Origin of the sequence: Micromonospora sp. NPDC049274, from assembly GCF_040678875.1 — a bacterium.
Lineage (GTDB): Bacteria > Actinomycetota > Actinomycetes > Mycobacteriales > Micromonosporaceae > Micromonospora.
In genome coordinates this window covers 1-101,375 of record NZ_JBFAQS010000025.1, presented here as the reverse complement: position 1 = coordinate 101,375, position 101,375 = coordinate 1, and the positions used below count along the sequence as shown (strand labels likewise).

96 protein-coding genes and 4 pseudogenes are annotated in these 101,375 nt (G+C 71.3%); 56 read left to right on the top strand and 44 right to left on the bottom strand.

Features of this window, described 5'->3' with window-relative positions; translation table 11 throughout:
- Window positions 1-640: 640 nt before the first annotated feature.
- From AB0K10_RS31355 to mshC, 4 genes are all read left to right on the top strand, one after another.
- Window positions 641-1,354, top strand: a complete 714-nt coding sequence (locus AB0K10_RS31355; RefSeq protein ID WP_363689532.1) for an MSMEG_4193 family putative phosphomutase — start codon at window positions 641-643, stop codon at window positions 1,352-1,354.
- A 160-nt stretch (window positions 1,355-1,514) separates the two neighbouring features.
- The gene (locus tag AB0K10_RS31350; RefSeq protein ID WP_363689530.1) at window positions 1,515-2,099 is read left to right on the top strand and encodes a DUF3090 domain-containing protein; all 585 of its coding nucleotides are present in this window, start codon (window positions 1,515-1,517) and stop codon (window positions 2,097-2,099) included.
- Window positions 2,096-2,914 carry an SCO1664 family protein gene (locus AB0K10_RS31345; protein WP_363689528.1) on the top strand — a complete coding sequence of 273 codons (819 nt, stop codon included), beginning with the start codon at window positions 2,096-2,098 and terminating at the stop codon, window positions 2,912-2,914. The genes AB0K10_RS31350 and AB0K10_RS31345 overlap by 4 nt, the downstream gene beginning before the upstream one ends.
- Window positions 2,915-2,979: 65 nt before the next feature.
- Window positions 2,980-4,218 (top strand): cysteine--1-D-myo-inosityl 2-amino-2-deoxy-alpha-D-glucopyranoside ligase, encoded by a 1,239-nt coding sequence (gene mshC, locus AB0K10_RS31340; protein ID WP_363689526.1) that lies wholly within the window; start codon window positions 2,980-2,982, stop codon window positions 4,216-4,218.
- 123 nt (window positions 4,219-4,341) lie between these two features.
- On the opposite strand, the gene AB0K10_RS31335 is transcribed toward mshC, so the two are convergent.
- The 5 genes from AB0K10_RS31335 to AB0K10_RS31315 all read right to left on the bottom strand — a co-directional run bounded on the left by AB0K10_RS31335 (window position 4,342) and on the right by AB0K10_RS31315 (window position 8,841).
- Window positions 4,342-5,520, bottom strand: coding sequence for an acetylhydrolase (locus tag AB0K10_RS31335; RefSeq protein WP_363689524.1), 1,179 nt, complete (start codon window positions 5,518-5,520; stop codon window positions 4,342-4,344).
- A gap of 252 nt (window positions 5,521-5,772) precedes the next feature.
- The gene (locus AB0K10_RS31330) at window positions 5,773-6,105 is read right to left on the bottom strand and encodes a transcriptional regulator (protein ID WP_363689522.1); all 333 of its coding nucleotides are present in this window, start codon (window positions 6,103-6,105) and stop codon (window positions 5,773-5,775) included.
- Entirely contained in the window at window positions 6,102-6,836 is a 735-nt protein-coding gene (locus tag AB0K10_RS31325) for a hypothetical protein (protein ID WP_363689520.1), read from the bottom strand. The genes AB0K10_RS31330 and AB0K10_RS31325 overlap by 4 nt, the downstream gene beginning before the upstream one ends.
- 220 nt (window positions 6,837-7,056) lie before the next feature.
- Window positions 7,057-7,848 (bottom strand): GntR family transcriptional regulator, encoded by a 792-nt coding sequence (locus tag AB0K10_RS31320; protein WP_363689518.1) that lies wholly within the window; start codon window positions 7,846-7,848, stop codon window positions 7,057-7,059.
- A gap of 123 nt (window positions 7,849-7,971) precedes the next feature.
- Entirely contained in the window at window positions 7,972-8,841 is an 870-nt protein-coding gene (locus AB0K10_RS31315; protein ID WP_007459801.1) for a PAC2 family protein, read from the bottom strand.
- 262 nt (window positions 8,842-9,103) lie between these two features.
- Here AB0K10_RS31315 and metH point away from each other — a divergent pair, with 262 nt between their 5' ends.
- Window positions 9,104-12,619, top strand: a complete 3,516-nt coding sequence (metH, locus tag AB0K10_RS31310; RefSeq protein WP_363689516.1) for a methionine synthase — start codon at window positions 9,104-9,106, stop codon at window positions 12,617-12,619.
- Between the two features lie 160 nt (window positions 12,620-12,779).
- Here metH and AB0K10_RS31305 read toward each other — a convergent pair whose 3' ends face one another.
- Window positions 12,780-13,094 (bottom strand): hypothetical protein, encoded by a 315-nt coding sequence (locus AB0K10_RS31305; RefSeq protein ID WP_363689515.1) that lies wholly within the window; start codon window positions 13,092-13,094, stop codon window positions 12,780-12,782.
- A 101-nt stretch (window positions 13,095-13,195) separates the two neighbouring features.
- Here AB0K10_RS31305 and AB0K10_RS31300 point away from each other — a divergent pair, with 101 nt between their 5' ends.
- On the top strand, window positions 13,196-13,675 hold the full coding sequence (locus AB0K10_RS31300) for a hypothetical protein (RefSeq protein WP_363689514.1): 480 nt from the start codon (window positions 13,196-13,198) through the stop codon (window positions 13,673-13,675).
- Window positions 13,676-13,766: 91 nt separating this feature from the next.
- Here AB0K10_RS31300 and AB0K10_RS31295 read toward each other — a convergent pair.
- The 5 genes and pseudogenes from AB0K10_RS31295 to AB0K10_RS31275 all read right to left on the bottom strand — a co-directional run.
- A pseudogene (locus AB0K10_RS31295) lies at window positions 13,767-14,141 on the bottom strand (hypothetical protein); the annotation flags it as partial.
- A gap of 45 nt (window positions 14,142-14,186) precedes the next feature.
- Complete coding sequence (locus AB0K10_RS31290; RefSeq protein ID WP_363689513.1) at window positions 14,187-14,846, bottom strand: MSMEG_1061 family FMN-dependent PPOX-type flavoprotein; 660 nt, start codon at window positions 14,844-14,846, stop codon at window positions 14,187-14,189.
- 56 nt (window positions 14,847-14,902) lie between these two features.
- A complete protein-coding gene (locus AB0K10_RS31285; RefSeq protein ID WP_363689512.1) occupies window positions 14,903-15,553 on the bottom strand; it encodes a VOC family protein in 651 nt (216 codons plus the stop codon).
- A 109-nt stretch (window positions 15,554-15,662) separates the two neighbouring features.
- Window positions 15,663-16,952, bottom strand: a complete 1,290-nt coding sequence (locus AB0K10_RS31280; protein WP_363689510.1) for an MFS transporter — start codon at window positions 16,950-16,952, stop codon at window positions 15,663-15,665.
- Window positions 16,953-17,034: 82 nt separating this feature from the next.
- Window positions 17,035-17,259: a hypothetical protein gene (locus AB0K10_RS31275; protein WP_363689508.1), complete on the bottom strand. Its 225-nt coding sequence runs from the start codon at window positions 17,257-17,259 to the stop codon at window positions 17,035-17,037.
- A gap of 159 nt (window positions 17,260-17,418) precedes the next feature.
- Here AB0K10_RS31275 and AB0K10_RS31270 point away from each other — a divergent pair, with 159 nt between their 5' ends.
- Entirely contained in the window at window positions 17,419-17,904 is a 486-nt protein-coding gene (locus AB0K10_RS31270; protein WP_363689506.1) for a hypothetical protein, read from the top strand.
- A gap of 88 nt (window positions 17,905-17,992) precedes the next feature.
- On the top strand, window positions 17,993-18,433 hold the full coding sequence (locus AB0K10_RS31265) for a VOC family protein (protein WP_363689504.1): 441 nt from the start codon (window positions 17,993-17,995) through the stop codon (window positions 18,431-18,433).
- Between the two features lie 3 nt (window positions 18,434-18,436).
- Here AB0K10_RS31265 and AB0K10_RS31260 read toward each other — a convergent pair whose 3' ends face one another.
- Window positions 18,437-18,931 (bottom strand): GNAT family N-acetyltransferase, encoded by a 495-nt coding sequence (locus AB0K10_RS31260; RefSeq protein ID WP_363689502.1) that lies wholly within the window; start codon window positions 18,929-18,931, stop codon window positions 18,437-18,439.
- 76 nt (window positions 18,932-19,007) lie between these two features.
- Between AB0K10_RS31260 and AB0K10_RS31255 the strand changes: the two genes are divergently transcribed.
- Together AB0K10_RS31255 and AB0K10_RS31250 are read left to right on the top strand one after the other, a co-directional pair.
- A complete protein-coding gene (locus AB0K10_RS31255; protein ID WP_363689500.1) occupies window positions 19,008-19,436 on the top strand; it encodes a VOC family protein in 429 nt (142 codons plus the stop codon).
- A 296-nt stretch (window positions 19,437-19,732) separates the two neighbouring features.
- Window positions 19,733-20,317, top strand: a complete 585-nt coding sequence (locus AB0K10_RS31250; protein WP_363689498.1) for a hypothetical protein — start codon at window positions 19,733-19,735, stop codon at window positions 20,315-20,317.
- 94 nt (window positions 20,318-20,411) lie between these two features.
- Here AB0K10_RS31250 and AB0K10_RS31245 read toward each other — a convergent pair whose 3' ends face one another.
- Window positions 20,412-23,642: a S8 family serine peptidase gene (locus AB0K10_RS31245; protein WP_363689496.1), complete on the bottom strand. Its 3,231-nt coding sequence runs from the start codon at window positions 23,640-23,642 to the stop codon at window positions 20,412-20,414.
- Window positions 23,643-23,822: 180 nt separating this feature from the next.
- On the opposite strand from AB0K10_RS31245, the gene AB0K10_RS31240 reads away from it, so the two are divergent.
- From AB0K10_RS31240 to AB0K10_RS31230, 3 genes are read left to right on the top strand one after another with little or no spacing between them, the layout of a single operon-like run.
- Complete coding sequence (locus AB0K10_RS31240; RefSeq protein WP_363689494.1) at window positions 23,823-24,323, top strand: SigE family RNA polymerase sigma factor; 501 nt, start codon at window positions 23,823-23,825, stop codon at window positions 24,321-24,323.
- Window positions 24,316-25,032: a hypothetical protein gene (locus AB0K10_RS31235; RefSeq protein ID WP_363689492.1), complete on the top strand. Its 717-nt coding sequence runs from the start codon at window positions 24,316-24,318 to the stop codon at window positions 25,030-25,032. Before AB0K10_RS31240 ends, AB0K10_RS31235 begins: the two co-directional genes overlap by 8 nt.
- Before the next feature lie 51 nt (window positions 25,033-25,083).
- Complete coding sequence (locus tag AB0K10_RS31230) at window positions 25,084-25,527, top strand: GNAT family N-acetyltransferase (protein WP_363689490.1); 444 nt, start codon at window positions 25,084-25,086, stop codon at window positions 25,525-25,527.
- Here the strand turns inward: AB0K10_RS31230 and AB0K10_RS31225 are convergent.
- The 3 genes and pseudogenes from AB0K10_RS31225 to AB0K10_RS31215 all read right to left on the bottom strand — a co-directional run.
- A complete protein-coding gene (locus AB0K10_RS31225; RefSeq protein WP_363689488.1) occupies window positions 25,524-26,432 on the bottom strand; it encodes an NAD(P)-dependent oxidoreductase in 909 nt (302 codons plus the stop codon). The two genes, AB0K10_RS31230 and AB0K10_RS31225, sit on opposite strands and share 4 nt — an antisense overlap.
- 147 nt (window positions 26,433-26,579) lie before the next feature.
- Window positions 26,580-29,414, bottom strand: a complete 2,835-nt coding sequence (locus AB0K10_RS31220; RefSeq protein ID WP_363689486.1) for a PQQ-dependent sugar dehydrogenase — start codon at window positions 29,412-29,414, stop codon at window positions 26,580-26,582.
- 590 nt (window positions 29,415-30,004) lie between these two features.
- A pseudogene (locus AB0K10_RS31215) lies at window positions 30,005-30,724 on the bottom strand (ThuA domain-containing protein); the annotation flags it as partial.
- Window positions 30,725-31,098: 374 nt separating this feature from the next.
- Between AB0K10_RS31215 and AB0K10_RS31210 the strand changes: the two are divergent.
- Complete coding sequence (locus tag AB0K10_RS31210) at window positions 31,099-31,446, top strand: hypothetical protein (protein WP_363689484.1); 348 nt, start codon at window positions 31,099-31,101, stop codon at window positions 31,444-31,446.
- A 24-nt stretch (window positions 31,447-31,470) separates the two neighbouring features.
- Here the strand turns inward: AB0K10_RS31210 and AB0K10_RS31205 are convergent, their stop codons facing one another.
- Together AB0K10_RS31205 and AB0K10_RS31200 are read right to left on the bottom strand one after the other, a co-directional pair.
- Window positions 31,471-32,199, bottom strand: a complete 729-nt coding sequence (locus tag AB0K10_RS31205; protein ID WP_363689482.1) for an alpha/beta hydrolase — start codon at window positions 32,197-32,199, stop codon at window positions 31,471-31,473.
- Window positions 32,200-32,320: 121 nt separating this feature from the next.
- The gene (locus tag AB0K10_RS31200) at window positions 32,321-33,064 is read right to left on the bottom strand and encodes a methyltransferase domain-containing protein (RefSeq protein WP_363689480.1); all 744 of its coding nucleotides are present in this window, start codon (window positions 33,062-33,064) and stop codon (window positions 32,321-32,323) included.
- A gap of 105 nt (window positions 33,065-33,169) precedes the next feature.
- On the opposite strand from AB0K10_RS31200, the gene mug reads away from it, so the two are divergent.
- Window positions 33,170-33,763, top strand: coding sequence for a G/U mismatch-specific DNA glycosylase (gene mug / locus AB0K10_RS31195; RefSeq protein ID WP_363689478.1), 594 nt, complete (start codon window positions 33,170-33,172; stop codon window positions 33,761-33,763).
- Here the strand turns inward: mug and AB0K10_RS31190 are convergent.
- Complete coding sequence (locus tag AB0K10_RS31190; RefSeq protein WP_363689476.1) at window positions 33,760-34,272, bottom strand: SRPBCC family protein; 513 nt, start codon at window positions 34,270-34,272, stop codon at window positions 33,760-33,762. The two genes, mug and AB0K10_RS31190, sit on opposite strands and share 4 nt — an antisense overlap.
- On the bottom strand, window positions 34,269-34,631 hold the full coding sequence (locus AB0K10_RS31185) for a metalloregulator ArsR/SmtB family transcription factor (protein ID WP_363689474.1): 363 nt from the start codon (window positions 34,629-34,631) through the stop codon (window positions 34,269-34,271). The genes AB0K10_RS31190 and AB0K10_RS31185 overlap by 4 nt, the downstream gene beginning before the upstream one ends.
- A gap of 90 nt (window positions 34,632-34,721) precedes the next feature.
- Between AB0K10_RS31185 and AB0K10_RS31180 the strand changes: the two genes are divergently transcribed.
- The gene (locus AB0K10_RS31180; protein WP_363689472.1) at window positions 34,722-35,822 is read left to right on the top strand and encodes an ionic transporter y4hA; all 1,101 of its coding nucleotides are present in this window, start codon (window positions 34,722-34,724) and stop codon (window positions 35,820-35,822) included.
- A gap of 121 nt (window positions 35,823-35,943) precedes the next feature.
- Window positions 35,944-36,147: a hypothetical protein gene (locus tag AB0K10_RS31175; RefSeq protein WP_363689470.1), complete on the top strand. Its 204-nt coding sequence runs from the start codon at window positions 35,944-35,946 to the stop codon at window positions 36,145-36,147.
- 4 nt (window positions 36,148-36,151) lie between these two features.
- Here AB0K10_RS31175 and AB0K10_RS31170 read toward each other — a convergent pair whose 3' ends face one another.
- Window positions 36,152-36,514 (bottom strand): hypothetical protein, encoded by a 363-nt coding sequence (locus AB0K10_RS31170; protein ID WP_363689468.1) that lies wholly within the window; start codon window positions 36,512-36,514, stop codon window positions 36,152-36,154.
- A gap of 166 nt (window positions 36,515-36,680) precedes the next feature.
- Here AB0K10_RS31170 and AB0K10_RS31165 point away from each other — a divergent pair, with 166 nt between their 5' ends.
- Window positions 36,681-37,424 (top strand): neutral zinc metallopeptidase, encoded by a 744-nt coding sequence (locus tag AB0K10_RS31165; protein ID WP_363689466.1) that lies wholly within the window; start codon window positions 36,681-36,683, stop codon window positions 37,422-37,424.
- 122 nt (window positions 37,425-37,546) lie between these two features.
- On the top strand, window positions 37,547-38,203 hold the full coding sequence (locus tag AB0K10_RS31160; RefSeq protein ID WP_363689544.1) for an HAD family phosphatase: 657 nt from the start codon (window positions 37,547-37,549) through the stop codon (window positions 38,201-38,203).
- Window positions 38,204-38,219: 16 nt separating this feature from the next.
- Here the strand turns inward: AB0K10_RS31160 and AB0K10_RS31155 are convergent, their stop codons facing one another.
- From AB0K10_RS31155 to AB0K10_RS31135, 5 genes are all read right to left on the bottom strand, one after another.
- On the bottom strand, window positions 38,220-38,597 hold the full coding sequence (locus AB0K10_RS31155; protein WP_358101045.1) for a carboxymuconolactone decarboxylase family protein: 378 nt from the start codon (window positions 38,595-38,597) through the stop codon (window positions 38,220-38,222).
- A 162-nt stretch (window positions 38,598-38,759) separates the two neighbouring features.
- Window positions 38,760-41,315, bottom strand: coding sequence for an FtsX-like permease family protein (locus AB0K10_RS31150; RefSeq protein WP_363689464.1), 2,556 nt, complete (start codon window positions 41,313-41,315; stop codon window positions 38,760-38,762).
- Complete coding sequence (locus AB0K10_RS31145) at window positions 41,315-42,082, bottom strand: ABC transporter ATP-binding protein (RefSeq protein WP_266242033.1); 768 nt, start codon at window positions 42,080-42,082, stop codon at window positions 41,315-41,317. The genes AB0K10_RS31150 and AB0K10_RS31145 overlap by 1 nt, the downstream gene beginning before the upstream one ends.
- Window positions 42,083-42,436: 354 nt before the next feature.
- Window positions 42,437-43,123, bottom strand: a complete 687-nt coding sequence (locus AB0K10_RS31140) for a response regulator transcription factor (RefSeq protein WP_363689461.1) — start codon at window positions 43,121-43,123, stop codon at window positions 42,437-42,439.
- 149 nt (window positions 43,124-43,272) lie between these two features.
- Window positions 43,273-44,187 carry a RecB family exonuclease gene (locus tag AB0K10_RS31135; protein WP_363689459.1) on the bottom strand — a complete coding sequence of 305 codons (915 nt, stop codon included), beginning with the start codon at window positions 44,185-44,187 and terminating at the stop codon, window positions 43,273-43,275.
- Between the two features lie 77 nt (window positions 44,188-44,264).
- On the opposite strand from AB0K10_RS31135, the gene AB0K10_RS31130 reads away from it, so the two are divergent.
- The 3 genes from AB0K10_RS31130 to AB0K10_RS31120 are packed head-to-tail and all read left to right on the top strand — an operon-like array spanning window position 44,265 to window position 47,018.
- On the top strand, window positions 44,265-45,419 hold the full coding sequence (locus AB0K10_RS31130) for a site-2 protease family protein (RefSeq protein WP_363689457.1): 1,155 nt from the start codon (window positions 44,265-44,267) through the stop codon (window positions 45,417-45,419).
- A gap of 44 nt (window positions 45,420-45,463) precedes the next feature.
- Window positions 45,464-46,417, top strand: coding sequence for a tRNA (adenine-N1)-methyltransferase (locus tag AB0K10_RS31125; protein ID WP_363689542.1), 954 nt, complete (start codon window positions 45,464-45,466; stop codon window positions 46,415-46,417).
- 28 nt (window positions 46,418-46,445) lie between these two features.
- Window positions 46,446-47,018: a hypothetical protein gene (locus AB0K10_RS31120; protein WP_007459901.1), complete on the top strand. Its 573-nt coding sequence runs from the start codon at window positions 46,446-46,448 to the stop codon at window positions 47,016-47,018.
- A 64-nt stretch (window positions 47,019-47,082) separates the two neighbouring features.
- Here AB0K10_RS31120 and AB0K10_RS31115 read toward each other — a convergent pair whose 3' ends face one another.
- Entirely contained in the window at window positions 47,083-47,376 is a 294-nt protein-coding gene (locus AB0K10_RS31115; protein WP_039908212.1) for a ferredoxin, read from the bottom strand.
- Window positions 47,377-47,554: 178 nt separating this feature from the next.
- Between AB0K10_RS31115 and arc the strand changes: the two genes are divergently transcribed.
- The 6 genes and pseudogenes from arc to prcA form a co-directional block, all read left to right on the top strand.
- On the top strand, window positions 47,555-49,339 hold the full coding sequence (gene arc, locus AB0K10_RS31110) for a proteasome ATPase (protein WP_363689455.1): 1,785 nt from the start codon (window positions 47,555-47,557) through the stop codon (window positions 49,337-49,339).
- 203 nt (window positions 49,340-49,542) lie between these two features.
- Complete coding sequence (gene dop, locus AB0K10_RS31105) at window positions 49,543-51,060, top strand: depupylase/deamidase Dop (RefSeq protein ID WP_363689453.1); 1,518 nt, start codon at window positions 49,543-49,545, stop codon at window positions 51,058-51,060.
- A gap of 104 nt (window positions 51,061-51,164) precedes the next feature.
- Complete coding sequence (locus tag AB0K10_RS31100; RefSeq protein WP_088948111.1) at window positions 51,165-51,380, top strand: ubiquitin-like protein Pup; 216 nt, start codon at window positions 51,165-51,167, stop codon at window positions 51,378-51,380.
- Between the two features lie 21 nt (window positions 51,381-51,401).
- A complete protein-coding gene (locus AB0K10_RS31095) occupies window positions 51,402-52,088 on the top strand; it encodes an endonuclease VII domain-containing protein (RefSeq protein WP_363689451.1) in 687 nt (228 codons plus the stop codon).
- Entirely contained in the window at window positions 52,007-52,846 is an 840-nt protein-coding gene (gene prcB, locus AB0K10_RS31090; RefSeq protein WP_363689449.1) for a proteasome subunit beta, read from the top strand. The genes AB0K10_RS31095 and prcB overlap by 82 nt, the downstream gene beginning before the upstream one ends.
- A 61-nt stretch (window positions 52,847-52,907) precedes the next feature.
- Window positions 52,908-53,600 (top strand): annotated as a pseudogene (gene prcA / locus AB0K10_RS31085) (proteasome subunit alpha); the annotation flags it as partial.
- A gap of 341 nt (window positions 53,601-53,941) precedes the next feature.
- Here prcA and rfbB read toward each other — a convergent pair.
- A complete protein-coding gene (rfbB, locus tag AB0K10_RS31080; protein ID WP_363689447.1) occupies window positions 53,942-54,943 on the bottom strand; it encodes a dTDP-glucose 4,6-dehydratase in 1,002 nt (333 codons plus the stop codon).
- An 86-nt stretch (window positions 54,944-55,029) separates the two neighbouring features.
- Between rfbB and rfbA the strand changes: the two genes are divergently transcribed.
- The 5 genes from rfbA (at window position 55,030) to AB0K10_RS31055 (ending at window position 59,554) form a co-directional block, all read left to right on the top strand.
- Entirely contained in the window at window positions 55,030-55,917 is an 888-nt protein-coding gene (gene rfbA / locus AB0K10_RS31075) for a glucose-1-phosphate thymidylyltransferase RfbA (protein ID WP_363689445.1), read from the top strand.
- Window positions 55,914-56,537 (top strand): dTDP-4-dehydrorhamnose 3,5-epimerase family protein, encoded by a 624-nt coding sequence (locus AB0K10_RS31070; RefSeq protein ID WP_363689443.1) that lies wholly within the window; start codon window positions 55,914-55,916, stop codon window positions 56,535-56,537. The genes rfbA and AB0K10_RS31070 overlap by 4 nt, the downstream gene beginning before the upstream one ends.
- A 68-nt stretch (window positions 56,538-56,605) precedes the next feature.
- On the top strand, window positions 56,606-57,964 hold the full coding sequence (gene pafA, locus AB0K10_RS31065) for a Pup--protein ligase (protein ID WP_363689441.1): 1,359 nt from the start codon (window positions 56,606-56,608) through the stop codon (window positions 57,962-57,964).
- 67 nt (window positions 57,965-58,031) lie between these two features.
- The gene (locus tag AB0K10_RS31060; protein ID WP_363689439.1) at window positions 58,032-58,235 is read left to right on the top strand and encodes a hypothetical protein; all 204 of its coding nucleotides are present in this window, start codon (window positions 58,032-58,034) and stop codon (window positions 58,233-58,235) included.
- Between the two features lie 176 nt (window positions 58,236-58,411).
- Window positions 58,412-59,554 (top strand): oxalate decarboxylase family bicupin, encoded by a 1,143-nt coding sequence (locus AB0K10_RS31055; RefSeq protein WP_363689437.1) that lies wholly within the window; start codon window positions 58,412-58,414, stop codon window positions 59,552-59,554.
- Window positions 59,555-59,723: 169 nt separating this feature from the next.
- Here the strand turns inward: AB0K10_RS31055 and AB0K10_RS31050 are convergent, their stop codons facing one another.
- Both AB0K10_RS31050 and AB0K10_RS31045 read right to left on the bottom strand, forming a co-directional pair.
- Complete coding sequence (locus AB0K10_RS31050; protein WP_363689435.1) at window positions 59,724-60,809, bottom strand: DUF3866 family protein; 1,086 nt, start codon at window positions 60,807-60,809, stop codon at window positions 59,724-59,726.
- A 128-nt stretch (window positions 60,810-60,937) separates the two neighbouring features.
- Window positions 60,938-61,987, bottom strand: a complete 1,050-nt coding sequence (locus tag AB0K10_RS31045) for a cation diffusion facilitator family transporter (RefSeq protein WP_363689433.1) — start codon at window positions 61,985-61,987, stop codon at window positions 60,938-60,940.
- A 127-nt stretch (window positions 61,988-62,114) separates the two neighbouring features.
- On the opposite strand from AB0K10_RS31045, the gene AB0K10_RS31040 reads away from it, so the two are divergent.
- The 6 genes from AB0K10_RS31040 (at window position 62,115) to AB0K10_RS31015 (ending at window position 67,070) form a co-directional block, all read left to right on the top strand.
- On the top strand, window positions 62,115-63,113 hold the full coding sequence (locus tag AB0K10_RS31040) for a WYL domain-containing protein (RefSeq protein WP_363689431.1): 999 nt from the start codon (window positions 62,115-62,117) through the stop codon (window positions 63,111-63,113).
- Window positions 63,110-64,162 (top strand): YafY family protein, encoded by a 1,053-nt coding sequence (locus tag AB0K10_RS31035; RefSeq protein WP_363689429.1) that lies wholly within the window; start codon window positions 63,110-63,112, stop codon window positions 64,160-64,162. The genes AB0K10_RS31040 and AB0K10_RS31035 overlap by 4 nt, the downstream gene beginning before the upstream one ends.
- Before the next feature lie 10 nt (window positions 64,163-64,172).
- On the top strand, window positions 64,173-64,418 hold the full coding sequence (locus AB0K10_RS31030; RefSeq protein WP_266242080.1) for a hypothetical protein: 246 nt from the start codon (window positions 64,173-64,175) through the stop codon (window positions 64,416-64,418).
- 180 nt (window positions 64,419-64,598) lie between these two features.
- On the top strand, window positions 64,599-64,940 hold the full coding sequence (gene tatA, locus AB0K10_RS31025; protein WP_266242082.1) for a Sec-independent protein translocase subunit TatA: 342 nt from the start codon (window positions 64,599-64,601) through the stop codon (window positions 64,938-64,940).
- Window positions 64,941-64,958: 18 nt separating this feature from the next.
- A complete protein-coding gene (gene tatC, locus AB0K10_RS31020; RefSeq protein ID WP_363689426.1) occupies window positions 64,959-65,909 on the top strand; it encodes a twin-arginine translocase subunit TatC in 951 nt (316 codons plus the stop codon).
- A 276-nt stretch (window positions 65,910-66,185) separates the two neighbouring features.
- Window positions 66,186-67,070 carry a diacylglycerol kinase family protein gene (locus tag AB0K10_RS31015; protein WP_363689540.1) on the top strand — a complete coding sequence of 295 codons (885 nt, stop codon included), beginning with the start codon at window positions 66,186-66,188 and terminating at the stop codon, window positions 67,068-67,070.
- Here the strand turns inward: AB0K10_RS31015 and AB0K10_RS31010 are convergent.
- The gene (locus AB0K10_RS31010) at window positions 67,033-67,944 is read right to left on the bottom strand and encodes an EamA family transporter (RefSeq protein WP_363689424.1); all 912 of its coding nucleotides are present in this window, start codon (window positions 67,942-67,944) and stop codon (window positions 67,033-67,035) included. The two genes, AB0K10_RS31015 and AB0K10_RS31010, sit on opposite strands and share 38 nt — an antisense overlap.
- Before the next feature lie 188 nt (window positions 67,945-68,132).
- Here AB0K10_RS31010 and AB0K10_RS31005 point away from each other — a divergent pair, with 188 nt between their 5' ends.
- Window positions 68,133-68,441, top strand: a complete 309-nt coding sequence (locus tag AB0K10_RS31005) for a hypothetical protein (RefSeq protein ID WP_363689422.1) — start codon at window positions 68,133-68,135, stop codon at window positions 68,439-68,441.
- Window positions 68,438-68,836: a PIN domain-containing protein gene (locus AB0K10_RS31000; RefSeq protein WP_363689420.1), complete on the top strand. Its 399-nt coding sequence runs from the start codon at window positions 68,438-68,440 to the stop codon at window positions 68,834-68,836. The genes AB0K10_RS31005 and AB0K10_RS31000 overlap by 4 nt, the downstream gene beginning before the upstream one ends.
- Before the next feature lie 19 nt (window positions 68,837-68,855).
- Here AB0K10_RS31000 and AB0K10_RS30995 read toward each other — a convergent pair whose 3' ends face one another.
- On the bottom strand, window positions 68,856-69,626 hold the full coding sequence (locus AB0K10_RS30995) for an HAD-IA family hydrolase (RefSeq protein WP_363689418.1): 771 nt from the start codon (window positions 69,624-69,626) through the stop codon (window positions 68,856-68,858).
- Window positions 69,627-69,712: 86 nt separating this feature from the next.
- On the opposite strand from AB0K10_RS30995, the gene AB0K10_RS30990 reads away from it, so the two are divergent.
- Together AB0K10_RS30990 and AB0K10_RS30985 are read left to right on the top strand one after the other, a co-directional pair.
- A complete protein-coding gene (locus AB0K10_RS30990) occupies window positions 69,713-72,514 on the top strand; it encodes a DEAD/DEAH box helicase (protein WP_363689416.1) in 2,802 nt (933 codons plus the stop codon).
- Window positions 72,515-72,679: 165 nt separating this feature from the next.
- Entirely contained in the window at window positions 72,680-73,582 is a 903-nt protein-coding gene (locus AB0K10_RS30985; RefSeq protein ID WP_363689414.1) for an MHYT domain-containing protein, read from the top strand.
- 21 nt (window positions 73,583-73,603) lie between these two features.
- Here AB0K10_RS30985 and AB0K10_RS30980 read toward each other — a convergent pair whose 3' ends face one another.
- On the bottom strand, window positions 73,604-73,975 hold the full coding sequence (locus AB0K10_RS30980; RefSeq protein ID WP_363689412.1) for a nuclear transport factor 2 family protein: 372 nt from the start codon (window positions 73,973-73,975) through the stop codon (window positions 73,604-73,606).
- 133 nt (window positions 73,976-74,108) lie between these two features.
- Here AB0K10_RS30980 and AB0K10_RS30975 point away from each other — a divergent pair, with 133 nt between their 5' ends.
- The 7 genes and pseudogenes from AB0K10_RS30975 to AB0K10_RS30945 all read left to right on the top strand — a co-directional run.
- Window positions 74,109-74,927, top strand: coding sequence for a helix-turn-helix transcriptional regulator (locus tag AB0K10_RS30975; protein WP_363689410.1), 819 nt, complete (start codon window positions 74,109-74,111; stop codon window positions 74,925-74,927).
- A 97-nt stretch (window positions 74,928-75,024) separates the two neighbouring features.
- Window positions 75,025-75,876 carry a fumarylacetoacetate hydrolase family protein gene (locus tag AB0K10_RS30970; RefSeq protein WP_363689408.1) on the top strand — a complete coding sequence of 284 codons (852 nt, stop codon included), beginning with the start codon at window positions 75,025-75,027 and terminating at the stop codon, window positions 75,874-75,876.
- A complete protein-coding gene (locus AB0K10_RS30965) occupies window positions 75,873-76,622 on the top strand; it encodes an SDR family oxidoreductase (RefSeq protein ID WP_363689406.1) in 750 nt (249 codons plus the stop codon). Before AB0K10_RS30970 ends, AB0K10_RS30965 begins: the two co-directional genes overlap by 4 nt.
- A 40-nt stretch (window positions 76,623-76,662) precedes the next feature.
- Entirely contained in the window at window positions 76,663-77,430 is a 768-nt protein-coding gene (locus AB0K10_RS30960; RefSeq protein ID WP_363689404.1) for a (Fe-S)-binding protein, read from the top strand.
- A 20-nt stretch (window positions 77,431-77,450) separates the two neighbouring features.
- A complete protein-coding gene (locus AB0K10_RS30955; RefSeq protein WP_363689538.1) occupies window positions 77,451-78,887 on the top strand; it encodes a LutB/LldF family L-lactate oxidation iron-sulfur protein in 1,437 nt (478 codons plus the stop codon).
- On the top strand, window positions 78,869-79,483 hold the full coding sequence (locus AB0K10_RS30950; RefSeq protein ID WP_363689402.1) for an LUD domain-containing protein: 615 nt from the start codon (window positions 78,869-78,871) through the stop codon (window positions 79,481-79,483). Before AB0K10_RS30955 ends, AB0K10_RS30950 begins: the two co-directional genes overlap by 19 nt.
- A gap of 124 nt (window positions 79,484-79,607) precedes the next feature.
- Window positions 79,608-79,852, top strand: a pseudogene (locus tag AB0K10_RS30945) (transposase); the annotation flags it as partial.
- Here the strand turns inward: AB0K10_RS30945 and AB0K10_RS30940 are convergent.
- Together AB0K10_RS30940 and AB0K10_RS30935 are read right to left on the bottom strand one after the other, a co-directional pair.
- Entirely contained in the window at window positions 79,790-80,257 is a 468-nt protein-coding gene (locus tag AB0K10_RS30940; RefSeq protein WP_363689536.1) for a site-specific integrase, read from the bottom strand. The pseudogene AB0K10_RS30945 and the gene AB0K10_RS30940 sit on opposite strands and share 63 nt — an antisense overlap.
- Window positions 80,258-80,850: 593 nt before the next feature.
- Window positions 80,851-81,297, bottom strand: coding sequence for an Rrf2 family transcriptional regulator (locus AB0K10_RS30935; RefSeq protein ID WP_363689400.1), 447 nt, complete (start codon window positions 81,295-81,297; stop codon window positions 80,851-80,853).
- Between the two features lie 196 nt (window positions 81,298-81,493).
- Here AB0K10_RS30935 and AB0K10_RS30930 point away from each other — a divergent pair, with 196 nt between their 5' ends.
- The 4 genes from AB0K10_RS30930 (at window position 81,494) to AB0K10_RS30915 (ending at window position 84,007) form a co-directional block, all read left to right on the top strand.
- On the top strand, window positions 81,494-82,243 hold the full coding sequence (locus AB0K10_RS30930; RefSeq protein ID WP_363689398.1) for a glucose 1-dehydrogenase: 750 nt from the start codon (window positions 81,494-81,496) through the stop codon (window positions 82,241-82,243).
- A 153-nt stretch (window positions 82,244-82,396) separates the two neighbouring features.
- Window positions 82,397-82,840, top strand: a complete 444-nt coding sequence (locus tag AB0K10_RS30925; RefSeq protein WP_363689396.1) for a VOC family protein — start codon at window positions 82,397-82,399, stop codon at window positions 82,838-82,840.
- 127 nt (window positions 82,841-82,967) lie between these two features.
- Window positions 82,968-83,378 (top strand): nuclear transport factor 2 family protein, encoded by a 411-nt coding sequence (locus tag AB0K10_RS30920; RefSeq protein WP_363689394.1) that lies wholly within the window; start codon window positions 82,968-82,970, stop codon window positions 83,376-83,378.
- A 227-nt stretch (window positions 83,379-83,605) separates the two neighbouring features.
- The gene (locus AB0K10_RS30915; protein WP_363689392.1) at window positions 83,606-84,007 is read left to right on the top strand and encodes a nuclear transport factor 2 family protein; all 402 of its coding nucleotides are present in this window, start codon (window positions 83,606-83,608) and stop codon (window positions 84,005-84,007) included.
- 360 nt (window positions 84,008-84,367) lie between these two features.
- Here AB0K10_RS30915 and AB0K10_RS30910 read toward each other — a convergent pair whose 3' ends face one another.
- From AB0K10_RS30910 to AB0K10_RS30870, 9 genes are all read right to left on the bottom strand, one after another.
- Window positions 84,368-85,192 (bottom strand): alpha/beta hydrolase, encoded by an 825-nt coding sequence (locus tag AB0K10_RS30910; protein WP_363689534.1) that lies wholly within the window; start codon window positions 85,190-85,192, stop codon window positions 84,368-84,370.
- 496 nt (window positions 85,193-85,688) lie between these two features.
- Window positions 85,689-85,901, bottom strand: a complete 213-nt coding sequence (locus tag AB0K10_RS30905; RefSeq protein WP_363689390.1) for a transposase — start codon at window positions 85,899-85,901, stop codon at window positions 85,689-85,691.
- 62 nt (window positions 85,902-85,963) lie between these two features.
- On the bottom strand, window positions 85,964-86,173 hold the full coding sequence (locus AB0K10_RS30900) for a winged helix-turn-helix domain-containing protein (protein ID WP_363689388.1): 210 nt from the start codon (window positions 86,171-86,173) through the stop codon (window positions 85,964-85,966).
- A 216-nt stretch (window positions 86,174-86,389) separates the two neighbouring features.
- Window positions 86,390-88,837: a DUF4132 domain-containing protein gene (locus AB0K10_RS30895; RefSeq protein ID WP_363689386.1), complete on the bottom strand. Its 2,448-nt coding sequence runs from the start codon at window positions 88,835-88,837 to the stop codon at window positions 86,390-86,392.
- Between the two features lies 1 nt (window position 88,838).
- Window positions 88,839-89,231: a hypothetical protein gene (locus AB0K10_RS30890; RefSeq protein ID WP_363689384.1), complete on the bottom strand. Its 393-nt coding sequence runs from the start codon at window positions 89,229-89,231 to the stop codon at window positions 88,839-88,841.
- 141 nt (window positions 89,232-89,372) lie between these two features.
- A complete protein-coding gene (locus AB0K10_RS30885) occupies window positions 89,373-90,131 on the bottom strand; it encodes an endonuclease/exonuclease/phosphatase family protein (protein WP_363689382.1) in 759 nt (252 codons plus the stop codon).
- 146 nt (window positions 90,132-90,277) lie between these two features.
- Complete coding sequence (locus tag AB0K10_RS30880) at window positions 90,278-91,051, bottom strand: maleylpyruvate isomerase family mycothiol-dependent enzyme (protein WP_363689380.1); 774 nt, start codon at window positions 91,049-91,051, stop codon at window positions 90,278-90,280.
- Between the two features lie 135 nt (window positions 91,052-91,186).
- Entirely contained in the window at window positions 91,187-92,380 is a 1,194-nt protein-coding gene (locus AB0K10_RS30875) for an endo-1,4-beta-xylanase (RefSeq protein WP_363689378.1), read from the bottom strand.
- 256 nt (window positions 92,381-92,636) lie between these two features.
- Window positions 92,637-98,096 carry a carboxyl transferase domain-containing protein gene (locus AB0K10_RS30870; RefSeq protein WP_363689376.1) on the bottom strand — a complete coding sequence of 1,820 codons (5,460 nt, stop codon included), beginning with the start codon at window positions 98,094-98,096 and terminating at the stop codon, window positions 92,637-92,639.
- Window positions 98,097-98,499: 403 nt separating this feature from the next.
- Between AB0K10_RS30870 and AB0K10_RS30865 the strand changes: the two genes are divergently transcribed.
- Together AB0K10_RS30865 and AB0K10_RS30860 are read left to right on the top strand one after the other, a co-directional pair.
- Window positions 98,500-99,834, top strand: a complete 1,335-nt coding sequence (locus AB0K10_RS30865; RefSeq protein ID WP_363689374.1) for a carbohydrate-binding domain-containing protein — start codon at window positions 98,500-98,502, stop codon at window positions 99,832-99,834.
- Between the two features lie 180 nt (window positions 99,835-100,014).
- Complete coding sequence (locus tag AB0K10_RS30860) at window positions 100,015-101,280, top strand: phosphodiester glycosidase family protein (RefSeq protein WP_363689372.1); 1,266 nt, start codon at window positions 100,015-100,017, stop codon at window positions 101,278-101,280.
- Window positions 101,281-101,375 lie beyond the last annotated feature (95 nt).

The following is a 101,375-nucleotide window of genomic DNA, read 5'->3' as shown; positions in this document are numbered from 1 at the left end:
GAGGGGTAGCTCCTTCGGGGGTAGGAACACCCGCATCACCAGGGGGCGGTGACGGGGGTGTGAGCACCTCGTCCGGCGCTGCACAGTTCACGGGGAAAAGTCTCGGGCGGCGCCTGCGAGCGGGGCTTGCGGCACCGGGGGCGGCGGCCTGCGAGCGGGGGCTCGTGGCGCCGGGACCGTGTGTAACGACCGTCGGGCCGGGGTGATTCCCGGGGCCGGCCCGCCGGGGGATACCGGATCTAGCCGGAGCGCTCGGCGGGCCTGCGGTCGTTCGGGGATCTGCAACGACCCGACCGGGCCGGCCATTCCCACCCCCACGACGGGCGGCGGGCTGGCCGTGGTCCTGCGATCGTCAGGGTGTGTAACGACCCCCGGCCCGCCACGATTCCGCGCCACGGGTGCACCCGGTCACAGCTCAGACGCCCCATAGTCGGACAAAAGCCCCGCGCGGTGCATGTTCGGCGGCCTTCGTCGGGCGCTCACCGGGTGATCCACTCGGCTTCGGCGAAACCGGGCTGTCCGGGACGTACGGACACCCCGGTTTCAGTGAACGTGAGTCGATCACCCCGCCCCCCGCCGGACGCCGCACGATGGGCGGGCCGGAGCCCACGGCGGTCGGGGGTGCGGCGCAGGCCCTAGGGTGATCGGTGTGGCGACCCTTCTGCTTCTGCGACACGGCCGTACCACGGCGAACGCCGACGGCGGCCTGGCCGGTCGGCAGCCGGTCGAGCTGGACGACACCGGGCGTGCCCAGGCCACCGCGGTGGGCGAACGGCTGCGGGCGGTGCCGCTGGCCGCGGTCGTCACCAGCCCGCTGATCCGCTGCCGGCAGACCCTGGAGCTGGCGTTGCCGCAGGCCACGCCGGTCGTCGAGGACGGGCTGATCGAGTGCGACTACGGCAGCTGGGAGGGGCAGCCGCTGAAGAAGCTCGCCAAGGAGCCCCTCTGGCCGGTGGTTCAGCAGCACCCGAGCGCGGCGGTCTTCCCGCAGGGGGAGGCGATGGCGGCGATGGCGGCCCGTGCGGTGGCGGCGGTTCGCGCGTGGGACGCCCGGGTGAGCGCGGAGCACGGGTCCGAGGCGGTCTGGTTGGCGTGCAGCCACGGTGATGTGATCAAGGCCATCGTGGCGGACGCGCTCGGCGTACACCTGGATGCTTTTCAGCGGATCGTGGCCGACCCGGCGTCGGTGACGGCGATCCGGTTCACGCCGCTGCGACCGTTCCTGGTCCGGCTCAACGACACCGGCGGTGACCTCGCCGCGCTGGTCCCGGCGCCGCGCAAACGGCGGCGGCGGACGGCCCGGGCGGCCGACTCGGACGCCGCCGTCGGCGGCGGTGCGGGTGCGTCGCGGTGAGGCGTACCGGGACAACGCGCCGGGCCGCGGCGGCGTCGGCGAACGCCGGAAAGGCCGCCACGCCCGGGTGTGGCGCCCACTACACCGGGCGCGCCGCCCCTGCGGCGAATCGGGTCGGTGGGGTGCGCGACGCCCTGGCGGGCCGGATAGGGTCGTGGGTATGACCCACCAGGTGCACGCCTTCGAACCGCCGGAGCGGTTCGTCGCCGGGACTGTCGGGCCGCCGGGGGAGCGCACGTTCTTCCTGCAGGCCCGCGGCGGCGGCAGGCTGGTCAGCGTCGCGCTGGAGAAGGTCCAGGTCTCTCTGCTCGCCGAGAAGCTGGAGGAACTGCTCACCGAGGCGCAGCGTCGCTTCGGGGTCGACCTGCCCGAGCTGGCGCCGGTCATCGGCGACAACGAGCCGCTGGACACTCCTGTCGACGAGGAGTTCCGGGTCGGGACCCTCGGGCTGGCCTTCGACGTGGACACCGCGACCGTGGTGATCGAGGCGATCGCCGCCGGCGAGGTGGAGCCCGAGGTCGAGCTGGGCGACGAGGACGACGACGAGGCCGACGAGGACGAGGACGAGGAGCCCGACGAGGACCTGGACCGCCTGCGGGTCCGGCTCACCCCGCAGGCCACCCGCCAGTTCATCGAGCGGGCCCGGCGCGTCGTCAACGCGGGTCGGCCGCCGTGCCCCCTGTGCGGCCAGCCGCTGGATCCCGCCGGGCACCTGTGCCCGCGCCACAACGGTTACCACAGGTGACCTTGTCCGGCCTCGAACCTCTGCGCGACGGTGACGCCGCGCTGCGGCTGCTGCGCGACGGCACGCTCGACCTGGAGGGTCGGCTGGTCGACGCGTCGAACACCACCCTGCGGGGCATCCTGACCCTCGACGGCGTCACGGCCCGCTGTGTCTACAAGCCGGTGCGCGGGGAGCGCCCGCTGTGGGACTTCCCGGACGGCACCCTCGCCGGGCGGGAGGTGTCGGCGTTCCTGGTCTCCGCTGCCACCGGCTGGGGTCTGGTGCCGCCCACGGTGCTGCGCGACGGGCCGTTCGGTCCCGGCTCCTGCCAGCTCTGGATCGACGAGCCGGACGACGCCGAGCCGCTCGTCGGGTTCGTGCCGGCCGACGAGCTGCCGCCACGCTGGTTCCCCATCGCGGCGGCGCGGGACGACGACGGCGTCGCGTACGCCCTCGCGCACGCCGACGACCCCCGGCTGGCCCGCCTCGCGGTGCTCGACGCGGTGATCAACAACGCGGACCGCAAGGGCGGCCACGTGCTTGTCGGCGCGGACGACCGGATCTACGGCGTGGACCACGGGGTGAGCTTCCACGTCGAGAGCAAGCTGCGCACGGTGCTGTGGGGTTGGGCCGGTAAGCAGTTGCCGCCGGACGCCGTGGAGATGCTCGACGGGCTCGCCGGGGAGGTCGCCGGGGCGCTCGGGGACGAGCTGGCGGATCACCTGACGATCAGTGAGGTCGCCGAGTTGGCTGCCCGCATCGACGTCCTGCGGGAGACCGGTCGCTTCCCGCAGCCGCCGGAGGACTGGCCGGCGGTGCCCTGGCCGCCCATGTGAGCGCTGTCATCTTGATCACCCGTGGGGCGGCCCGGTGCCGCCTGAGGGCTGGTTAGGCTGAGGTCATGGAGTCTTGGGCGGGACACGAGGTGCCACGGCTGCCGGGCAGGGGCGAGCCGTTGGCGTTGTACGACTCGGCGCGGCAGGGTGTCCACCCGAGCGAGCCGGACGACGCGGGAAGCATGTACGTCTGCGGCATCACCCCGTACGACGCGACCCACCTCGGCCACGCCGCCACCATGATCACATTCGACCTGGTGCAGCGGATGTGGCGGGACGCCGGCCGTCCGGTGCGCTACGTGCAGAACGTCACCGACATCGACGACCCGCTGCTGGAGCGGGCCGCCCGCGACGGCGAGGACTGGGTGGTCCTGGCGATGCGGGAGACGGCGCTGTTCCGCGAGGACATGGAGGCGCTGCGGATCATCCCGCCGGAGCACTACGTGGGCGCCGTCGAGTCGATCCCGGACATCGCCGACAAGGTCGAGGTGCTGCTGAAGGACGGCGCCGCGTACCGGCTCGACGACGGCACCGGCGACGTCTACTTCGACATCTCCGCCACCGGCCGGTTCGGCTACGAGTCCAACCTGACCCGCGAGCAGATGCTGGAGATCTTCCCGGAGCGCGGCGGCGATCCGGACCGCGCCGGCAAGCGCGACCCGCTCGATCCGCTGCTGTGGCGGGGGGCCCGCGAGGGTGAGCCGTCCTGGCCGGGCGGGGAGCTGGGGCCGGGCCGACCGGGCTGGCACATCGAGTGCGCGGTCATCGCGTTGAACCTGCTCGGCGACCGGATCGACGTGCAGGGCGGCGGCAACGACCTGCTGTTTCCGCACCACGAGGCGTCCGCCGCGCACGCCGAGCGGTTGACCGGTCAGGCGCCGTTCGCCGAGCACTACGTACACGCCGGGATGATCGGCCTGGACGGCGAGAAGATGTCCAAGTCCCGCGGCAACCTGGTCTTCGTGTCCCGGCTGCGCGCCGACAAGGTCGACCCGATGGCGATCCGGCTGGCGTTGATCTCCGGGCACTACCGCGGTGACCGCACCTGGACCGGCGAGCTGCTCGTGGCCGCGCAGGAGCGCCTGGACCGCTGGCGGCGGGCCGCCGCCGCGCCCGCCGGGCCGTCCGGGGCCGAGCTGCTGGCCGGGGTACGCGAACGATTGGCCGACGACCTGGACACTCCGGGCGCCCTGGCCGTGGCGGACCGGTGGGCCGATGCGGCACTGTCAGGCGCTGCCGATGACGCTGGTGCCCCGGCGCTCTTCGCCCAGACGGTGGACGCCCTCCTGGGCGTCCGTCTCTAGCCCACCCGCTCCGCGGACGGCCGCACGCCGACCCGGGAGGTTGATCGACTCGGTTCCCGGGAAGTCGCGGCGTCCAACCGCGCGCGACGCACCGATTGCCCGGAAGCCGAGTCGATCAACGCGTCACGGAATGAACGCCACCTCGGGGAAGGCCCGGCTCGGGCCGCTCAGGAGGTGGCCGCCCCGGTGCCGCAGGTGCAGGTCGAAGAACGCCAGCGGGTACGCCTGCCCGATGCGGACCGCGCGGGCGGGGTCGAGATTGCCGATCAGGCCGACGAGTTCCTCGTCGCTCATCCCGATGACCCGTGCCAGTTGCGGAATCAGCCACTGGTTGTCGCCGTACGACGCGTGGATCGCTTCGGCGGCCTGGATGTTGAGCCGCCATCCGCGTAGGTGCGTGAAGAACTCGGCGACGGCGGGCTCCGCGGCCCGGGTGGACTCCGCCGTCATCAGCATGAACGGCCGGTACAGGTCGGCGGTGGGCATCGGCTGTGACACCATCGGGCCGTCCAGGCTCAGCCCCGCCCGGACACGTCGGTCGGTGCCCATGGTCAGGGCCGTCGCGGTGCCGCCCTTCGACCAGCCGAACATGCCGATCCGGCTCAGATCGAGGGCTGCGCCCAGCCCGGCCGGCAACGGCGTGCCGTCGACGTCGGGGTTGGCCCCGGCGGCCAGGTCGGCGATCTGGTCGAGGACGAATCGAACATCGCGGGTGTAGGTCCACGGCGTGGAGTCGAAGTCCTCCTCCTGGACGGTGACTCGGCCGTCGGGGAATTCGCTGAACCCGTCGTACGTGTGGTCCACCGTGACCACCACGTACCCGTGGCTGGCGAGTTCCTGCACCACGATTGTGGTGTCCGACCGGTGGCTGCCGGCGCCGTGCGAGTACAGCACCACCGGCAGCCGTCGGCCCGGGTGCCGCCGCAACACCGGCGCGCCCTCGTGCCCGGCGGTCAGTGGTGCCAGCACGGCGTCGGGGTCGAAGCCGGCGGAGCCCAGGAGCATGCGCATCGAGGCGGGGGTCATCCACGGGGCGCGTGGGTAGCGCCGCTCGTTGCGGGCGGGATACCAGACGCTGACCATCAGCTCCCGGAACCGCCCCGCTCCGGCCAGCGGTTCCGGCTGTGACCGGTCGACCAGGTGCAGCGGCACCGTGCCCACGGGGTACGGCCCGGTCGGCCGAGGCAGAGTGAGCCGGACCGGACCCGAATCGGCGGTGGCCGCCGTGGCGCGGCCGGCGATGCCGAGCGGTACGCCGACCCCCACCGCCAGCGCGGCTCCGACAAGGCCACGGCGCGTCATCCCCTGTGCACCACCAGGTTTCACGATTGGCATTGATCCTCCCCTGGGTTGCTCGACGGCGGAACCGAGCGTTCCGGCCATCGATATACTCGCAGTATATATACCGGGTGTATAGACGCAACGGTGGCGGCGCTCGTCGATGATGAAGACGTCAGGGCTCCGATGGTGGAGTCAGCGGGCCTGTCCGTGCCTGGGCGCGACGGACCCCCGTGCGGCACCGGATCCGGTCCGCGCACGTCGGCTGGCCGGCGGTCACTGGCCGTCGGCCGGCGCTGTCTCCGCTTGTTCGACCTGATGGATGAGTTGCTTGAGGTGGGCGACCTCATCGCGCAGCGCTGCCCTACCGGCAGCGGTGAGAGTCACCCAGGTGCGTGGGCGCTTGCCCTCGTAGCCCTTCTCGATCTGGACCAGTTCGGCCTTTTCCAGGACGGTCAGGTGCTGCCCGAGGTTGCCTGCGGTCAGCTGCAGGGTGGTGCGCAGGAAGCCGAACTCGACCTGGCGGGCTTGGTGAGCGATGGCCAGGATGCCCAGTCGGACGCGCTGGTGGACCACGTCGTCGAGACCGTTGGTGGGATGGTCGGTCATCGCCCCTGAACCTCGGTGGTCGGCTGGAGCAGGGCGAAGGCGGCACTGCCGAGCAGCAGCAGCGCCGCCGGGACGAGCAGGTGCGGCAGGAAGAACCACGGCGAGGTCGAGTGGATGACCTGGCCGCCCTGCACCATTACGATCGCCAGGTAAACGAGGCTGTACGCCAGCAGCGCCCAGTTGCGTTCGACCCGCGCGAGCACCAGCAGCGCCAGCGCGATGACCGCTGTGGGACTGGCCAGCCCGTTGATGAGCCACGCCGCCGGCCCAACCTCGATCTCGGCGGGGTCGGTGGAGAAGGGGTCGGCGGGGACGGGGATGAGCGGGTGGAACGTCAGCCAGACTGACACCGCCGCCATCAGAAGGGCCAACGCGACGCCGGCGACGACGTAGGGGCGGATCGGGGTGCCCACGCCACGCAGTCGGGACCGTCTCAGGTAGAAGCCTGCAATCGCCGCGTAGGCGAGCACCAGCGCGACCGTCCAGTACCCGAGCTGCGTCGGGTTGGGCCCGATGCAGGCCGTGTGCTGCGGGCTGGATCGGCAGGTGCCGAATACGTCGAGGTAGGGGGCGTACCGGTAGACGGGTATCGCGACCAGGGTGATCACTGCGAGGACGAGCAGCGGAAACCACGTGCCGCGCTGGGCGACACGGACCTGGCGGGTCAGGTCGCGCACGGCCGCCAACAGCTCGTGAGGCCCGTCCGCCTGGGGGACGGATTCGTGTGTCATGAAGTTAGCTTTGCATTACAGACCTATCCGCGCAAGAGAGCCTGACCGCAATTCACGGGCCGTGCCAACTGTGACCGCGCCGCCTACCGCGAACGCGAACCAGGTGAGACGCCTGTTCAACAGGCGGCCTGGCCACCGACTACGGTCGCCCGCAACCGCGTCGAGGCGCCGGATTGGCCACGCGCCACGCGCCCGACGGACATGATCGCCGAGCCGGAACCTAGCCCAGGACCAGGCCGGGGTCGGGATCGGCTTCCGGGGTGGGGGCAGGAATCTTGTACTCCTCGGTCAGGGTGGTCATCGGGCCGGGCCAGGTCGCCTGGGCCACCTCGATGGGTTTGCGGTTCGCGTCGTACGCGACGTGCAGCAGGTGCAGCACCGGGGTGTCCGGCCGGATCTGGAGGGTCTCCGCCTCCTCCCGGCTGGGCTGGCGGGCGCTGATCGTGTCGGTCGCCGAGGCGTACCGCCTGCCGGTGGCCTCCTCGGCCTCCTGGTAGAGCGGTCGGCCGAACGCCTCGGCGCGCTCCAGCGAGGTGCCTGCGGTGTCGGCGGGCAGGAACCAGGAGGCGCCGACCTCGACGGGGGAGTCGTCGGTGCGGACGAGGTGGCGGCGGCAGAGCAGGTCGGTGCCGTCGGCGACGCCGAACGCGTCGGCGACCTCGGCCGGGGCGGGGGAGCGGCCGACCGAGACGAGCTGCTGGCGGTACCGGGCGGCCAGGTCGGTGTGGTAGCCGCGGAAACCGCCGTACCGGCCCCGGGAGAGCCGGTTGAGTCGGCGCCGGGTGCCCCGGACGTACGTACCGGAGCCGGGTTTGGTGATCAGGATGCCCTCGACCCGCAGCTGGTCGACGGCGCGCTGCACGGTCTGCTTGGCGACGCCGAACATCTCGGCGATGGCCGGGATGGACGGCAGTCGTTCGCCCGGTCCCCAGTCCCCGCGACGGACCTGGGCCTTGAGCTGAGCGGCGATCTGCCGGTGGGGGAACTCGGCCGCGCCGGGGTTGATCTGCACACCCGCCTCCTTGATCACATCTAGGTTCCTAGGATGCCCTAGAGGGTGTGACGCCGCCACCCCGGACACGCGAAAACGGGCCCTCGGACCACAAAAGGTCCGAGGGCCCGCGGCGAAACAGGGCTACCAGGAGCCGGCGGTGGGGCCGGCCGAGCCGCCCCGACGCCGGAGGTACTTCTCGAACTCCTGGGCGATCTCGTCACCGGTCAACGGGGTGATGCCCTCGTCGCCGACGCGTTCCTCCAGCTCACGGACGTACTCACCCAGCTCGGCGTCCTGCTCGGCGGCGCTGCGCACCCGCTGCTCCCACTCGGCGGACTCCTCGGCCAGGTCGGCCATCGGCACCGGGAGGTCGACGACCTCCTCGACCCGGTGCAGCAGCGCGAGGGTCGCCTTGGGGCAGGGCGGATTGTTGGCGTAGTGCGGCACGTGCACCCAGAACGACACGGCGTCGACCTCGGCGCGGGCGCAGGCGTCGTGCAGCACGCCGACGATGCCTGTCGGCCCGTCGTAGCGGGTCGGGGTGAGTTGGTAGCGCTCCGCGGCCTGCGCGTCGGAGGCGCTGCCGCTGATCGGCAACGGCCGGGTGTACGGCACGTCGGCCAGCAACGCGCCGAGCAGCACCACCCGTTCCACCTCCAGGCTGTGGCAGATCTCCAGCACCTGCTCGCAGAACGTCCGCCACCGCATGCTCGGCTCGATGCCCCGGATCAGCACCACGTCGCGCTCGGTGCCCTCGGGGCTCGCCACCATGAACCGGGTCGTCGGCCACTCCACCCGGCGGGTCTCCCCGTCGGCCATGGTGATGGTGGGCCGGCTGACCTGGAAGTCGTAGAAGTCCTCCGGATCCAGCTCGGCGATCTGCCGCGCGTTCCAGACCTGCTCCAGGTGCTCGACGGCCGCGGTGGACGCGTCGGCGGCGTCGTTCCAGCCCTCGAATGCGGCAATGGCCACGGGGGACCGCAGTACCGGCAGTCCGTCGAACTCGGTCACGCCGTCACCTCACCCTGCTCGTCGCGGCCGACACCGGGACCGCGCCCGGTCGTCGGGCCGTGGTGCACGGTGGCGTCCCTGTTGTCCTTCACGTCCGCCAGCCTACGTGCCGGGCAGGGATGCGGCCCGTCGGCCGCGCCGGTCCGCTCGGTCCACCACTGGGCATACGGCAGCGAACCGGACAGCGTGATCCGCCCGACACAATATGGGATCGGGCCCGGACGGCGCTCGGGTTCCGGCAGGACGGCACTAACCTGAACGGGTGCGGACTTCGTTGCTGGATGTGCTGGCCGATCGGATCCTCATCGCCGACGGGGCGATGGGCACGATGTTGCAGGCCGCTGACCTCACGCTCGACGACTTCGACGGCCTCGAAGGGTGCAACGAGATCCTCAACGTCACCCGTCCGGACGTGGTGCGGGGGGTGCACGACGCCTACCTGACCGCCGGCGCGGACTGCGTGGAGACCAACACCTTCGGCGCCAACCTCGCCAACCTCGCCGAGTACGACATCCCGCAGCGCATCCGGGAGTTGTCCGAGGCCGGCGCCCGGATCGCCAGGCAGGCCGCCGACGCGGCCAGCACCCCGCAGCGGCCCCGCTTCGTGCTCGGCTCGATCGGCCCGGGCACCAAGTTGCCCACCCTCGGGCACGCCCCCTACGCGACCCTGCGCGACGCGTACCAGGAGAACGCCGCCGGTCTGATCGTCGGTGGCGCGGACGCGTTGATCATCGAGACCTGCCAGGACCTGCTCCAGGTCAAGGCGGCGGTGGTCGGGTCGAAGCGGGCGATGACCGAGCTGGGCCAGTCCGTGCCGATCATCTGCCACGTGGCGGTGGAGACCACCGGCACGATGCTGGTCGGCAGCGAGATCGGAGCGGCCCTCGCCGCCATCGAGCCGCTCGGCGTGGACCTGATCGGGCTCAACTGCTCCACCGGCCCGGCCGAGATGAGCGAGCACCTCCGCTACCTGTCGCAGCACTCCCGCATCCCGCTGTCGGTGATGCCGAACGCCGGCCTGCCGGTGCTGACCGCCGACGGGGCGTACTTCCCGCTGACTCCCGTGGAGCTGGCCGAGGCCCTGGAACGCTTCATCACCGAGTACGGCGTGGGGCTGGTCGGGGGCTGCTGCGGCACGACCCCGGAGCACATCCGGGTGCTGTCCGAGCGGCTGCACGGCGTCACCGCCCCGGCGCGCGAGCCGCGGCACGAGGCGGGTGTCTCGTCGGTCTACCACCCGGTGCCGTTCGCCCAGGACGCGTCGGTGCTGATGGTGGGCGAGCGGACCAACGCCAACGGCTCCAAGGCGTTCCGGGAGGCGATGCTCGCCGGTGACTTCCGCGCCTGCGTGGAAATCGCCCGCAGCCAGGCCCGCGACGGCTCGCACCTGCTCGACCTGTGCGTGGACTACGTCGGCCGCGACGGCACGCAGGACATGCGCGAGTTGGCCGGCCGGTTCGCCACCGCGTCGACGCTGCCGATCATGCTGGACTCCACCGAGCCGAACGTGGTGGAGGCCGGGCTGGAGATGCTCGGCGGCCGGTGCGTGGTCAACTCGGTGAACTTCGAGGACGGCGACGGCCCCGACTCCCGGTACGCGCGGGTCATGCCTGTCGTGCGCGAGCACGGCGCGGCCGTGGTGGCGCTGCTAATCGACGAGGAGGGGCAGGCCCGTACCCAGGAGTGGAAGGTTCGGGTCGCGGCGCGGCTGATCGACGACCTGACCGGCCGGTGGGGCATGGACCGCTCCGACATCCTGATCGACGCGCTGACCTTCCCGATCGCCACCGGTCAGGAGGAGACCCGCCGCGACGGCATCGAGACGATCGAGGCGATCCGCGAGATCGCCCGCCGCTACCCGGGCGTCAACTTCACCCTGGGCATCTCGAACATCTCGTTCGGGCTCAACCCGGCGGCCCGGCAGGTGCTCAACTCGGTGTTCCTGCACGAGTGCGTCCAGGCCGGCCTGACCTCGGCCATCGTGCACGCCAGCAAGATCCTGCCGATGTCGAAGATCCCCGACGAGCAGCGCGAGGTCGCCCTCGACCTGGTCTACGACAGGCGCCGCGAGGGCTACGACCCGGTGCAGCGCTTCCTGGAGCTCTTCGAGGGTGTCGACGTGACGAGCGCGCGCGCCACCCGTGCGCAGGAGTTGGCGGCGCTGCCGCTGGACGAGCGACTCAAGCGGCGCATCGTCGACGGTGAGCGCAACGGCCTGGAGGCCGACCTGGACGAGGCGATGGCCGGTGGCCGCTCCCCGCTGTCGATCATCAACGACATCCTGCTGGACGGCATGAAGGTCGTCGGCGAGCTGTTCGGCTCCGGGCAGATGCAGCTGCCGTTCGTGCTCCAGTCCGCCGAGGTGATGAAGACCGCGGTGGCGTACCTGGAGCCGCACATGGAGGCCACCGAGGACGGCGGCAAGGGTCGCATCGTGCTGGCCACCGTGCGCGGCGACGTGCACGACATCGGCAAGAACCTCGTCGACATCATCCTGTCCAACAACGGCTACGAGGTCGTCAACATCGGCATCAAGCAGCCGATCAGCGCCATCCTGGACGCCGCCGAGCAGCACCGCGCCGACGCGATCGGCATGTCCGGGCTGCTGGTCAAGAGCACCGTCATCATGAAGGAGAACCTGGCCGAGATGGCCACGCGCGGCGTCGCGGAGCGCTGGCCTGTGCTGCTGGGTGGGGCGGCGCTCACCCGGGCGTACGTCGAGGACGACCTGCGGTCGATGTTCCCGGGCCAGGTGCACTACGCGCGGGACGCGTTCGAGGGGCTGTCCCTCATGGACAAGGTGATGACCGCCAAGCGTGGCGGCGCGCCGGTCATCGACCCGGAGCGGGAGGCGGCCCTCGCGGCCCGGCGAGCGCGCCGCGAGCGCCAGCGTTCGGTGGTCACCGAGTCGCTGCCGGAGCTGCACGACTCGTCGGTACGCTCCGACGTGGCCGCCGACGTGGCCGTGCCCACCCCGCCGTTCTTCGGCACCCGCGTGGTCAAGGGCGTGCCGATGGCCGACTACGCGGCGCTGCTCGACGAGCGGGCGACCTTCCGAGGGCAGTGGGGCTTGAACGGCGCCCGGGGAGGCAACGGCCCGTCCTACGACGAGCTGGTCGAGACCGAGGGCCGCCCGCGCCTGCGTTACTGGCTCGACCGGCTGATCGCCGACCAGGTCCTTGAGGCAGCCGTGGTGTACGGCTACTTCCCCGCGTACTCCGAAGGTAATGACCTGGTGGTGCTCGACGAGAACGGGCACGCGGAGCGCGCCCGGTTCTCGTTCCCCCGCCAGCGCCAGGAGCGTCGGCTCTGCCTGGCCGACTTCTTCAAGCCCAAGGGCGACCAGCTCGATGTGGTCGCGCTGCAACTGGTCACCGTCGGTCAACCCGTCAGCGAGTACGCGGCGAAGCTGTTCGCCCGCAACGAGTACCGCGACTACCTGGAGGTGCACGGGCTGTCCGTGCAGCTCACCGAGGCCCTCGCGGAGTACTGGCACCGGCGCATCCGTGCCGAGCTGACCCTGCCCGACGGGCGTCCGCTGGGCCACGACGACCCGACGGACCTGGCGGGCATCCTGCGCAACGACTACCGGGGCTGCCGGTACGCGTTCGGCTACCCGGCCTGCCCCGACCTGGAGGACCGGGCGAAGATCGTGGACCTGCTGGGGTCCGAGCGGATCGGCGTGGAGCTGTCCGAGGAGTTCCAGCTGATGCCGGAGCAGGCCACCGACGCCATCGTGGTCCACCACCCGGAGGCGAGCTACTTCAACGCCAAGTGACGGGCGCACGGTCGCTGAGCCGCAATTACGGTCGTCCCGCGGCCACGGGTAACACGATCAGTCGTCAATGGGTTCCGGGCCGTCATTGGTGACCTAGCCCTCGCCGAACGCCGTGTCGATGGCTCGGCGCGTCCGGATCTTGTCTCTTCGCCCTTGTCGTTCAGTCTGGCTCCTGTAGATGCTGTTCGAGGTCGCGGAGGGTGTCGTAGAACTCGGCCTTCGGCCAAGGCGGTGTTTCGGCTGCGCCTTTCCAGGTGAGGTGGATGAGTGCGCAGCGTCCGGCTGGAAGTTCGACGACGATGTCGTCCGAGACCTCGGACCTGGCGATGACCTTGGTGGGTTGGTCATGGAGAAGATGTCCCGCAGCCAGCTCGGTGAGGAGTTCGGCTTGCAGGGTCTGCTGTAGTTGGCGTTCGGCGGGGCCGCCTTGGCGTAGGTCCCACCATGGGTCGCTGAAGACGGGTCGCTCATCCACTGCCTCATCCTCGCTCAGGTCGTGGGGATAAGGGTTTGACGGTCGACAGTGACGCGGGGCCGCCCCGTCGGGCAGGATTCCGGCGGGTGTAGAACGGGAGCGTGGAGATCGCGCAGCTCAGCCAGGCGTTGGATGACATCTTCGACGGCGCTGTCGTACAGCACGGGTACACCGACTACATCCGCGACTACGAAGTCATTGTCTACGTCACCGCAGACCCGCGTTCCGGCATCCCACCGGTCCATCTTCGTTACCTCTTCAAGTACTGCGTCTCCGCCGAGGTGCGGACGGTAGTGGGTCCCGACATCTGGCGTCGTTCGCTCGACGACCGGCTGACGGACCGGGAGATTGGTCCGGACCTGGACGGCTTCGTTTGGGCGGTGCGCTGGCAGTCGCTCTACCCAGGCGCCGAGGTGGTGGCCGACTCCGAGCGTGGGAGGTCCTGGGCTGACAGGATCGGCATCCCCTTTCACGAGGTCCGCTTCGAGATGAACGCTCACGTCCTCACTCTCGTCTTCAGCGACCTTGAGGTGACGGAGGTGGGGGAGGGCTACACGCCCTTCATCGTCACCGAGGACTGATACAAAGGTCCCCTCGACTCGGGATGCGATGAGGCGTTCTGGCGCGCGAAGTGGTCAAGATGGACTTGACGCGGTAGGTGTGGCGGTTCGCTCACCGGGGCGGATCGGTGTCAACGAACTCGACGTCCAGCAGATCGGCTGCTTCCTCGACGGTGGCCACGAGCTCGTCCGGTGAGACTCTGGCGACGAAGACCTTGCCCAGGTCATCCGGGAAGGGATGGTCTGGCCGCCAGAACGCGAAGACGATCACCAAATCGTCGTCCAGGTAGGCGTACGTGGAGACGTTGTCGACGGTCTCACCCCACTGCATGAACCAGAACTGCTCCCGGAACTCCGTGTCGTCCGCGTGGAGCAGCCGGAAGATCTCCTCCGGTGTGCGGTCCGGGAAGGGACAGGGCCTGACGGCCCGTCGGCGCACCTGCGCCGCGCTCGACCGCATGGCGTTGATGAAGAACGGGAGGAAGGCGAGGCGGCGATCCCTGGAGTGCCCGTGCCGCAAACGCCAGCCCCGTCACTCGTACCGGTACTTCAGCGAGTCCGCCTCCGCCTGTTCGATGTCGGCGATCGTCAGCTCCGGCATCCGTAGCTGTGCCAGCGTCACCTCGGCCGAGGTCGGCTGGGCGTCCGCCGACAGCCACCGCTCCGGGTCCCAGACTCCGGTGCGCAGGAGCGACTTGGGGCAGTGCGGGTAGACCTCCTCGATTCCCACCACCAGCGCACTGGCCGGCGGCTTGCCCACGGCGGTCAACTGCGACAGCAGGTCGGGGCGGGTGGAGACGCAGGCCCGGCCGTTCACCCTCAGTGTCGTGGTGCGCCCCGGAATGAGGAACAGCAGCCCGGCCCGTCCGGTGGCGATGACGTTCTGCAGGGTGTCCAGGCGCTTGTTGCCCGTCGCATCCGGGATCGCCACCGTCCGCGCGTCCAGGACGGCGACGAACCCGGCGGGGCCGCCGCGCGGGGAGACGTCGCAGTTGCCCTCGGCGTCCACGCTGGCGACCAGGACCAACGACGAGCAGCCGATCAACCGTCGGGTCTGGTCCGTGAGTTCGGTCATCTGTTTCCGCACGGCCGCCTCGCCGGGGAGCTCATAGGCCCGGCGTAGCGTTTCCTGGTCGGGCACCGCGTCGAGGCGCAGCGAGTCGAAGGCGGTGGTGGTAGGGGCTGGCGTCATGCCGCCGACCCTAATGGGGCGCACAGCAGCCGTGGGGGGACCACGATGGCCGCGGTTCAGAGCGTCCCGGACGCTCCGGCATCGCGGCCGACCCAGGTGGCGACGCACACCTCGTTGCCCTCGGCGTCGGCCAGCACCCACCACATCGGCGCGTACGCGTCGGACACCAACCGGCCGCCGGCGGCCAGGGCGGCGGCGATGCGCGCCTCGGCCTGGTCGTGCGGGACGGCGACATCGAGATGCATGCGGTTGCGGTGCGAGCGCCGTACGTCCATCTGCTGCAACCCGAAGCCGGGGCCGCGACGCGACGGGTCGTAGAGGTAGTCGTCGCCGATTGGGGAGTAGCCGAGCACCGCACGCCAGAAGGGCAGCACATCCGCGCCGACGAGCGCGTCAAGCGTGACGTTGATGACCTGCACGGCGGTCGGGTCGGCGGAGAGCCCCCGTTCCCGCGCGGCCGCCGAGATCCGCCGGGCCAGCCCGGCATCGCGCCGGGACAGGGACACCGTGACGCCGGCGTCACGTAGGTCGATGGTCAGAATCCGCTGCTCGGCCTGGTCGGCGAGCCGGCCGATCGCATCGGCGAAAGCGATGCCGTCGGTCAACGAGCGAGTGGGGAAGTGGGCGGAAACCAGGTGATACAGAGAGCGCCAGTCCTCCACACCCTCGGCCGCGTGAAACTCCCTCGCTGTGATCTGCCGACTCATGCCGGCGAACCTAACATCGGACGTCCCGGCCGGGGTCCCGGACGCCCACCGCCGGCGACCTGCAGCCTGTCCTGGTTGTTCCTGGGACGGCGTTGGCCGGCTCGCGGCCCTAGGTTCCGCTGCCGACGAGCGCGGCCTCCGCTGACTCTGGGCGCGTTCGCTCGCCCCACCGGACGACCGCTGGGACGGCGAGCCCTACGGCGACGAAGATGCCGCCCATCAACAGCCAGCCGGGAGCCCCCCAGACGATGCAGAGCACGCCCAATATGGAAGGGGCGGCGACGTTGGCCAGGCCCGTGCCGAGCCCGGATACTCCCGTGTACTGGCCCTGCGCGTGCGCGGGGGCGAGTCGGAACTGCAGCTCGAGTGACCCCGCTGCGTGCCACAACTCGCCGACGGTGTGCGCGGCGACCCCCAGCGTTATCACCGTGACGGCGAGCCATCCGGGCATCGTCGACGTGGCGGCGATCAGGGCCATCCCGACCAGGAACGCCACGCCGGAGCGGCGCATCGCCCGCCCCGCCGCTGGACTGGTGTCGATCCCCCGGCTCGCTCTGACCTGAAGCGCCGCCACGAGGGCGGTGTTGACCAGCACGGCCACCCCGACGAACCAGCGCGGAGCATGCGTCTGCGAGATGATCCACACCGGCAGCGCGAAGACCAGTACCTGGCCCTGAATTCCCAGGATGGCGTCGAGCACGGTGACCGCCAGGAAGGGCTTGTCCCTCAGTGCAATCCAGCGCCCGGTCATCCGGGGGACTGGAACAGGCGGCAGCGAGGGCAGCCGGGTGATGATGGCGGCGCATGCCACGAAGCTGATGGCGTTGCCGACGACCAGGGCGAGGTAGGCCGCTCGGGTGTCCAGTTGCACCGCAGCGCCGGCGGCGAGGGCGCCGCAACATCCGGCGAGGTTGGCGACCGAACGCAGATAGGCCCGGTACCGGGCCAGGTGCGTGCCCGCGTAGCCACGCACCAGCGGACCGCGAGACGCTCCGCCGGCTGAGTGGGCGAGCTGGGTCAGACAAACCAGGACGACGAAGAGCCAGAACGTGTGCACGAATGCCAGAGCGGCCATGGTGGTGGCTCGAACGATCAGCGTCAGCAGGTAGATCTCGCGTGGCCCCCGCCGATCGGCGAGATGTCCCACCGGGACTCCGGCGAGCATTCCGGCCAGCGCTGCGATGCCCATGCCCAGAGCGACCTCGGCAAGGGGAAGCCCGACGGACCGGGTGAAGAAGAGCACGGCACTGGCCATGAAGATGCCACTTCCGAGCATGTTGACGAAGGTCGCGAAGGCCAGCACGCGCCGAGGGCCGCTCGCGGGAATGAGTCCTCGGGCAACCAGCCATGAGCTGTTGGACGGCGGCGGGGTGGCAATGGGCGATTTCGCTGCCTGCACGTGACGAACCTTCCGTCGGGGATCGTGGGCTCGTGGCAGGGCTGCAACCTGCCGAGAGCTGCTACACGAGGCTGGCCAACCGCTAGCTCACCCAGTGCGTGATCGACCGGAGCGGCGAGAAGTGGAAGGCCGCCGCGCCGATGTGGTCCACATCGAGTGCGACCGTCCGGCGCAGCACTCCGACGACCGGCACGGGGTCGCTCGCCGCGTTGTCGTCACCCGCCGGGCGCATCGCGCCGAATCCGATCCGGTTGACGCTCGGGCCGCCGGGTGTCCAGGCACCCGCAGCAATCACGTTCGTGGGCATTGGGCGAACGTAGTCACCACCGCTGACCTGCGCAGTCGGTTGTCCGCCCGATACCGATCGCGCTAAATCGCTGTTAGGTTATCTATCGTGGGAAGCGCTCCGCCGGCAGCGCGATGACAGCTCTCGCGCGCTAATCAGGTGGGCTCGTAGGATCTGCTGATGATCGAACCTGCGCCGGTGACCCGGTCGTCGCTGCGCCACGTCTCGCCGATAGCGGCGCCGATGCCGTTGGCGGTGCTTCCAGCCCGAACCTGGTCCGACGAGCAGTGGAAACGGATCACGCTCGGTTACCGGGCTCGCGACATGGACGAGAAGTGGAACGTGTTCGTTGAGGACGAGGTCGTGTTCCTGCATCGCAGCTGGACCGGCAACGGAATCTACGAAGCGTCCTTCTCACCCGTACCTGGCGAGGGCTGGCGCATCTCCACCGTGGTGGTGGAGTCCGATCCGTCGCGTTACCGCCGCCGCTCGGACCAGTACGACAGCCTGCTGGTCGATTTGGTGCTCAGCGGAATCGTGCTCGGTGAGCCCGTCGTTGATCTACGCGCCGAGCTGGTGGCGCTGACAACGCAGGGGTCTGGACGCACCGATCTGCCCGCAGGCGTCATCGAACACAGCGCGCTCGGGCTGAGGTCAGCCCAATAGCCAACGCTTTGTGTCGAGAACGCGTCGGTGGCTCCGTCTCAGGGGAGGATGCGACCACGGCGGCCGCAGCAGAGCGAGGAGATCTCCCATGGCGATCCAGCGGATGGACAACGTCCTCATTGTTGTCAACGACCTTGACGCGGTCATCGCGTTCTTCGTGGAACTCGGCATGGAACTGGAGGGCAGGGGGCCGGTGGAGGGGCGGTGGGTGGAGCGTGTCATCGGCCTCGACGACGTCCGCCAGGAGGTCGCGATGCTGCGGACGCCGGACGGTCACGGCAAGGTCGAGCTGGCGATGTTCCACACGCCGAAGGCGATCAGCCACGAACCGGAGAACGCCCCGACGAACACCCTGGGGATTCGGCGGATCATGTTCGCCGTCGACGACATCGAGGACGTCGTCGCCCGGCTGCGTGCCCACGGGGCCGAACTCGTCGGGGAGGTGGAGCGCTACGAGGACATCTTCCTGCTCTGCTACCTGCGCGGCCCGGAGGGCATCATCGTCGGACTGGCCCAGCAGCTCACCTGAGCGTCAGGCCCCGATGTCGGCGACCATCGTGTCCGCGTCCGTGAACGACTCGACAGCGCGAAACCCTTCGGCGGCATAGAGGCGGGCGGCGGCGTTCGCCCGCTCGACGCTCAGCGACACGCTACGGATGCCGCGTTCCCGTGCGCTGTCCAGGACGGCGCGCAGCAGCGCCCGGCCCACACCCCGACCCCGCCAGGCGTCCACCACGCCGATGGTCAACTCTGGCACGTCGTCACCGACGTACCCGTAGCCGGGATCGTCGGCGGTGAGGTAGCGGAACCAGGCCGCGCCGACCGGCCGACCGTCCGGGCCCACCGCGACCACGCCGAGGTCGGTGGGCCGCATCCACTCCGCCACGTAGTGGGCCAGCGCGGGATCGGCCAGGATCCGCTCGCGAGGCCAGTTGCGCTCGGGCAGCCAGTTCACGGCCTCGACGAGCATGTCCACCAGGAAGTCGGCGTCGGCCGAGGTGGCCGCGCGGATGGCGAAGTCGGTCACCGCGCAAGCCTCGCACAGCCGAGCGGATGCGAGAGCCGGCCGGCGCCACCACAATGGGCGCCGGAGGTGATCGAGGATGGTCGACCAGGAGAGCGTGCCCAAGCTGTGCCAGGTGGTGCTCGACTGCACCGACGCCCGGTCGCTGGCGGAGTTCTACCGGCAGCTGCTGGGTCTGGTCTACCGGCCCGGCGACGAGCCGCCAGCGCCGGGGCAGGATGATCAGCGCGGGCGCGACTGGTTGGTGCTCAGGACCCCCGAGGGCGCGTCCCAGATGGCGTTTCAGCAGGTGGATCACCTACCTGAGACGACCTGGCCGGACAACACGGTGCCCCAACAACTGCACCTGGACCTGACCGTGGAATCCGTCGAGGAGTTGCTCGTCCAGCACGAGCGGGTCCTGCGCCTCGGTGGTCGGTTGCGCTACGACCGTATCGACGACCCCGACGAGCCACTGCGGGTGTACGCCGACCTGGCCGGGCACCCCTTCTGCGTCTTCGTCGGCTGAGCGACGGTGCCTGCGCGGCGCCGAGGGCGGCGGGCCCGGCACACGCTGCCGTGCGCCGGCAGCGCACGGGGCTCGATCGGTCTGGAGAGGCGTATACCTGTGAGTCATAAGTATGACTCACAGGTATACCGCTCAACGGCGACACCGCCCCCGGCTCGCAGCGGTGGGTGACGGCCGTCTTCCACGACCTGCTCGCCAGCAGGCGGGAACGTGCCGCTGAGAGCGAACATGCGGTACGCCGGAGCGCGCGGTCCCTACGATGTCCGAAGAGGCGGCCGCTGTGAACGGGGATGACCATGCCGGAACCGCGCGCTTTCTGGGTCGACGAGCACTTCGACCGGGAGCACGACGTCGACGGCCGCGGCCGGTACGAGGCCGAGGTGCTGAGACGGATCGACGAGTTCGCCAGCAGTTGGGACGACATCGCCCCGGTGAGCTTCGCGGCGACCGCGTGGCGCATCGCCTGTGAGCTGGAACCCGGCTACGTCCGCTGGCACCGGCGGATCCTGTCGGCGTCCTGCACGCGCAGCCCATGGGACGGGGGCATGGTCTGCGCGGTGACGGTGATCTCCCGCTGGCCGGCGGAGCTGACCTGGACGAAGCAGTGGCAACGCGACAGGGGTTGGCAGGACTGGCCGCAGATGTTCGGGCAGTACACGACCCCGTCGGAGCAGGACGTGACGCGCCGCCCGCACCTGCGGGCGCTGCTTCAGGTGGAGGCGCCGGTTCCGCTCGGTGAGCTGCCGCCGGCGCCCGCCGGGCCGCAGGATCAGGTGGCGTCCGCAGCGCGCAGGGCTGTCACGGTGCTGACCCGGGAACTCAACGACCTGCTCGCCCCGATGATCGGCCAGCTCGAGGCCGGGGTCCCGGCCGACTCCTGAAAGCCGCCGGGCCGCCGGCAGCGACGCCGCCGACTCCTGAAACCCGCCGGCAGGGGAGTCCGGGGCGACGGCAGGCCGCCCCGGACTCCACAGGTCACGCGGTCCGGTAGGCCCGCAGCACCGTCTGCGTCACCGTGTTGCCGGCGGTGTCGGTGGCCGTCATGCGCAGCGACACGAAACCGGCCCGTCGTGGGTGAGCGATGAGCGCTACGCCGCGCACCACCGGCAGCGCGATCCACGTCCTGCCGTCGTCGAACGACGCGGAGACGCCGAGCTTCCGGTTGGGCGCGGCCGGCGAGCCGGCCTGCCGGTCCAGGCCGACCGGGATCACCATGATCCGGCCCGCCCGCGCGGTGTTGGTGTCATCGAGAATCGGCGTCGGCCGAGCCGTGGTCAGGGGCAGCCGCTGCGGCGACGACGTGTGCGCCGAGGTGAACGTCCAGGCCACCGACACCGACGTCGACAGGGTGTCCGGGGCGCCGCGCTTCGCGGTGGCCTCCAGCCGGTAGTCGGCCTTGCCGGCGGGCACCGTGAACTCCGCCCACGGGCTGTCCGACGTGCCGATTCGCGTGCCGTTGCGGAACAGCCGGACCTCTACCGGCAGGTCGTCGCGGCCGGCGGGGCGGCCGGTCGCGTCACCGAACAGCGGCAGCCCAGCGATCGAGATGGTGTCGCCGTCGCGGCCCGCGTACCCCAGGGGGTTCAGGGTTGGCGCCTGGGCCACCGACGGGCCGAACGGGGCCGCGTTCCAGGTCTGGGTGTACGCCCGTCCCGGTTGGAAGGTCGACTCCTGGGTGGTGGAGTTGTCGCCCTCGACGAACGTGGAGGTCCAGGTGAGGCCGCCGTCGGTGTTGTAGTACTCGGTGCCGTGAAACGGCAGGTCGATGGGCGTGTTCGACCCGATCGGGCCGGATCCGCCGGCCGCCGCCGCGCGGTGGAACCGGACGGCCGTCGCCGTGGTGGACTGGCGGCGGTAGGTCGCGGTGACGGTGGCGAGGTTCTTCGGCGTCAGCTTCGTGGACAGTCCGGTGAACATGTCGCCCTTGCGGACGTAGGCGAGGTCGTACGTGTAAGGGCTGTTGCGGAAGGTCCCGTCCCGGCCGGGACGGGCGAGTCCGACGCCGAGGGTCGCGGCGAACTCGGGGGCGGCGACGGCGGGCCCGATCCGGCCGAAGAACACGTCCGCGAACGACACCCCGCTGAGCTGCACGCCCGGGTAGCGGAAGCCGTCGTCCCAGTTGGCGCTCACGTTGATCGCGGTGGGCGCGGCGTCGCGCTGCGGCACGGTCAGGGCGACGGGCTTGGCGGTACGGGCGTCGACGGCCTCGGTGACCGGGCCGTGGACGTCCAGGACGGGCTGCACGAGCAGTGTCGAGGCGTCGCCCTCGTGGATGGTGCTGTAGAGCGCGTAGCGGCCCACGGGCAGCCGCAGGGTGCCGCCGCCCGGCTCGGAGGTGAGGGTGCTGAACTCCCCGGTGGCGAGGTTCGCCGCGACTGTCGTGTACTCGGTGGCCGGCTTCCCGTCCCGGCCGGTGTGGGGGAGCGCGACGTCGTAGCTCTCGATCTCGCGGTTGAGGGCGAACGGTGTGCGTACCCGAAGGTCACCGGCGCCGGTGGCGACGACCGCGCCCTGGTAGACGCCGTCGGTGGCGTCCACGCGGGTGTCCACGGTGATCGTGGCCTCGGCCCGGCCGCCGGCCGGTACGACAAGCGTGGTCGGGCTGACGGTGAGCATGCCGGCCGGCGCGGGGGCGACGGTCAGCGACAGGGTGACCGGCGCGGCGCCGGTGTTGCGGTAGCCGACGACCCGGGTGACGGGGGTGTCGTCGGCGTGCGGCCAGCGCTGGACCGGGAAGTCGATGGCGGCCACGTCGGCGGCGACCGGCTGGGTGACCGCGCGGGCGATGTCGACCCGGCCGGCGCCCTGCTCGTAGAGGGTGTCCGCGCCGGTCGGCTTGGCCGAGTCCATCAGCGCGGCCTTGAGCTGCGCTCCGGTCCAGTCCGGGTGCTGGCCGGCGAGGATCGCGGCGCTGCCCGCCACGTGCGGGGTGGCCATCGACGTGCCCGCCATGGTGGCGTAGTCGCCGCCGGGGGCGGCCGCGACGATGTCGACGCCCGGCGCGCTGATCTCGGGCTTGATGTGGTTGTCGCCGACGCGCGGGCCTCGGCTGGAGAAGTACGCCCGCTGGTCGTCGGCGTCGACGGCCGCGACGGCGAGCGCGTCGTCGGCGGACGCCGGCGAGGACACGGACTTCGGTTTGCCCTCGTTGCCGGCGGCGACCACGAACAGCGTGCCGTACCGGTGGCTGAGGTCCTGCACCGCCGTCTCCAGGGGGTCGAGTCCTGGCGCGTCGTCGCCGCCCACGCTCAGGTTGACCACCCGCGTCTGCGGGGCGAGCCACTGCATGCCGGTGATGATGTCCGAGTCCTGGCACTCGGTGGTGGCGCAGACCTTGCCGACGAGCAGCTTCGCGCCCGGTGCGACACCCCGGTACCGCCCGCCGGAGGCGGCCCCACTGCCCATGATCGTCGACGCCACGTGGGTGCCGTGGCCGACCGCGTCGGCGGGGTCGTCGCCGCCGGTGAAGTCGCGGACCTCGGTGAGGTGCCCGGCGAAGTCGGGATGGGCGGCGTCGATGCCGGTGTCCAGCACGCCGACGGTGACGCCGGTGCCGTCGAAGCCGGCCTGCCAGGCCGTCGGGGCGCCGATCTGCGGGACGCTGCGGTCCAGCGTCACCCGCCGCTTGCCGTCGAGCCAGATGGCGCTGACCCCGTCGGTGAGCGTGCGCGCCATGGACGTGCCCCGGGTGAGCGACGACCACAGCGTCACCCGGTCGTCGCGGCCCGCCCGCACCGCGAGGGCGTGGGCGGCGGGCAGGTCGGCCCGCACGCGCCCGTCGCCCCCGACGGTCGCGGTCCGCGCCCCCGCCGGGTTCTTTCCGGGGTACGCGACCAGCAGCGGCAGGTCGGCCGCCCGGTCGTCGTAGCCGAACCCGGCCAGCGTGGTGAGGTCGAACAGTCGCCGGTCGAGCCGCCCGTCGCGCAGCAGCGGCAGGGCGTCCACCGGGACGACGAACTGGTGGCCGCCCTCCCGGCTGGTCACGAAGCGCATCGCGGTCCGCCCCGGCCCTCGCTCGATCGCCGGGCGGCCGGCCCCGTCGACGGACACCCGGTCGCCGGTGATCAGCGTGAAGGTGCCGGGCGTGCCGGAGACGGTGGCCGCCGGCCGCACCTGCGCGCTCGCCGGGTGGGCCGCCAGGCCGGCCGCGACAAGTGCTGTCGCCAGCACCCCGGCCGTCAGGGCGCGTCGTTGACGTCGTCGCACATCGTCCTCTCCGCCACGGGTGTCTCCCGGGACGGCACGATGACGTCTGGGCTCGTCACCCGGTTGATCTTTGGCGGTGTGACCGTGATCACAAACAGACCGGGCGGGCGCCGGCCGGGTCGGCGCGGCGAGTTCCATGCGCGGTGACCCGGGGACGAGGCTTCGAAAGGCGCAGGTCGGATGCGTGACGCTGAGGAGTTCGACGCCCTCTACGCCGCCTGCGCGGGGCGGATCGTGGGTCACGTCTACGCGCTGACCGGCAACCGCAGCGAGGCCGAGGACGCCGTCGCGGAGGCGTTCATGCGGGCCTGGCAGCGCTGGCACACCGTCCGGGACGCGGACAGCCCGGAGGCATGGGTCCGCGCTGTCGCCTCCCGGGCGGCGGTGAGCAGTTGGCGCAAGACGTTCAACCGGATCCGCGCCCACCACCGGGCCGCCGTCGACCAGAGCGTGCCCGGCCTCAGCGAGGACCACGTCGCGCTGATCCAGGCGTTGCAACGGCTCAGCGCCAACGAGCGCCGCGCCGTCGTGCTGCACCACCTGAACGACCTCAGCGTCGCCGAGGTGGCGGCCGAGATGCGGGCCCCCGTCGGGACCGTCAAGACCTATCTCGCCCGTGGTCGCCGGGCGATGGCCGGGCTGCTGACCGAGGTGAACCAGGAGGGGACCTCCCATGCCTGATCCGCACGACGACCTGCGGGCGATCGTCGACGAGGTCCGACGCGTCACGACCCTGCCCTCCGCCGGCGCGCTGCGCGGACGCAGCGACCGGCGGCGTCGACGCCGCGCGGCGGTCACCGGCGTGGGCCTGGCCGTGCTGGTCGCGGCCGTCGGCGCCGCCGTGCTGCGGGTACGCGCCGACGTCCCGACACCGACCGTGGGCCCGGCGGGCGTGACGCAGCCGTCGGTGGTCCCGTCGTCGCTTCCCCCGAGCCAGACCTCCCCGGCGGGGCCGCAGGACATCCTCGGCGGTCGCCGGCAGGTCCGGATCACGGTTCCCGGCCTGGGTGGGGCGGCGTTGGCGACCGGCCCCGACGACGACCGGGTGCGGGCCACCGCCGGGGCGGGCGTCGACGACCGGACGCTGTGGGTCCTGCGGCCCGCGGGGAAGGCGTTCCGGATCGTGGCGGCCACCCCGGCCGGGGCCGGCCAGGTCTGCATGACGGTCGTGCACGACGCCGCGCCGGGCAGCGTCCGTGCCCACCCCTGTGACCCGACCGCGGCGACGCAGCTCTTCACCATCGACCGGGTCGCCGACGGCAGCTACTCGATCCTGCAGGGCAGGCGCTACGTGCAGGTCGTCGACGGCACGTTCGCCCTCGTCCCCGACCTGCCGGAGGCGCTGACCACCACGTACGAGTTCGAGGACCGGGGCCCGTCGGGCTCCTGAGCGCCATCGTCGTGCACCACCGCCACACCGTGCCACGGCTACGCTCGACGCATGTTCCGTGCGGCTCGGCCCGATGACTTCGCGCAGATCATCCGCCTCTACCGGCAACTGAACCCGGACGATCCGGTGCTGGACAACGGCGCCGACGAGGCGGCCTTCCACCGGATCCTGGGGGCACCAGGGTTGCATCTCTTCGTCCTCGACGTCGACGGGGTCGTCGTCGCCACGACGTACCTCAACGTGATACCCAACCTGAGCCGGTCGGCGTCGCCCTACGCCGTCGTCGAGAACGTCGTCGTCGAGGAAGCACGGCGCGGCACCGGTCTGGGCCGGCAGATCATGGCCGGGACGCTCCAGGCCGCATGGGATGCCGGCTGCTACAAGGCGATGCTGATGACCGGTTCGCGCGACGCGGCGACCCACGCCTTCTACCGCGCCTGCGGGTTCTCGGCCGACGTCAAGACCGCGTACCTCGCGCGCCCGCCGGCAGCCTAGGCGGGAAAGGTCTCGCGCAGCGCGGAGTCCAGCGACCGGCCGGTCGTCGGCTCGACGAACAGTTCGGCGAGCAGCAGGTCCGGGAGGTGGGTGGGGTTGATGCCCGACTCCTTGCCCCCGAGGCCCTGCAACCCGCCGCCGAGTCGGAGGGCGGCCTTCGCCGCGCCGGCCGGCAGTCGGGCGACCCGGCGGCGTCGGCCGACCGCCTCGGCGATGCGGCCGAGCATGTCGTGCCACGTGAGGTTCTCGTCGGCGACCGGGATGTCCGCGCCACTGGCCTGCTCCAGAGCGTCCGCCGTGACCTGGGCGACGCTACGCGCCGAGGCCGCGGCGCTCCCGCCGGTCGGGGCCACCAGAGGGGTACGGGAGCGCGCCCACCGGTCCAGCGGCCCGGCCCAGTTCGGCAGCCGGTCGCCGGACCGACCGAAGACGAAGGGCAGTTCGAGGACGGCGATCGGCAGATCCGGGCCGGCCGCCGCGCGTCCCTCCCGGGCCTGCTCGACCCGGCACCTGATGTACGTGTGCCGTTCGGCGAGCCGCCACTGCGGATGCCGCCGGTCGAAGTAGGTGTAGTACGAGCCCATGACGGCACCGCGGGTGAGGCCCTCCAGGCGGGCGGCGGTGAACAGGCGTACCACCGGCTCCACGTTGTCGCGGCGGAACTGGGGATAGATCGGCTTGGGCAGTGGCCGCTGCTCGTCGGTGCGTGTGGCGTACACGACGCCGTCGTGGCCGGCGAGCAACGGCCGCAGCTCCTCGATCGGGGCGGAGCCCACATCGAGCAGGTGGTCGACCCCCGGCTGGGCGGTGCGCGCCACAGTGGTGGTGGCATGGCCGCGCTCGCGCAGCACGTCCACGACATGAGCGCCGATCAGGCCACTGCCACCCACCACGAGAATCCGCACGGTGCATCGTCCACTCTGGACCCCGGTGCTTGTCAAGCCACGGTGCGGGCCACAGCGGGAAAGGAGCCGGGGCGGACGGTGTGCACCGTCCGCCCCGAACTCCCGCCGTTTCACGGCCCGGCCGCCGACCAGGCCGGGTAGCGCCGTCTAGCTGCTGGTCAGGACGAACCTTTCCCAGGATCCGACCGACGTGCGGTTGGCGATCAACGCGCCCGCCCCGGCGTTCTCGGCGGCCACGATCTGGTTGTTGGCAAGCGCCCGCAGGCCGACCGTCCCGTCCGAGTTGTTGATGATCTGGAAGGTCTCCCACGGGCCGATCGTCGTACGGTTCGCGATCAACGGGTTGGCGCCCGCGTTGTCAGCGCAGACGTACAGCCCGTTGGCACGCGAGCGCAGGGCGATGTTGCCGTTGCCGGCGTCCACCCGGTCGTACTGCTCGGTCGTCGAGACGCTGGCCTTGTTGGCGATCAGCGGGTTGGTGCCGACGGCCGACACGTACTGGTTGTTGACCTGCGCCCGCAGCGTGATTCCCCCGGTGGGTGGGGTGGTCGTGCCGGTGGTGAAGGTGAACGCGTCGACGTCGAACAGGTTGCCCGAGCCGCCCTTGAACACCAGGTACAGCGTGGTCGACGCGGTCGGCGGGTTGCTGATGGCGGTGGAGACGTCGACGAAGGTCTCCCAGTTACCGGTCACCGGCACCGTGGCGGTGCCGAGCAGGGTGCCGGTGGCGGAACCGGTACGCACCTCGATGGTGCCGCCGGCGCCAGCCGAGGAGACCCGCGCCGTGAACCGGGTCGCGTTGGCCAGGTTGTACGGCTGGTACGAGATCCAGTCGTTGTTCTCGATGAACCCGGCCGTCCGGCCACCCTCGGCGCTGGTGTGGTCGGTCGCCTGGACACCGGACTGGGCGGTGAAGTGCTCACCCTGGCGGTGCTTCGGCTGGAGGGTCTTGATGCTGTGCGTGGTGAGCCCACCGTTGTCGGTGTAGGCGGCGTCGAAGACTCCGTAGATGTTGGCCGCGGAGTCGTGCTCCCCGTCGGTCGGGACGGCGATGGAGCCGCTGCACCCGGTCTTCGAGGTGATCTGGTGGGCGTGGCTGTCGTGGCCCAGCGCGTAGGTCAGGCTCACCTTGGAGCAGTCGATCGTGCCGTCCTGCGGGTCGCTCACGCTGATCTGGTACGACACCGTGTCACCGAAGCTGAACAGCTGCCCGTCGACGGGCGAGGTCAGCGTCACCGTCGGCGCGGTGTTGCCCACGGTGATGACCAGGCTCGCCGTGCCGGACAGGCCGGTCGGGTCGGTGACCTTCAGGGTGGGGGAGTACGTGCCGTTGGTGGTGTACGTCTTCGTCGGGTTGGCCGCCGTCGACGTGGTGCCGTCGCCGAACGTCCACAGGTAGCTCAGCGCCCCACCCTCCGGGTCGGAGGAGCCGGCCGACGAGAAGGTGACGGTCAGCGGGTTGGACCCCGAGGTCGGGTTCGCCGAGGCGACCGCGATCGGGTTGCGGTTGCCGCCACCGATGTACTCGATGCGGAAGAGCGCCTGGTTGTTCGAGCCGGTGCCGTAGTCCAGCACGTAGAGCGCGCCGTCCGGGCCGAAGGCCATGTCCATGACCTGCGTGCCGCTCCACGGGAAGCTGGAGATCTCCCCGCGCGAGCCGTCGGAGTTGATCTTGATCGGCTTGATCCACCGGCGGCCGTACTCGCCGGCGAAGAACTGGCCGTCCAGCGACTGCGGGAACTTGATGCTGGAGTTCAGCGAGGCGTCGTAGCGGTAGACCGGCCCGGCCATGGGCGACTCGGAGCCGCTGCCGAACTCCGACGGCGAACCGGAGTCGCCGGCGTACTTGATCCAGGCCGGCTTCGCCGCGGGCAGCGTGCCCAGGCCGGTGTTGCGGAACGAGTTGTTGGTAGGCCCACCCGTGCAGTTGTACTTCGACTGCGACGGCCCGGACGGGAAGGTGTATTCGTTGTATGTTTCCGTGCTGCTGTTGCTGCCGGTGCAGTACGGCCAGCCGAAGTTGCCCGGTGCCGTGATGCGGTTGAACTCGACCTGGCCGGAGGGGCCACGGCTGGAGTTCGTGGACCCGGAGTCGGGGCCGTAGTCACCGACGTAGACGACGCCTGTCGCCTTGTCGACGCTCATCCGGAACGGGTTGCGCAGACCCATCGCGTAGATCTCCGGACGGGTGTTGGCCGTGCCGGGCGCGAACAGGTTGCCCGACGGGATCGTGTACGTGCCGTCCGTCTGCGGCTTGATCCGCAGCACCTTGCCCCGCAGGTCGTTCGTGTTGCCCGCCGAGCGCTGGGCGTCGAACTGCGGGTTGCGGTTGGTCCGCTCGTCCAGCGGCGCGTACCCGGAGGACTCGAACGGGTTGGTGTCGTCGCCGGTGGTCAGGTAAAGGTTGCCGGCGCTGTCGAAGTCCAGGTCACCGCCGACGTGGCAGCACTGCCCACGGTCGTTGTTGACCTGGAGCACGACCTTCTCGCTGCTCAGGTTCACCGTGTCGTCGCTGTTGAGGGTGAACCGGGACAGGTTGAGGTGCCCCTTCCACCGGTCCCAGTCCGACTGCGAGCCCGTGGTCGGCGCATCCCCGGACGGGGTGCTCAACGTGGGCGAGTAGTACAGGTAGATCCACCGGTTGGTGGCGAAGTTGGGGTCGACGGCGACGCCCTGCAACCCCTCCTCGTCGTGCGTGTAGACGGACAGGGTGGCGGAGACCTTGGTGTTGCCCGCCACGTCGGTGACCCGCAGCACGCCGTTGCGGGCGGTGTGCAGCACCGAGCGGTTGGGCAGGACGGCCAGGGACATGGCCTCACCCAGCTCTGCCGAGCCGGTGGCGAGTTTGACCTGCTGATAGTCGGAGGCCGGGATGACCGCCGCCTGAGCGGTGGAGGGCGCGGCCACGGCCAGGGCCACACTCGCTGCGGTGGTGACCGCAGCGACGAGTGCCCGGGACCAGCGCCGGGGGTTCGAAAGCATGATCGTCCTTTCTCGACGACCAGGGCCGGGCGTGCGGGGGCGCACCACGGCCAGGTGGGGGTGGCGAAGAGCGCGTCGAGACGCGATCAGTTGGTGGTGACGAGGTCGAACTTCTCCCACTGACCGATGGAGGTCCGGTTGGCGATCAGCGGGGAGGCGCCAGCGTTGTCGGCCGCGACGTAACGGTTGTTCACCGTGGCCCGCAGGCTCACCGTGCCGTCAGAGTTACGGACGAGCTGGAACGTCTCCCAGGCGCCGGCGCTGGCCCGGTTGGCGATCAGCGCGGAGGCGCCGGCGTTCTCCGCCGCGACGAACTGCCCGTTGCTCTTGGCGCGCAGCGCGACGTTGCCGTTGGCGAGGTTGACCAGTTCGAACCGCTCACTGGTCCCCACGGAGGTCTTGTTGGCGATCAGCGCGGTGCTGGCGTTGGGCGCGCTCACGTACTGGTTGTTGGCGCGGGCCCGCAGCGTGGAACCGACGGCGGCGGGCGGCGGGGTGGTCGGCGGGGCCGTCGTCGGCGGGGCCGTGGTCGGCGGGGCCGTGGTCGGCGGGGCCGTGGTCGGCGGCGGGGTCGTCGGGTTCGTCGACCCCGGCGAGCAGTTGGCGCTGACCGAACCCGCGGCGACCTGCAGGCCACCGAGCAGCATCCGGGTGAAGTTCGGGTCGGTGTACGACGCCTCGGTGTGCCCGAGGCCCGTGTACCAGGCCCGTCCGCTGCCGACCGTCTTGCACCAGGTGATCGGGTGGTCGCCGTTCATGTTGCCGCCGCTGTAGGACGACTCGTCGAGGCTGGCGAGGACCCGCGCGGTGGAGCGGGGGTTGGTGCGGTAGTTGTACCACTCGTCGGAGCGGGACCAGGTGGCCGGCAGGTGAGCCGTCGACGGGTTGGTCCGGTCCTCGATCTTCACGGTCGCCGTCTGGATCGCCGGGTGCGAGTCGAACCACGCCCCGACGAGCTGGCCGTACCACGGCCAGCTGTACTCGGTGTCGGCGGCGGCGTGCACGCCGACGTACCCACCACCGGAACCGATGTACGACTCGAAGGCCGTCTGCTGGCTGGAGTTGAGGACGTCGCCGGTCGTCGACATGAAGACCACCGCCTGGTACTGGGCCAGGTTGGAAGTGGTGAACTGGCCGGCATCCTCGGTCGCGGTCACGCTGAAGCCGTTGGCGGCGCCGAGCTGCTGGATCGCGGCGATGCCGTTGGGGATGGCCGAGTGGCGGAAGCCGGCGGTCTTGCTGAACACCAGGACCTTGGTCAGCGGTGCCGCCGAGGCGGTGGTCGGCAGTGCGACCAGACCGGCCATCATCACGGCCAGGCCGGTGACGAGGGCCAGTAAACGGGGACGGGAACGCATGGTCTTGCTCCTCTGCTGAGCGTCGACCCCGAAGGTGTGCACGAGGGCACGCCCGGAGCCACGGTGGCGGTGGTGCGGAAGCCGGGCCGCCGATGCTCGGCTGAGATGGTGCGGTGATGTGGTGCGGTGATGTGGTGCGGTGGTGAACTGCGAATGGCCAGCCGATGACCCCGACCACCCTCAGTGGACGGTCGCCGCGCATCGACTCGCATCGCTGACGCAGTAAACCTCCGATGTCTGGGCCCCGTCAAGCCCACCCGTTCCGGCCAGGGACGCGCCGTGGCACGGTCGGCGCCGGCGTCGGGGTGGGACGTAGGGTCGGCCGCATGTCCACCGACGAAGATCGCGAGCGCCTCGCCGGGCACCTCGTGGCGCTGCCGGTCCGTGAGCTGGTCGACGTCCTGCGGCGTGCCCTACCGCACTTCGAGCAGGAGGCGTACGGCATGCGAACGGTGCTGACCCTGGCCAACGTCACCTGGTACGAGGACGATGTCGACCCCGGCCTCGACGTCGAGCTGGTCGCCTGGCCCGATCGCGACCACTACGGCGGGGAGCTGGGCCCGGACCAGGGTCTGTGGGAGAACGGTCGGTGCCCACGCTGCGACGTCGAGGTCACCTCCAACGCCAAGCGCGCGCACTGCCCGTACTGCGGCACCGTGTGCGCCCTGACGTGACGGTGGGCGCCGGCGTCGCGCTGGTCAGCTCCGGCTGTCCGCGGCGGGACCGCGGGTCCCCGTGGTCGCCATGAGGATGAGGTCGGCGATCGTCTCGGGGTGCGTGACCATGGCGAGGTGCGAGGAGTCGACCTCGATCGTCGTCGCGTTCATCCGTTCGGCCAGGAACCGCTCCAGCTCCGGCGCGGTGGTCCGGTCCGCCGTGGAGACGGAGTAGTAGCAGGGGCGGTTCCGCCAGGCCGCGACCGTCGTCCGGCCCGCGAACAGGTCCCCGGCGATCGGCCCCTGAACGGCGTAGAGGGAACGCGCACGGGTCGCCTCGACGCCGCCCGCGAAGTCGTCGAGGAAGGCCTTCTCGCTGAGCTGCGCAAAGCCGTCGTCGTGCACGAGGCCGGCATTCGCGGGCGGGGTGGGGAACCGTGCCGCGAGCGCCGTGAAGTCCTCTCCGGCGTCCGGCGCGCGGGCGGCGACGTACACCAGGGCGGTGACCGTGGGATGGTTGCCGGCCTCGCTGATGACAGTCCCCGCCCAGGAGTGGCCCACCAGCACCGTCGGCCCGTCCTGCCGGTCGAGAGCGCGGTTGGTGGCCGCCACGTCGTCGGCCAGGGAGGTCAGCGGGTTCTGCACCGCGGTGACCGTCAACCCGGCCCTTTGCAGGAGGGGAATGACGTCGGACCAGGAGGAGCCGTCGGCGTAGGCGCCGTGCACCAGGACGACGTTGCTGACGGGCCCGGTCGGGGTCGTGCCGCTCATCCGCACCTCCGCACGCCACGACGCCGTGCCACCGCCCGGCCGTCGACGACAGTTCTCGTCAGCACTCTTCTCCACCGCGGCTGGGTCGGGCGGCCGAACGGGCGGGCTTCCGCCAGAGGGGTCAGCGACCGAGGACGAGGTACGCGAGGCCGAGGACGCCCCGGTAGCCGCCCACGTACTGGCGCAGCCGGTCGTCGAGCTCCGCGCGGACCTCGGCCGCGCGGGGATCCTCGGGGTACGTCAGCAGCCACTCCTGCCTCCCCGCGAGCCAGGTGGACTCGAAGTCGTCCCACTCCCGCTGGTCGGCGGTGCTCAGGTGCAGCAGCCGCCAGCCCCGCTGCCGGGCGGCCTCGACGAGGCCCGCGAGGTCGGTGACCTCCGCACCGAAGATCTGCTCGGCCTCCGTGGTGGGGTCGCGCTGCCAGTACGCCTCGCCGAACAGCAGTCGCCCACCGGGCCGGACCACTGTCGCGAGCGCGTCGAGAGCCGCCCCGGTGCCGCCGAAGGCGTGCGCCGAGCCGATGCACACGACCCGGTCGGCCGGCTCGTGCCAGGCCGCCGCCTCGCCCATCACGAAGGCGACGTGCCGGTTCAGCGACCTCTCGGTGGCGAGCCGGCGTCCGCGGGCCAGGGCGGCCTCGTCGGTGTCCACACCGACACCCCTCGTCGCGACCGGGCCGGCCACGCCACCCGCGGCGACCGCCCGGAGCAGCAGTTCGCCCCAACCGCAGCCCAGGTCGAGCACGCGCGCGCCGGGGCGGACGTCGAGTCGTCGCAGCAGCAGGGCCGCGTGCTCCTCCGACAGCGGCGTGTTCCAGCGCATCCGCGCGTAGCGGCTGGCGGCCAGGTGGTCGGTGCTGTGCATCCGTTCAGGGTCTCAAGTCGTGATCACCGGCGCGCACCGGGTCGGGCGCGGTCGCGTTGCGCGCACGTCGGGACGGGCGTCGGAGCGTACGGCAGGATCGGTGGTGTGGACGCGGGCGCGGCGCAGCCCTGGCGGCCGCCGACCCGCCACGAGGTCGCGGCCGCGGCCGGTCGCGGCCTGGTGGACGTGATCGGCCCCGGCCTGCGAGTGCTCTTCTGCGGCTTCAACCCGGGCCTCTACTCGGCGGCGGTGGGGGAGCACTTCGCCCGCCGGGGCAGCCGCTTCTGGCCGGCCCTGCACGGCGCCGGCTTCACCGACCGGGAGCTGCGCCCGTGGGAGCGCGCCGAGTTGCTGCGCCAGGGGCTGGGCATCACCAGCCTGAGCAACCGGGCCACCGCCCGCGCCGACGAGCTGACCTCCACCGAGCTGGTGGCAGGCGTGACCGGGCTGGCGGTCAAGGCCGAGCGTCACCGGCCACGGTGGGTGGCGATTCTCGGGGTGACCGCGTACCGGATCGCGTTCGTCCGGCCGAAGGCCGGGCTGGGCCCGCAGCCGGAGCGGCTCGGCCCGGCCCGGGTCTGGGTGCTGCCCAACCCCAGCGGCCTGAACGCGCACTTCCCGCTGCCGGCCCTGACGGCCGAGTTCGCCGCGCTGCGCCGTGCGGCCGGCCCCACGACAGGGCGCGAGGCCGGCCGCTAGGCGTGCGACGCGGCCTCGGCGGCCAGCCCCTGGTAGTAGGGCTGCATGGCGGGGTGGTACTCGTCGAACTCCGGTCGGGGTGAGCCGTCCCGGGCGGCGACGAACAGATCCAGGTAGTACTCCCAGCCGGCGCCCACCTCCCCGATGCCCTCCACGCTGTCGAGGTGTTGCACGAAGCGCAACTCGGTGGTGCCGTCGGTCTCGGTCAGCGCGAACTCCAGCAGCCAGGTGCCGTAGCTGTCGGTCGTCGACACGGCGAGGCGTCGCTGCGGCTCACACGCGTCGATGTGGACGTCGCACCAGGGCTGCTGCTCCTCGTACGCCATCTGGACCCGGATGGTCCGGTCGGGCCCGGCGTCGCCCTCCCACGGACCGAACCAGCGGGCCGTGCGCTCCGACTCGGTCAGGCTCGCCCACACGTCCGCCGCCGGGGCGCGGAACGTGCGGGTGAGGACGAGGTCGTGGCCGGCGGCGGTGCGAAACAGACGTCCAGCGGGTGTACGCGTCATGCGACATGCTCCGTTCGATGCTCTGCCGGGCCGCGAGCGCGGCGTTCCCGGCGGGTGCGATGGACCTCGGTCTCCAGCGCGTCGAGGCGCTGCTCCCACCTCTGCGGTGCGGTGAACTCGGCGAGCCAGTCGGCCAGCGCGACGAGTGGGCCGGGGTCGAGCCGGTAGATCCTGCGGCGGCCGACCACCTCGTCGCGGACCAGCCCGCTCTGCCGCAGCACCCGCAGGTGGCGGCTGACGGCGGGTCGGCTGATGGCGAACCGCCGGGCGATCTCGCCGGCGGCCAGCGGCGCGTCGCGCAGCATGGTCAGGATGCTCCGCCGCACCGGGTCCGCGATCGCGGTTGCCACCTCGTCCACACCGGAAGCGTAACCCATGGGTTACGCATACGCCTGCGGCGCTGCGTCGATCGTGGGCACATGATCACGTCACCTGGCACTCTTGACCGCATGCCAGCCCAGCTTCGATCCCGCCTGCTCGACTGGACCGTCGCCGTACCCGTGCTCGCCGTGCTGGTGTTGCTCGTGACGTGGGGGCGGGACCTTCCCGGCCCGATCGTCGTGGTGGTCGCCGCGTTGCTGGGCGGCGCGGTGCTCGCCGCCGTGCACCACGCCGAGGTGGTCGCCCACCGGGTGGGGGAGCCGTACGGCTCGCTGGTGCTCGCCGTTGCCGTCACCGTCATCGAGGTGGCCCTGATCGTCACGCTGATGATCAGCGGGCCGGAGAAGACCCAGTCGCTCGCCCGCGACACCGTCTTCGCCGCCGTCATGATCACCTGCAACGGGATCCTCGGCCTGTCCCTGCTGCTCGGGGCGCTGCGCCGACGCGTGGCCGTGTTCAACCCCGAGGGCACCGGTGGGGCCCTCGCGACGGTGATCACCCTGGCCACGTTGAGTCTGGTCATCCCGACCTTCACCACGGCCCGCCCCGGGCCGGAGTTCAGCCCCGCGCAGCTCGTCTTCGCCGCCGTCGCGTCGCTCGCCCTGTACGGACTGTTCGTGCTGGTACAGACCGGTCGGCACCGCGACTACTTCCTGCCCGTCGACACCGAGGGTCGGGTCATCGACGCGGAGGAGCACGCCAGGCCGCCGACCACCCGCGCCGCGCTGATCAGCCTCGGACTGCTGCTGGTGGCGCTGGTCGCGGTGGTCGGCGACGCCAAGACCGTCTCACCCACCATCGAGGCCGGCGTGGCGGCGGCGAACCTGCCGCACGCGTTCGTCGGCGTGATCATCGCCCTGCTGGTGCTGCTGCCGGAGACCCTGGCCGCCGCCCGCGCCGCCCGCCGGGACCGGGTGCAGATCAGCCTCAACCTCGCCCTCGGATCGGCGATGGCGAGCATCGGCCTGACCATCCCGGCGATCGCCATCGCCTCGATCTGGCTGGACGGCCCGCTGCTGCTCGGCCTCGGCGGCACCCAACTCGCGCTGCTCGCCCTCACCGCCGTGACCGCCGTGCTGACAGTGGTGCCGGGCCGGGCCAACGTGTTGCAGGGCGGCGTGCACCTGGTGCTGCTGGCCGCGTTCGTCTTCCTGGCAGCCAGCCCCTGACCCCGCAACCCCTGGTTGATCATGAAGTTATTGCCCTCGATGCCGGCGTGTCGGCGCAATACCTTCATGATCGACGAGGTGGGGAGGGGGTTGGTGGATGGTGGGTCCTAGGGTGGCGGGCATGACGGTGGTGTGGGTGGTTGCCGGCATTTTCGTTGTGGTGGCGGGGCTGGCGGTCGGAGTCGTGGCGCGGCGGGGACGGCCGGGCACGGCTGACGACCGCGCTGCCGGGCGGGACGCTCGCGCCAGGCAGCAGCGGTACGAGGCTGAGCGTCAGGGGGACCAGGGCGCGACGTGGCAGCGCGGCCGCGAGTCGGGCGGGTGACGGGTCACTGGCCGTAGGAGCGGCGGAGCTTGTCGTTGATCAGGTAGTTGAGGCGGTGGCGCAGGTAGCCGAGGGTGCTCTCGCTCGGCAGGTCCGCCTCGGTGGTCAGGGTCCAGCGCAGCGTGCAGTCCCCGCCGGGTGATCCGGGCGTCACGTCGAAGCGGATCCGGTCCAGCGGCCGGTGCGGCCACAGCGACGACCACACCAGCAGCACCGGGGCGTAGCCCGCCACCACCCGGGGTGGCACCTCGTCGTCGCGCAACTCCAGCCAGGGGCGAGCGCCCGTCGCGTACGGATCCCGCAGCGACCGCCACACGATGTGCGCCGGGGCCGGTTGGCTTCGCCGACGGCTGCCCAACACGTGCACGTCGCGCCCTCCTCGCCGGACGGTCACATCCGCCCCCCGGGCCATTGTGGCCGCCCGGCACCGGCCCCGTGAACCGCCCGGCCCGCTCGTGCGTGCATCCGGTGGGCGTGGCGGTCGTACCGTCGGGGTATCGCACAGCGCGAGCGCCGATGTCTGGGGAGGCACCGTGGGGGCATGGTCAGGACGCGACGCCCGAGGGCCACTGACGGGCCTGGTGGTGGCCGCGCTGGTGTCGCTGGCCTGCGCCGGCGGTGGGCTGGCCGAGCCGGAGGGCGAACGCCCGGGCGCGAAGCCGTCGGCCGCCTCGCCGCGGCCGAACACCACCCGCGCCGACAGCACCACAAGCGTGGCCGAGTTCAAGCAGGATGTGGCCGACGCGCAGACGGTCGCCGAGCGCTACTGGGCGGCCCAGTTCAAGGCGTCCGGGAAGCGCTTCTCACCCGTTCGGCGGGTCACCCCGTACCAGCGGGCCGGTGAGGTCTCCTGCGGCGGGCAGCCGCTGCCCCGCAACAACGCGGTCTACTGCTCGCAGGGCGACTTCATCGCGTACGACGTCGCCTGGTCGGTGGCGGCGTTCCGCGAGGTCGGTGACGCGTTCGTGTTCTACCTGCTCGGCCACGAGTACGCCCACGGCATCCAGGTGCGCCTCGGCATCAACTACAGCTTCACCATCCAGCAGGAGTTGCAGGCCGACTGCATGGCCGGGGCGTACCTCGGCGATTCGGTGCGCTCCGGCGACCTGAGCCTCGCGGAGGGCGACCTGGACGAGTTCCGGGAGGGGGTGGCGGCCGTCGGCGACGACCCCGACCAGCCGTGGTTCGCCGAGGGCGCGCACGGCACCGCCGAGCAACGCACCGACATGTTCTTCCGCGGCTACGAGCGCTCCCTGTCCGAGTGCGACCTGGGCTGAGCGGGGGTAGCCCTGATCACCTCGGCGCCCGTTGCCGCCACCGGCGACGGCCCGTGCTGGCAGGATCTCCGGTGTCGGTTACGACCCTGGAGGATCCGCTGAGCAGCCATCACCCCGCCGCCGTGCTCTTCGACATGGACGGCACGCTCGTCGACAGCGAGAAGCTGTGGGACGTCGCCCTGCAGGAACTGGCGCGTGAGTACGGCGGTGACCTCTCCGCCGAGGCCCGCCGGTCGATCATCGGCACCGCCATGGCCGAGTCGATGCGTATCCTGCACGACGATCTGGGGCAGCCGGAACGGGATCCGGACCTCAGCGCTGCGTGGATCAACGCCCGGATCCTGGAGCTGTTCCGCACCGGTCTGCGCTGGCGGCCGGGGGCGTTCGACCTGTTGCGGGCGGTCCGCGCGGCGGGGATCCCCACCGCGCTTGTCACCTCCAGTCCGCGGGCGCTCGTCGAGATCGCCCTGGACACCCTGGGGCGGGACAACTTCGACACGGTGGTCGCCGGCGACGAGGTGGTCGCGGCCAAGCCCCACCCGGAGCCCTACCTGACCGCCGCGCGGCTGCTCGGTGTGCCGATCGGGCGGTGTGTGGCGATCGAGGACTCGCCGACCGGGGTGGCCAGCGCGCGTGCCTCCGGCGCTGCCGTGCTGGCCGTACCCGCCGAGGTGCCGCTGCCCAGCCTGACCGGCGTACACCAGGTGGAGAGCCTGACCGGCGTGGACCTGGAGCTGCTCGCGGCCCTGGCGGCCGACCGGGCCGGCGCGACCGGCTGAGCCGGGCCGGCGCGGTTCAGGGACGCTCGGCGAAGACCGCCGCGACCACCTGGTAGCCGTCGAACGCCCGCGCCGCCCCCGCGTAGGCGGCCAGGTGGATGAACAGTTCGACGATCTCCTCCCTGGTCACCCCCGACTGCAGGGCGATGCGGAGTTGGCCACGCAGCGGTTCGTGGGTGCCGAGGGTTGCGGCGATCGCCACGGACACCAGGCTGCGGCTGCGGAGGTCCAAACCCGTTCGGGGCCATGCCTCGCCGAAGGTCTGCAGGGTTGCCAGGCGGCGGAAGTCCTCGCCCACGGAGGGCTCGCCGTCGCCGAGGGGCAGCACGAGCGGTTGACCGAGCAGTCGCTCGGCGGTCGCGAGCGCGCGGTGATACGCGTCCTCGTCGGTCATGTCGTCCGTCCCGGGTCTCGGCCGCCGCGACTCGTGGGCGGGCCGACGCCGTGCCGGCCCGACCAGCCTGGCAGCCGCGCGCCGACCGACGGGGACGAATCGGCCAGCCCGCACGGCCGAGGCCCCGACCGCGCAACGGCGGTCGGGGCCTCGGTGACGTGGTCAGTCGTGGGCGATCGCGCCCAGGACGTTGATCCGGGCCGCCCGCACGGCGGGGAGCACCGCGGCCACCACCCCGATGATCGCGGCGAGACCGAGGAAGACGCCCATCTGCCCCCAGGGCAGGATCAGGTCGGTGATGCCCTCGTCCTTGAGCGCCTCGACCACTGCGGCGCCGAGGCCGCTGCCGACCGCCACGCCCAGCAGCGCGCCGAACACGGAGATCACCACCGCCTCGACAGTGATCATGCCCATGGTCTGGCCACGGCGCAGGCCGATCGCCCGCAGCAGGCCCAGTTCCCGGGTCCGCTCCAGCACCGAGAGCGCCAGGGTGTTGATGATGCCCAGGACGGCGATCACGATGGCCAGGGCCAGCAGGATCTGGATCATCGTGAGCAGCCCGTCGAGCGAACTGGTCTGCTGCTTGATGAACGCGTCCCGGTCGGCCACCGACACCTCCGGGCTGTCCGCGAGAAGCGTCTCCACCTGCGGCTGCACGTCGGCCACCCGGGTGCCCGGCGCCAGCTGGATGAAGCCCTGGATGGGCTGCGGGATGGCGAAGTCCTTCGCCGCCGTCGCCGGCAACGTCACCGGGTTGGTCAGCTGCGACGACTCGTAGATGCCGCTGATCGTGTACGTCCGGGCCTCGCCCCGGGTCAGCTGCACCTTGACCGTCGAGCCGACCGACCAGCCACGGGACGTGGCGGTGTCGGAGCTGGCGAGCATCTGGGTCGGCCCGAGCCGGTCGATGTCGCCGGCGGTGGCCTTCGCGCCGAAGATCTGCCGCAGCGACGCGATGTCGCTGCTCGCCGCCACCCACGTGCTCTCGCCGTCGATCCGGCCCATGTCGCCGTACTCGCCGTCGACCATCCGCACGCCGGGCAGGGCCTTGGCCTTGTCCAGGACGCCCGGGTCGAAGCTCGGCGGACGCGGCCCTCCCTGCTGGCCGGCGATCACCAGCTCGGCCTTGATGGTGTCCTGGGCAAGGGCGCTGATGCTGCCCTTGGCCGAGTCGAGGATCACCGTGACGCCGGTGACCAGCGCGATGCCGACCATCAGCGCGGCCGCGGTGATCGCGGTGCGGCGCGGGTTGCGCCCCGAGTTCAGCCGGCCCAGCTTGCCCGGCACCGACCAGGAGAAGATCGCGCCGAGCAGGCTGACCACCGGCCGACTGATCAGTGGCGTCAGCAGCGCCACGCCGATGAAGGCGAACAGCACCCCAGCCAGGATGGTGGCCAGGGTCTGACCATGTGCGTTGCCGCTGAGCCCCAGGAAGAGCAGCACCGCGCCGATGCCGGTGACCACCGCCCCCGTCACCGTGATCTTGGTCAGTGGCCGGTCCGGGGTGGCCACGTCCTGCATGGCGGCGATCGGCGGGATCCGCGATGCCCGCAGCGCCGGCAGCAGCGCCGCCACCACGGTGATCACCAGACCGACGCCGAACGACCCGATCACCGCGGCCGCCGGCACACCGATCCCGGCCAGGGTCAGCCCACCGGCCAACTTGCCGAACAGGAACGCCAGCAGCGCCCCCACGCCGATGCCGGCGGCCAGGCCGAGCACCGACGCGATCAACCCGACCGCGATGGCCTCCAGCACCACCGAACCGATGATCTGCCGGCCGCTGGCCCCGATGGCGCGCATCAGCGCCAACTCCCGGGTGCGCTGCGCCACGATGATCGAGAAGGTGTTGAGGATCAGGAAGGTGCCCACCAGCAGCGCCACCGCGGCGAAGCCGAGCAGGATCTTGTTGAAGAAGGACAGGCCCTCCTTCAGGCTGGCCGAGGCGTCCGCGGCCACCTGCTCGCCGGTCTTCACGTCGAAGTCCGCGCCCAGGGTGCGGGCCACGTCGTCGCGCAACGTCTCGTCCGAGACGCCGTCGGCGGCGCGCAGCGTGATGCTGCTGAACGTGTCCGGCTCGCCCAGCATCAGCCGCTGCGCCATTGGCGTGGTGAAGAAGACCTCGTTGACACCACCGATCGAGTCCCGGTCACCGCTGTAACCCATGATCCCGACCAGCGTGAAGTCCCGCTTCTTCGACTCGAACGCGGTGAGCACGCCGACCTTCTGACCGACCTGCACCTTCGCCGTGGTGGCCAACGCCTTGTTGAGGACGATCTCGTCCTCGGCCTGCGGCGCGCGCCCCTCCCGCAGCTGCATCAGGTCGCTCTCGCCGATCCAGTTCTCACCCAGCTGCGGCGGACCGAACGACGTGACCACCTTGCCGTTGCTGCCGATCACCCGGGCGCCGTCGGCGTTGACGATGCCGGTGGCCGAAGCCACCCCCGGCACCTGCTTGACCCGGCCCACCACGGCGGCCGGCAGCGGAGCGGCGGTCTGCTCGCCCTCCATCTCGTTGACCTCGACCTTCGGCTTCGCCGCGACGTTCACGTCGATCTCGGAGAAGCCGTCGGCGAAGACCGAGTCGAAGGAGCGGCCCAGCGTGTCGGTCAACACGAACGCGCCGGAGACGAACATGACCCCGAGCACCACCGCCAGCCCCGACAGGATCAGCCGGACCTTGCGGGCCAGCAGACTCTTGAGTGTCGCCCGGAACATCAGTTGCCCACCTCGGCCGGAGTGTCCAGCTTCTTCATCGTGTCCAGCACCGTCTCGGCGGTCGGCTCGATCAACTCCGAGACGATCTGCCCGTCGGCGAGGAAGACCACCCGATCGGCGTACGCCGCGGCGGTCGGGTCGTGGGTGACCATGACGATCGTCTGGCCGTGCTCACGCACCGAGTTACGCAGGAAGCCGAGCACCTCCGCGCCGGAGCGCGAGTCCAGGTTGCCGGTCGGCTCGTCCGCGAAGATCACCTCGGGGCGGGAGACCAGCGCCCGCGCACACGCCACCCGCTGCTGCTGACCACCGGAGAGCTGCGCCGGCCGGTGGTCCAACCGGTCCTGCAGACCCACCGTCTTGATCACCGTGTCGTACCAGGCCGGGTCCGGCTTGCGCCCGGCGATCGACAACGGCAGCAGGATGTTCTCCTTCGCGGTGAGCGTCGGCAGCAGGTTGAACTGCTGGAAGATGAAGCCCACCTTGTCCCGGCGCAGCTTCGTCAGCCCCGAGTCGCCCAGCCCGGTGACAGTCGTCGCACCGATCGACACCGTCCCCCGGGTCACCGAGTCCAGACCGGCCAGGCAGTGCATGAGCGTCGACTTGCCGGAACCCGACGGGCCCATGATCGCGGTGAAGCGGCCACGTTCGAACTCCGCGCTGACCCCCCGCAGCGCGATGACCTGAGCCTCGCCGCTGCCGTACACCTTCCACACGTCGTTCGCCCGGGCCGCGGCCTGCGCCTGCTGGCCTACCGTCGCGGTCACGTCATCTACCTCTTCCGTCTGTCCGAATCTCACGCCGCCCCCCGATGGTCCGGCGCGACTGTTCCATCATCGGCGCTGCTCGCGCCCGCCCCGTCCGCCCACGGGGGGACCCGGCGCGGATTTCCCGCTGCGGGTGCACCCCCATGCCGCATCAGGGTTGCCCCTGACCCGACGGCCGATCGACAGGTTTCCCGACCGGCGAAACACCGCCGGACACGACACTTCCCCCTCACGCCACAGGAGGGTCAACCGCGCCGAGCCGTCTACGGTCACGGTAGGTGACGACGGCAACAGGGCCGTCCCCCCACGGAGGGATCTTCGAGTACGCCGGGTGGGGTACCCGGCGCGCGGCCACTACGCCCGCGGACGGACCAGACCCGACTCGTACGCCAGCACGACCGCCTGCACCCGATCGCGCAGCCGCAGCTTGGTCAGCACGTGCCCGACGTGGGTCTTCACTGTGGTCTCGCTCACCGACAGCGCAGCGGCGATCTCGGCGTTGGACAACCCCCGGGCCACCTGCACCAGCACCTCGCGTTCCCGGTCGGTGAGCGCGCTGAGCGCCGCCGACGGCGTCGCCGCCGGATCCGGCAGCAGGTCGGCGAAGCGCTCCAGCAGGCGGCGCAGGATCCGCGGCGCGACCACCGCGTCCCCGCCGGCCACCGTGCGGATCGCCGCGATCAGCTCCTCGGCCGGCACGTCCTTGGCCAGGAACCCGCTCGCGCCCGCGCGCAGCGCCCCCACCACGTACTCATCAAGGTCGAACGTGGTGAGCACCAACACCCGCACCGGCAGTCGGGCGTCGACGATCGCCCGGGTCGCCGCCACCCCGTCCATGCGGGGCATCCGGATGTCCATCAACACGACGTCGGGCAGCAGCCGGCGGGACAGCTCCACCGCCTCCACGCCGTCGCCGGCCTCCGCCACCACATCGAGGTCGCCCTCGGCGCCCAGCACCATCCGGAAGCCCGTGCGCAGCAGCGGCTGGTCGTCGGCGAGCAGGATCCGTACCGGCCGCGCCGAGGCCACCCGATCGGCCATCACGTCTCCCGTCCCCCTCGCCGTCGCGCCCACGCCGGTCCATCGTCGCGTACACCGGTCGGCGCGTCGTGGACCACCGTAGAGGCCCGCCGGCCGCGGTGTCCCGACCGACGCGGCACCGTCACGGTCGGGTCCGGGCGAACCGGCGGTCAGTCGTCGGCGCCGGGCACCACCGGAGCGGACCGCGCGTCGCGCAGCGGATCGGCGTTCGCGGCCGCGACCGGGAACGGCGGGGGAGTCCCACCGAAGGTGGGGCAGAGCGCCTGGTGACTGCACCAGTCGCACAGCCTGCTCGGACGGGGCCGGAAATCCTGCCGGGCGGTGGCCTGCTCGATCGCCCGCCACAGCGCCACCACCGTGCGCTCGAAGCGGACCAGCTCGTCGGCGTCGGGGGTGTAATCCAACACCTCGGCGTCGCGCAGATAGAGCAGACGCAGCACCCGGGGCACCACCCCCCGGGTGCGCCACAGCACCAGCGCGTAGAACTTCAGCTGGAACAGCGCCCGCGCCTCGAACGCCTCCCGCGGCGCGCCGCCGGTCTTGTAGTCGACCACCCGCAGCGCGCCGTCCGGGGCGACGTCGAGCCGGTCGAGATAGCCCCGGATCAGCAACTCGTCGTCGACGACAGCCGAAATCAGGCTCTCCCGCTCCGCCGGCTCCAGCCGGGTCGGATCCTCCACGGCGAAGTAGCCCTCCAGCAGCCCCGCCGCGGAGCGCAGGAACTCCACCGGGCCGGCCGGCTCGGCGTCGTCGAAGATCCCGGCCAGCTCCGGCTGCTCGGTGACCAGCCGATCCCACTGGGGGGCCACCAGGTCACCGGCCGCGGCCGGGGTGCGGCCCTGCGCCGGCAGGTCGAACAGCCGCTCCAGCACCGCGTGCACAAGCGTGCCCCGCGCCTGCTCGACAGTCGTCCGCTCCGGCAACCGGTCGATGCTGCGGAACCGGTAGAGCAGTGGGCAGGTCTTGAAATCCGCCGCCCGCGACGGGGACAGCGAGGCCCGCACCGTCGGCGGCGCCTGCGCCGGGGAGGAGGACTGGGGGGTGGTGACCGGTTCCGCCGTCATGTCCGCAAAGGTTAGGGCACCGGTATGACACCGCCCGCCGCCCGCCCCACGCCGGGCCGGTCCGTAGCATCGGTGCGATGGAGCAGACACCCCGGCCGCCGCGTCGGCCCGACCGGCGACCCGGTCTGAACGTGGGCCGGGTGCTCGGAGTGCCGCTGCACCTCAACGCCTCGATGCTCCTGCTCGCCGTGCTGGTCGCCGTGCTCTACGCCGAGTTCGCCCGCCGGCAACTGGACCTGCCGCAGGTCAGCGGCTATCTCATCGGCTTCGGGTTCGTGGTGTCACTGCTCGGCTCGGTGCTGCTGCACGAGCTGGGTCACGCGCTCACCGCCCGCCGCTACGGCATCGGTGTGCGCGGGATCACCCTGGAACTGCTCGGCGGGTACACCGAGATGGACCGGGACGCGCCGACGCCCAAGGTCGACCTGCTGGTGTCGCTCGCCGGCCCGGCGGTCTCCGCGGTGCTCGGCGTCCTCGCGGTCGCCGCCACCGTGGCCCTGCCACCGGGCACCGTGGCCCACCAGCTCGCCTTCCAGCTCGCGCTGAGCAACGTCATCGTCGCGGTGTTCAACATCCTCCCCGGGTTGCCGCTGGACGGCGGGCGTGCCCTACGCGCCGCCGTGTGGGGCCTGACCCGCGACCGGCACCGCGGCACCGAGGTCGCCGGTTGGGCGGGCCGCGTCGTCGCCGTCGGCACCGCCGTCCTCGTCGGCCTGCTGACCCTGACCGACTACCTGGTGCCTGTGGCGCTGCCACTGATGCTGCTTGTCGCCGTCACCCTCTGGCGCGGCGCCGGGCAGTCCATCCGGGCCGCGCGGGTCAGCCGGCGGTTCCCGCTCATCGACCTGTCCCGCCTGGCGCGGCCGATCTGGCCGGTGCCCACCGGCACACCGCTGTCCGAGGCACAGCGCCGCCGCGCCGAGGGCGGGCAGCCCGCCGCCGCGCTGCTGGTCACCGACTCCACAGGTCACCCGGTGGCGCTTGTCGACCCGGCCGCCGCCGCGGCCGTCCCCGCCGAGCGCCGCCCCTGGCTGACGGTGGACACCGTCGCCCGCGCACTGACCGCGCTCCCCACCCTGCCGGTCGGGCTGGACGGCGAACGGGTAATGGAGGCCGTGCAGACCCACCCGGGCGCGCAGTACGTGGTGACGTCAGGCGAAGATGTCGTCGGCATTCTGCACATCGGGGACCTGGCACAGCTCCTCGAACCCAACCGGAAGATGACATCGTGACCGCAACTCCCTCCACCGTCGCCGCCGACACCGCCCCCGGAGCGCTGACACCCGTGCACCGTGGCCCGTTCCGGCCCGGCGACCGGGTGCAGCTCACCGACCCCAAGGGGCGGATGCACACCGTGACGCTGGAGCCCGGCAAGGAGTTCCACACCCACCGCGGCATCCTGGCGCACGACGCGCTGATCGGGCTGCCCGACGGCAGCGTGGTGACCACCTCCGGCGGCGGCACCGCCTTCCTGGCGCTGCGCCCGCTGCTCTCGGACTACGTGCTGTCCATGCCGCGCGGCGCCCAGGTGATCTACCCGAAGGACTCGGCGCAGATCGTCGCGATGGGCGACATCTTCCCCGGCGCCAAGGTCCTCGAGGCCGGCGCCGGCTCCGGCGCGCTCAGCTGCTCGCTGCTGCGCGCCGTCGGCACCGAGGGAGAGTTGCACTCGTTCGAGGTGCGCGACGACTTCGCCCAGATCGCCAAGCGCAACGTCGAGGCGTTCTTCAACGGGCCACACCCCTCGTGGAACCTGCACGTCGGCGACGTCGCGCAGTGCCAGGAAACCGGCTTCGACCGGATCATCCTCGACATGCTCACCCCCTGGGAGACCCTCGACATGGTCGAGCGGGCGCTGGTGCCCGGCGGCGTCTTCATCGGCTACGTCGCCACCACGCCCCAGCTCTCCGAACTCGTCGAGGCGCTGCGCGAGCGCGGCGGCTGGACCGAGCCCCGCGCCTGGGAGTCGCTCGTGCGCGACTGGCACGCCGAGGGCCTCGCCGTCCGCCCCGACCACCGGATGATCGCGCACACCGCGTTCCTGGTCTCCGCGCGCAAGCTCGCCCCGGGCGTCACCGCGCCGCCGCGCCGCCGCAAACCCAGCAAGGGCACCGAGGCGTACGCGCAGCGCCGGCAGGACCTGCGCGAGGCCGAGGCGGCCCGCCAGGCGGCCGCAGCCAGGGCCGCCGACGCGCAGCCCGACACGACCGGGGAGATGGACAGGCCGTGACCATCGGCGAGCGGGGGGAGGCGGCGGCATGAGCCGACCGGGTTACGGCGGCGGCGACCTGCCCGCCGTGTTTCCGGACTGGTCGCCGTACCAGGACCTGGAATCGGCGGCGCGGGCCTACCTACGCGACCCGGACGTCGCCCTGGAAGCCCTCGGTGGTGTGCTGCGCGGCGCCTCGGTGCTCGGCTTCACCCTGGAACGCTTCGTCAACGAGGTCAACGGCGTGTGGCAGGAGGTTGTCGTCTGCGACGGCAGCCGACTGATCCTCTGGCACGGTGAGGACGTGCCGCCGGGGGAGGGGCCGCCGGGCTCGATGACGTCGTCGCTGCGGGTGGTGCCGGTCTCCACGGTCACCGAGGTGGGCTGCCGGCGTCGGCTGAACCGCTCCGACAGCGGCGAGATCCGGGTCGACAGCATCGACGTCTACCTGCTGCTCACCTCGCTGGACGAGGCCCCGCCGAGCGAGGAGATGGCGGGTACGCCCCGACACGACGCGCTGCGCTTCGGCAAGACCCTCGACGACGGCGGCGCCGGGCAGATCGCCCGACTGGAGGAGTTCGCCCGGCTGGTGGCGTCGGTGGTCGGCCGCCCGATGCTCTGAAGGCGTACCCCGAACGGGTGGCGCCGGCGTCGCGCGAACGATGCGACGCCGGCGCCCGCCCGGCTCAGTCGTCCTCGGCGTCCGGGCCAGCGACCTCGACACCGTCGCCGCGCACCACGTGGATGCAGTCGCCCGGGCACTCCTTCGCGGAGTCGATAACTTCGAGGCGCAGGTGCGCGGGCACGTCCACCCGGCTGCCCGGCGCCATCCGCAGCTCACCGTCGACGCCCTTGACGTACGCCAGGCCGTCGATGTCGAACTCGAAAACCTCCGGCGCGTACTGCACGCAGAGCCCGTCACCCGTGCAGAGATCCTGGTCCACCCAGACCTGCAACTGGTCGGTCGCGACCTCGGCCACCGGTGCACCCCCCATGTTCTCCCGTACCAGCCTCCGACGGTACCCGAACGCCCGTACCGACCCGCCAGGCCACCCTTGGCGATCAAGGTTCGGTGACGAGGGTGTTGCGTGGGACCGAATCGGGCTCATAGCGGCTAGTGTTAGGTCAGAACGTTCAAGCCCCCCGGGGAGGTGGGACGTGGCAGCACGCAGCGACGACGCGGACTCGCGCGCCGCACGGTGGGAGAAGGAAGCCCACGATCTCTCCACGCAGGTCGCGTTCCTTCAGGAGGAACTCGCTCTGGTGCGGCGTAAGTTGACCGAAAGCCCCCGACACGTCCGGCAGCTCGAAGAGCGGCTGGCGGCCACCCAGGCACAGTTGGCGCGGCTGACCGAGAACAACGACCGGCTGGTGAGCACCCTCAAGGAGGCTCGCACGCAGATCGTCACGCTCAAGGAGGAGATCGACCGGCTCGCGCAGCCGCCGAGTGGCTACGGGGTCTTCCTGGCCAAGCACGACGACGGGACGGTGGACGTCTTCACCGGCGGCCGCAAACTGCGGGTCTCCGTCTCGCCCTCACTGGACGTGGACGAACTGCGTCGCGGCCAGGAGGTCCTGCTCAACGACGCGCTCAACATCGTCGACGCGTTCGGATACGAGCGGGTCGGTGAGGTCGTGATGCTCAAGGAGATCCTGGAGGGACCGAACGGCGGGCCGGGCGACCGGGCGCTTGTGGTCTCCCACTCCGACGAGGAACGCATCGTGCACCTCGCCGAGACGCTCATCGGCTCGGCGATCCGGGCCGGCGACTCGCTCATGATCGAGCCCCGCTCGGCGTACGCGTACGAGCGGATCCCGAAGAGCGAGGTCGAGGAGCTGGTCCTGGAGGAGGTGCCCGACGTCGACTACGGCGACATCGGTGGCCTCCAGTCGCAGATCGAGCAGATCCGCGACGCGGTGGAACTGCCGTTCCTGCACGCGGACCTGTTCCGCGAGCACCAGCTCCGGCCGCCCAAGGGCATCCTGCTCTACGGCCCGCCCGGCTGCGGAAAGACGCTCATCGCCAAGGCGGTGGCCAACTCGCTGGCCAAGAAGATCGCCGAGCGGCAGGGCAAGGAGAAGCACACCAGCTTCTTCCTCAACATCAAGGGCCCGGAGCTGCTCAACAAGTACGTCGGCGAAACCGAGCGGCACATCCGGCTGATCTTCCAGCGGGCTCGGGAGAAGGCCGGCGAGGGCACCCCGGTGATCGTGTTCTTCGACGAGATGGACTCGATCTTCCGGACCCGTGGCTCCGGTGTCTCCTCCGACGTGGAGAACACGATCGTCCCGCAGCTGCTCAGCGAGATCGACGGCGTGGAGGGCCTGGAGAACGTCATCGTCATCGGCGCCTCCAACCGGGAAGACATGATCGACCCGGCGATCCTGCGCCCCGGTCGCCTCGACGTGAAAATCAAGATCGAGCGACCGGACGCCGAAGCGGCGAAGGACATCTTCTCCAAGTACATCCTCTCCGGGCTGCCGCTGCACCCGGACGACCTCGCCGAACACGGAGCCGACCCCCAGGCCACCGTCGCCGCGATGATCGACGCCGTCGTGCTGCGGATGTACTCCGAAACCGAGGAGAACCGTTTCCTCGAAGTCACCTACGCCAACGGTGACAAGGAAGTCCTCTACTTCAAGGACTTCAACTCCGGCGCGATGATCCAGAACATCGTCGACCGGAGCAAGAAGATGGCCATCAAGGAATTCCTCACCTCCGGTCGCAAGGGCCTGCGCCTGCAGCACCTGCTCGACGCCTGCGTCGACGAGTTCCGCGAGAACGAGGACCTCCCCAACACCACAAACCCCGACGACTGGGCCCGCATCTCCGGCAAGAAGGGCGAGCGGATCGTCTACATCCGCACGCTCGTCTCCGGCGGCAAGGGCGCCGAGGCCGGCCGGTCCATCGAGACCGCGAGCAACACCGGCCAGTACCTCTGAGCAAACGGTGACACCAGCGGGCCCGGGACGCGACGCGTTCCGGGCCCCACCCGTCGCGCCGACCCCTGCCGGGCTGGTCCCGGCGACGGGCAGCGGAGACGACACCGGTAACCCGCCCGCACCGGCGTGCCCCCGTCCCCGAACACTCGGACTACGCTCGACATGACGGGGGACCGGGTCGGGCGAGCGAAGCGGGTAGGTCGATGAGCGTAAGACGGATCATGGGCACCGAGGTCGAGTACGGCATCTCCGTGCCCGGCCAGGCCGGAGCCAACCCGATGGTCACCTCGTCCCAGGTGGTCAACGCCTACGGGGCCCGGCCCGAGCTCAACCGGGGCGGGCGCGCCCGCTGGGACTACGAGGAGGAGTCGCCGCTGCGCGACGCCCGCGGCTTCACCTACTCCGGGGCCGCCTACGACCCCGCCGAAGCCCTCGCCGACGAGGACCTCGGCCTGGCCAACGTGATACTCACCAACGGCGCACGCCTCTATGTGGACCACGCCCACCCCGAATACTCCACCCCCGAGGTCACCACCCCCCGCGACATCGTGCGCTGGGACAAGGCCGGCGAACGGGTGATGGCCGAGGCGTCCCGCCGGGCCGCCACCATCCCCGGCAGCCAGCCGATCCACCTCTACAAGAACAACACCGACAACAAGGGCGCCAGCTACGGTGCCCACGAGAACTACCTGATGCGCCGGCAGACCCCGTTCGCCGACATCGTGGCGTACCTGACGCCGTTCTTCGTGACCCGGCAGATCGTCTGCGGCGCCGGCCGCGTCGGCATCGGACAGGACGGCGGGCAGAGCGGCTTCCAGATCTCCCAGCGCGCCGACTTCTTCGAGGTCGAGGTCGGCCTGGAGACCACCCTCAAGCGGCCGATCATCAACACCCGCGACGAGCCGCACGCCGACGCCGACAAGTACCGCCGGCTGCACGTCATCATCGGCGACGCCAACCTCTCCGAGATTTCCACCTACCTCAAGGTGGGCACCACCGCGCTGATCCTCACCATGATCGAGGAGAAGGCGCTCGGCGCCGACCTCGGCATCGCCGACCCGGTCAGCGAACTGCGCGCCGTCAGCCACGACCCCTCCCTGGCGCACCTCATGAGGCTGCGCGACGGCCGTCGCCTGACCGCCCTGGACCTGCAGTGGGCGTACCTGGAGCGGGCGCGGTCCTTTGTCGACGACCGCTACGGCACGGACGTCGACGAGCAGACCGCCGACGTGCTGGACCGGTGGGAGGACGTGCTGGACCGGCTCGGCCGCGACCCGATGCTCTGCGCCGACGAGCTGGACTGGGTGGCCAAGCTGCGGCTGCTGGAGGGTTACCGTGAGCGGGAGAAGCTCGGCTGGGGCTCGCACAAGCTCCAACTCGTCGACCTGCAGTACTCCGACGTACGCCCGGAGAAGGGCCTCTACAACCGGCTGGTCTCCCGGGGGGCGATGAAGACGCTGCTCACCGACGAGGAGACCCGCCGCGCCATGACCGAGCCCCCGGAGGACACCCGGGCCTACTTCCGTGGCCGCTGCCTCGCCCAGTACGCCTCCGAGGTGGTCGCCGCCAGCTGGGATTCAGTGATCTTCGACGTGGGTCGAGAGTCGCTGGTCCGGGTGCCGATGATGGAGCCGGAGCGGGGCACCCGCGCCCACGTCGGGGCCCTCTTCGACCGCTGCGCCAGCGCCAAGGACCTGTTGGAGACGTTGACCGGGGGCTGAACCCGATCCCGAATGCCCGTCGTGCGCCGTAACCCGGCGCGCGGCGGGCTTTTCGTCGTCCGCGCGAGGTAAGTTCATCGCAGACGATCGTGGAGGAGGCAGCAATGGCCACTCATGACAGCGGCGGCCAGTCGCAGTCCGGCAAGTCCCGCCAGGGCGAGGAGATCGAGGACGTCACCACGGAGGCCAATCCCGAGGTGGCCGAGCGGCACGCCGAGATCACCGAGGACGTCGACGACCTGCTCGACGAGATCGACTCCGTCCTGGAAGAAAACGCAGAGGAGTTCGTGAGGGGTTACGTGCAAAAAGGGGGCGAGTAGGGTATAGCCGGCAAATCGGACATGCCCCGACCCCTGGATGACCGGGATGGCCACCGCCGCTGCCGCGACTGCGGCGAGTGGCTGCCCCTCGAGCAGTTCTGCGCCAACAGCAAACGGCCGGACGGCCGCGGCAGCTACTGCAAGCCGTGCTTCAACAAACGGTCGAAGGCCAGCTACGCCGAGCGGATGCGGGAGCAACACGGCCGCGAGGTCCGGAAGGCACGCGATGTCCCGGAGGGACATCGGTTCTGCGTGGACTGCGACACGGCCAAGCCCCTGGTCGACTTCCCTCGTAACCGCTCGGACAGCACGGGCTACGGCACATACTGCAAGCCGTGCCACAACGTCCGAACCCGCGAAACAAAGCAGCGGCTCTACGGCGGGACGCGCGAGTATCACCTGCGGCGGCGGTATGGCATCGGTGAGAAGGAGTTTCAGGAGCTCCTGGCCGAGCAGGGCGGGGTCTGCGCGATCTGCGGGGGCGCGGACCCCCAACATCTGGACCACGATCATCGCACCGGGTGGGTGCGCGGGATACTCTGCTTCAACTGCAACGGTGGTCTTGGCCAGTTCCGTGACAGTCCTACGAGGCTGGCCAGGGCGATCACGTACCTGAGAGGAACCACGTGGCAGCGGGCTTTGATCCATCCGGGCGTCTACCAGATGTGTTCACCAACGCGGGGACGTCCTCCTTCACCACGTTTCTGAGCCGGGTGGCGCCCGAGATGCTGCCCGGTCGTCGGCCGTTGCCGCCGGGCATGGCCGCCGACCTGGCGCCGCACGCGACCACCATCGTGGCGATCTCGGCCGCCGGCGGTGTGGTGATGGCCGGCGACCGACGGGCCACCATGGGCAACCTGATCGCCCAGCGCGACATCGAGAAGGTGCATCCCGCCGACGCGTACTCGCTGGTCGGCATCGCGGGCACCGCGGGCATCGGCATCGAGCTGATGCGACTGTTCCAGGTGGAGCTGGAGCACTACGAGAAGATCGAGGGCGCGATGCTCTCGCTCGACGGTAAGGCCAACCGGCTGGCGTCGATGATCCGGGGCAACCTGGGCGCGGCCATGCAGGGCCTGGCCGTGGTTCCGCTGTTCGCCGGCTTCGACCTGGCCGCCGCCGACCCGTCGCGGGCAGGGCGGATCTTCAGCTTCGACGTGACCGGTGGCCCGTACGAGGAGACCGGGTACGACGCGATCGGCTCCGGCTCGCTCTTTGCGAAGTCGGCGTTGAAGAAGCGCTTCCGGGCCGGCATTTCCGTGGACGACGCGACTCGGCTCGCGGTCGAGGCGCTCTACGACGCGGCGGACGACGACACCGCGACCGGCGGACCTGACCTGACCCGCCGGATCTATCCGGTGGTGATGACCGCTACCGCCGAGGGCACCCGCCGGCTGACCGACACCGAGACGGCGGCGATCGCCGAGGGTGTGGTCGCCGGTCGGATGGAGAACCCGGGCGGTTGAGCCGCGTCCACCCCCACCAGTCAGCAGTCGTCAGCACAGTGCCGTAAGGAGAACCGCCGCCGTGGCCATGCAGTTCTACGCCTCGCCCGAACAGATCATGCGCGACCGCTCCGAGCTGGCCCGCAAGGGCATCGCCCGGGGTCGCAGCGCGGTGGTCCTCAGCTACTCCGGCGGGGTGCTCTTCGTCGCGGAGAACCTCTCCAGCGCCCTGCACAAGGTCAGCGAGATCTACGACCGGATCGGCTTCGCCGCGGTCGGCCGCTACAACGAGTTCGAGAATCTGCGCCGGGCCGGTGTGCGGATGGCCGACCTGAACGGGCTCAGCTACGACCGGCGGGACGTCACCGGGCGGGCGCTCGCCAACGCGTTCGCGCAGACGCTCGGCGCGATCTTCACCGAGCAGTCGAAGCCGTTCGAGGTGGAGATCTGCGTGGCCGAGGTCGGGGCGACTCCGGATGACGACGAGCTGTACCGGCTGACGTACGACGGTTCGGTCAACGACGAGCCGGGCCGGATGGCGATGGGTGGCCAGGCCGAGGCGATCACCGGTGTGTTGAAGTCGCAGCACCGTGCGGACATGTCCCTCGGCGAGGCGGCCCGGGTGGCGGTGCAGGCGTTGAGCACCGTCGGTGGTGAGGGCGGCGCGGCCCGCACGATCGCCGCCAACCAGCTTGAGGTGGCGGTGCTGGACCGCCAGCGGGTGGGTCGTACGTTCCGTCGGATCACGGGCGCGGCGTTGACGGCGCTGCTCGATGGTGACGTCGCGGACGCGGACCAGCCGGCCGAGGCGGGTGGCCCGGACACGCCGGCGCAGCCGACCACGGAGGCGCACAAGCCGACGACGTCGGCGGGCTCCGCCGATCTGGAGGACAAGCCGGCGGACGGCAAGTAACACCGGTCTTTGTCAGCGGGCGGCCCGGAGATGGGCCGCCCGCTGCGTCATGTCGAGCAGCGCGCCGGCGGTGGCCACGTCGGACGGCAGTTGCAGGCCGGAGAGCACGCCGCGCGGACCTCGCCGATCGAGCCGGACTCGTTGAGCGCCGGGATGATGATCAGGACCCGCTTGCCGTTAACCGTCGGCGTAGGACGACCGGGTCATGCGGCCGGTACGGTCTTCAACGGCTCCCACCAGGCCCGGTTGTCGCGGTACCACTGCACGGTCTGCGCCAGGCCGTCGGCGAGGTCGATGCTCGGGGCGTACCCCAGCTCTTGATTGATCTTGGTGATGTTCAGCGAGTAGCGGCGGTCGTGGCCCTTGCGGTCGGGGACCGGGACGACCCGGTCCCAGCCGGCGCCGCAGGCGTCCAGCAGCAGGCCGGTCAGCTCCTTGTTGGTCAGCTCCGTGCCGCCGCCGATGTTGTAGACCTCGCCGGCGCGGCCCTTCTGCTGGACCATCGCGATGGCCCGGCAGTGGTCGTGCACGTGCAGCCAGTCGCGGGTGTTGCCGCCGTCGCCGTAGAGGGGAACGGTGCCGCCGTCGAGCAGGTTGGAGACGAACAGCGGGATGATCTTCTCGGGGAACTGGTACGGCCCGTAGTTGTTGGAGCAGCGGGTGATCACCACGTCCATGCCGTGGGTGCGGTGGTAGGCCAGGGCGAGCAGGTCGGAGCCGGCCTTCGAGGCCGAGTACGGCGAGTTCGGCGCGAGGGGCGAGGTCTCGGTCCAGGAGCCCTCGTCGATCGACCCGTACACCTCGTCGGTGGACACGTGGACGAAGCGGCAGGTGCCGTGGCGCAGCGCGGCGTCCAGCAGGGTCTGCGTGCCGAGCACGTTCGTGGTGACGAACGGCGCGGCGCCGACGATCGAGCGGTCGACGTGCGATTCCGCCGCGAAGTGCACGACCACGTCGTGCCCGGCGACCACCTCGTCGACCACACCGGGGTCGCAGATGTCGCCCTGCACGAAGCGCAGGCGCGGGTCGTCGCGCACCGGGTCGAGGTTCGCCAGGTTGCCCGAGTAGGTGAGCTTGTCGAGCACCGTCACGCCGGCGGGGTCGACCGCGGGCACGCCCGAAGCGGTGCCAGCAGGCACGCCCAGCAGCATGCGGACGTACTCTGAGCCGATGAATCCGGCACCGCCGGTGACGAGGATCCTCACGGATCCAGAATGTACGCGAAGCGGTGGGCCGGGCTGTCCGCGGTGAAAACCCATGTCGACGGGCTGATTGCGGCTAAACTCCCACGGTGCGCGGAATCGTACTCGCCGGCGGCACCGGCTCCCGGCTCTGGCCGATCACCCGGGTAGTTTCCAAGCAGCTGATGCCGGTCTTCGACAAGCCGATGATCTACTACCCGCTCTCCACGCTGGTGATGTCCGGTGTGCGGGAGATCCTGATGATCACCACGCCGGAGGACCAGGACCAGTTCCGCCGGTTGCTCGGCGACGGCAGCCAGTTCGGGCTGCGGCTGGAGTACGTGACGCAGGCCCGCCCGGAGGGCATCGCCCAGGCGTTCATCCTCGGCGCGGACTTCATCGGCGACGAGTCGGTGGGGCTGATCCTCGGCGACAACATCTTCCACGGCGTCGGTCTGGGCTGGCAGTTGGCCGCCCACAGCGACCTCGTCGGCGGCCGGGTCTTCGCGTGCCCGGTGGCCAACCCGCAGGAGTACGGCGTGGTGGACTTCGACGCCGAGGGTCGGGTGCTCTCGATCGAGGAGAAGCCGGCTCGGCCGAAGTCGCGCTACGCGGTGCCCGGCCTGTACTTCTACGACAACCGCGTGGTGGACATCGCCCGCAAGATCACGCCCAGCGCCCGGGGCGAATTGGAGATCACGGCGGTCAACGAGGCGTACCGGGAGATCGGTGAGCTGTCCGTCACCCTGCTGGACCGGGGCACGGCCTGGCTGGACACCGGCACGTTCGCCTCGATGATGCAGGCCAGCGAGTTCGTCCGGGTGATTGAGGAGCGGCAGGGCCTGAAGATCGGTTGCGTCGAGGAGGTGGCCTGGCGGGCCGGCCTCATCGACGACGACCAGCTGGCCGCGCTCGCCGAGCCGCTGACCAAGAGCGGCTTCGGCGACTACCTGTTGGGTCTGCTGGCCGAGAAGAACGACGCGCAGATGACCCGATGAAGATTCGGGAGCTGGGCATCGAGGGCGCGTGGGAGATCACGCCGCAGCAGCACGGCGACCCCCGCGGCATGTTCATGGAGTGGTACCGCTTCGACAAGCTCGCCGGGGCGGTGGGCCATCCGCTGCGGCTGGCCCAGGCAAACCTGTCGGTGTCCGCGCGGGGCGTGGTGCGCGGCGTGCACTTCGCCGACGTGCCGCCCGGGCAGGCCAAGTACGTCGTCTGCGTGCGCGGCGCGGTCCTCGACGTGATCGTGGACCTGCGGGTGGGCTCGTCGACCTTCGGCCGGTGGGAGGGCGTCCAGCTGGACGACACCGACCGGCGGGCGGTCTACCTGAGCGAGGGGCTGGGGCACGGCTTCGGCGCCCTGACCGACGACGCGACGTTGAGCTACCTCTGCTCGGCCACGTACAACCCGGCCGGCGAGCGCACGGTGCACCCGCTGGACGAGGAGCTGGGCATCGAATGGCCTGTCGACGTCCCGCTGCTGTCCGCCCGCGACGACGCCGCGCCGACCCTCGCGCAGGCGCGCGAGGGCGGTCTGCTGCCGGAGTACGACGTCTGCCGGCGCTTCGTGACGACCATCGGGCGGGACGGAATGTCGCACTCAACCGGTATGTGACCACCCCCGGAGCACGACCTGTGGTGTGACAGTGACGAACGGGGCCTCCGGGCGGCTAATGTCACATCATGGAGCGGCGAATCTTCGGCCTCGAGACCGAGTACGGCGTCACCTGCACCTATCGCGGGCAGCGGCGGCTGTCCCCGGACGAGGTCGCGCGGTATCTGTTCCGTCGCGTCGTGTCCTGGGGTCGGTCGAGCAACGTGTTCCTGCGCAATGGGGCCCGGCTCTACCTGGACGTCGGGTCGCATCCGGAGTACGCGACACCGGAGTGCGACTCGGTGACCGACCTGGTGGCCCACGACCGGGCCGGCGAGCGGATCCTGGAGGGGCTGCTCGTCGACGCGGAGAAGCGGCTGCACGACGAGGGCATCGCAGGTGAGATCTACCTGTTCAAGAACAACACCGACTCGGCCGGCAACTCGTACGGCTGCCACGAGAACTACCTGGTCTCGCGGCATGGCGAGTTCGGCCGGCTCGCTGACGTGCTCATCCCGTTCCTGGTCACCCGGCAGTTGATCTGTGGGGCCGGCAAGGTCCTGCAGACCCCGCGCGGCGCGGTCTACTGCCTGTCGCAGCGGGCCGAGCACATCTGGGAGGGCGTCTCGTCGGCGACGACCCGCAGCCGACCGATCATCAACACCCGCGACGAGCCGCACGCCGACGCCGAGCGTTACCGGCGCCTGCACGTGATCGTCGGTGACTCAAACATGAACGAGGTCACCACGCTGCTCAAGGTCGGCACCGCCGACATCGTGCTGCGGATGATCGAGGCCGGCGTCGTCATGCGCGACCTGTCGCTGGAGAACCCGATCCGCGCCATCCGCGAGGTGTCGCACGACATCACCGGCCGGCGCAAGGTGCGGCTGGCCTCCGGCAAGGAGGTCAGCGCGCTGGACATCCAGCAGGAATACCTGTCCAAGGCCACCGAGTTCGTCGAGCGGCGCGGTGGCGACCAGGCCGCCAAGCGGGTCGTCGAGCTGTGGGGCCGGGTGCTCAGCGCGGTGGAGAGCGGTGACCTGGAGCCGGTCTCGCGCGAGATCGACTGGGTCAGCAAGCTGCGGCTGATCGAGCGCTACCAGCGCAAGCACGACCTGCCGTTGTCGCACCCCCGGGTGGCGCAGATGGACCTGGCGTATCACGATGTGCGCCGTGGGCGTGGCCTCTACGGGCTGCTGGAGCGTCGCGGCGAGGTGGACCGGGTGGCCACCGACCCGGAGATCTTCGAGGCCAAGGAAACCCCGCCGCAGACCACGCGGGCGCGGCTGCGCGGCGAGTTCATCCGGCACGCCCAGGAGAAGCGGCGCGACTTCACCGTCGACTGGGTGCATCTGAAGCTCAACGACCAGGCGCAGCGCACCGTGCTCTGCAAGGACCCGTTCCGGGCGTACGACGAGCGGGTGGAGCGGTTGATCGCCAGCATGTGACGGGTGTGCCGGCCTCGGCGGTGGTGTACGCCGACGGGGCCGGCCGGCCCGGTAGGCTGGGCGCGCCATGACGACTTCTGGACCATCCGACCGCTCCGAGCGCTCCGAGCGCGGCACCGAGCGGCAGAACTGGGTCGAACGCCGGCGGGAGAAGATCCGCGCCGAGGTCGACCGCAACAGGCGCGGCGACTACACCGTGCCGACGTGGGTGCTGGCGCTGGCGCTGGTGCTCATCGTGGGCGGCTGGCTCGCCCTGATCTTCCTCTCCTGACCCGCCGCCTGAGCCCGCCTTCGGGGTGTCGCTCGGGTGGTCGTCCGTGACCCATCGGGGCCAGAGGTTGGCCCGGCCGGGTCGTGTCGGCGGGTACCCGCTCGCCGTCGCCGTCGCGGGGGGTCTGCCCGTCTTGCGCGTCGACGACACCGGACGCGACGACGCGGGAGGCGATCATGGACGACGAATCGAAGGTGCCGCAGCCGGAGCGCGGTGGCGGAGGCTGGCAGGACCCCGGGCCGCGCGACGTGATCCGGGACCGGCAGAACCCCGACCTGCTGACTCCGCCGAGCACGGACGCGGGGACACTGCCCAACCTGCGGTTCTCCTTCTCCGACGCGCACACCCGCGTCCAGCGTGGCGGCTGGACCAGAGAGGTGACCGTACGCGAGCTGCCGATCGCCACCGAGCTCAGCGGCGTGGACATGGCGCTGGAACCGGGCGGCTACCGGGAGCTGCACTGGCACAAGCAGTCCGAGTGGGCGTACGTGTCGCGCGGCAGCGCCCGGATCAGCGCCGTCGACCAGGAGGGCCGCAACTTCCTCGACGACGTACACGCCGGTGACCTGTGGTTCTTCCCGCAGGGGGTGCCACACCACATCCAGGCACTCGACGAGGGTGTGGAGTTTCTGCTGGTCTTCGACGACGGGGCGTTCACCGAGAACGGCACGTTCCTGATCAGCGACTTCTTCGCGCACACCCCGAAGGACGTGCTGGCCAAGAACTTCGGGTGGCGACCCGAGCAGCTCGACTCGATCCCGGAGCGGGAGAAGTACATCTTCGCGGGGCAGGTGCCGCCGCCGCTGGACCGTGACCGGGTGGTCAGCCCGACCGGGGACGTGCCCCGCAGCCTGAGCCATCGGCTGCTCGCGCAGAAGCCGCAGCGGTTCGCGGGCGGTCAGGTCCGCATCGCCGACGTCGCCCAGTTCCCGGCGGCCACCACGATCTGCGCCGCCCTGGTCGAGGTCGACCCGGGCGGGATGCGCGAGCTGCACTGGCACCCCACCGACGACGAGTGGCAGTACTACCTCTCCGGCCACGGCCGGATGGGCGTGTTCGCCAGTCAGGGCGTGGCCGGCACCTTCGACATGCGCTCCGGCGACGTCGGGTACGTGCCGTTCGCGTACGGCCACTACATCGAGAACCTCGGCACCGAGCCGCTGGTCTTCCTGGAGATGTTCCGCAAACCCCGGTTCGAGTCCGTCTCGCTGACCCAGTGGATGGCGAACACCCCGGCCCAGGTCAGCGCGGACACCCTCAACCTGCCCCGAGAGCTGATCGAGGCCCTACCCCGCGACCAACGCCCGGTAATCCGCTAAACCCACCCACCCACCCACCCACGGCCCCACCCAGTCGCGGTGATCATGAAGTTATTGCCGCGACACGCCGAGGAGGCGGGCAATAACTTCATGATCAACGGGGCAAAGGGCGGGCTGAGGGTGGGGTGGGGGCGGGGTGGGGGCGGGGTGGGGGTGGGGTGGGGTGGGGTTAGGGGATGTGGGTGGTGGCTTGGCGGCCGGCTGCGGCCGCCGCCACGAAGTAGGCGTGGTCGGCGTCGAGGTTGCGGCCCATCGTGGACAGCGGCACGGCGCTGGCGCGCAACGCGTCGTCGAGGCCTGCGGTGGGCACCCGGACGATCCGGTGCCGGGCCGTCAGCGGCGCCAGCGCCGCGTCGACCTCGGCCGCGAGGGCCGGGTCCAGGTCGTCGGGCACCACCAGCTCCGCCGGGGCGAGTGCCACCCGGCCGTACGCGGTGAGGCTGTGGTGCGACACGCCCCGGTGTCGGGGGCGGGGGTCGGCGTCGGAGATGCGCAGTGAGCCGACCGGCCGGCCGCCGAGCGTGGCGATCGCGTTGACCGCCTCGCCGACGGCGACGCCGGAGAAGCCCCACCGGGTGCCGGTGCCCAGGTTGCCGGGCCCCTGGGCCACGATGGCCACGTCCGCGTCCAGCACGTGGCGGGCGGCGAGCAGGCCGCCGTGCAGGGTGGTGGCCTCCAGGTCGCCGCCGAACGCCTGTCCGACGGTGATCGTCCCGGCCAGCTCGTCCCGCAGCCCGGCGAGAGTGCGGGAGAACCAGGCCGGCAACGCCCCGCCGTCGGTGAGCAGGTACGCCACCCGGGCTCGTGGGGCGTCGGCCCGGATGCCGGCCAGGATCGCCGGCAGCGCCGAGTGCAGGTCGGCGGTGACCACCGGCATTCCGCCCAGGTCGTCGGCGTCGGCGAGGACGGCGCGGTGTGGGCTGGCCTCCTCGTCGACGCCGAGCAGGATCGGCTGCAACGGGGTGTAGCGGGCCTTGACGAGGTGCCCGGCGTCGCGGGTGTCAGAGGCGTCCGGGGGGTCCGGGGGCAGCCGGTCCGGCAGGGCCACCACGAGGGCGTACCCACCGGTGCCCAACCCCATCAGCAGCGCGCCCGCGTTGAGCAGCACCCGGTCACCCGGCTCGGGTGTGCCGACCAGCTCGGGATAGGCCAGCGCCCGCATGCCCGTGCCGTCGGGCAGGTCGACGTCGAGTTCCACCGCCCCGGTCCACTGCCGCCGCAGCGCCGCCACCGTCCCCGCCCGCCATCGCACCATGACGGGCACGCTAGCCGCGCGGACCAGGCGGTCCGCGCCCGGGTCGGCCCGCCCCCCACCCGGCGTCGGGTTCGCCTCGGCGTCGACGCTGGGCCCACCCCTCGGGCGGGCCGGGCTCGCCCCGCCCCTCAGGCGGGGTCGGGTTCGCCGCCGTCCGTGCTCGGCGTGGCCCGGTCGGGGTCGGGTTCGCCGCCGGCGTCGGCGCTCGGCCTGGCCTGGGTGTGGCGAGCCTTCCCGGGGGCGCCGGGCAGCGAGCGGGTGGGATCGAGGAAGACGTAGCGGATCTCCGGGTACCGCTCGGTGAGCCGCCGCTCGGCCTCGTCGGCGGTGGCCTCGATGGCCGCGCCGGTGGCCTCGTCGCGGAAGTCGACCTTCGCGGCGACGAGGATGTCGTCCGGGCCGAGCTGCATCGTCAGCAGGGTGTCGATCCGCTCCACCTCGGGCAGCCCGGCCAGGTCGTGCTCGATCTCGCGGCGTAGCCGCTCCGGGACGGCCCGACCGACAAGCAGCGACAGGTTGTTGCCGGCCAGGACCCCGGCGACGGCCAGCAGCAGCAACCCGATCAGGATCGACGCGACGCCGTCCCACACCTCGTCGCCGGTGGCCTGGGACAGGCCGACGCCGAGCGCGGCCAGCAGCAGACCGATCAGGGCCGCGCTGTCCTCCAGGAAGACCGCTTTGACTGTGGTGTCGGCGGTCAGCCGCAGGAACCGGCGCGGTGTCGTCTGCCAGCGCGCGGACTCGCGGCGAACCTGCCGCACGGCCCGGGCCAGCGAGATCGACTCGATGACGAACGACACCCCCAGCACGATGTACGAGATCAGGTAGTCGCCGCTGTGCTCGTGCACGAGGATGGTGGTGACACCGTGGGTGACGGCGAAGCCGGCGCCGGCCACGAAGGTGAACATCGCGGCGAAGAACGCCCAGACGTAGCTCTCCTTGCCGTACCCGAAGGGGTGTCGCTTGTCGGCCGGGCGTGCCCCGCGGCGCAGCGCCTGGAACAGCAGCACCTCGGTGGTCGTGTCGGCGACCGAGTGCGCGGCTTCGGAGAGCATCGCGGCCGATCCGGAGATCAGCCCGGCGATCAGCTTGGCGATCGCGATGGCGAGGTTGGCGGCGCCTGCGACGACCACCGTGCCGACGCTTTCGCTCTCGGTCTTCATCCCGGCTTGCGACATGAGGGCAACCCTATGACCGGCGCCGTCGGCACGCCGGGCGGGTGGCGCGACACCCCGGATCCGAACAGATGTGCGGCACGCCCGCGTGGGTGCACGCCTGCGCCGCGTCGGCTGCTAGCGTCTACCCGTGTCGCGGACCCGCACCGAACGCCTGGTCAACCTGGTGATCTGCCTCCTGTCCACGCGACGGTTCCTGACCGCCGCGCAGATCGCCGCGACCGTGCCCGGTTACGAGCACGACCCCGACGACGCGCGCGACCACGAGGCGTTCCAGCGCAAGTTCGAGCGGGACAAGGCCGAGCTGCGCGAGCTGGGCGTTCCGTTGGAGACCGGCACGGCAAGCGTCTTCGACGCCGAGCCCGGCTATCGCATCGCCCACCGCGAGTACGCGCTGCCCGACATTCCCCTGGAGCCCGACGAGGCCGCCGCGGTTGGCATCGCCGCCCGCCTGTGGCAGCACGCCGGTCTGGCCGCCGCCGCGTCGTCCGGGCTGGCCAAGCTGCGTGCCGCCGGGGTGGACGTCGACCCGCAGGCCACCCTCGGGCTGGAGCCGATGGTCACCGTCGACCCGGCGTTCGCGCCGCTGACCGCCGCCGCCCGGGACCGTCGCGAGGTCGGGTTCGACTACCGGGTGCCCGATCGGGACGCCTCCACCCGTCGCCGCCTGCAACCGTGGGGCGTGGTCTGCTGGCGGGGGCGGTGGTACGTGGTCGGCCACGACCTGGACCGCGATGCGACCCGCTGCTTCCGCCTGTCCCGGGTGGTCGGGGCGGTCCGGGTGACCGGCGCGCCCGGCGCGTACGAGCCACCGGCCGGCGTTGACCTGATCAGCCACGTGGCCCGCTGGTCCGGGCCGGTGGAGCGCACCGGCCGGGCCACCGTGCTCGCCGCGCCCGGGCGGGCCGCCGGCCTGCGCCGCTGGGCCGTGGAGGTGACCGCCGGGTCGGAGGGCGACCGGCTGGTCCTGCCGTACGCCGACCCGGACGGGCTGGCCGGCCAGCTCGTCGGGTACGGGCCGGACGTGCGGGTGCTCGACCCGCCGGAGGTCCGCGAGGCGGTCATCCAGCGGCTCAAGGAGATCGCCGCCCGGCACGACGAGCTGGCCGTCTCCGGGGGTGCCCGGTGACCCGCCCGGCCGCCCGCGGCGCTTCTTCCCGGGCCTCCGCCGACCGGCTCGCGCGACTGCTCAACCTGGTGCCCTACCTGCTGGCCCGACCCGGCATCGAGATCGCCGAGGCAGCCGGTGACCTGGGCGTCACCGAACGGCAGCTCCGGGAGGACCTGGAGCTGCTGTGGGTGTGCGGGCTGCCCGGATACGGCCCCGGTGACCTGATCGACATGGCGTTCGACGGCGACCGGGTCACCATCACCTACGACGCGGGCATCGACCGGCCGCTGCGGCTCACCCCCGACGAGGCCCTCGCGCTCGTGGTGGCGCTGCGGATGCTCGCCGAAACCCCCGGAGTGGCCAACCGGGAGGCGATCGAGCGGGCCCTGGCCAAGATCGAGGACGCCGCCGGTGACCTGGTGGGCGCGCCGGTCGCGGTCCGGCTGCCCGGGGACACCCGGCGGGTCGAGGCGCTGCGCGCCGCCGTGGAGGGCGGCAGGGCGCTGCGAATCACCTACTACACGGCGGCCCGCGACGAGACCACCGAGCGCGTCGTCGACCCGCTGCGGATGTTGATGGTCGGTGGCCGGGCGTACGTGGAGGCGTGGTGCCGCCGCGCGGAGGCGGTCCGGCTGTTCCGGGCCGACCGGATCGACGCGATCACCGAGCTGGACGAGCCGGCCACCGTCCCGCCGCAGGCCGTTCCGCACGACCGCACCGAGGGTGTCTTCCGGCCGTCGCCCGACCTGCCGCTGATCACCCTGCGGGTCGGCCGCAGCGAGCGGTGGATCACCGAGTACTACCCGTGCGAGCGGGTCGAGGCCGGCGACGGGGACCTGTGGCTCGTCTCGCTGCGGGTGACCGACCTGGGATGGGCGCGGCGGTTCGTGCTGGGCCTCGGCCCAGACGTCGCAGTGGTCGCCCCGGTCGAGCTTGCCGAACAGGTCCGGGCGACCGCGGCCGCCGCCCTCGACGCGTACGCCGTGCCCGCTCCCGCGGCCACTGTCCGCGCCCCGGCCGATTCCGTGCCGTCGGGCGACACGGCGGTGTCCGCCGGCGCCCAGTAGGCTGACCGGCGTGCTGATCTGGATCGTGCTCGCGGTGGTGCTTCTCCCGCTCGTGGCGCTCGCGCTGGCCGTCCGCCCGGTGCTGAGCCGGCTGCCCCAACTGCGCCGCGCCGCGGTGGCGTTGCAGCGACGGGCCACCGAGGCGGAGGCGCTGCGGGAGACCGCCGAGGCGTTGCAGCAGCGCGCCGAGGGTGTCCAACGCCAGCTCGACACCGCCCAGCAGCGACTCGCCGTGATCCAGGCCAAGCGCGGCTGACCGACAGCCGTCGGCCACCGCCGCCACCCGGCCGGGTGGCGATGGTTGACTGATCATCGCGGTTGGTCAAGACTTCACCGGCCGGGCCCTGATCATCATCCCCGGCAGGTGGCATTCGGTTCATCCGCACGTACGATGGGCTGCGTACCACCCCCGGACACAGAGCGACTGGAGCTTCTCATGGGTGCCCTCAAGCCGTGGCACATCGCCGTTCTCGTGGTTGTGCTGATCCTGCTCTTCGGTGCGAAGCGGCTCCCCGACGCGGCCCGCTCGCTGGGTCGCTCGCTGCGGATCATCAAGGCCGAGACCAAGAGCCTGCAGGACGACGACCGCGACCTCGCCGAGAAGGCTGACGCGCAGGCCGGCTACCAGCCGCTGCCGCCGCACGCCGGCCAGCAGGCGCCGTACGCGGGGCAGCCGCAGCAGGCGCCGTACGCCGGTCAGCCGCAGCAGGCGCCGTACCAGCAGGCGCCGGCGCAGCAGCCGGTCGTCGACCCGGTGCACCGCGTCCGCGACAACTGACCGAAGGGCCCCACCACCGTGGCCTTCGCAATGCGTAAGCGCGGCCCGAGCACGTTCGAACGGGCCGCCGACGGTTCGATGACGCTCATCGAGCACGTCCGTGAGCTGCGCAATCGTCTCTTCCGCGCCTCGCTGGCGATCCTGGTCGGCTTCGGCTTCGGCATCTGGCTGGCCGAGCCGGTGCGGCATCTGCTGTCGCAGCCGTACTGCGACCTGCCGGGGTCGAAGGACGCGTCCGGCAAGTGCCTGTTCGTCCAGCTCGGCCCGGCGGACCTCTTCCTGTTGAACCTGAAGATCGGCCTCTGGGTGGGCCTGATCATCGCGGCGCCGATCTGGCTCTACCAGCTCTGGGCGTTCATCGCTCCCGGTCTGCACCGGCACGAGCGGCGCTACGCCTACGCCTTCACGGCCCTGGCAGCACCGCTCTTCGCCGCCGGTGCGGTGTTGGCGTTCTTCGTCACCGCCAAGGGCCTCGAGTTCCTGATGAACGTGTCCGGCGACGACATCTCGACCACCCTGGAAGTCACCCGTTACATCTCGTTCGTCACCAACCTGATCCTGCTGTTCGGGGTGGCGTTCGAGTTCCCGCTGATCGTGTTGATGCTCAACTTCGTGGGAATCGCGAGCGCGAAGCGTTTGCTCAGTTGGTGGCGGGTGGCGATCTTCGTGTTCTTCGCGTTCTCCGCCGTGGTCACCCCCACGCCGGACCCGTTCGGGATGACCGCCCTGGCGGCCTGCCTCTCCGCGCTCTACTTCGCGGCGGTCGGGGTGGCGTTCATCAACGACCGGCGGCGCGGGCGGGGCAAGGAGGTCTACGCCGGTCTCGACGACGACGAGGTGTCGCCGTTGGAGTTCGACGCGGACCCGGTCGTGGCCGGGCAGCGGGTCGACGCGACCGCCCCGGTGGGCGCTCCCGAGCCGATCGCCAAGCCGGCGCCCATCGAACGCCGCTACGACGACATGACCTGACGGCCCCGCGCCGCCGGGATTCACCGACGCCGTCCCCGCCTGCCGGGGGCGGCGTCGTCGCGTCAGCGGGCCATCCACCGAGGCGCTCACCGCAGGCGTCCACGGCGGAACTGATCGTGACGACGTCCGCCTCTGCTGAACGGCGGGTGTCCGACCGGTACGGTGCTGCCCGTGACCGCAGACGATCACCTGCCCGGCCCGCCCACCGACGGCCCGGGCGAGCGCACCCCGGCCGTCGGCGGCTCGGTCGATCGCGTCCGGGATGAGGGTGGCCCCGTGGCCGTGCTCGCCAATCCGACCGCCGGCCGGGGTCGGCACCGGGCCCTGCTGCCCCGGCTGCTGGACGGGCTGGCCGCCGCCGGTCGGCCGGTCCGACTGCTGTCGGCGTCGGATCCGGGCGAGGCGGAGGCGGCGTGTCGGAGCGCGGTCGCCGATGGCGTCGGCGCGCTGGTCGCGATCGGCGGGGACGGCACCGTACACGGGGCGATGCAGGCCGTCGCCGGCACCGACGTGCCGTTCGGTCCGGTGCCGGCGGGCACCGGCAACGACTTCGCCCTCGACACCGGCTTTCCGGCCGATCCCGTCGCCGCCGTTGCGGTGATCGCCGAGGCGCTGCGCGCGGGCCGGACCCGCGTCGTCGACCTGGCCCGGATGACCGGCGCCGGCGGGGCCGTGCGCTGGTACGGGGCTGTCCTCGCTGCGGGCTTCGACGCGATCGTCAACGAGCGCGCCAACCGGATGCGTTGGCCGCGCGGCCCCCGCCGGTACGACCTGGCGATCGTGGTCGAGCTGGCTCGGCTCCGGCCGCGCCGCTACACGCTGCGCCTCGACGGGGTGCCCCACGAGCTGGACGCGGTGCTGGTGGCGGTGGGCAACTGCCCGACGTACGGCGGTGGGATGCGGATCTGTCCCGACGCGGACCCGACGGACGGGTTGCTGGACGTGGTGGTGGCCGGCCGGGTCGACAGGCGGACCCTGATCCGGGTCAAGCCGCGCATCTACCAGGGCACCCACGTGAGCCACCCCCTGGTGACCAGCTACCGGGCGCGCACGGTGGAGCTGGCCGCCGACGGCATCGTCACGTACGCCGACGGGGAACGTTCGCTGCGGCTGCCGGTGACGATCACCGCCGTGCCGGGCGCTCTGCGGCTGCTGCTCTGACCCGTACCGCGCCGATGCTGGCCGCGATGACAAGCGCGATGGCGGCGCACTCCAGCAGGCTCAGCTCCTGCCGCAGCACCAGCCAGCCGGCGAGGGTGGCGATGGCCGGGCCGAGGCTCATCAGCACCGCGAAGGTCGCCGTGGGCATCCGGCGCAGGGCCAGCAGTTCCAGGGTGTACGGCAGTCCGGAGGCCAGCACCGCGAGGGCGGTGCCGAGCGCCAGGACGGTCGGGTCGAGCAGCTCCGCGCCGCCGTCGACGACGCCCAGCGGCAGGGTGACAAGCGCGGCGAGGGCCAGGGCCAGGGCCAGCCCGTCCGCGCCCGGGAACCGGCCGCCGACCCGCGCGCTGAGCACGATGTACGCGGCCCACATGGCGCCCGCGCCGAACGCGAAGGCCACACCGGCCGGGTTGAGCCGGTCGAAGCCGCCCTGTCCGAGCAGCGCCACCCCGGCCAGCGCCAGGCCGGCCCAGCACCAGCTCGCCAGCCGCCGGGCGGTGAAGACGGACAGCGCCAGCGGGCCGAGCACCTCCAGGGTCACCGTCGGGCCGAGGGGGATCCGCTCGATGGCCTGGTAGAACAGCGAGTTCATGCCGGCCAGCGCCAGCCCGAAGGCGCCGGCCGCCAGCCAGGCCGAGCGGTCGTACCCGCGCAGTCGGGGCCGGCACACGACGAGCAGCAGCACCGCCGAGATCGTCAGCCGCAGGGTGACCGCCCCGGCCACCCCGGTACGCGGAAAGAGCAGCGCGGCCAGGGCGGAGCCGAACTGCACCGACAGCGCCCCGCCGAGCACGAGCCCCACGGCGACGACGCCACCACGCCGCTCCGGTGGCGCGTCGGTCACTGCGGGCAGCAGGGTCTCCGTCACGCGCATGACGCTAGGCGGTCGCCTTAGGCAACTCTCCGGCGGTGCCCACCCAAGCTGCCCACCGCGCACGCGACGCGCCGCCGCGGGGGAGACCCGTTCGGGGCGTGTTGATCTTTTTGTCCGTGCGGACGTCGGAGCGCCGACATGGGCGTACGTGTTCGCCATCGCGGTGCTACCGGCGTACGGTCTCGGGTATGACCAGCGCCATGCGGAAACTGTCGATCTCCGTGCCCCCGGACGTGGCGGAACGTCTGGAGCACGAGACGAACGCCAGCGCGTACATCACCCAGGCTGTCCGGGACCGGATGCGCCTGGACGCACTGGACGCCGAGCTGGCCCACCAGGGCATCCAGATCACCGACCAGGGCGTGGCCGAGGCGCGTGCCCGCCGTGCCGCCGTCGAGGCCGAGTGGTCGCCGGAGCGCCGGGAGGCCCTTCGCGAGCGGGCACGCCGCAACGCGCTGAACGCCGCCGCCGGCACCGTCGAGCAGCCGGCAGCGTGACCCCGGAGGACGACCGGCCGATCCGGCTCGTGCTGGACCGCTCGGCGCTGCTGGCGTACCTGGCGGGATCGGTGCATGTCGGGGAGCCGCTGCACGAGGTCATCCAGGACCGCAACCGGTTCGGCGTCACCGCCGTGACCGCGGCGGAGACGCTGGCGATCGTCAGCGACCCGAAGGAACGGGCGACCCTGCATCGGCTGCTGACCCTCGACGCCTGCGAGGTGCTCCCGACCGAGGGGCACTCCTGGCACGAACTCAGCTACTGGCGCACGGTGACGGGCCGTGCCGACCTGGCCACCACGGCGCTGGCCGTCCTCGAACACGACGCCTCCATCCTCACGGGGGAGGACAGGTACGGCGACGGTGACCTGCCGGTGATTCACATCCCCGACTGACGGCACAGGAGCCCGGGAGTCAGGTCGACAGCGCCAGGTCCAGGACCGCGCCGAGGCCGTTCTCCCGGCCCGGGTCGGCGGCCGGGAGCACCAACACCGCGCAGCCCGCCGCGACGGCGCCCGCGTCCGCAGGTGTGTCGCCGACCATCAGCGTCTGCTCGGGGTCGACGCCGAGCATCCCGCAGGCCCGCCAGAAGATCGCCGGGTCGGGCTTGCAGCGCCCCACCTCGTACGAGAGCACGAACGCGTCGACGAGGTCGGTCAACCCCCAGGCGTCGAAGTGCGGCCGCAGGTCGAAGCCGATGTTGCTGACCACCGCCACCCGCACACCGGCGTCGCGCAGTGCGGCGAGCGTGGGGGCGGCGTCCGGGTACGGCAGCCAGCCCTCGGCGACGAGCAGCCGCTCGTAGAGCGCGTCGGCGAAGCCCTCGATGCCCGCGTCCACGGTCTCGGCGAGCCCCGTGTATGCCGCCCGGTGCGCATGCGCGTAGAGGTCCCGGTCGGCCCACAGCTCGGCCAGCCGGGGCGGCACCCGGGCCGGCAGCGGGCCGCCTGCGCGCCCGGCGGTCAGCAGACGGTCGGCCAGCGAGGTCGCCCGGACCCGGTCGAGGGTGACCCCGCACGCGGCGGCGGCTTGCGTGACCCACTGCCGGGGCTCCTCCACCTGGGCCAGGGTGCCGTGGAAGTCGAAGAGCACCGCCTTGACGGGCCGTCGGGACGCCCGGGGGGCGCTGGCGTCGGCGACGCTGCCCGGCGGACTGGTCTGGGGCGGTTCGGCATGGTCCGGCACGCCGTGCACCCTACCGACCGCCACTGACGGCCCCTCCGCACGGCCTTGTCGGGTGTCCTGTCCCGGCACGCACTAATCTTGGTGCCATGTCGAGCCCCGCCGAGCGGTTTGCAGCGGCGCGCCGCCGGGCCGCGCAGGCCGCACAGTTTCCGGCGCTGGACGAGTTCGCCCTTGACCTGGGGTTCGATCTCGACGACTTCCAGCGGGAGGCGTGTCAGTCGCTGGAGCGGGGCAGTGGTGTGCTGGTCTGCGCCCCCACCGGCGCCGGCAAGACGGTGGTCGGCGAGTTCGCCGTACACCTGGCGTTGCGGGGGCGGCCCGACGACCCGGCGGCGGCCGACGACGCCGCGACGCCACCGATCCGGCGCAAGTGCTTCTACACCACGCCGATCAAGGCGCTGTCCAACCAGAAGTACCACGATCTGGTCGCCCGGTACGGCGCCGAGCAGGTGGGCCTGCTCACCGGCGACAACGCGATAAACGGCGACGCGCCCGTGATCGTGATGACCACCGAGGTGCTGCGCAACATGCTCTACGCGGGCTCCAGCACCCTGAACGGGCTGGCGTACGTGGTGATGGACGAGGTGCACTACCTCGCCGACCGGTTCCGCGGTGGTGTGTGGGAAGAGGTGATCATCCACCTGCCCGCCTCGGTCACCCTGGTCTCGCTGTCGGCGACGGTGTCCAACGCCGAGGAGTTCGCCGACTGGCTGGTCACCGTGCGCGGCGAGACCGCGGTGGTGGTCAGCGAGCACCGGCCGGTGCCGCTGTGGCAGCACATGCTTGTCGGCAAGCGGATGTTCGACCTGTTCCACGACGCCGACGCCGCCCGCAAGCACGACGTGCACCCGGAGCTGCTGCGCTACACCCGCGACCAGATGCGCCGCCTGGAGCTGGGGGAGGGGCGCAGCGCCGGGCCGGGCTCCGGTCGGCGCGGCCCCCGCTGGCGTGGCCCGATGCGTCCGGACATCGTCGACCGGCTGGACCGCGAGGGGCTGCTGCCGGCGATCCTGTTCATCTTCAGCCGGGCGGGCTGTGCCGCCGCCGTGCAGCAGTGCCTGGCCGCCGGGCTGCGGCTCACCTCGCCCGAGGAGCGGGCCGAGATCCGCCGCGTCGTCGAGTCCCGGGTCACCGCCATCCCCGGCGAGGACCTGACGGTGCTCGGCTACTGGGAGTGGCTCGACGGCCTCGAACGGGGCCTCGCGGCACACCACGCCGGCATGCTGCCGGTGTTCAAGGAGATCGTCGAGGAGCTGTTCGTCAGGGGTCTGGTCAAGGCGGTATTCGCCACCGAGACCCTGGCGCTGGGCATCAACATGCCGGCCCGCTGCGTCGTCCTGGAACGCCTCGTCAAGTACAACGGCGAGGCGCACGTCGACCTGACCCCGGGGGAGTACACCCAGCTCACCGGGCGGGCCGGCCGGCGCGGCATCGACGTCGAGGGGCACGCCGTCGTGGTGTGGTCCCCGGAGACCGACCCGCGGCACGTGGCCGGGCTGGCCTCCACCCGCACCTACCCGCTGCGGTCCAGCTTCCGGCCCTCGTACAACATGGCGGTGAACCTGGTCGGCACGGTCGGCGCGGACCCCGCCCGGGCGTTGCTGGAGTCCTCGTTCGCCCAGTTCCAGGCCGACCGGTCGGTGGTCGGCCTGGCACGGCAGGTGCAGCGCAACACCGAAACCATCGAGGCGTACGGCGCGGAGGCAGCCTGCCACCACGGCGACTTCGACGAGTACTTCGCGCTGCGGGTGGCGATCGCCGACCGGGAGAAGGCGATCGCCCGGCAGGGACAGACCCAGCGCAAGGCCGCCGCCGTGGCGTCGCTGGAGCGCCTGCGGATCGGTGACGTGATCCGCGTGCCGTCGGGCCGGCGGGCCGGCCTGGCGGTCGTGCTCGATCCGGCGACAGGCGGTTTCGGCGAACCCCGTCCGCTGGTGCTCACCCAGGACCGCTGGGCGGGGCGGGTCAGCCCCGGCGACTTCACCACCCCGGCCGAGGTGCTGGCCCGCATCCGGGTGCCCAAGCACTTCAACCACCGCTCGCCGGGCGCCCGGCGGGATCTGGCCGCCGAGGTCAGCGGCACCGGTCTGGACCGGCACGGCGGCCGCCGCGGTGGGCGTTCCCGGCAGACGCCCGGCGAGGACCACCAGCTCTCCCAGCTCCGCACCGAGCTGCGCAACCACCCCTGCCACGCCTGCCCGGAGCGCGAGGAGCACGCCCGCTGGGCGGAGCGGCGTCGACGGCTGGAGCGGGACACCGAGGAACTGCGCGAGCGGGTGTCCGGACGCACCGGGTCCCTCGCGCGGACCTTCGACCGGATCGTCGCCCTGCTGACCGACCGTGGCTACCTCGCCCGCGACGGCGCGGTCACCGACGCCGGTCGGATGCTCGGCCGGATCTGGACCGAGGCGGATCTGCTGGTCGCCGAGTGTCTGCGCCGACGCGTGTGGGACGGGCTCTCCCCGGCCGAGCTGGCCGCCGCGGTGTCCGTGGTGGTCTTCGAGGCGCGTCGCGACGTCGACGAGCGGGCGTCGCTGCCACGTGGCCCGGTGGCCGACGCGGTGGACGAGACGCTGAAGCTGTGGGGTGAGATCGAGGCCGACGAGGCGGCGCGTGGTCTGACCGCGACCCGGGAGCCGGATCTGGGCTTCGCCTGGCCGGTCTTCCGGTGGGCGCGGGGTGAGGCCCTGGCCAAGGTGCTCGGCAGCGGGCACGAGATCGACGGGGAGATGCCCGCCGGTGACTTCGTCCGTTGGGCGCGGCAGGTGGTCGACCTGCTCGGTCAACTTGCCGACTCCGGCGGCGCCTCGCCGGAGCTGCGCTCCACGGCCCGGCAGGCGATATCGGCCATCAACCGGGGCGTACTGGCGTACCACACCTCCGCCTGATCATCATTTTCGGTCAGCGTCGCCCCCGGAACGACGCATCGGACGGTCACCGCGACGGCACCCCGCGCATCGCCCGGGGGGCGCTGTTGCGCCTGTTCGGGGCAGCCCTGATCATTGCCCGAGCGCCGTGTATACGCGCTGGTAACGAATGGGGAGAGAACCGCCGTGGCGGACATCAATCACTTTGAGTACGGGTGGATCACACCCGCGCTGAGCTACGCGCTGTCCGTGCTCGGCTCGGTTCTCGGGCTCGTCTGCGCCGGCCGCATCCGGACGGCCCGCACCGGCGGTCAGCGCGCCTGGTGGGGCCTGCTGGCCGCCTGGGCGCTGGGTGCCACCGCCATCTGGGCGATGCACTTCATGGCCATGCTCGGCTTCGCCGTCGACGGCGCCCGCATCCGCTACGACGTGCCCCTCACCGCCGCCAGCACCGCCATCGCGGTGGTCGCGGTCGGCATCGGCCTGGCCATCGTCGGCACCGGCCGGTTGAATCCGGTACGCCTCGTCGCCGGCGGCGTCTTCACCGGCCTCGGCGTCGCCGCCATGCACTACACAGGCATGGCGGCGATGCGCCTCAACGGCAGCCTCGCCTACGACAGCACCCGCGTCATCCTCTCGGTGGTCATCGCGGTCGTCGCCGCGACCGTCGCGCTGTGGCTCGCGATGACCGTCCGGCGCGGCCTGGCGATCTTCGCGTCCGCGCTGGTGATGGGCGTCGCCGTGAACGGCATGCACTTCACCGGCATGAGCGCGCTGTCGGTGCACCTGCACGAACGCGCCGGCGGGGTGAGCGGCGCCGGGGTGAGCGCCCTGCTCGTGCCGATCGTCGTGGCGGTGATCTTCGGGGTGGTGGGCCTGCTCTACGCGCTGCTCGCCGCGCCCACCGACGACGACATGGCCGCCGCCGCGTACCTGGACGCGCGCCGGGCACCGGAGCCGGCCCCGGCCGCGCCGGTGGCCGCTCCGGACCCGGTCGGGCTGCGCGCCCGGTCCACCCTCGGGCAGCCCGGCACTCCGTTCCCGTCCCGCCGGGACACCCCTACCCGCCGGGACACCCCGTCGCGCTGACGCCGCGCAGCCGGGGGCCGGTCAGGCCCCCGGAACCCGGTCCAACCAGCCGAGCACCTGGCTCAACCGCCCGTCGCCGTCCACCACCGCGACGTCGAAGCCCACGATCGGCGCCTCGACGCCGGCGGGCCCCAACTCCCAGGTGAACCGGACCTGATCGTGGTGGCCGTCGACAGGCCCGGCCAGCCGGAACGCCATGCCGGGAAAGAACCGGTCCTGTACGGCCGCGATCATCGCGTCGATCGCCTCCCGACCCTCGGCGACGCTCAGCGGGTCGACGTAGCGGGCGTCGGCAGCCCACACGTCGGCGATCTCCGTACGGCGACGGGCCGGGTCGGTCTCGTTCCAGATCGCGATGTACCGCTCGGCCAGCGTGTCGAAGCTGGTAGCCATGACTCTCTCCTCGTCGTCGGACGACGGCGGTGGTCGCCGCTCTCGAGAGAGATGCTCGCGGCCGGCCCGGGGCGCTGTCGATTACGTCGGAGGTAATGGCGGCTGTCTCGCCCTGGTCACTAGGGTCGGTCGCGTGACGACGACGACCAGACCGGTGCGACGGGTCGGAGAGCTGCTGCGCGACTGGCGTCAGAGCCGCCGGATGAGCCAACTGGACCTGTCGATCGAGACGGGAATCTCCGCCCGACATCTGAGCTTCGTGGAGACCGGGCGGTCCCGGCCGAGTCCCGAGCTGATCCTGCGTCTGGCCGAGCAGCTCGACGTGCCGCTGGCGGACCGCAACACGATCCTGCTCGCCGGCGGGTACGCGCCCGCCTACCCCCGCCACGAGCTGGACGACCCGGAGTTGGCGCCGGTGCGTGCCGCCGTCCGACGGATCCTCGACGGCCACGGCCCGTACCCGGCGGTGCTCATCGACAGGCACTGGCAGCTCGTCGAGGCCAACCCCGCGGTGGCGTTGTTCACCGACGGCGCGGCGGCGCACCTGCTCGCCCCTCCGGTAAACGTGCTGCGGCTCAGTCTGCACCCCGACGGCATGGCCCCGCGGATCGGTAACCTGCCCGAGTGGCGTACGCACCTGCTCGCCCGGCTGCGCCAGACGGCGGTCACCACCGGCGACGCGGCCCTGCACGACCTGCACGACGAGCTGCGCGGCTATCCCGGCGACAACTGCCACTCCCCGGCAACGGGCGACCCCGTCTCGCGGGTCGCCGTCGGGCTCCGTTACCGCCACCAGGGCCGGGAACTGTCCTTTCTCAGCACCACCACCGTGTTCGGCACCCCGCTCGACGTCACAGTCGCCGGGCTGGCCGTCGAGTCGTTCTTCCCGGCCGACGCGGCGACGCTGCGCGCCCTCGGCGTACGGGGCGGCGACGAGGTCCCAGGGAGCTGACCGAGGTGATCCCGCCGTGCCGGGCGCGGGGCGTGTCGGTGTTGAATGCGGGGGTGTCCGCCACCGCCCGGTCAGCCCGGACACGGAGGAGAGTGAGATGAACTTCCAGCGCCTCGGCCCGAGCGGCCAGGAGATCCCTGTCGTCCAGCGCGACGGTACGACCTTCGACCTGCGGCCGCTCACCGCCGACCTGGACGGGGCGTTCTGGGCGTCGGACGGGATCGCGCGGACACGGGTCGCACTCGACCGTGGCGAGCTGGCCGAGCTGCCCGACGCGGACAGCCTGCGGGTGGGCGCACCCATCGCCCGACCCCACAAGATTGTCTGCATCGGACTCAACTACCGCGACCACGCGGCGGAGACGGGTGCGGCGCTGCCCGCCGAGCCGGTGGTCTTCATGAAGGACCCGATGACGATCGTCGGCCCGTACGACGACGTTCTCGTCCCGCGTGGCTCGACGCAGACCGACTGGGAGGTCGAACTCGCGGTCGTCGTCGGCACGACCATCCGCTACGCCGACTCCCCGGAGGAGGCCATGCGGCACATCGCGGGGTACGCGGTGTCGCACGACGTCTCCGAGCGCGGGTTCCAGTTGGAGCGCGGAGGGCAGTGGGACAAGGGCAAGAGCTGCGAGACCTTCAACCCGCTGGGACCGAGCCTCGTGCCGGCCGACGAGGTCGACGACCCGCAGTCGCTGGAGCTGCGGTTGTGGGTCAACGGGGTTCTGCGCCAGGACGGGTCCACCAAGGACATGATCTTCCCCGTCGCGCACGTCGTCTGGTACCTCAGCCAGTTCATGGTCCTGTACCCCGGCGACGTCATCAACACCGGCACCCCGGCGGGGGTGGCGCTCGGCCTTCCGGACCACCCGTACCTGCGCGCGGGCGACGTCGTGGAGTTGGAGGTCGCCGGCCTGGGCCGGGCACGCCAGACGTTGGTTCCGGCGTGAGCGCGGAGTTCGCCGGCCTGGCCGCTCTCGTCACCGGCGGCTCCTCCGGCATCGGCCGCGCCACCGCCGTGGAACTGCGCGAGCGGGGCGCGCGGGTGGCAGTCCTCGACCTCGACCCGAGCGACCTGCCCGAAGGCGTCGAAGGCTTCGCCGCCGACGTTTCGAGCCGCCCATCGGTGCGGGAGGCGGTCGCCGCCGCCGCCGACGCGCTCGGCGGCATCGACGTGGTGGTGAACAACGCCGGAATCGGCGCGACCGGCACCGTCGCCGACCAGACCGACGACGAGTGGCACCGCGTGCTCGACGTCAACGTGGTCGGCATGGCGCGCGTCGTCAGCGCGGCCCTGCCCTGGCTGCGCCGCTCGGCGCACGCGTCGGTCGTCAACATCTCGTCCATCGCCGCGCTCAACGGCCTGCCCGGCCGGGCGCTCTACTCGGCCAGCAAGGGCGCGGTGCTGTCGCTGACCCTCGCCATGGCCACCGACCACGTCCGCGAGGGCATCCGGTTCAACTGCGTCTGCCCCGGCACGGCCGACACGCCGTGGGTGGGACGGCTGCTGGCGCAGGCCGACGACCCGGCCGCCGAACGCGTGGCGTTGCAGGCCCGCCAGCCCATCGGACGACTTGTCACACCGAAGGAGGTCGCGAACGCGATCGTCTACCTCGCGTCGCCGCTCTCGGCGTCGACCACCGGTACGGTGTTGGACGTCGACGGTGGGGTCACCCACCTGCGGGTCCGGCCGTGACGGCGGCCGGCCGGCGGCGGTCGGTGGGGGGAGGCGGGCCGTGCGGATCGCGCTGTTCGTGACCTGCCTGGCCGACACCATGTTCCCGCAGGCGGCCACGGCGACCGTGCGGCTGCTGGAGCGGCTCGGCCACGAGGTGGTCTTCCCGCAGGAGCAGACCTGCTGCGGGCAGATGCACGTCAACACCGGCTACCAGCGCGAGGCCGTTCCCCTGGTCCGCCGGCACGTGCGGGTCTTCGACCCGTACGACGTGATCGTCGCGCCGTCGGGCTCCTGCGTCGGGTCGGTGCGGCACCAGCACGCGACGGTGGCGCGGCGGGCGGGCGACGTGCGGCTGGCCAGCCGGGCCGAGTCGGTGGCGCAGCGCACGTACGAGCTGTCCGAGCTGCTCGTCGATGTGCTCGGGGTGACCGACGTGGGCGCGTACTACCCGCACCGGGTCACCTACCACCCGACCTGCCACTCGCTGCGGATGCTGCGGGTGGGGGACCGGCCGCGACAGTTGCTGGGCGCGGTGCGCGGGCTCGACCTGGTCGAGTTGCCGGCGGCGGAGCAGTGCTGCGGGTTCGGCGGCACGTTCGCCGTGAAGAACCCGGAGACGTCCACGGCGATGCTGGCGGACAAGATGCGTCACGTGCTCTCCACCGGCGCCGACGTGTGCACCGCCGGGGACGTCTCGTGTCTCATGCACATCGGCGGTGGGCTGTCGCGGCTGCGGACCGGGGTACGCACCGTGCACCTCGCCGAGATCCTGGCCTCGACCGAGCAGAGCGGCGCGGTAGGCGTCGGGTCGGCGGTGCGGCCGTGACCCGCCGGACGTTCCTCGGCATGCCGGCGGCCACGCCACCGGTGACCGCGCCGGCAGGCGTGGGGCACCTGCGCGGCGAGGAGTCGTTCCCCACCGCGGCGCGGCGCAGCCTGGCCGACCCGCAACTGCGGCGCAACCTCCGCCACGCCACGACGACGATCCGGGCCAAGTCCGCGGGTGTGATCGCCGAACAGTCCGACTGGGAGCAGTTGCGCACGGCGGGCGCGGCCATCAAGGCCGACACCCTGCGCCGCCTGCCGGACCTGCTGGAACAGCTCGAAGAGAAGGTCAGCGCGGCCGGCGGGGTCGTGCACTGGGCGGCGGACGCCGTCGAGGCCAACCGGATCGTCACCGACCTCGTCCGGGCGACCGGCGCGGACCGGGTCATCAAGGTCAAGTCCATGGCGACCCAGGAGATCGGCCTCAACGAGGCCCTCGAAGCGGCCGGGCTCACCGCCGTGGAGACCGACCTCGCGGAGCTGATCGTGCAGTTCGGCGACGACCGGCCGAGCCACATCCTGGTGCCCGCGATCCACCGCAACCGGGCCGAGATCCGGGAGATCTTCCTCCGCGAGATGCCCGGCGTCGACCCCGCGCTCACCGACGACCCGGCGGCCCTCGCGGCCGCCGCGCGCCGGTTTCTGCGCGAAACCTTCCTGAGTACGCCGGTGGCGGTGTCCGGCGCGAACTTCGCCGTCGCCGAGACGGGCACCCTGGCCGTGGTGGAATCCGAGGGCAACGGCCGGATGTGCCTGACCCTGCCGGAGACCCTCATCACCGTCATGGGCGTGGAGAAGGTGGTGCCGACCTGGCGTGACCTGGAGGTCTTCCTCCAACTGTTGCCGCGGGCGTCGACCGGGGAACGGATGAACCCCTACACCTCGATGTGGACGGGCGTGACCCCGGGCGACGGGCCGCAGACGTTCCACCTCGTGCTGCTCGACAACGGGCGCAGCGCGGTGCTCGCCGACGAGGTCGGCCGGCAGGCGCTGCGGTGCATCCGCTGCTCGGCGTGCCTCAACGTGTGCCCGGTCTACGAGCGCGCCGGCGGCCACGCCTACGGCTCGGTATACCCGGGGCCCATCGGGGCGGTGCTGTCGCCCCAGCTCACCGGCATCGCCGACAACGCGTCCCTGCCGTACGCGTCGACGCTCTGCGGCGCCTGCTACGACGCCTGCCCCGTCAAAATCAACATCCCGGAGCTGCTCGTGCACCTGCGTGCCGAGGCCGTCGAGTCGCGACAGCGGCCCACCGCCGAGTCGATCGCGATGGCCGCGGCCGCGTACACGATGGACCGACCCCGGCTGTACGCGGCCGGACAGCGCGCCGCCCGGCTGAGCCGGCTCGCCGGCCGGCGTGGTCGGGGGCTGCCCCCACCGCTGAACGGCTGGACCGCCAGCCGGGACCTGCCGGACCCGCCGGCGCAGACGTTCCGCGAATGGTGGACCGGGCGGTGAGCTCCCGTGACCTCGTCCTCGGCCGGCTGCGTGCCGCGCTCGCCGCCGACACCGCCGCGCCTGTCGACGTGCCACGCGACTACCGGCAGGCCGCCGCCGTGGACGTCGACCAGTTGGCGCAGCGGCTGACCGACTACCGGGCACACGTGCACCGGATCGCCGAGGCCGCCGTCGCCGACACGATCGCCGGCCTTCTGCCGGACGGCGGCACCGTCGTCGTACCGCCAGGGCTGCCGCGCGCCTGGCTGCCACCGACGGTGACCGCGCTGCCCGACGACGGCCTCGACCACGCGCGGATCGGCGCCGCGGACGCCGTCGTCACCGCCGCCGCCGTCGCCATCGCCCAGACCGGAACCGTCGTCCTCGACGCCTCGCCCGACCAGGGACGCCGGGTGCTCAGCCTCCTGCCGGACCGGCACGTGTGCGTGGTCCGCGCCGACCAGGTGGTGGCCACCGTGCCGGAGGCCCTCGCCCGACTGACGCCACACCGTCCACTGACCTGGATCAGCGGCCCGTCGGCGACGAGCGACATCGAACTGATCCGCGTCGAGGGGGTGCACGGCCCGCGCCAACTGCACGTCATCCTGCTGCCCTGACATCCGGTCCACACGCGACCGTTCCAGCGCGCCGCCCCTTAGAGCTCCTGACAGAATGATGTTGGGCGTAGCCGGCTGATCGTGAAGCTCGTTCTGTCTGAACGTGAGGAGGGGTGAGCAGCCGCTGTGGATCGTCTCGAACGAACTCTGGACAGAAATCGAAGCGCTGCTGCCACCCCGTCCCCCTCGCCGGCACCGGTTCCCCGGCCGCAAGCCACTGGATGACCGCAAGGTGTTGTGCGGAATCCTGTTCGTTCTGCACACCGCGATCCCGTGGGAGTTCCTACCCAGGAACTCGGCTTCGGTTCAGGGATGACGTGTTGGCGCAGGTGGCGGGACTGGAACGACGCCGGCGTCTGGCGCAGGCTCCCGCAGGCGCAGGTCACTGCGCATCGGCCGTGACCGCTGCACATGTGCCAAGAACGGGCGAAACGACGTTCGTGTTGTCCCCAATGGCCGAGCGGCGCCGCGAATGGTCAAGGCCATCGGCACCCCGTGCCGGACATGGAACTCATAGAAGCTGGTAACTGCAGGCAGTTTCCGATTGATCGTCGACTCGGTACACGCCGTCTCCACGGACGGCAGCACCGCGACCTCACCCGCACGCCCCGCCGCTAGCAACCTTAACCAGGGCTTGAACCGCGCAAGCTCGTCATAGCGCAGCGTCGCCCAGTCGAGCTCACGGGATGCAAGGTAGGCGAAGTAGTTCTTCGGGTCGAAGGCGTAGGCGCGCACAGTGTTCGGCGACCTGCATTGATCGGTCAGGTGTGACAAAAACGCCTCGACCGCTGGAACGGGCAAATGGTCTTCACCGAGACACCTCTCGCCCCGCCCGGGGCGCAACCCGCTGGACCCGCATCTGGTCTCCTGCTCTCATGGACACCGGGACTGCGGGTGTCTACGACACAGGCTTTCGCACTTCAGCCGAGGGTTGTGGACACCTTGTACGTCGAGTCGTCACTAAAGATAACGCCACCGAGCACCACGCCGTGCGGGAACTCGGTGGTCAGATGCGCGGCGACTTCGACTGGCAAAATCGGATATCAGAACTGTCGGAATGCAGCGACTGGGCGGGCGGCCCGGTTCGGCGCTGGGCGGTTCGGCGTAGCGTTCGTAGGGTTCGATGGTGAGCGGATGCGGGTGCTGGGCGCGGCAGGGTGAGCCGCTGGTGCCGACATGTTCGGTGATGTGGCCGGCCTCAATCATCCGGGCCATCAACGACCTCCAGACGTCCCAAGACACGCAGGACACCGTCGTCGCCGCATCCGCCGACGTTCGTCGAGTGGCGGAACCCCACCGATTCATCCGTCGGCAGCACCAGCGACGAGGGCCGCCGCTGGGACACGCAGGGATTGCGCCACGCGCCGTCAGGCCGTCGCGGGCTGCTGCGCCAGCACGTCCCGGAGCATGTCCGCGATGGTGGTGGTGGCCAGCTCGCGTCGTACGGCCTCGTCGAGTCGGCCGAAGACCTGACGCAGGGCCGGCTGGATGCCGAACCCGATCGGACAGGACTCGCTCGGTGTGGAACTGTGCAGGGCGAAGAGCGGCTCATCGTCGCCGACCGCGCGATACGTGTCGAGCAGGGTGATCGACTCGGGCTCGCGTGCCAGATGCCAGCCGGCGCCCGCGCCCCGTCGCGACTGGACGAGGCCGGCCTCGCGGAGCTGACCGAGGCAGCGGCGGATGACCACCGGGTTGGTGTTGACGCTGACGGCGATGCGCTGGGAGGTGGCCACTGCCGCCGGGTCGCGCTGATCCAGGGCCATCCACGTCAACACGTGTACGGCGACGCACAACCTGCTGTTTCCGCTCATCGCACCCATCTCCGCCCGCTCACTGTAACCACAGATGCTACATCGCAGCCGCCCGGCATGCCCCATTTGTCGATGCCGGATGTAACCGTTACTGTTACATCGCAGCTCACGTCGAAGCCCGCGTCGTGAACCACGGCGATCAGCCTCGGCGCACACCCACCTCGCTGACGGCAGCGACATGATCGGAAGGCACCTCATGGGTCAGCTTCAGGGCAGGACGGCAGTGGTCACCGGTGGCACGAGCGGAATCGGCCTGGCGACCGCCCGCCGGTTCGCCGCAGAGGGCGCACACGTGTTCATCACCGGCCGCCGCGAGGACGCCCTCGCCGCGGCCGTCGCCGCGATCGGCAACAACGCCACGGGCGTCCGGGGCGACGTCGCGAACCTCGGCGACCTGGACAGGCTCTACGGGGCCGTCGAAGAGCAGGGCCGACGCGTCGATGTGCTCTTCGCCAACGCGGGCGGGGGATCTTTCCGCCGTCTCGAGCAGGTTTCCGAGGATCACTTCGACCAGATTTTCGACACCAACGTCAAGGGACTGCTGTTCACCGTGCAGAAAGCCCTGCCGCTGCTGAACGACGGTGCCTCGGTGATCCTCACCGGTTCCACCTCCGCGAGCGTCGGCAAGGAGGCCTTCGGCGTCTACGGCGCCTCCAAAGCCGCCGTCCGATCCTTCGCCCGGACCTGGGCCAATGAATTCAAGGACCGTCGGGTGCGGGTGAACACACTCACCCCCGGCCCCACCGACACCCCCGGCATCACCGGCCTCGCCCCCGACGAGGAGAAGGCCGTGCAGCTCAAGGGCTTCCTGGCCAGTCAGGTTCCGCTGGGCCGGATGGGCACGCCCGACGAGATCGCCTCGGCCGCACTGTTCCTGGCCAGCGACCAGAGCAGCTTCATCACCGGCATCGAGCTGTTCGTCGACGGCGGCGTCAACCAGATCTGAGCACCCTCACGCCGCACCGTCGCCTGCCGCCGGGGAGACCCCCGTTACGCCCCGGCAGACGCCAGCCCGTTGCGATACTGACCCCGAGACCTCGGGAACACGCCTGGTGGCCAGGTCGCGCGCGCCACCACTACTTCCACCCAGAGGAAAATCATGCCCAGCGACACTGATCCCGGATTCACCCTGTCCCTGCACAACATCACGATCACGGTCAGCGACATCGACGCCGCCGTCCGGTGGTGGCACGACGTCTTCGGGCTCGACGAGACCGCCCGGTCCCGCTTCGACGCGATCAACGCCGACGTCGCCTACATCGAGGGCCACGGCTTCCGGCTCGAACTGCTCCAGCCCGCCAACGGCTACCGCGTGTCCGACATGTTCCTCGATCCGCCGCAGCACATCCGACCCATCGGCAACAAGGCCCTCGTCCTGCGAGTCGACGACCTCGCACGGGCCACCGACCGATTCCGGGACCTCGGCGTGACCATCGTCTGGGACCAGCTGGACCTCGGCGACGGAAGCGTCTCCACCGCCATCCGGGACACCGACGGCAACTTCGTCAACGTCTTCCAAGCCGGCGCCAGCCCGGTCGGCTGAGCCGACCCGTACCGAGCGGCTCGGCCCGTGCCAGCAGGCGTCGCGCCGGGACCAGGCCACCCCGAGCGGTCCCGGCGTGAGGCTTCACCGCCACCACCAGAGCACGCTTCCCGGAGAGGAACACCAGATGAGAAGCGCAGGCGAACTGATGCTGGCCTACACCGCCACCATCGCCGACCCAGAAGCCACGGCGGCCCTGTTCACCGACGACGGCGTCATCGAACTGCCCTACCTGACGTCGATCGGGCTACCACCGCGCATCAGCGGCCCGGACGAGATCCGCGCGTTCATCGTCGGCCTGCTCAAGGTGGTGCCCGACTTCGGCTTCGACACCGTCGAGGTCCTCATCGACACCCCGGACCAGGCCTTCGGCGAATACTCGGTGGAGCGCCGGACGGTCAACGGCCGCACCTTCAGCCAGATGTACGCCGGACGCCTCGTCGCCGCCAACGGCAAGATCAAGCTCCTCCGCGAGTCACTCGACCTCGTCCGGGCCGCCCGCGCCATGCTGCCCAACGGAGTGGCCGACATCCAGTAGGCAGTCCCCGCCGCCGCCGACGGCTGGCTGCGCACGCCCACGGGGGACACGCTCAGACGAACGCGCACGTTCGCAATCCTGGTGTTGCGGAACCGCTGACGGCCCGGCCGCATGAACTTCACTGCCACGCTGCCCAAGGCCTCGCGCACACCCCATGCCGAAAAAAGTTGAACAGCGCGGTTAGGACACCCAGTTTCCACGCAGACACCACAGGAAGGTGCACACATATGATTACTCGTGATGTTGTCGAGCAATTCTTCGGCATGGTCGGCGGCGGCGCCGACCCGGACGCCATAGCGATGCTTTTCAGCGACGACATCGACTGGGACGTGCCCGGGTCGCCGTCGATCCCGTGGACTGGCAGGCGTTCCAGCCGTGCCGACGTGGCTGACTACCTGCGAACACTCGGCGCGAACATCGTACCGGAGGAGAACGTCGACGAGATCGAGACGATCCTGTACGACGGGGACCACGCGGTGATGCTGGGACGGTTTGGACGCGTCGCGCGTACCACCGGCCGACGGTACGAGATGGCCGTGGCCATGCATTTCCAGGTCAGCGGAGACAAGATCATCAAGTTCCGCCTCTACGAGGACTCGTTCCAGGTCGCCAACGCATACGCCGAATAACGGAATCGAGCACCCCTGCTCATGGGCGGGGTGCGCCGCCGCGATCACGTCGACGTAGTGATCCACAACTGCCAATGAGGGCCCGGCGTCGCAGCGGGCGAGCCGCGGTACCAGGGGTGGGAGGAGAAGCTTGCCGTAGGAGGCGCCGCAGCAATTCGCCGACGCGGTGCTCCAGGTCAGCGCGTAAGCCCAGGCCGATGATCCACACGGGCGACCTGTTCTGATCCCACCGCCCTGGCTCCGGCCCATCTGGGCGGTGCCCGATACGAGTTCGACTTCATTGCCTTCACTTCCGACGCCCTGCCCTGCCGGGCGGGCAGGGCGTCAGGTTCCGGAATGGAGCGGGCGGTCGGTCACGTGTCAGGAGCGGAGGAACTCCAGCAGGTCAGCGTTGATGGTGTCGGCGTGAGTGGTGGGCATTCCGTGCGGCAAGCCCTGGTACGTCTTCAGCGTGCCGTTGCGCAGCAGCTTGGCCGACTTCGGGCCGGCGGCGGCGTAGGGCACGATCTGGTCGTCCTCGCTGTGTATGACCAGCACCGGGACGGTAATCTTCTTGAGGTCCTCGGTCTGGTCGGTCTGCGAGAACGCCACGATGCCGTCGTAGTGCGCCTTTGCGGAGCCCATCATGCCCTGGCGCCACCAGTTCTGGATGACCGCCTCGGACGGCTTCGCGCCGGGCCTGTTGTAGCCGTAGAACGGTCCCGACGGCAGCGCTCGGTAGAACTCGGACCGGTTCGCGGCCAGTTGCGCCTGGAGGTCGTCGAAGGCGCTCTTGGGCTGCCCTTCGGGGTTGCTGTCGGTCTTTACCATCAGCGGCGGGATCGCGGAGATGATCGCGGCCTTGGTCACCCGTTCCGTACCGTGCCGGGCGAGGTAGCGCACCACCTCGCCGCCACCGGTCGAGTGGCCGATGTGGATGGCGTCGCGCAGGTCGAGCTGCGCGACGACCGCAGCCAGGTCGTCGGCGTAGTGGTCGAGGTCGTGCCCGTCCGGCACCTGCGCCGACCGGCCGTGTCCGCGGCGGTCGTGGGCGACGACCCGGTAGCCCTGCCGCAGGAAGAACAACATCTGGTTGTCCCAGTCGTCGGCGGTCAGCGGCCAGCCGTGGCTGAACACGATGGGCTGGCCGGATCCCCAGTCCTTGTAGAAGATCTCGGTGCCGTCGCTGGTGGTGACGTAGGGCATGGTCATCCTCGCTTCTCGGACCGCACCGAATCCGGTGCCGGCGTTAGTGTTGGGTAATTGCGCGATTACCCGGTGTGCCGATGCCAAACGTGCCCGGATTCCCCTGCCCGCCCTCAGCACGTTCTTCCGCACCCTGCGGTACGTAGGCTGGCCGTGCCCCGCGTCCACGCCGGCTGGTTCACTCCCTCACCTCCCGTGCTGAGCCGTGGTCGGTGCCGCGTCGGGCGATGACCGTGGTGATGCCCTTGGCTCGTTGCTCGCGGCGGTACGTGTCGAAGTCGTATCCGCGGTCGGCTTAGATCCGCTCGGGTCGTTGTCGCGGTCGACCGGGCTCGGACCGGTTTTGGGCCGCCCCTGAGTGCCCGAACATGGGTTCCGTCGATCACCGCCCGGGACATGTCGAGCTGGTCGGCGGCTCTGAGTTTGCCCAGCAGGACCTCGTGCAGTTGTTGCCAGCCGCCGGCGTCGTTCCAGTCCCGCCACCTGCGCCAACACGTCATCCCTGAACCGAAGCCGAGTTCCTGGGTAGGAACTCCCACGGGATCGCGGTGTGCAGAACGAACAGGATTCCGCACAACACCTTGCGGTCATCCAGTGGCTTGCGGCCGGGGAACCGGTGCCGGCGAGGGGGACGGGGTGGCAGCAGCGCTTCGATTTCTGTCCAGAGTTCGTTCGAGACGATCCACAGCGGCTGCTCACCCCTCCTCACGTTCAGACAGAACGAGCTTCACGATCAGCCGGTTACGCCCAACATCATTCTGTCAGGAGCTCTTAGTCGGACTGTCCAGCCTCGGCCGCGTAGACACCTTTGCCGGGCTGTCCCTCGACCAACCCGCGGTCCTTGAGGATTGTCGTGACCCGGTTGATCGTGGAGATGTGCACACCGTGCTGCTCGGCCAGCTCTCGCGTGGACGGTAGCTTCTCGCCCGGCGCAAGCTCTCCGGACTTGATCTTCTCGGCTATCTCGTTGGCGATGCGCACTCGACCGGCCGTGGCGAGTAGGTGGGTGCCCGGAGTGCCAAGGTTGCAACGACTGCCCGCAGGCTTGACTGGGCGATCACGTTGACCGCAGAAGTGGCAGCCCGGATGATCCCGAAACTGACGTCATGACCCTCGCGGGGCACAGCGACTGGTCGCCACGATCCATGATCAAGTGATGAAAAGTAGGCCAGGAACGCCTCTGGCACCTACTTTCCATCACATGATCAAGCTCTGCCCCGTTGCTCCACCGCGCCGTAGCTGGGCGAGCACCGTGGTGTCGGTGATCTTGTCGTCGGCGGCGAGCATGATCGCCTTGGACAGGATCGTGGAGAGCAGGGGGTCGTCGTCGAACGGCAGGTGCAGGCGGCCGGTCCGCGCACGTGCCGCGACGATGCACAGATACGTGTCGTCAGGCTCCATCATGACGTTGCCCGAACCGAGGTGGATCCGGTACGCGCGCAGGTTTCCGCGTACTCGCAGATGCCGGTCCGACAGGTCCACCCGGTCGGCGATGGCCATCCGGGGCAGCAGCCGGGCGAGGGCGTCCCGGCGTACCTGCGCCGACGGGGTCAGCTCCGCGACGACCGCGCGTCGCCAGTAGGCGGAGAACCGGTCCTCGCCCCGATCGGCCCACTCCGGGTCGGTGGCGATCGAGGTGACGCCGACGAACAGGTCCACGTCACGCATGGCCTCGCTGAACACCAGCGGTGGCACGTCGACGATCGGCGCGGGCTGCCAGGCCGTGCCGTCGCGGCGGGCGAAGCGCACCTGGTCGGTGGAGCAGTGCTCGACGTCGTAGCGGCGCGATTCCGGGTTGTCGACAAGCGCGTGGTCGAAGGACGCCCGCCACTCGCCGCCGCCGAAAGCCTTGGTGGCCTCGCTCTCGTACCCGCCGTCCCAGGTGCTGAGGTAACCGGCCTGCCAGCCGCGGCCACGCAGCAGGGCGTTGGCCTGCCGGTAGCGCAGGATGTGCCCGGCGAACCGGTTGGAGTAGGTGTGCGTCTTCTCCTCGGCAGGCGTGCGCAGGTAAATCTCCCGGAAGACCTGCTTGAACGGCTGCGTCAGGCCGGCGGCGAGGAGGTGCTCGCGCCAGGCCAGCACCTCGGCCGTGTCCGCGCGGACGGGATGCCACAGTCTGACCTGACCGTGCGGAAGGGCCCGGCCGGCCCGGTCCACGAGCGTCCACCCGTCCGGGTCCCGTCGCGGTAGGCCGGCCGTCCAGCGTTGGCCGTCGCCGCTGGTCTCCCACAGCAGCCGCCGCCCGAAGGTCGCGGTGACCGGGTGGTCGAGGAACCTCGACGACCAGTCCGGGTACGACCAGGTGCGCTCCTCCGACAGCAGCCCCTCCACCCGCTGGCGCTCGCTCACCAGCGTCGCGCCGACCCGTTTGACCGCGTCCCGTAGCCAGGCGAGCTCGTCGCCATGAGCCTGCTTCACCTGAGCCGGAACGCCCTTGAGCGGGACGCCGTCGCGGGCGAAGATCAGGCGCGCCCGGTCGCCCGCGATCTCGACAGTCGCCTCGTACGAGCCGACAGGTGTGCGCAGGCGCCCATCCGGCCCGAGCCCGTGGTCGTCGACGGCCAGCTCCATGACCTCGCTGAGCGACCACCCGCGGCGCGCGCCGAGGCTGGTCAACGCGGCCTCCACCCGGCTCCGCACGGCCCTGTTCCGGACCGTCCCGGCCAGCCGCGCCAGCGTGCGCACGGGCGCGTCGCCGTCGCGGTCGGCCAGCAGCCGTACCGCCGTGATCGCCGTGCGCTGCGCGTGGGGAAAGCCGGACGCCTGCCGTGGCGCCGCCGCCGCGGTGGCGGTGACCCGCGCCAGCAGGTCGGTCGCCTCCTCGTCGCGCTCCCGCGACAACGCCCAGACCAGCCCACGCAGAAGGCGGTCGGAGTCGTCGTGGACGGACCGCCCGTGGGCCGCGAACGCGTCGAGGAGCCGGCGTACCATTTGCGGGCCGTGGTTCGCGGCGGCAAGCAGGTCGTCGAGGCGGCGCAGCCACTTCGCGGTTGCCGTCGGTCTGTCCAACGTGGCGCAGTGTTCCAGCAGCTCCGGCACTCCCGGCGCGACGAGGACGTCGCCCACCTCGGCACGCACGGCTGGCCCGAAGGTGTCCCCGTCGTGCAGCAGCCAGGACGGCAGGCGGCTGCCGGTGGCGCGGTCGATGGCCCGGCCGAACAGCGTAACGGTCCGCCGCCGGGTCGCTGCCGCGATGAAGTAGTCGTCGGCCACCTCGCTGCTCAGGGCGGACAGCGCCGGCACCAGGTCAGCCAGCTCGGCGGCCGTCAGGCGGGGCGCGATCAGGGCGGGCAGCTCCAGGTCGGTGCCGTTGTCGACGCCGCCCCTGCAAGCGACGACGTCCAGGCACCACACCAGGTCCGCCCGCGTGAAGGTGACATCTGCGGTGGCGAGGTTGCGTACCACGTCGCTCGTCCCGGACGCCGACTCCCCGTGCATGGCCAGGGCCGCGCGGCGGCGCTCCTCGACCGGCCACGACCGCACGGTGGCCCACTCCGGCACGCTGGTCACCGAGGACTCCCAGTGGTACGTGCTCGCCGTCCGCAGCACCGCCCGGATCCGTTCGTCGGCCTCGGCGAGACCGGCCTCCACCTGCCGCCGCTCCGTCTCGGTCAGGCGGGGGAGCAGCGCCTCCCAGTCACCCATGTCAGCCACCCACCAGCGCGACGAGCCGGACGAACGCCACGGCCGGGTCGGTGCGCAGGTCGATCTCTTCGTCGAGGTCCTCGATCTGGCGGTCGCCGACCAGCAGCAGGAAGCCGTTGCGGGCGAACGCCGCGCAGGCCCGATCCGCCTGCGCCTCCCAGTCGAGCCGCCGACCCGGGGCGACCCGGTAGCCGTTCAGCGTGGCCTCCGTGTCGGTCGGCTGCACCAGGCCCCGGAAAAGCCGTGGCTGGTCGGCGTTGAACCGTGCCACCTCCTCGCGCACCCGCAGCCGCACCAGCTCCCGCGCCGAGATGCGCTCCGGCAGGCCCGCCAACGGCCAGCTCTCGAGGGCCCTGCCCGTCGCTGTCTCATCCCGAACGATCACCGTGACCATGCCCTGTGCTCCTTGCCTGAGGTGAGCGGCAGCATGGCACGACCGTCCGACGAAACGGGGCCCGAGAACGGCGCCCCCGACGCGGAGTTGCGTGTGCTGCGAAGAGCCTCGCCCGGCTCCCCATTGGCCCCCGGACCCGGGTCAGCGACGCGTCGGACGCCTGTGGTGGATGGTGAGGGTGGCCAGCAGCGCGGGGTGGTCGGTCGCGCCGCGCATGCCCACCGACCTGGTGCAGCAGAGCGTGATGTCGGCGGTCGCCAGGACGTGTTGCAGCGCCCCGTCGCCGACCCGCCGGTAGCCGGGCCGTTGGCAGGACCGCACGGCCGGGTCGTCGTCGCGCAGGTTGAGGTCGCCGCTGAGCACTGTGGGTGCGTACCCGGTGCTCCTGCGGATGGCCGGCACGATCTCGTCGAACAGGTCGCGGCACTGGGTGAGCGCGACGCGGTAGCTGGTGGCCGCGAGGTGGGTGGTGCAGGCCAGCAGCAGGCCGTCGACGTGGACGCACAGCCAGGGTCGTTCCTCGGGATCGGCGAGATCCTGCGTCGGGTGCAGGCCACGGTGCACGGTGTGGCCGCCGGCGGGCGCGTGCAGGCGGGTCAGCAACCCGATGCCGTACGGCTGGCCGTCGCGGCAGTGCGTGTCGGCACCGCTGGGACGATCGCCGGCGGCCTGGAAGGCGGATACGACGCCAGCGCCATCGTGGACGGCGGCGAGCGTGCGTTGCAGAACGGGTACGTCGTCCCGGCAGATCTCGTTGAGGGTGACCAGGTCGGGCCGCTCGGCGCGGATCACCTCGGCGGCCCTGGTCATCGATCGGCCGGTGTAGCAGTCGGCGCGGCCGCTGTTGCACAGGTTCATCTGCAGCACCCGCAGGGTCGTGGGTGCGGGAGCGTCGGCCACCGACGATCCGGCGGACAGCCCGGCGGCGGCGATCAGGAAGCCGACGGCGAGGGCCCGGCGGAGCCACCGGTACGACTGACCGGCCGCGCGGCGACCGAAGGGCTCGGCCGCAGCGCGGGTGACGCCGCTGGGCCGTCGCCGCCGTCCTATTCCGGCTCCCAGGCGATCAGCTGGTCGAAGACGCGCCGGTCGCCGTCGAGCTCCAGCGAGTCCATCGCGATGCGGCCGTAGCAGAACATGACCAGCTCATTGGCCGTGCCCCGGGCGGAGACATAGGCCGTCTCCGGGCGCTCGCCGGCGACCGGCGTAGGGAGGCGGGCGGCCCGGGCGCCGTCGGCGGAGAACCAGAGCCGCCAGGTTCGGCCCTCGGTGGCGTGGTAGTCGACGACCGCGGGCTCGTGCGGCCACGCGCTCGTCGTCGCGACGCAGGTGGTCACGAACTCGTCGACACCGTCGAGGGCCACCTCGTCCGGCAGCGGCTGCGGGGCGCCCACGGCGACCTGGGCGTCGTAGGTGTGCACGGCGACCTGCTGGAGCTGGTGCCGGGCGACGGCACCAGCCGTCTGCGGCGACTGCGAATCACCCCACCACGTCCAGCAACCACGATCCGGGCCGGCCTCCCGCAGCGCGTCCAGCAGTTCCCTCGTCGCCGCGGCGAACCAGGCCAGCAGGGCCTCGCGCTCCCGGGGTGCCTCCGGGGCGGTCATCTCCGGCGGAGCGTCGGCGGGCCCCGCGGCCACGATGGCGGCCCATCTGCGGCGCCCCTCGCCCAGGTGCTGCACCAGGTCGAACAACGTCCACTCGGGACAGGTCGGCACCCGCACGTCGAGGCTGGGTGCCGTGGCGACCGCCGCCCGGAAAGCGGTCGATCGTTCGTCCATCAACCGCAACAGGTCGGCGAACTCCAGAGTCTTGTCCACCGCGGCTTTGTACCACCTTCCCTTCGACAACCGACAGCGCATTTCCCCACCGCCGGTGGCGGGCCACCGAGCGCACGCGCCGCGCTGAACACGGGCCGTGCGAGGGAGGGTGGACCCCGCACGACCCGTGCCCGTTCAGCGGTGCGGCCTGGGTGCGACGCGCGGCAGGACGTACGGCGGACCAGCGAAGATCAGGTCGGACTTCAACTCCTGGTACGCCCGCTTGGGCTGGTAGTTCTCGTCGTAGATGGTGGCCAGGCCCTCGGGCGGGTCGTTGAACCACTCCGGCACCCACGAGTACTTGTCGCTGAAACCCCACACGGTGTACGACAGGCAGGTGCGCACGGCGAGGCACGCCTTCATCAGCACGCTGAAGTTGGCGGCCGACGCCTGCAACCGGGGGTTGATCTCGGCGGAGTTGCCGGCTCGGACCGCCTCGGTCATCTCACTGCGCACGTCGACCTCGGTGAACGCGGTAGCCAGACCGAGCCCGGCGAACCGCTTCAGGGCGGCGGTCACCTGGAGGGTGTCGAAGTTGCCGTACTGGGTGCCCAGGTGGCCCTGCGAGCCGACGCCGTCGATCGGGACGCCCTGCGCGCGCAGCCGCTTGGCCATGTCGTAGACGAACTGCGTCTTGTCGTCGGCCGGGTTGCCGGAGCCGAACGCCTCGATGTTGTAGTCGTTGTAGAACAGCAGCGCCTTGGGATCGGCGGCGCGGGCCCAGCGGAACGCGTCGGCGATGTAGTCGGGCCCGAGGTTCTGCGCCCAGAACCCCTTGTAGTGCAGCGTCGACGGGGTGTCCCAGGGGTCGCTGACCGCCTCGTTGACCACGTCCCACTGCCAGATCCTGCCCTGGTAGCGCTTGACGACTGTGGTGATGTGCTTGCGCAGCAGCTCGCGCAGCTCCTGCTTGCTGATGCTGCCGTCGGCGACGCCGCTGGTCAGCCAGGCGGGGAGTTGGCTGTGCCAGACCAGCACGTGGCCGCGGACGGCCTGGCGGTTGCGCTTGGCGAACTCGACGAGCTGGTCGGCGGCCGTCCAGTCGTAGGTGCCGCGGGTGGGCTCCAGGCTCTCCCACTTCATCGCGTTCTCCGCGGTGACCGAGGAGAACTCGGAGGCGGCCAGCCGGCGGTACTGCGGGTCGCTGGCGTCGTTGAGGGCTGTCGCGTTCACCGCAGTGCCGATCTTCAGCCCGTGGCGCTGGCCGAGAGCGGCGAGGGTCTGCGCGGTCGGATCGTACGGCCGGCTCGCGGTGGCCGGCATCGCGTTCAACGCCGCAGCGGTCGCGGCGGCGACGACGCCGGCGCTGATCCACCGTCGTGGCTTCATCTGCCTACCTTTCGGAATTGATCGACAAGTGTCGATCTTCAAAGGGAGGGTGCGGGGCGGGACGAGGACCGGAACTCGTTCGAAACATTATGGCGTCGATGGGCCTCGTCAACTCCGAAAACTTCCGGAAAAGAGTCGGGTGAGCTGCCCGGCTGTGGCTAGTCATCGGATGAAAGTTTCGGTGCGGCAGCTTACGACAGTGGGGACGGCACCGACCGCGATGAGTCGGTGCCGTCCCCACTGCCAGGGCGAGGCCTTACCGCAGACGCGCCTCGATGGCCTCGATGACGCGTGGACGCAGCTCGGCGGCGCGGATGACGGCGTCCACCGAACCGACCTCGACGGCACGTTGGATGTTGTGCACCCGGTCGAACTCCGTGGCCACCTCACCGAGCTTCTCCGCCCGCACCGACGAGCGCAGCTCGTCGAGCTCGGCGGCCAGCGCGGCGCGCTCGGTCCCGGCAGCGGCGGCGACACGGGCCTCCAGGGCGCGCACCCGCTCGTCGGCGGCCGTACGGGCGTTGACGTCGGCGGAGAACACCACCGCCGCAGCCGGAGCGCCGCCGAGCACCGAGGCGAACGATCCCTCCAGCGCGAGGACGGTCATGCTCGGGTTCAGCGCCTTCGAGAACACCACGAACGCGCCGCCGTGGTAGCGGGAGATCACACAGAAGACGATCGGGCCACGGAAGTTCACGATCGCCCGGCCGATCTCCGCGCCGTACTCCAGTTGCAGCTTGCGCATCGACTCGGGCGAGCCGTCGAAGCCGGACAGGTTCGCCAGCACGACCAGGGGCCGGTTGCCGCTGGCCGCGTTGATGGCCCGCGCGGCCTTCTTCGACGAGCGGGGGAACAACGTGCCCGCCGTGTACGTGTCCGGACCGTCGGTGGGCGGGAAGCCCCGCCGTGGCACCGACCGGGACTCGATGCCGAGCAGGCACACCGGGATGCCGCCGAGGTGGGCGTCCTGCACGACGGCGGTGTCGGCGTCGGCCATGCCCGCCCACCGCTCCAGCACCGGGTGGTCCTGGTCGGCGAGGGCCCGCAGCACCGTCCGGATGTCGAAGGGCTTCTTGCGGTCCGGGTTGGCCTCGGCGGAGAAGATCTCACCGACCGTGCGGAAGGGGCTGCCCGCCACGTCGTGCGGGAACTCCGAGACGTCGCGGTCCACCGGGTCGGTGGTGGTCGCCCGGCGCGGCGCGTCCTCGCCGGGTGCGACGTACGTGTGCTCGTAGTGGGCCATCAGCACGTCCCGCGCGGCGGTCAGGTTCGGCGCCCAGTACTGCGCCTGCCCGTTGGGCCCCATCACCCGGTCGTAGCCGCCGATGCCGAAGTTGTCCTCGGCGGACACCCCGCCGGAGAAGTCCAGCGACTGCTTGCCGGTCAGCACCATCGCCGAGTCCGGAGTCATCACCAGGACGCCCTTGGTGTGCATGAGCATCGTGGCCTCGGCGTTCCAGTACGGCTGCGCGCCCACGTTGATGCCCGCCACGACGATGTTGATCTCGCCGCCGGCCTGGGTGAACTCGACGATCCGCTTGAGCGCGGCGGCCACCCAGTCCATGTTCTCCGTACCGGAGGTCATCGAGATCCGGGCCCCGGCGGACAGCGCCCACCACTCCAGCGGCACCGCCATCCGCTCCGCCAGGTCCAGCGCGGCGATCACCCGCCGGCACTCCGGCTCGGACAGGGCGCCCAACGACTTCGTCGGGTCGCCGAGCAGCACGACCCGGGTGACACCCTCCGGGTGCAGGGTTGCCGGCGTGGTGACGACACCGGCGACGATCGCGGCGCGGTTGCGCCCCTTCGGCCGGTCCACCGGCACCAGCGCGTGGGCGTCGTCCAGGTCGTGCTCGACGAACTCACCGAGCCGGTTGGTCAACTCGTACGGGTACACCGTGTTGCGGCTGCTGGCCCGCAGCACCTTCAGCCGGTACTCGTCGAGCGGCTCGACGGGCTCGACCGGCGGCGTGCCGACGGCCAGTTCGGCGCCGCCCGCGGCGTCGAACGAGATCCGTACCGCGATCTTGGTCAGCTCGCCGGTGCGACGGTCGCGCTGGCGCGCGATGAACAGGATCTCCTCCAGGCCGGCGCCCACCGTCGTCGGGCGCACGCGCCCGGCGATCATCTCCATCTCCTCGCGGGTCAGCTCGCTCGGCGGCCAGACGTAGACCACGATCCGGTTGGTGGTGAAGCGCGTCTTCGACGGACGCCGCGACTGCGCCCGGCGGATCGAGTCGAGGCACGCCGCGACCGCGTCCTCGGCGGTCGGCAACGCCACCAGCCGGCCGTCCTGCTCGCGCAGTTCGGTCAGGTCACGCACCTGGGCGAACGCCACGAGACGCTCGTCGGCCGGGTTCTCCCGCGCCACGCACTGGAAGAGGTAGACCTCCTCGTCGGACGACGGCAGCCGGGTCAGGTCGAACTTGTGCAGCCGCTCCAACTGCATCCGCTGCGCGATGTACGGGTGCAGCCCGCGGATCAGCCGGTCCTCCACCATTGCGCCGTCGGACGGGCGGAAGGTGAAGTGGTGGTGCATGACCGCACCGCCGCGACCCGCGACGGTGGCGGTGAGCCGACGGACCTGTGCCGGCAGCGGATGTGCGGCGATCACCTGGAGCAGCGCGGCGGCCATGGCGTCGAAGTCCTCCGGCTGGTTCTCCCAGCCGAGGTAGATGTCGGCGTCGACGGAGTCCTCGTCGCCGGCCAGCTCGGCGAGCCCACGCAGCGCGCCACCCAGCGCGTCGAAGCTCACCGCCGCCGAGACCACACTGGAGTCCGCGCGTTCGGCGACCACGAAGGCGCAGTCGGCGACCTCGCGGGTCCGCACCCGGGTGAGGGCCTTGTTGCCGTAGTAGCGGCGGGTGAGCACCTCCAGCATGACCGTGTTGTCGAGGTGGTCACGGACGAGGCGCTGGCCGAGCAGACGCACCAGCGGCTCGGTGCTACGGACCATCTCGGCGATGCGCTCGGCGCGGTCGGGGGCGTCCGGGTGCGCGTCCAGGTGTCGCAGGTGCGCCCTGATCTGGGCGTAGACGCGGGCGCGGTTGCGGCGCAGCAGCGGCTGCGCGAACCACGCGAACACGACGCCCCGGGCCAGGTCGGCGATGGAGGGGAAGCGCACCTGCGTCGCGGCGATCAACCGCTCGAGCGCCAGACCTGCGGGCTCGCGCAGCGACTCGTCCGGCGGAGTCTCCCGCAGCCATTCGCGCAGCAGCGCCGCCACGACTGTGGCGTCGGCGGACGCGCGCTGCTGAGCCAGGAAGATCCGGAACACGGCGGCTTCCAGGCCGGGGGAGCGCTCCAGGTCGGTGACGCCGTAGTGGCCGAGCGCCTTGGCGAGCCGGGCCTGGAAGGCGTCGGGCAGGCCGGCCCGCTCGACGTCGAGGCTCTGCAGGTAGGTGTGGAAGTACTCCCGGGCGCTGCGGACGTGGGCGCCACCGTCCTCGCCGGTCGGCCGGTTGCGGCTCAGCTCGGCCAGGTCGGCGAACACGTCGACGAGGTCCACCTCGGCGGCCAGTTGCCGGTGACCGTCCTCGGCGGCCAACCGCCGCACGACGAGGTAGTCGTCGAGCACCCGGCGGTCGTCGTGCGGGTCGACGTCGAAACCGAGCAGCAGGCCGCGCAGGTCCTCCTGACCGCGCCTGCTGCGCTCGTACGCCCCCGCGTTGTCGTCTGCGGCGGGCAGGTCCAGCTCGACGGTGGCGGCGCTCGGGGCGGCGGCGGCCTCGGTGGCGTCGTCGGCGAGCGGCTCCAGCCGCAGCAGCGGTGCGCCGGCCTCCACCTGGCTGCCCACCGCGACGGCGCACTCCTTGAGCCGGGCCCGGAACGGCGCGCGCAGCACCGTCTCCATCTTCATGGCTTCCAGCACCAGCACCGGCGCGCCCGCCTCGACCTCGGCGCCCACCTCCAGCGGCGTGGCGACGACAAGCGCGGGCATGGGGGAGCGCAGGACGCCGCCCTCGTCGCGGCTGACCCGGTGCGTCACACCGTCGACCTCGACGAGGTGGGTCGGCCCGTGCGTGCCGGTGAGCAGGCGGTACCGGATGCCGTTGACGACGATCTGGCCGGTGTGCCTGTCGAAGCGGTCCAGCTCGACGTCGGCCGTGTGCACCGTGCCACCCGCCTCGATGCCGACCCGGAACCGGTGCGCCCCGATCCGCGCCACCCGCATCCGGTAGGTGGCGCCGCGCAGCTTGAGGTCCAGCGGCCGACCGCTGGCGTGCTGCACCTGCGGGCGCCCACCGGCGGCGGTCGACAGCAGCCGCTGCCGCTCGGCGCGCTCCTCCTCCTCGTACGACTCGATGGCGGCGGCGGCCAGGGCGACCGCGGAGTGCCGGTGCGTCACGAGTCGGCCCTCGCCCCGGACCCGGTCGATCCAGCCGGTGTCGGCGCTGGCGTCGATGATCTCGGGCTGGTCGAGCAGGTCGAGCACGAAGCTCTTGTTCGTCGCGCCGCCCTCGATGATCACCGTGGTGTTGGCCATCGCCCGCCGCAGCCTGCCGAGCGCCTCGTCGCGGTCGCGCCCGTACGCGATGATCTTCGCGATCATCGAGTCGAAGTCGGCAGGGATCGTGTCGCCCTCGCTGACACCGGTGTCCACCCGGATGCCCGGGCCGGCGGGCAGGTCCAGCCGTGCGATGCGGCCCGGCGACGGCGCGAAGTCGCGGTCCGGGTCCTCGGCGTTGAGCCGGGCCTCGATGGCGTGCCCACGCTCGGCCGGCGGCGTGCCGACCAGCCGACCGCCGGAGGCGACGTGCAGCTGCGCCTTGACCAGGTCGAATCCGGTGGTCAGCTCGGTGATCGGGTGCTCGACCTGCAGGCGGGTGTTGACCTCCAGGAACGCGAACAGCCGATCGCCGGGGTGGTAGAGGAACTCGACTGTCGCCGCTCCCCGGTAGCCGACAGCCACGGCGAGCCGCTCCGCCGAGGTCTTCAGCTCGGCCGCCTGGGACGCGTCGAGCACCGGTGAGGCCGACTCCTCGATGATCTTCTGGTTGCGCCGCTGCACCGAGCAGTCGCGTACGCCGAGCGCCCACGCGGTGCCCTGGCCGTCGGCGATCACCTGGACCTCGACGTGCCGGGCGCCGGTGACCAGGCGCTCCAGGAACACGATCCCGCTGCCGAACGCCCGCGCCGCCTCCTGGCTGGTGCGCTCGTACGCGTCGGCGAGCTCGGTCTCGTTCGTGATCACGCGGATACCGCGTCCGCCGCCGCCGGCCGTCGCCTTCAGCATGAGCGGGTAGCCGATCTCGGCCGCCGCCGTGCGGGCGGCGTCCAGCGTCTCGACGGCGCCGCGGCTCCACGGCGCGACAGGCACGCCGACCTCCTCGGCGATCAGCTTCGCGCCGATCTTGTCGCCGAGCTGGCGCATGGCCTCTGGGCTCGGCCCGACGAACGTGACGCCGATCTTCTCGCACAGCTCCGCGAACGCCGGATCCTCGGCGACGAAGCCCCAGCCGACCCACGCGGCGTCGGCGCCGGTCTCGATCAGGGCGCGCTCCAGCGTCGCCAGGTTCAGGTACGGGCGGGCGGACGCCGGACCGAGGTCGTACGCGATGTCCGCCTCGCGCACGAAGGTGGCCGTGCGGTCGACGTCGGTGTGGAGGGCGACCGTCTCGATCCGGCTGCCCGTCTCCGCGGCCAGCTCCCGGACCGCGTGGATGAGCCGCATGGCGGCTTCACCACGGTTGACGATGGCGACACGGTTGAACACCCGACTGACCCCTTTGGTAGACCATGATGTGCACGCCGGAAGTCGACGGCTCCCGGCAGTGGTCACTTTTCCGGCTCTCGGCGGACAGCGCCATGGCGCAACCGCCGAACCGACAGTCGCTCTGTTGTAGGAACCCCACAAAACTTTTTGGCTGTCGAGCCCTCGGTGTCGGATCTGCGCCCGATCCTCGCCACGGATGCCCAGACGTGACTGTCCGTCCCTTTTGCCAGTGCCGGGTGGAGAGTGGCCCCGCCACCCGGTATGAAGAGGTCAGCTCCGGTATGCGAGCTGTCCGTCAGGTATTCACATGTCTCGTACCGATCGTCCCTACGCTGTCGCATGCCCAGCTCAACGGGCCTGCGACGTCGAGAGGATGAGCGTGGCTTTCAGAGGATCCAGATCCGTGTTCGTCGGGATGGTCGTGGCGACGGTGGTCGCGGCGGGGGGAGCGCTCGCCGCCGGTACGGCCAGCGCCGCCGAGCCCTCCCCGTTCACAGTCGTCGACGGCGCGATCCGCACGGCGACCGGCACACCGACACCCCCCTCCGGCACGCACGCCTCGCTCTGGGGCAACTCCAGCTACGCGCAGGCCAGCGTCACCGGCTCCGGGTGGGTGCTGATCGGCGCCATCGGTGACAACTGCCAGGGGTGGCCGACCGTACGGGTGACAGTCGACGGCGTCAGCGTCGGCCAGACCACAATCGTCAGCGCGACCGCCTACGGCACCTACCCCGTCGGCGCGGCGGTCGGCGCCGGTCAGCACACCGTACGGATCCAGTTCGTCAACGACTTCCGGGACGGGTCCTGCGACCGCAACGTCCACATCGGGTACGCGCGGATGGAGACCCCGGACGCCACCGACACGACGTTCAGCTTCGCGGTCCTGCCGGACACCCAGCAGGAGGTGCTCAACAGCAGCGACACGCGGTTCCGCAACCGCACCGACTGGCTGGTGCGCAACAGGTCCGCGTTGGACCTGCGCTTCGTGGCCTCCTCCGGTGACGTCGTCAACTGGGACACTCCCGACCACTCGCAGTACGTCATCGCCCGCGACGCGATGCGACCGCTTGAAACCGCCGGCATCCCGTACGCCCTGGCGATCGGCAACCACGACACCCAGGCGACAGGTGTCGGCGGCTCGGCCCGCGACCCCGCACACACCCGGGAACTCGTCCGGGACACGACCGTGTTCAACCAGTTCTTCACCGTCGGCCAGTACGGCGCGGTGCAGGGGCAGTTCGAGAGCGGCAAGGTCGACAACTCGTACTCGACCTTCGCGGCCGGCGGCACGCAGTGGCTGGTGCTGACCCTCGAACTCTGGCCCCGGGCCGAGGCCGTCGCCTGGGCCCGCAGTGTCGTCGCCGCCCATCCCCGGCACACCGTCATCGTCGTCACCCACGACTACATCGACGGCAACGGCGCCATCGAGCAGAGCGCCTCGTACGGGGAGACCAGCCCGCAGTACCTCTTCGACAACCTGGTCAAGCAGTACGCCAACATCCGGTTCGTCTTCTCCGGCCACGTCGGCGTCGCCGCCAACCGGGTCGACACAGGCGTCAACGGGAACAAGATCTACTCGTTCCTCCAGACGTTCCACTCGAACACCACGAACCCGGTACGCCTCGTCGAGGTCGACACGGCCGCCAACTCGCTGCGTACCTGGATCCACGCGCCGTACACCAACCAGTCGTTCCCCGAGTACGACAGGTCGTTCACAGGCATCGGCGTGGTCCGCTGACCCGGACACCGTCCACCCGGGGGTGGCCTGCGACAACTGTCGCGGGCCACCCCCGTCCTCGGCGTACGCCCGAACCGACAGTTGATCAAGAAGGTGCGGGCGGTTCACGTCGAACGTCTTGGGCGTTCACCCCCGGGTGATCGGCTGGCCCGGAAACCGCACACGACGAAAGGATCGGCGATGAGGGCAGCACACCTCGTACGCCCCAGTCTGGCGCTGCTGCTCGCCGCGGGGCTGAGCACGCTCGCGACCCCGGCCGGCGCCGCCCAGGCCGCCTCCGCGACGACGTCAGCGTCGACGGCGGACTCCGCGATCACCGTCACCTCGACCGAGCAGCTCGCCCCCGGCGTCACGTACGACTCGTTTGAGGTGGACACCCCACGCGGCGTCACCGTCGGCTACCTGCTCACCGCCGACCTGCGCAGGAACAAGGTCTCGCTGGACCTCCTGCACCCGGACTCCGTCGCGCAGCGCCAGGTCGTCTCGACGATGACGAACGCGCAGGGCGCCATCGCCGGCGTCAACGGCGACTTCTTCAACATCAGCGAGACGCACGCCGGGGTCGCACCGACCGGCTCGTCCTCCGGCCCGGAGATCGCCGACGGCGAGCAGCTCAAGTTCGCCGTGCCCACCGCGCAGCGCTTCGGCCCCGGGCTCGCCCCCGGCACCTCGACCCGGGACGTGTTCGGCGTGGGCGCGAACGGCAGGGCCCGCGTCGACACCCTGAGCCTGGCCGGCGAGGTCCGCAGCCGCAAGGGCACGGTCACCCTCAGCGGCCTCAACCAGTACGCGCTTCCCCTCGACGGCGTCGGCCTGTTCACCTCCGCGTGGGGCGCGGCCTCCCGGGTACGTTCGACCTGCGGCAGCGACACCAACCGCAACGACCCGTGCAGCACCCAAACCTACGAGGTGACCGTTCGCCACGGTGTGGTGACCTCGGTGGGCCAGACGCCCGGCGCGGGCGCGATCCCCGCCGACACCGAGGTGCTCGTCGGCCGCGAAGGCGGCGCGGACGCGCTCGACGACCTGGCCGTCGGCGACCGGGTGCAGGTGCACGAGAAGCTCACCTCCGCCGGTGCGCCCAAGCTGACGTTCGCGGTCGGTGGCGCGCCGATCCTGCGCGACGGCGCGCCACTGGCCGGCCTCGACACCAGGACCGCCGCCGTGCGCAGCGCGGCTGGCGTCAGCCCGGACGGCCGGACCGTGTACCTCGTCGCGCTGGCCGGCCGTGCTCCCGCCAGCGCCGGCCTCACCATCGCCGAACTCGCCGATCTGATGCGGACGCTCGGCGCGCACGCCGCCGTCAACCTCGACGGCGGAGGCTCGACGACGGTCGCCGTCCGTGAGCCGGGCCAGGCCGCGGCCACCGCCCGCAACAGCCCCTCCGACGGTACGGAGCGCGCGGTCGCCAACGGCATCGGCATCTTCGTCGGCCGCCACTCCTAGCCCACCCCCCCCCCCGGCGGCGCCGCCCCCCCCCCCCCCCCCCCCCCCCCCCCCCCCCCCCCCCCCCCCCCCCCCCCCCCCCCCCCCCCCCCGCG

Coding starts and splice junctions, on each gene's coding strand:
- AB0K10_RS31350 (WP_363689530.1), top strand. CDS start 1,515: ATGACCCACCAGGTGCACGCCTTCGAACCGCCGGAGCGGTTCGTCGCC.
- mshC (WP_363689526.1), top strand. CDS start 2,980: ATGGAGTCTTGGGCGGGACACGAGGTGCCACGGCTGCCGGGCAGGGGC.
- AB0K10_RS31335 (WP_363689524.1), bottom strand. CDS start 5,520: ATGACGCGCCGTGGCCTTGTCGGAGCCGCGCTGGCGGTGGGGGTCGGC.
- AB0K10_RS31330 (WP_363689522.1), bottom strand. CDS start 6,105: ATGACCGACCATCCCACCAACGGTCTCGACGACGTGGTCCACCAGCGC.
- AB0K10_RS31325 (WP_363689520.1), bottom strand. CDS start 6,836: ATGACACACGAATCCGTCCCCCAGGCGGACGGGCCTCACGAGCTGTTG.
- AB0K10_RS31290 (WP_363689513.1), bottom strand. CDS start 14,846: ATGACGCCAGCCCCTACCACCACCGCCTTCGACTCGCTGCGCCTCGAC.
- AB0K10_RS31285 (WP_363689512.1), bottom strand. CDS start 15,553: ATGAGTCGGCAGATCACAGCGAGGGAGTTTCACGCGGCCGAGGGTGTG.
- AB0K10_RS31275 (WP_363689508.1), bottom strand. CDS start 17,259: ATGCCCACGAACGTGATTGCTGCGGGTGCCTGGACACCCGGCGGCCCG.
- AB0K10_RS31270 (WP_363689506.1), top strand. CDS start 17,419: ATGATCGAACCTGCGCCGGTGACCCGGTCGTCGCTGCGCCACGTCTCG.
- AB0K10_RS31265 (WP_363689504.1), top strand. CDS start 17,993: ATGGCGATCCAGCGGATGGACAACGTCCTCATTGTTGTCAACGACCTT.
- AB0K10_RS31255 (WP_363689500.1), top strand. CDS start 19,008: ATGGTCGACCAGGAGAGCGTGCCCAAGCTGTGCCAGGTGGTGCTCGAC.
- AB0K10_RS31250 (WP_363689498.1), top strand. CDS start 19,733: ATGCCGGAACCGCGCGCTTTCTGGGTCGACGAGCACTTCGACCGGGAG.
- AB0K10_RS31240 (WP_363689494.1), top strand. CDS start 23,823: ATGCGTGACGCTGAGGAGTTCGACGCCCTCTACGCCGCCTGCGCGGGG.
- AB0K10_RS31235 (WP_363689492.1), top strand. CDS start 24,316: ATGCCTGATCCGCACGACGACCTGCGGGCGATCGTCGACGAGGTCCGA.
- AB0K10_RS31230 (WP_363689490.1), top strand. CDS start 25,084: ATGTTCCGTGCGGCTCGGCCCGATGACTTCGCGCAGATCATCCGCCTC.
- AB0K10_RS31220 (WP_363689486.1), bottom strand. CDS start 29,414: ATGCTTTCGAACCCCCGGCGCTGGTCCCGGGCACTCGTCGCTGCGGTC.
- AB0K10_RS31210 (WP_363689484.1), top strand. CDS start 31,099: ATGTCCACCGACGAAGATCGCGAGCGCCTCGCCGGGCACCTCGTGGCG.
- AB0K10_RS31205 (WP_363689482.1), bottom strand. CDS start 32,199: ATGAGCGGCACGACCCCGACCGGGCCCGTCAGCAACGTCGTCCTGGTG.
- AB0K10_RS31200 (WP_363689480.1), bottom strand. CDS start 33,064: ATGCACAGCACCGACCACCTGGCCGCCAGCCGCTACGCGCGGATGCGC.
- AB0K10_RS31190 (WP_363689476.1), bottom strand. CDS start 34,272: ATGACGCGTACACCCGCTGGACGTCTGTTTCGCACCGCCGCCGGCCAC.
- AB0K10_RS31180 (WP_363689472.1), top strand. CDS start 34,722: ATGCCAGCCCAGCTTCGATCCCGCCTGCTCGACTGGACCGTCGCCGTA.
- AB0K10_RS31175 (WP_363689470.1), top strand. CDS start 35,944: ATGACGGTGGTGTGGGTGGTTGCCGGCATTTTCGTTGTGGTGGCGGGG.
- AB0K10_RS31155 (WP_358101045.1), bottom strand. CDS start 38,597: ATGACCGACGAGGACGCGTATCACCGCGCGCTCGCGACCGCCGAGCGA.
- AB0K10_RS31150 (WP_363689464.1), bottom strand. CDS start 41,315: ATGTTCCGGGCGACACTCAAGAGTCTGCTGGCCCGCAAGGTCCGGCTG.
- AB0K10_RS31140 (WP_363689461.1), bottom strand. CDS start 43,123: ATGGCCGATCGGGTGGCCTCGGCGCGGCCGGTACGGATCCTGCTCGCC.
- AB0K10_RS31135 (WP_363689459.1), bottom strand. CDS start 44,187: ATGACGGCGGAACCGGTCACCACCCCCCAGTCCTCCTCCCCGGCGCAG.
- AB0K10_RS31130 (WP_363689457.1), top strand. CDS start 44,265: ATGGAGCAGACACCCCGGCCGCCGCGTCGGCCCGACCGGCGACCCGGT.
- AB0K10_RS31120 (WP_007459901.1), top strand. CDS start 46,446: ATGAGCCGACCGGGTTACGGCGGCGGCGACCTGCCCGCCGTGTTTCCG.
- dop (WP_363689453.1), top strand. CDS start 49,543: ATGAGCGTAAGACGGATCATGGGCACCGAGGTCGAGTACGGCATCTCC.
- AB0K10_RS31100 (WP_088948111.1), top strand. CDS start 51,165: ATGGCCACTCATGACAGCGGCGGCCAGTCGCAGTCCGGCAAGTCCCGC.
- AB0K10_RS31095 (WP_363689451.1), top strand. CDS start 51,402: ATGCCCCGACCCCTGGATGACCGGGATGGCCACCGCCGCTGCCGCGAC.
- AB0K10_RS31070 (WP_363689443.1), top strand. CDS start 55,914: ATGAAGATTCGGGAGCTGGGCATCGAGGGCGCGTGGGAGATCACGCCG.
- pafA (WP_363689441.1), top strand. CDS start 56,606: ATGGAGCGGCGAATCTTCGGCCTCGAGACCGAGTACGGCGTCACCTGC.
- AB0K10_RS31060 (WP_363689439.1), top strand. CDS start 58,032: ATGACGACTTCTGGACCATCCGACCGCTCCGAGCGCTCCGAGCGCGGC.
- AB0K10_RS31055 (WP_363689437.1), top strand. CDS start 58,412: ATGGACGACGAATCGAAGGTGCCGCAGCCGGAGCGCGGTGGCGGAGGC.
- AB0K10_RS31050 (WP_363689435.1), bottom strand. CDS start 60,809: ATGGTGCGATGGCGGGCGGGGACGGTGGCGGCGCTGCGGCGGCAGTGG.
- AB0K10_RS31045 (WP_363689433.1), bottom strand. CDS start 61,987: ATGTCGCAAGCCGGGATGAAGACCGAGAGCGAAAGCGTCGGCACGGTG.
- tatA (WP_266242082.1), top strand. CDS start 64,599: ATGGGTGCCCTCAAGCCGTGGCACATCGCCGTTCTCGTGGTTGTGCTG.
- AB0K10_RS31010 (WP_363689424.1), bottom strand. CDS start 67,944: ATGCGCGTGACGGAGACCCTGCTGCCCGCAGTGACCGACGCGCCACCG.
- AB0K10_RS31005 (WP_363689422.1), top strand. CDS start 68,133: ATGACCAGCGCCATGCGGAAACTGTCGATCTCCGTGCCCCCGGACGTG.
- AB0K10_RS30990 (WP_363689416.1), top strand. CDS start 69,713: ATGTCGAGCCCCGCCGAGCGGTTTGCAGCGGCGCGCCGCCGGGCCGCG.
- AB0K10_RS30980 (WP_363689412.1), bottom strand. CDS start 73,975: ATGGCTACCAGCTTCGACACGCTGGCCGAGCGGTACATCGCGATCTGG.
- AB0K10_RS30970 (WP_363689408.1), top strand. CDS start 75,025: ATGAACTTCCAGCGCCTCGGCCCGAGCGGCCAGGAGATCCCTGTCGTC.
- AB0K10_RS30955 (WP_363689538.1), top strand. CDS start 77,451: ATGCCGGCGGCCACGCCACCGGTGACCGCGCCGGCAGGCGTGGGGCAC.
- AB0K10_RS30950 (WP_363689402.1), top strand. CDS start 78,869: ATGGTGGACCGGGCGGTGAGCTCCCGTGACCTCGTCCTCGGCCGGCTG.
- AB0K10_RS30935 (WP_363689400.1), bottom strand. CDS start 81,297: ATGAGCGGAAACAGCAGGTTGTGCGTCGCCGTACACGTGTTGACGTGG.
- AB0K10_RS30930 (WP_363689398.1), top strand. CDS start 81,494: ATGGGTCAGCTTCAGGGCAGGACGGCAGTGGTCACCGGTGGCACGAGC.
- AB0K10_RS30925 (WP_363689396.1), top strand. CDS start 82,397: ATGCCCAGCGACACTGATCCCGGATTCACCCTGTCCCTGCACAACATC.
- AB0K10_RS30920 (WP_363689394.1), top strand. CDS start 82,968: ATGAGAAGCGCAGGCGAACTGATGCTGGCCTACACCGCCACCATCGCC.
- AB0K10_RS30915 (WP_363689392.1), top strand. CDS start 83,606: ATGATTACTCGTGATGTTGTCGAGCAATTCTTCGGCATGGTCGGCGGC.
- AB0K10_RS30910 (WP_363689534.1), bottom strand. CDS start 85,192: ATGCCCTACGTCACCACCAGCGACGGCACCGAGATCTTCTACAAGGAC.
- AB0K10_RS30895 (WP_363689386.1), bottom strand. CDS start 88,837: ATGGGTGACTGGGAGGCGCTGCTCCCCCGCCTGACCGAGACGGAGCGG.
- AB0K10_RS30890 (WP_363689384.1), bottom strand. CDS start 89,231: ATGGTCACGGTGATCGTTCGGGATGAGACAGCGACGGGCAGGGCCCTC.
- AB0K10_RS30875 (WP_363689378.1), bottom strand. CDS start 92,380: ATGAAGCCACGACGGTGGATCAGCGCCGGCGTCGTCGCCGCCGCGACC.
- AB0K10_RS30860 (WP_363689372.1), top strand. CDS start 100,015: ATGAGGGCAGCACACCTCGTACGCCCCAGTCTGGCGCTGCTGCTCGCC.